Source organism: Streptomyces flavochromogenes (assembly GCF_000717595.1).
GTDB classification, from domain to species: Bacteria; Actinomycetota; Actinomycetes; order Streptomycetales; family Streptomycetaceae; genus Streptomyces; species Streptomyces flavochromogenes.
On sequence record NZ_JNZO01000002.1, the window covers coordinates 164919 to 280261 of the forward strand.

Below are 115343 nucleotides of genomic sequence, written 5' to 3' on the forward strand. Positions count from 1 at the left end.
TGCGCCGTACGGTCATGGCGCGCGGCCCGCCCAGCGGGACGTCCCGCGCGGAGAGAATCTCGACCTCCGTGTCGCTCATGCCCGACCCCTCTCCATCCGTTCTCGATCCAGCGAATATAGTTTTGTTTTCAACAACTATGGATGATCATAGCCCCAGAACCCGTGACGCGCACGGATTCCTCGAAGGAGCGCATGGTGAACGACGTGAACGACGACGCGAACGGCACGACGGACGGCCGACGGGTCTACCTCGACAAGCAGAGCCCCGCGGTCTACCGGGCGCTGGTCCACACCGCCGACGCCGTCCGCGCGACCGCCGCCGAGGCGGGGCTCGACCGGATCCTGGTCGAGCTGGTCAACCTCCGCGTGTCGCAGATCAACGGCTGCGCCTACTGCCTCGACGTCCACACCAGGGCCGCGCTCCGGGCCGGCGAGACGACCCGGCGCCTCGGCGTGCTCCCCGCCTGGCGGGACACCGAGCTCTTCACCGCACGGGAACGCGCGGCCCTCGCCCTGGCGGAGGCCACGACCGCCCCGGCGGACGGCCTCGCGCAGGAACGGGCGTACGGCGCGGCCCGCGCGGTCCTGAACGACGAGGAGATCTCGGCGGTGATCTGGGTGGCCATCACCATCAACGCGTTCAATCGTGTGTCGATCCTGAGCCGTCATCCGGTACGCGACGCGGCCCCCGCCGCTGTCCCCGTCTCCGCCCCGCTCCCGGTCGACGCTACGGCCTGACCCACACCGCGTCGGTGGCCGCCAGACGTCTCGTGACGACGGCGGCCACCACCAGCAGGGCGAGGGCCACCCCCAGGACGACCGCGAGCCCGGCGTCGAGGAGCAGGGCGCCGACGAGGGCGCCGAGGACCAGCGCGAGGACGGACAGGATCCGCCGACCGGGCCGGGGGCCGTCGCCACCGGCCGGGGCGGGGTCGGAGGCCAGTCCGGTCAGCGTCTGGGTCAGTACGGTCGTGGTCAGGTCCGGCACGCCGATGCGCCGGGCCACCGCGGTCTGCATCCCCATGGCGAGGCCGAGGGCGACGATCAGGGTGTACCGGCCCGGCGTGCCCACGCTGTCGCGCGCCGCGAGGGCGGTGGCGAGCGCCGCCGCGACGAGCACCGCCTGCAGGGCGAGCGACGAGGCGAGCAGCCGCCCGCGGTGCGCGGCGAACCGGGCGCCGAACCGGCCACCGGCCACCGCGCCGACGAGGAACGAGGCCAGGGACACGAGCGTGGCGGGCGCGGACAGGCCCTCGGCGCCAGCGAGGGCGAAGCCCAGGAGTGCCACGTTGCCGGTCATGTTGGCCACGAAGACCTGCCCGAGCCCCAGGAAGCTCACCGCGTCCACCAGCCCGGTGACCACGGTCAGCGTCAGCATGAGCGGCGGCAGAGGCCCGTCCCGGTCCCCCTTGGGCGGCACCAGCGTGTGGGCGAAGTCGACCAGCAGCTTGCGCATCCCTCGGGCGCTCCTTCCGCGACGGGGACCGCGGCCAGGTTCCGAAGCCCTCCTGTGGCGTACACCGATTCGCTCCCCATCCGGTGCGTCGCCACGCCGGAACGGGTCCGCTCGCCGCGGCGCGGCCGCACCGCGCCGGTGGTGCCAACGGGCGGTGTGGGCGGGGTGCGGCCGTGTCCGTCGGCGGAGCCGGGCGTTGTGAGGGTGTGATCTCTACACGACGCATTTCCTCAGTTCTCGCCGTCGCCGCCGCCTTCTCGTGCCTCGGCGCGTCCGCGGCGCAGGCCGTCGCCACCACCAGCCCGCTCGGCCCGCCGATCAACCCGGTCACCGAACTCGACGCGCTCGCCACGACCGGGATTCCCGAGGAGTCCAAGGGGCAGTTCCCCGGCATCGCGGATCAGCTCGTCGGCCTCAGCCGGGTGCAGGAGGTGAACCAGCTCCACCAGCTCACCGACCTGGCCGCGCCGGTCACCGGGCTGCTGCCCGAGATCTCCTGACCCTTCCTCCGGGCGGACGAACCGGCATCGCGCGGACGGCGCGGTGCCGGTTTTCTCCTGTGCGGCCGAGGCCCGGTGTCACCAGCCGAAGCGGCGGTCGACCAGAGCGGCGAACTCCTCGAACGACAGGACGCGGTCACCGTTCTGGTCGGCCTGGTCGAACAGGGCCGAGGCGTCGTCGTCGTTCCCCACGCCCCACGCCGGTATCACGCCCTGCGCGGCCAGGGTCGGGCCCTTGGCCCGCAGCGCGTTGATGACCTCGATGCGCGTCAGGCTCCCGTCATGGTCGAGATCGAGCGCGTCGAAGAGAGTACGGGCCTTGTCACTCATGATGTGTCCTGCTTCCCTGTGGCCGTGGCTGGTGCGTCGGCCGATGCGTCCCTGTGCAGAAGGACGCAGGGTTCGCCCCCCGCGTTGCCTGGGGGCTCGTCATCGAGCCCAATCGCGCGGTGCGGGCCCGGTGTGCGAGAGCGGGGACGAGAGGTTGTCCACAGGTTTCCGCGGTGCGGCCGGGGTGTCCGTGGCGGCCGATAGGGTGGGTGAATGGTCCTTTCCGACGGTTCCGCCGTGATCTCCGAGGCAGCGCAGGTGCTCCACCGCGTCTTCGGTTACAGCTCCTTCCGAGGCGAGCAGCAGGAGATCATCGAGCAGGTCGTCGACGGGGGCGACGCCCTCGTGCTGATGCCGACCGGCGGCGGAAAGTCGCTCTGCTACCAGATCCCCGCCCTCGTCAGAGACGGCACCGGCGTCGTGATCTCGCCGCTGATCGCCCTCATGCAGGACCAGGTGGACGCGCTCAGGGCCCTCGGGGTGCGGGCCGGATTCCTGAATTCGACCCAGGATCCGTACGAGCGGCAGGCGGTCGAGCAGGCCTTCCTCGCCGACGAGCTCGATCTGCTCTATCTGGCTCCCGAGCGTCTCCGCACCGAGGGCACCCAGCGGCTCCTCGACCGGGGCAAGGTGTCGCTCTTCGCCATCGACGAGGCGCACTGTGTCGCCCAGTGGGGCCACGACTTCCGGCCCGACTACCTCGCGCTGTCCATGCTCCACGAGCGCTGGCCCAAGGTGCCGCGGATCGCGCTGACCGCCACGGCCACCGAGGCCACCCACAAGGAGATCGCCGCGCGGCTCGGTCTGGAGGACGCCCGGCACTTCGTCGCCGGCTTCGACCGGCCTAACATCCAGTACCGCATCGTCCCGAAGAACAGCCCGCACAAGCAGCTGCTCGAACTGATCAGGACCGAGCACGACGGGGACGCCGGAGTCGTCTACTGCCTGTCCCGCGCCTCGGTGGAGAAGACCGCCGCCCTCCTCGTGGAGAACGGCATCGACGCCGTCCCCTACCACGCCGGAATGGACGCCCGTGCGCGCGCGGCGAACCAGGCCCGCTTCCTCCGGGAGGACGGAGTCGTCGTGGTGGCGACCATCGCCTTCGGCATGGGCATCGACAAGCCCGACGTGCGCTTCGTGGCCCACCTCGACCTGCCCAAGTCCGTCGAGGGCTACTACCAGGAGACCGGCCGCGCCGGCCGCGACGGCGAGCCCGCCACCGCCTGGCTGGCGTACGGCCTCCAGGACGTCGTCCAGCAGCGCAAGATGATCGACGGATCCGAGGGCGACGAGCAGCACCGCCGCGCCCTCGCCATGCACCTGGAGGCCATGCTCGCGCTCTGCGAGACGGTCGACTGCCGCCGCGTGCGCCTCCTCGCCTACTTCGGCCAGTCCGGTCAGCCCTGCGGCAACTGCGACACCTGCCTGACCCCCGCCGAGTCCTGGGACGGCACCGTCGCCGCGCAGAAGCTGCTGTCCACCGTGTGGCGGCTTGCCAAGGAACGGCGCCAGAAGTTCGGCGCCGGACAGATCATCGACATCCTCCAGGGCAAGAAGACGGCCAAGGTCATCCAGTTCGACCACGACGGCCTCTCCGTGTTCGGCGTCGGCTCGGACCTGGGTACCGCCGAGTGGCGCGGGGGCGTGCGGCAGCTCCTCGCGCTGGGGCTCCTCGCGGTGGAGGGCGACTACGGCACGCTCGTGCTCACGGAGGAGAGCGGTGAGGTGCTCGGTGGGCGCCGCACCGTCACCATGCGCAAGGAGAAGGCCCCGGCGGCCGCCTCCCGCAAGGAGTCCGGCGGACGCTCCGGGAAGGGCGCCCGCGTGCCGGTCGACCTCCCGGCGGCCGCCGTGCCGGTCTTCGAGGCGCTGCGCGCCTGGCGGGCCGCGACGGCGCGCGAGCAGGGCGTCCCGGCGTACGTCGTCTTCCACGACGCCACGCTGCGGGAGATCGCGACACAGCTCCCCGCGACGGTCGAGGAGCTGGGCGTCATCGGCGGAGTCGGCGAGGCCAAGCTGGCGAAGTACGCCGAGGGTGTGCTGGAGGCGCTGGCGGAGAGCGGGGCCGGCGCCGCGGCCACCGCGCCGGGAGCCGGGTCCGGTGCGGCACCCGCTGCCGCGCCCGCCGGTGCGGCCGCCCCGGCCGTGCCCGTCGCGCGGTCCGAGCGGTCCGTTCCTTCGGCGCCCTCCGCGCCGGAGCACGAGGCTCCGTACGACGAGGAGCCGCCCTACGACCTGGACGGGGCGGAGGAGCCGCCTCCGCCCTACGACGACTGGCGTTAGGCCGACTGCTTCCGCCCCCTTCCGCGCGTCCCTGACCCTCACCCCGTGTCCCTCAGGCGGGCTGCGGGGTGAGGCGGCGCAGGCCCCGGCGGTCGTAGTACCGGGTCATGGCGAAGCCGAACGCCAGGGCCAGAGCCGTACCGACGGCGATCATGATCCAGCCGCGGGCGAGACCCGCGTCGGCGCGGGCGTCGAAGTACAGGATGGCCCGGACACCGGCGCTGAGCTGGTGCATCGGCTCGAAGACGCCCAGGAAGCGGAAGAATCCCGGGGTGGCTTCCAGGGGGACGGTCGCACCGGAGGAGGGGAGGGCGAGGGCGATGAAGACGAACATGGAGACGAGCTGGCCGATGCCGCCGAACGCGGCGTTGATGGCCTGGACTCCCAGACCGACGGCGACCGTCGCGCAGTAGGAGAAGAGCCACAGCATCGGCAGGTGCGAGGCGTCCATGCCCAGGACCGCGATCGTGGCCACCATGACGAGCGTGGTGGTGAGGACCGAGATGCCCGCCGTCATGAGCATCTTCAGGACCAGCGTCTGCGTGCGGTCGATCGGGACCGTCGGGTGCCGGGAGTGCCAGGGGCCGATCTCGCTGTCGGCGTAGCCGAGCGCGGTGTCGACGCCGCTGTTGACGAGGTTGCCGCCGATGAAGCCGCCGAGGACGAGCAGCAGGGTGTAGTAGAAGGCGGTCAGGCCCAGACCGCTGTGCCGGCCGATCGGATGGCCGACCTGGGTGGTGACGGCGACCGGGTCGGTCAGGAGCAGCCGGGTCGTCGGCACGTCGGTGGAGGCGGCGAGTTGCTTGCCGATGTTCAGCGAGGCCTGATGGGCCGCGTTCTGGTTGATCTGGGCCGTGATCGAGGACCCCAGGCTGCCGACGCCGGGATTGGTGAGCACGGTGATCGTCGGCCGTACCGTGGCCCGGTTCGTGGTCAGTGCGGCCACGGACGCGGTGAAGTCCTCCGGGACGACGAGGGCGCCGAAGATCTCGCCGGACGCCAGCGCGTCCTGGGCCTGCGCGCGGTCGAGCCGGCGCCAGTCGACGCTGGTCCTCGACGAACCGGCGGCGACGATCCCGTCGGTGATCTGCTTCCCCAGGGTCTCCCGCTGTCCGGGCAGCGGCGTGCCCCGGTCCTCGTCGACCAGGGCGACGGGGAGCCGGTGCAAGTTCTCGTTCGGGTTGAGGATGCCGCCCATGTAGAGGAGCGAGAGGCCCACGGCGACCAGTGCGCTCAGGACGGTGGGTACGAGCCACAGTTTGGGGTTCCGGACGAGGGTCCGGGCGCGGACCTGCGGGCCGGGGGTGTGCGGGGGGATCGCGGACGTCATGGTGTCATCGTCGACGCGCGCGCCGTCGCGGCGGGGATTGCGGCCCGTACGGGGAGGCGGGCGTGTCGGCCCCGGTGGGCGTACGGCCCTTCGCGCACGGGCTCGGGCGGGTCACGGGGGCGTTCGGCCACGGGCTCGGGCTGGCCCGAGGATCGTCGTCGTACCGCCTCCGGCGCGGGCATTCCGCAGGGCCTCATTCCGGTTGCGGGGCCCAGAGTGCCACGTTTGAGTGGGAATGACCCCTAGTGCGTCCCTGGAGCTGACATGTCGATGGCGTTCGGTTCACCTTTCGGTTCGTCCGATCCGTTCGGCGACATGCTGAACCGGTTCTTCGGAATGTCGCCGGCGTCGTCGCCCCCGGCCGTGCAGCGCGTCCCGATCGGCCGGCTCCTGACCGAGTCCTCGTACGAACTCCTCAACCTGGCCACCCGGAAGGCGGTCGAGGACGGCACGTCCGACCTCGACACGGAACACCTGCTGTGGGCGGCGACCCGGGTCGACCCCTCGCGCAGGCTGCTGGCCCAGGTCGGTGTCGACCCGGAGGCACTCGCCGCCCAGCTCGACGAGGTACTGCCCCGGGAGTCCGGCGAGCCCTCGTCGGAGCCCGGACTCACCCCCGCAGCCAAGCGCACGCTCGCCGCCGCCTACGGCCGCTCGCAGGAGGCGGGCGTGTCGTACATCGGCCCCGAGCACATCCTGGCGGCGCTCCTCGACGACTCCGACTCCGGGGCGACCCGGCTCCTGGGCGCGGACGACCACGACGTGAAGAAACTGCGCGGCCTCACGGACCGGGCGGTCCGCTCCGACGGCGGCGCCCCGACCGCCGGGAACCAGCAGAAGCAGCCGTCCACCACCCTGGACGAGTTCGGCAGGGACCTCACGGACGAGGCGAAGGCGGGCAGGCTCGACCCGGTGGTCGGCCGCGCCGAGGAGATCGAGCAGACCATCGAGATCCTCTCGCGGCGCTCCAAGAACAACCCCGTGCTCATCGGCGAGCCCGGCGTCGGCAAGACCGCCATCGTGGAGGGCCTCGCCCAGCGGATCGTGGCGGGCGAGGTGCCCGACACCCTGAAGGGCAAGCGCGTCGTCTCCCTCGACCTGTCCGGTCTGGTGGCCGGAGCGCAGTACCGCGGCCAGTTCGAGGAGCGCCTCAAGAAGGTCATCGAGGACGTCCAGCAGTCCGGCGGCGACATCATCCTCTTCATCGACGAACTCCACACGGTCGTCGGCGCGGGCGCGTCGGGAGAAGGCGCGATGGACGCGGGCAACATGCTCAAGCCCGCCCTCGCGCGCGGCGAGCTGCACGTCGTCGGCGCGACGACGATCGACGAGTACCGCAAGCACATCGAGAAGGACGCCGCACTCGAACGGCGCTTCCAGCCCGTCCTCATCCCGGAGCCGACGGTCGAGGAGACCGTGCAGATCCTCGAAGGACTGCGGGACGCCTACGAGGCCCACCACCAGGTCCGGTTCGCCGACGGCGCCCTCACGGCGGCTGCGGAGCTCTCCGACCGGTACATCGGCGACCGCTTCCTGCCCGACAAGGCGATCGACCTGATGGACCAGGCGGGCGCGCGCGTACGGCTGCGCAGCTCCGGCCGCTCCACCGAGGTCGTCGGCCGGGAGGACCGGCTCGCCAAGCTCCAGCGGGAGAAGGACCAGGCCGTGGCCGCCGAGCAGTTCGAGAAGGCCTCGGACCTGAAGCGGCAGATCGCCGACGTGGAGGGCGAGATCGCGGGCATCGAGGAGCGCCGCGAGGGCGTCGTCTCGGTCACCGCCGCCGACATCGCCGACATCGTCTCGCGCCGCACCGGCATCCCCGTCTCCCAGCTCACCGCCAGCGAGAAGGAGAAACTCCTCAAGCTGGAGGAGGAGATGCACGCCCGGATCGTCGGCCAGGACGAGGCGGTCACCGCGGTCTCCGAGGCCGTACGCCGCAACCGCGCCGGCATGGGCGACCCGAACCGCCCCGTCGGCTCGTTCCTCTTCCTCGGCCCCACGGGAGTCGGCAAGACCGAACTCGCCAAGACCCTCGCCGAACTGCTCTTCGGTGAGGACGACCGCATGATCCGGTTCGACATGAGCGAGTTCCAGGAGAAGCACACCGTCGCCCGGCTCGTCGGAGCGCCTCCCGGATACGTCGGCTACGAGGAGGCCGGACAGCTCACCGAGAAGGTGCGCCGCAACCCGTACAGCGTGGTCCTCTTCGACGAGGTGGAGAAGGCGCACCCCGACGTCTTCAACACGCTGCTCCAGATCCTCGACGACGGGCGGCTCACCGACGGGCAGGGCCGCACGGTCGATTTCCGGCACTGCGTCATCATCATGACGTCCAACATCGGCGCCCACCGGATCCTCGCCCACGAGGGCGACGCGGCCGAGCTCAAGGGCGAGCTGATGGAGGATCTGCGGGGCCGGTTCCTGCCCGAGTTCCTCAACCGCATCGACGACATCATCGTCTTCCACAGCCTCACCGAGAAGGACCTGTCGGAGATCGTCGACCACCTCCTGGACCGCAGCAAGCACCGGGTGCACGCCCAGGGGATGACCCTTGAGGTCACCGAGGCGGCCAAGAAGCTGCTCGTGGCCCACGGCTACCAGCCGGAGTTCGGCGCCCGCCCGCTGCGCCGCACGATCCAGACGGAGCTCGACAACCGCATCGCCTCCCTGCTGCTCGGCGGAGAGGCGGAACCGGGGGACACGATCGTCGCCGACGTGATCGACGACTCCCTCCACTGCACGATCCAGAAGGGCGACGGCGCCGGGAAGACCCCCGAGGCCTCCGCGACGGCCGCCGCCACCGACGGCAAGGAGTGAGACCGATGGCCCCGCACCACAAGTCGAACAAACAGGTCGAGGGCGACCCCGACACCGGGCACAGCCGCGGCATGCCCCGCCGCCCGGACGAGGACGAACTCGCGGAGCGCCTGGAGGAGGACCGCGAGGAGGTCGGCCTTCCCCCGGACGGCGAGCGGCAGGCCGACTAGCCCGGCCCTCGGGGGTGCCCCCGGGCACCCCCAGGTCCCCTAGTCCACGGGCAGCCGCTCCAGAGCGGCGGCCACATCGGTGCGGCCCGCGATCTCACGGAGGGCGCGGGCCGTCACCGATCCCGGCTCCCGTGCGAGCGTCACCAGGCCCATCGGCACCGACCGGGCCGGCTCGACCAGCGGCACCGCCCGCATGCCGTGCGGCACGCCGAACACATGCAGCCAGGTGTGCGGCACGATGCCGGCCCACCGGCCCGTTCTCACATGGGCGAAGAGCACGGCCACCGAGTCCGTCTCGACCCGGGGCGAGGGCCGCACACCGGCCTCCCCGAACCGCTCGTCCAGGACCCGGCGCCCCTGCATCGCCTCCGTCAGCAGACACAGCGGCAGCCGCGCGGCCTCCGCCCAGGTCGCCGTCGCCCGATGGACGGGGACGTCGGCGGCGCCGGTGAGGAGGACGTAGCGCTCCTCGTACAGCGGAACCGTCCGGAACAGCTCCCCGAGACCTTCGTGGACGTACGTGATCCCGGCGTCGATCTCGAAGTTCCGCAGCTGCCGGAGCACGTCCTCGGACTGGAGGTCCCCGATCACCTCCACCGTGACCAGCGGATGCGCCAGACAGAACGGCGCGGTGAGCAGGGCGACGGCGCCGGACGCCGTCGGCACCGCCCCGATCCGCATCCGGCCGCTCAGCCCGGTACGGAGATGACCGACCTCGCTCGTCAGGGCGTCACGGTCGGCCAGGATCCGCTGCGCCCACACCACGATGCGCTCACCCTCGGGCGTGAGGCCCTCGTACCTGCGGCCGCGCAGCACCAGCGGGACGTCGAGCTCCGCCTCCAGCTTGCGGATCGCCTCCGAGAGCGCGGGCTGCGAGACGTGGCAGGCCTGCGCGGCGCGGGCGAAATGGCGCTCTCGGGAGAGGGCCACCAGGTACTCGAGTTGACGGAACAGCACCCCATGGGTGTACCCGACGGGTCGGCGCGACACCAATCGCCCCACCGTGGCCCGCCGGCTCCCTGCCCGTACGTGTCAGGCCCCGGGCCCGTACGTGTCAGGCCACGGGGACGGAGCTCAGCCGCCCGTCGCCCGTGTACACGTTCATCGAGGACCCGCGCAGGAAGCCGACCAGGGTCAGCCCGCTCTCCGCCGCGAGGTCCACCGCGAGCGAGGACGGCGCCGAGACCGCCGCGAGCAGCGGGATCCCGGCCATGACCGCCTTCTGCACCAGCTCGAACGAGGCACGGCCGCTCACCATCAGGACCGACTCGCGCAGCGGCAGGAGCCCCTCGCGCAGGGCGTGGCCGACGACCTTGTCGACGGCGTTGTGCCGGCCGACGTCCTCCCGCAGGCACACCAGCTCTCCCTCGGCGGTGAAGAGCCCGGCGGCGTGCAGCCCACCCGTGGTGTCGAAGACCCGCTGGGCCGCCCGCAGCCGGTCCGGCAGCGCCGCGAGGACGTCCGTCCCGATCCGCAGCGGGTCCTCGGCGACCGACCAGGCGGCCGTCGTGCGGACCGCGTCCAGGCTGGCCTTGCCGCACAGACCGCACGAGGAGGTCGTGTAGAAGTTGCGCTCCAGGGACGCGTCGGGGGCGGCGACGCCGGGCGCCAGACCGACGTCGACCACGTTGTACGTGTTGCCGCCGTCGGCCGTGGCCCCCGCGCAGTAGCGGATCCCGGCCACGTCCTCGGCGGAGTGCACCACACCCTCGCTCACCAGGAAGCCGACCGCGAGGTCGAAGTCGTCGCCCGGGGTCCGCATGGTCACCGTCAGCGGACGCTCGCCGACCCTGATCTCCATCGGCTCCTCGGCGGCCAGGGTGTCCGGGCGGTAGGAGGAGTCCCCCTCGCGCACGCGCAGGACGCGCCGCCGTACGGTCACTCGTCCCATGGTTCGTTCCTCTCCTCGGAGCGCCGCTCCGACGGTGTTCGATGTGTGGCCCGGTCGTCCGGTCGCCCGGTCGTGCCTGTTCGGGGGCTGTCTACGACTCTGTCACGGCGACGACGCCGGCATCGCCCCGGGCCGGGTGCGCCTCGTCTTCTCCTGCGGTGCCCTTGTTCCGGGGTCCTGTGTCGCGGGAATCGTTCCCCGAATATCCGCGCATTCGCGGGGCAGGAAGTCGAAGCGGTGAATTCGATGAACTGACAAGTGCGACCTATTGCTGCGAAGTCGCAGGTCAGATGTATCCTCATCGGTCTGATCGGCGCCACCGATCACGTCATGGAGAAACCCTCTTTGACTTCATCCCGGCATCCCTCGAAAGTGGTCGGCGTATGAGGAATGCGCGACTGCCCCGGGGCGGAACCCACCCGCCCCCTTTCCAGGACCTGGATGATGACGCACCTGCCCGATGCCTCCGAGGGGGATGACACGCCCGGTGGTGGGCGGCGGGCCGCAGGCCGGGTCGGGCGGGCGCTCTCCCCTCGGGGTGCGCTCGCGCTGCAGAGCGTGGACGGCGCCCTGTCCTTCGCCCTGCGCGCCGCCCTCGCCATGGCCGTGCCCGCGCTGCCGTTGGCCCTGGCCGGGCGCGCCGATCACGCCGTCTACACGATGCTCGGTTCCTTCACCACCACCTTCGGCCGCAACCTGCCCTACGCGCGGCGGGCCCGGGTGCTCGCGCTCGTCGCGGTGGCCATGACGGCATGCGTGGGCTGCGGTTCGGTGCTCGCCGTGTGGGCGCAGCCGCGGGACGGGGGAGCGGGCGCCGCCGTGACGGTCGTGGCGACGGCGGTGGTGGCCGGTGCGGCGAAGTTCGCCTGTGACGCGGCCCGGCTGAGCGGCCTCGGCGCGATCCTGCTGCTCTTCTCGTTCGCCGTCGCGGCCAACGGCTCCACCGATCCCGCCGACATCCTCCTCCAGACGGTCCTGGCCGCGATCGGCGCGGCGGTGGCCTGGGCCCTCGCCGTTCTCGGGTGGTTCGTGCACCCGGACCGGCCGCAGCGCCTGGCCGTGGCGGCGGCGCTGCGCGAGCTGGCGGACCTGTGGGAGGCGGCGGGCACGGGGAGCGGCAGCGGGCTCGTACGGCACCGGGCGACGGCCGCCGTCCTCCAGGCGTACCGCACGCTCGGCGTCCTGCCCCCGAGCACCGTCCAGCGGGGCGGCCGGGGCGACACCTGCCTGCGCCTCACCGACCTCGCGTGGGCGCTCCTGGTCGGTTCCGCGCGGCGGGTGCCGGACGACCCCACCGGCCTGGCGCGGAACCTGCGCCGGCAGGTCCGGTCGCTGGTGAGCCGCCGCCGGCGGCTGCCCCGGATACTGCCCGAGCTCGCGGTCCTGTCCCTGATCGCCCAGGGTTCCGCCGTGCCGGGGGCGATTCCGTCCGGTGCCACCACCTCGCGGGCCACCCGACTGCGGGCGGCGGAACTCGTGTGGGGGAGGGGGGATCCCGGCGCGGAGGCAGCCGGTCGGGTTGCTCCCGGCCGTACGGCGATCCTGCTGGTTCCCGCCCTGCGCATGGTCCTCGGGACCGGCCTCGCCGGTGGGGCCGCCCTGCTGTTCGGGCTCGGCCACGGCTACTGGGCGGCGATCTCCGCCGCCGCCGTTCTGCACTCGATCAACGTACGGACGGCGGCGCAGCGGGCCGTGCAGCGGACCCTGGGCACGATGGCCGGCCTGGTGCTCGCGCTCGGCGTGCTGGCCGCGCGCCCCGATCCCGTCGTCCTCGTCCTGGTGATCGTGCTCCTGGAGTTCCTCCTGGAGTACGTCGTCGCCCGCAACTACGGTCTCGGCGTCGTCTTCCTCACCCCGCTCGCCCTGCTGCTCACCGATCTGGCCGCGCCCTCACCGGCCGGGGACCTCGTCCAGGACCGGGCGCTGAGCAGTCTGCTCGGGGTGGGGATCGCGCTGGTGTGCGCGCTCGTGGTGGTCCACGACCGGGCGGCCGTACGGGCGCAGCGCGCGCTCACCGCGTGCCGGGCGGCGTCGGACCGTGCCGAACGGGCCCTGGACGAGCGGGCGATGGAGTCGTTCCCGGTGGTTCAGGGTCACCTCGCGGCCGCGGTCGTGGAGTTGCGGGAGGCGGACGACGCCGCAGCGGGCGAGCTCTGGCCGGCGGAGATCGACCCCACCGAACTCGCCGCGGCGGAACACCGCGGCTACGTCCTCCTGGAGCGGCTCGCCCGAGGGTGATGACGAACGGTCAGCCGGTGGGCTCGATCGTCACCTTGACGTGCTTCATGATCGGCTGATCGCTCTGCGTGCTGTAGTCGACCAGTGCGCAGAGCACGTTCATCTCCGGCATGTAGCCGGCCGCGCAGCCCCGGGGGATGTCGTACGGGATGGCGAGGTAGCCGCTGACGGACCGTCGGCTGCCGTCCTTCGCGGTGCTCGTGATGTCGACGGGTCCCATGTCGGCGATCCCGCGTTCCCGCATGTCGGCCCGGTTCATGAAGACCAGCGTGCGCAGGTTCCTGATGCCGCGGTAGCGGTCGTTGTCGGAGTAGATGGTGGTGTTCCACTGGTCGTGGGACCGCATGGTGCCGAGGGCGAGGGTGCCCGGCTCGGGCACCACGTCGGGCAGCGGGGCGCTGGAGAACTCGGCGCGACCGGACGGGGTGAGGAAGACCAGTTCGCGGGCCGGCTGCTTGATGCGGAAGCCGAGCGGGAGACGCACCCGCCGGTTGAAGTCCTCGAAGCCGTCCAGGGCCCTGGCCATGGTGTCCCGGATGCGGTCGTAGTCCTCGATGTACCACTCCCAGGGCGTCGCGCTGTCGGGCAGCGCGGCCCGCGCCATGCCGGCGACGATCGCGGGTTCGGACAGCAGGTGCGAGGAGGCCGGGCGCTTCATGCCGATCGACAGATGGACCATGCTCATCGAGTCCTCGACGGAGGTGCTCTGGATGCCCTTGCGCTGGTGGTCCTTCTCGGTGCGGCCGAGGCACGGCAGGATCAGTGCCTGCTTGCCGTGGACGAGATGACTGCGGTTCAGCTTGGTGCTCACCTGGACGGTGAGGTCGCAGGTGCGCAGCGCCGCGTAGGTGAGCGGGGTGTCGGGAGCGGCGAGCGCGAAGTTTCCGCCCATGCCGACGAAGACCTTGATCTCGCCGCGCTGCATCGCCTCGATGGTGCGCACGGTGTCCATCCCGTGCTTGCGCGGCGGTTCGATCTCGCAGACCTCGGCGAGACGGTCGAGGAACGCCTCGCTGGGTCGGTGGTCGATGCCGCAGGTGCGGTTGCCCTGGACGTTGCTGTGTCCGCGGACGGGGGAGGGGCCGGCGCCCTCGCGCCCCAGGTTGCCTCGGAGCAGCAGCAGGTTGACGATCTCCCGGACGGTGTCGACGCCGTGCTCGTGCTGGGTGAGGCCCAGGCACCAGCTGACGATGGAGCGGTCGGCCTCGCCGTACACGCGTGCGGCCTTGAGGACGTCGGCGCGGGTCAGTCCTGACTGCCGCTCGATCTCCTCCCAGGGCGTGGCCTCGCACAGCGCGCGGTACGCGTCGAAGCCGCTCGTGTGGCGGTCGATGAACTCCCGGTCGAGTGCCTTGGGGTCGGTCGCGGACTGTTCCAGGACCGCCTTGGCCATGCCGCGGAGCAGCGCCATGTCGCCGCCGATGCGCGGCTGGAGGTTCAGCGTGCTGGTCTTCGTCGCCTTGAAGAGGGCCATGTCCGTGAAGTCGTGCGGGACGATGGTCCGGGTGGCGGCGGCCTCGACGAGCGGGTTGACGTGCACGATCTGCGCGCCGCGGTGGTGGGCCTCGGCGAGCGCGGTCAGCATCCGGGGTGCGTTCGAGGCGGCGTTCACCCCGAGGATGAACAGTGCGTCGGCGGTCTCCCAGTCCTTGAGGTCGACGGTGCCCTTGCCCGTGCCCAGGGAGGCCTGGAGGGCGCGGCCGCTGGCCTCGTGACACATGTTGGAGCAGTCGGGCAGGTTGTTGGTGCCGAGCTCACGGGCCATCAGCTGGTAGAGGAAGGTCGCCTCGTTGCCGAGCCGTCCCGATGTGTAGAAGGACGCCTGGTCGGGGTTGTCGAGGCCGCGCAGGGAACGCCCGACCACCTCGAACGCGTCCTTCCAGGTGATCGGGACGTAGTGGTCCGACTCCGGGTCGTAGACCATCGGCTCGGTCAGTCGGCCCTCGTTTTCGAGGTCGTAGTCGCTCCACTCGGCGAGTTCGGACACCGAGTGCGCGGCGAAGAACTCGGCTCCGACGCGCTTCCGGGTCATCTCCCAGGTGACGTGTTTGATGCCGTTCTCGCAGATGTCCAGGTGCAGGCCCTTGGTGTCGTCGGGCCACGCGCAGCCGGGGCAGTCGAAACCGGTGTTCTCGTGGTTCATCCGCATGATCGCGCGTGGGCCGTCGACGAGGGCCCCCTCGCGGACGAGGAAGCCGGTCACGCTCTTGGCCGCGCCCCAGCCCGCCGCGGGGTGGTGGTAGGGGTGGAACTCGGGGTCGCCCTCGGGGGTGGGGCCCACCCGGTGTTCCACGGGCTCCGAGGCGCCGGGCGTCGGGGGTTGCTGCGCGTCCTGGTCGGTGCTCAAGGCTGTTCACCCTTTCACCTGCGGAGATCTGGGGCACGACGGAACAGGAAGTCGCCCCTTCGGGCAGGTTATGCCCGCCGCATCACGGGTGCCACTCAGCCTCGAAAGGCCGTACGGGCTGCGTCCCGGATCAAGCGCGCCTACGCTGACGCTGTCCATTTCGTTACATATATGCGCGATTGCCTGTCGGCGGGAGTCCCATGGTCGTCGTACAACCCGTCGTCGCCCCGTCATCCCGGGCGGCCGTGTTCCTCGTGGCCACCGTCAACCCCGGCGGCGAGGCCACGGTGCGGGGGGCCCTCCAGGACCTGTCGGGGCTGGTCCGGTCGGTGTCCTTCCGCTACCCCGACTCCGGCCTCACCTGCGTCGCCGGGATCGGCTCCCAGGGCTGGGACCGGCTCGTCGGCGGTCCGCGTCCCCGCGAACTCCACCCCTTCCCGGCCCTCAGGGGCCCCCGCCACCGGGCCCCGGCCACCCCCGGTGACCTGCTGTTCCACGTCCGTGCCGGGCGCATGGACCTCTGCTTCGAACTCGCCCGGCTGATCGTGGAGAGCCTGGGCCCCACCGTGACCGTCGTCGACGAGGTGCACGGCTTCGCGTACTTCGACGAGCGCGACCTCCTCGGCTTCGTCGACGGCAGCGAGAACCCGGGCGGCCAGGTGGCGGCCGAGGCGGTCCACATCGGCGACGAGGATCCCGACTTCCGCGGCGGCAGCTACGTCATCGTGCAGAAGTACCTGCACGAGATGCCGGCCTGGGACGCGCTGACCGTCGAACAGCAGGAGCACGTCATCGGACGCGCCAAGGCGTCCAACGTGGAGATGCCCGACGACGTCAAACCGTCGAACTCGCACGTCGCGCTGAACACCATCGTCGACGAGGACGGCGTCACCCGGCAGATCTTCCGCGCGAACATGCCGTTCGGCCGGATCGGCGGCGGCGAGCTCGGCACGTACTTCATCGGCTACGCGCGCACACCCGCCGTCACCGAACTGATGCTCCGCAACATGTTCCTCGGAGACCCCCCGGGCAACACGGACCGCATCCTCGACTTCTCCCGTGCCGTGACCGGCGGCCTCTTCTTCGTGCCGAGCGCCGACCTCCTCGACGACCTGCCCGCCGCGCCGCCGGACGCCGCCGTCCGCCAGGGAGACTCCCTGGGCATCGGCGGCCTGAAAGGAGCCTGACTCCCCATGACGACCCCCGACGCCACGACCCCCGGCCCCACGAGCGACCCGTACCACGGCCCCGACACGAACAACCTGCACCGCGAACTCGCCCCGATCACCCCTGCGGCCTGGGCCGAGATCGAGGAGGAGGCCCGCCGCACGTTCCGCCGCAACGTCGCAGGCCGCCGCGTCGTCGACGTCCCCGACCCCGGAGGTCCGGACCTCGCCGCCGTCGGCACGGGGCACCTCAGCGACATGGGCTCGCCCGCCCCCGGCGTCACCGCGCGGCTGCGCGAGGCGAGACCGCTGGTCGAACTCAGGGTGCCGTTCACCGTCGACCGGTCCGCCGTCGACGACGTCGAGCGCGGCGCGAAGGACTCCGACTGGCAGCCCGTCAAGGACGCCGCGCGCGCCATGGCGTTCGTCGAGGACCGCACGATCTTCGACGGGTTCGGGGCGGCCGGTGTCGACGGCCTGCGCGCCAGGTCCTCCAACCCGCTCGTCGAGCTCCCCACCGAGCCGCGCGACTACCCCGACGCCGTCAGCCGGGCCCTCACCTCCCTGCGCCTCGCCGGCGTCGACGGCCCCTACGCACTGCTCCTCGGCGCCGACGAGTACCGGGCGGTCAGCGAGACCTCCGACCACGGCTACCCGATCGCGGCCCACCTCGGCCGCATGCTCGACGGCTCGCCGATCTGGGCACCGGCCCTCAGCGGCGGCTTCGTCCTGTCCACCCGGGGCGGCGACTTCGAGCTGGTCCTCGGCCAGGACCTGGCGATCGGCTACACGGGCCACGACGCGAACAGCGTGCAGCTCTACTTCCAGGAGACGCTGACCTTCCGTACGTACACCGACGAGGCCGTGGTCGTCCTGGAGGCACCGGGCGCCTGAGGATCCGGGGACCCGAGAGCCGGGAGGCCACACGCCGTGAAGAGTCCGCTGCTGCTCTCCGCCGTACCCCGCCTCGCCGTCTCGGCGCTGGTCGGGGCGGCGGTCGGCGTCGTCGTCGGCGCCACCACCCACGTGCCGCTGGGCGTCCTCTCCGCGATCGCCGTCGGGGAGACGCTCTTCGTCGTCGCCGGATGGGTCACGCTGTGGCCCATGGACGCCACCACCACCCATCGCAACGTACGCCGCGAGGAGTTCCGGCCCGTCGTCGAGGAGCTCGCCGTCGTCGGGACGGCGGTGGCCGGACTCGTCGGCATCATCGTCCTGCTCCTGGTCGGCAGATCGGATCTGAGCCACGCCGCCGCGGCGACCGCGCTCGCCGGGGTGTTCATGGCATGGGCGGCGCTGCACCTGATGTACGCCACCCGGTACGCGTACGTCTACTACCTGAAGCCCGGCGGCGGGATCGACTTCAACTCCCGGGAACCGCCCCGCTACAGCGACTTCCTCTACTTCAGCTACAACCTCGGCATGACCTACCAGGTCTCCGACACCGACGTCTCCAGCACGAGGATCCGCGCGATCGCGCTCCGTCACTGCCTGCTGTCGTACGTCTTCGGCGTGAGTATCCTGGCCACCACCATCAATCTCGTCACGGGCATCGTCACGGGCTGAGGCGGTTCCGCACGGAGACTGCACCCCTGGAGAGCACGTCATGACCACGGCCGTCGTCGTCGGTGCAGGGCCCAACGGGCTCGCCGCCGCCGCCCTGCTCGCGCGCGAGGGCCTGGAGGTCACCGTCCTGGAGGCCGCCGAGGAGATCGGCGGCGGCACCCGCAGCTTCGAGGCGATCCTGCCCGGTCTGCTGCACGACCACTGCTCCGCCATCCACCCGATGGCCGTCACCTCTCCCGCCCTCCGCTCGCTCGGCCTGGAACGCCACGGGCTGCGCTGGCGGCAGCCCGAGATCGACTGCGTCCACCCCCTCGACGACGGGACGGCCGGTGTCCTGTTCCGGTCCGTGGCGGAGACCGCCACCGGGCTCGGCGTCGACGGCGCCCGCTACCGGGCCCTGGTGGAGCCCTCCGTACGGCGGTGGGACATGCTCGCCCCCGACGTCATGGGCCCGCTGCTCCGGATCCCGGCGCATCCGCTGCCGCTGGCCCGTTTCGGCCTGCCGACCGTCCTGCCCGCCTCCGCCCTCGCGCGGCTCTTCCGCACGCCGCAGGCGCGGGCACTGTGGGCCGGAGTGGCCGCGCACTCCTTCCGCCCGCTCTCCGACCCGTTCAGCTCGGCCATCGGGCTCGGCATCCTCACCGCCGGGCACGCCGCCGGATGGGCCGTCGCCGAGGGCGGCTCGCACTCCATCGCGCGCGGCATGGCCGCCGTACTCGCCGAGCACGGCGGCGCGATCCACACCGGCGTACGAATCACCGACCGCAGACAGCTCCCGCCCGCCGACGTGACCCTCCTCGACCTGGACCCCGGCCAGGTCGCACGCCTCTACGGCGACCGGCTGCCGGCGCGGGTGTCAGCCGCGTACCGGCGCTTCCGGCGCGGCCCCGGAGCCTTCAAGCTCGACCTCGCCGTCGAGGGCGGGGTGCCCTGGACGGACGAACGGGCCCGGCGCGCCGGCACCGTGCACCTCGGCGGTCCGCTCGCCGAAGTGGCCTTCACCGAGAAGGAGGTGACGGAGGGCCGGATGCCCGAGCGGCCCTTCGTGCTCGTGGGACAGCAGTACCTCGCCGACCCCGCCCGGTCCGTCGGCGACGTCCACCCCGTCTGGACGTACGCCCACGTCCCGTACGGCTACGAGGGCGACGCGACGGAGTCGATCCTGCGGCAGCTCGAACGCTTCGCGCCCGGCGTCCGCGAACGCATCGTGGGCCGACACCTCACCCGCCCGGCCGACTTCGCCGCCGCCAACCCCAACTTCGCCGGCGGCGACATCCTCACCGGAGCCAAGACCGTCCCCCAACTTCTCCTGGGCGCACGCCCCGCGCTCGACCCGTACGCCACCTCACTGCCCGGCGTGTTCCTCTGCTCGGCCGCCACCCCGCCCGGCCCCGGCGCCCACGGCATGTGCGGCGCGGGAGCGGCGGCGTCGGCCCTGCGCCACCTCGGGGCGAGGGCCTCGTGGCAGGGCGGCCGGCCGGCTAGTCGCCGAGGGACAGCACGACCGCCGTGGCCGGCCCCTCGGGAGTCACGTACGTGACGGTGTCGCCCGCGCGGTGACCGAGCAGCGCGGCGCCCAGGGGGCTGTCGGCGGTGACCATCGTCCGGTCGAGCACGGCGGCCACCTCGCCGATCTGGACGGTCGACTCCGTGCCGTCCTCGAAGCGCACGGTCACGGTGGTGCCCACGCCGACGGCGTCGGTGGGCGGTGCGCCCGCGGCGTCCGCCTCGCGCAGCCGTCCTCCGATCTCGTCAATGCGCCGGTCCAGCCGGTCGAGTTCCGTGGCGCGCTCCAGCTCGTCGGCCTGGTCGGCCCGGTCGCCGGTCTGGTCGCCGCCGCCGTCCTTGAGGGTGACGGCGACGGCCTCGCGTTCGGTGCGGAGGTCGTCGAGCTCCCGCTCCAGTGCCTCGCGGGCGACGGCGCTGATGGGCTCGGGTCCACCGGTCATTGCTGCTCCCGTGGTGCGGCGGCACGATGACGTGCCGCAGGTCAAAAGCGGCATTTCTGACATTATCAGTCAGGTCGGCGGCCGTCGTCACAGGGGAGACCCGCAGGGTCTCCGGTTCAGTTCTTGCTGGGGCTCGGGCTGCTCGGGGCCGCCGCCGTGACCGGGATGTTGAAGACGTGGTCCGGGGTCACGACGCGGGTGATCGCCTCACCGAAGAGGGTGCTGGGTTCGTTGCCGTCGTGCAGTATGTCCGTGTTGAGGAGGACGACCAGGGTGGCCCGCGGCTCCGGCAGGTAGATCGTCAGCGACTCGTACCCGGGCAGGGAGCCGTTGTGGCCGATCCAGCCCTGGACGTTGAAGATGCCGAGTCCGTATCCGGCGCCCGGGATGGCCGTCGGATAGACCTTGAGGCGCTCCGCCTGGGTCTCCGGAGTGAGCAGCGTGCCGGTGGCGACCACCCGCGCCCAGGTGCGCAGGTCCTGGAGGTTCGAGATCATCGCGCCGGCCGCCCAGCCCCAGGAGGGGTTCCAGTTCGTGGCGTCCTCGACCTGGCCCGAGGCGGTCTGGATGGTGTAGCCGTGTGCGTGCGGCTCCGGGAACGCGGCGTCGGTCGGGAAGACGGTGTGGTCCAGGCCCGTCGGGTCGAGCACGTTCTTCTGGATGAAATCGTGCAGCGGCGTGCCGCTGACCTTCTCCACGACGAGTCCGAGCAGGATCAGGTTGGTGTTGCAGTAGTCGAACTCGGCCCCGGGCTGGAACTGGATCGGGTGCTTGAACGCGTAGTCGAGCAACTCCTGCGGGGTGAAGGGGCGATCGGGGTTCGAGGTGAACGCCTTGTAGAAGCTCTCGTCCGCCGAGTAGTTGAAGAGCCCGCTGCGCATGGACGCGAGGTTGCGCAGGGTGATCCTGTTGCCGTTCGGCACGCCGTCGACGTACTTGGAGATCGGGTCGTCGATGTTCAGCCTGCCCTGATCGGCGAGTTGGAGCAGCGCGGTCACCGTGAACGTCTTGGTCTCGCTGCCGATCCGCATGTACAGGTCGGGCCGCATGGGCTGCCCGGTCTCCTTGTCGGCGACGCCGAAGGAGCGGATGTACGTGCCCTTGCCGGGCGCCGAGAGCCCGACTGTGACACCGGGGACGCCGGCCTCCTTCATGACGTCCTGGATCGCCTTGTCCAGGCGTTCGGTGACGGCCGGGGTGAGTTCGGGGAAGTCGCCCTGTGTCGAAGACGTCACGGGCGCCAAGTAGGGCCCAGGGATCGAGGGTTGGGCCGCGGCCCGATAGGGGCCCGGGGTGGGTGGTTCGGCGGCGAGGGCGGTGCCCGCGCCCAGCGGGGCGGCGAAGATTCCGAGAGCCGCGATTCCCGCGCAGACGCGCCTGCGGCATGTGCGTGAGTACCTCACGGCGGCCTCCTGCCGGCCGGGGACAACACTCCACTCCCAGGCTAGGCCGGGGCGCCCCGCCTCGCACGGTGACTCAGCGGCGTGGTCTGTTACGTTGCCGATGCCCGGGCCACGGAAGAGGTGGGCCGGACCCGCGAACGAGAGGGAGACCCGCACGATGGCCGTCATCCACAAGACCACCATGCAGCCCACCAAGCTGGAACTGCTCACCGAGTGGCTCCCCACCCGCGCGTGGCACACGGGCGGGGAGGCGCGACCGGCGCGGGTCGGCGGGTTCCGGCTCGACGACCCGGCGGGCGAGGTCGGCATCGAGTTCATGGTGGTGACCGACGGCGAGGGTGACGAGGCCACCGCGTACCTCGTCCCCCTGACGTACCGCGGAGAGCCGCTGGACGGAGCCGAGCACGCCCTCGTCGGCACCTCCGAACACGGCGTGCTCGGCACGCGATGGATCTACGACGGCACTCACGACCCCGTGCTCGCGGCCCAGTTGCACGCGCTCCTCACCGGCCGCGCCCAGGCACAGGCCCAGTCCCTGACCGACGCGCCGGACCTCACCGTCGCCGTCTCGCCGGTACCGGCGGACGGCACGGCCGCGGCGGAGCTCGTACGGGTCACGGACGGCCCGGACCACACGGACGTGGTGGTGCGGACCGCCGACGCGGCCGCCCCGCTGACCCTGCGCGTCCGGCGGGTCCTCGGCGCCGGCACGGACCTGGCCCCGGGTGACGGCGGCGGAGTCACCGCCGAGTGGCGGCTCCCCGACGGAACCGCGGTCCGGGGCGTGTTCGCCGTCGCGGGCACCGGGACCGGGTCCTAGCGCGGGCTTCGGAGAGGGCGGGGACCGGCGTTCATGGGAGCGTCCATCGACGGATTGATCGAGGCACGAACGGCCGGCGCGGCCTGGGAGATGGAGGTGGATCTCTTCGACTTCGACCTCGGGAAGCAGCGGTACGCGCGCGAGTGCCTGTTCGGTTTCGGCGGCGGACTCGGTGTGGACCGTCCCCTGTTCGACGCGCGGGGATGGCCGGAGGACTCCTGCGACGAGGTACCGAAGCGGTGTGACGAACTGAACCACAGCCACTCCTACGCGACCTGGGCCGAGATCGCGGCGGTCGACTGGGACGCGCCGGTCTGCGACGCCCCCGACGGACACCGGGTGGGGGAGTGGCGGCCGGGGCCGGACGGCGCACTCGTCCTGCGCGACGTGCTCTGGACGCCGGCCGAGGTGGACGCCACGGCGACGGAGCTCTTCGGCGAGGAACTGTGTCCCCATGAATGGCCACCGGGCGGCGAGGTCCGGCTGAACGGCGCCGTCTACCGTCCGGTGGTCCTCACGCCCGGGATGATCGTTCCGCCGGACGGCGACTGGGCGCCGGTGTGGGCGTCGATGCGGTCTCTCGCGGCCGAACACGGCGACGAGAACGTCCGGCTGGTGGTCTGGTTCGGCTGAGCGCCCCGGGCGGGACCCTGGCCCGACGCACAGGCCGCACCCTAGACCCAGTTGACCTCCGCCGCGGCCAGCAGCGGGTCGTCCACCAGCTCCCACAGCGGGACCGCGAAGTTGCCCGTGCCGTAGCGGCCGCCGAAGTGGAGGCCGAGGACACGGTGGTCGGCGAGGTCGAACACCGGGGATCCGCTGTTGCCGCCGAGGGTCGAGCAGTCGTGCTTCAGGACCAGGCCGCCCGGGGTGAACTCGGTGGCCGCACCCGGCTGGAGCCGCTTCACGTTGTAGACGTCCATGAAGATCCGGCGCATCGACTCCGGCTCGTTGCGCCGGCCGTCCCAGGCCGGGTAGCCGACCACGTACACCTGGCGGCCCGGGACGCTCGCCGGGGCGTCGGCCGCGACCGCGAGCGGGGCGGGCAGGGAGCCGTCCGCCGACGGTTCGATCCGGAGCAGCGCCATGTCGACGTCCGGATGGATGCCGATGATCTCCGTGATCTCGTACGGCACCGAAGCCCCGGGCGGCGGCTCTCCCGCGAGCGGCAGCTCCTCCGCCGGGTCGACCCGCGCCGACATCCCGTAGTCGAAGGTCCACCGGCCGTCGCCGTTCGCCGACCGGGCGAACTCCACCGCCACATGACGGTTCGTCATCACCGCGCGGGGGCCGACGACGAAGGCCGTGCCGACCCAGTCCAGGCGCGGATGGCCGGACACCTCCACCCGGCCGACCCGGGCCAGGGACTCGCGGATCGCGGGCCGTTGGCCGTCGAGGACCGCCCACTCGTCGTGCTGCGGGGCGAAGTCCTGGCGCTGCACGAGGATCGCCGGGCGTCCCTCCATGAGCACGATCGCCTCCACACCGAACGACTCGTCGCCGTCGAGCTCGTCCTCCCGGTGCGTGGCCAGCTTCTCGAGACCGCTGACCCCGGCCTCCAGGACGCGCGCCCGTTCCTCGCGCGCGAAGCGGGAGATCTCGGAGGCCGGCGCCGCGGCGGCGGGGAGCTCGAAGGTGGACTCGGTGATCTCCGCCTCCAGTTGGCCGCGCACCCGCGCGGCGACCTCTTGCAGATCCCCGAAGATCCGCTCGGTGGCGGTCGCGACCGGCGACACACCCCGTGATCCGTTCGGCATGGTTCACTCACCTCGGGTTCCCGTTGCCGTGCGTCCTGTCCGTCCCGTTCGTGACGTTCACCGGGCGCGCCGGAGCCGGCCGGCCCGACTGGGCCGCCATGATCTCCTCGTACAACTCCGGCGTGAACTCCTGGAGATGGGCGAGGATGCCGCTCATCTGGGTGCCGACGTTCACGAAGCGTGTCCTGGCGCCCTGGAACTCGACCTCGTCCACCTTCCGCGTCCCGCGGTGCAGCCCCACCACCGTCCAGTCGTCGAGGCAGACCGGGGAGCCCGACGAGCCGCCGCGGGTGTCGGTGAAGTACAGGATGTCGTGCTCGTCGGCCCGGTAGACCAGGTTGTTGCGCAGCGCGACCCGCTTCGGCAGCCCGCCCGGGTGCTGGATGATGTTGACGGGGACGCGCTGCCGCTCGCGGACGAGCAGCGGCCGGGTGGCGACCCGGAGGGTGGGGCGGCTCGCCTGGTCGGGGGAGAGCCGGACGATGGCGTAGTCCAGGCCCGCGTCCCAGGCGGCGAGCTCACCGGCCGTGGCCTCCGGGGCGGCGGCCGCGTTCTCGACGAAGTCGAAGCGGGAGCGGGACATGAGCGCCTGGAGGCGCAGGTCCTCGTCGCTGACATACGGACGATCGCCCGGCTGCTCGGCGGAACGAGCCATCACCACATGGTGGTTGGTGATGAGGAGGTCGGGGGCGATCATCCAGCCCGTGCCGCCGTGCGGATAGGACGGCAGCAGCGGCGCTCCCGACTCGTACGGGGGGATGCGCAGGAGGGCGACGGAGGCACCGGCCCGGATCCCGCCGTGCAGGAACTCGTACGGCACGGTGTCGTCCTGGAGGACGATCTCCTCCTTCATCTCCCCGGGCATCATCTCCGCCGGGAGCTCCGCCTCACCGGTGATCGCGCGGGCGACGGTGTCGAGGGCGCCCTGCAGGACGGCTCGCGGTCCCGGTTCACGGGTCTGCTCGATGGCGTTGTGCAGCCAGATCTCCAGCGGCACCAGACCGTCGATGAGCCGTTCGACCTGGTTCATCGCGTTCAGGTCGGCGTGGATCTGCTCCCGGGGGTCGTTCAGCTGTTCGAGCGTGGCCGTGAAGTTGCCGGGAATGCCCTTGAGGAGGGCGGAGCGGACGGCCCGGTCCGCGAGACCGGCCTCCATGGCGGCGTTGCGGACCCGGACGAGTTCCTGCTGGCGGAGGAACGGCTTCTTGCGGAGCGCGGCCCCGGCGGCGGTCGGCGGCGGGCGCGTCCACAGCCCTCCACCGCCCCCCTCGCCCTCGGAGACGCGTTCGAACCCGGTTCCCGAGCCGGCCCCCGGCATCGCGCCGCGCGGCGGCGGGCCCGTGTCCATCGCGGAGGCGACGCCGAGCAGCAGGTCCCCGCTGCCGTCCCGGAGCGTCAGCACCTGCCGGGCGACACTGTCCAGGGTGCCGCGCCGCCGCGCCTCCCACAGGTCCCGCTCGATGCGGTCACGGTCGAGCCGGGCCGCGTCGGCGGGAGACGCGGAGCCCTCCCCGGCGGCCGACTCGAGGATGCGGGCCAGCGGCTCACGGAGTCCCGGCTCGTCGACGAGAGTGGTGTCGATCCAGCGGGCGAGTTCGGTCACCACCGCTTCCTCGTCCGCCGGCAGCCCCACCAGCCGCAGGGTGTGCTCCAGCAGCTGGGGGTCCTCGGGACAGGCCGTGGCGGCCGCCGTACGCGCCAGCGACGGCTGCCTGGCCAGATCGGCGTCGGGCATCCCCCGGAGCGTCCTGGCGAGCCGCTCACGCGCCGGGGCGGCATCGACGTCCGCGAGGTCGGCGAGCCGCGACCGGGCGACGAGCACCCCCAGGGACTCGAACGACAGCCCGAGCCCCGCCGCGATGTCCTCCGCCTCCTGGAGGTCCCGGTCGGCGTCCGCGAAGTCGCCCGTGTCCTGCGCGAGCCGTGCCGACAGCTGCAGCAGTTCGAGCTGGGTCTCCGCGCAGCCCGCCTGCGCCGCCCCGTTCACGGCCCGCTCGGCGGTCGCCCGCGCCTCGGCCGTCCGCCCGGAGCGGGCGAGGGTCTCCGCGAGCAGCGCGTGGAGCCGGCTGCACGGCGTCCACGGCCGTCGCTCGGAGAGCCGCTGCGCCGCCGCCTCCACGTACCCCTGGGTGAGCAGGTCCTCGACCTCGCGTGCGGCGATCCGCTCCCAGTCCTCCTGGTCGGCCCCGGTCATGATCTGGTCGGGCACATGGCCGCCGATCCTGCCGAGGAGGAACGCCGCCGACCGGTCGGGCATCTCCTTGTGCGTCGAGCCGCCCAGGTAGGCGGCGACGCCAGGCTCCCAACGCGCCTCGACCGTACGGGGGTTCTCGCCGAGCCGCAGCCGGTGATAGATCTCCTCGGCACGGTTCCGGGACCCTTCGAGGGCCGCGTAGTGGGCGACGGCGCTGCGGTCCACGGCCCGCATCAGATCGGTCCGCGCGCTGTCCGTGAGGCGCAGCATGATGGCCCGCAGATCGGACCGGTGCCGGATGGCGTCGGGCCCCGCCGACTCCATCAGGTCGACCCGGGAGGTGAGCAGCCCGTAGAGGCGGCGGGCCTCTCCGGTGGTCTCGACGTGGAGCCCCGCCGGACCGGCGAGCACCTCACGGACCAGCTCGGGGGTGATGAAGCGCAGCGCCAGACCCGCTTGCACGAGCGCCCGGAGGTCGTCCTCCGCGATGTGCTTGAGGATGCGGTCGTACAGCGTGCCCTGGATGAGCATCTGGTCGACCTGCCGGTCGAAGTACCGCCGCCGGGAAGGCAGTCCGCGCAGGAGGCCGCCGAGCGACGAAGGGGCGGCCTCGCCCGCCGAGACCGCCGTACGGGCCGCCAGCTTGAGGCTCAGCGGGTGGCCGCCGATCCGGTCGGCGAGGTCCTCGGCGAGCCTCTCGTCGACGACGCCCGAGGACATCAGGAGGTCCACGGAGGCCTGGTGGTCGAGCTCGGTGAGCTCCATCGTGCGAGGGGTCAGGACTCGGGCCGGATGATCGATGGGCGCCCGCCCGGAGACGATGAACCGCAGGCGCGAGTAGGCGGCCCGCAGCGCCGTCCAGATCGCCCACATCCGGCCGAGGACGGGCGAGCCGCGGTACTGCGCCTCCTCGAAGGAGTCGATGACGACGACGAGCGGCGGCGGCGTGCCGCCGGGCGCCGGGCGGACGGCCTCGGCGACCAGGGACGCGATCCGGTGGGCGAGGTCCTGCTCGTGGGCGCTCGCCCGGGCGTGGAACTCGGTCGAGTAGTCGCGGCCGAGCGTGGCCCGGGTGCCGGCCAGTTGGTGAAGCTCGTCGAGCTCGTCGCGTTCGCCGCGCTGGGTCGCCGCCGTCCGCTCGCACTCGTCGGCGAGCGCCTCGAAGGACGGCCGGAGCGCGGGAAGGCGGACGCCGAGCTGCCGGGCCATCTCGGCGATCACGGTGGCCGGTTCGTGGACGGAGAGCGTGGGACGCGCGAAGTCGATGTAGGCGAAGGGGAATCCGGTGGGCGAGGCGGCCAGGGCGTCGACGAGGAACTTGGCGAGCAGGGTGCTCTTGCCGATGCCGCCGACGCCGTGGAGGAGCACCGGGGGCTCCGCGGGCTCCTCGGGGAGCGCGATGTAGGCGTGCAGGGAGTCGAGTTCGGCGGCGCGGCCGTGGAAGGTGCCCCGGATCAACCGGTGCATCGGCTGGAGCAGCCGGGCCGTCTCCAGGCGGTGCTGCACGGCGTCGACGGAGGGGAGCCCGGTCACGCCCGGCACCCGGCTGAGCCAGAGCACGGCCTGGAGGGTGTCGGACAGCTCCTCGACGTCGTCCAGGGGAGGGACGGCCGCCGCGGGGACAGGGGAAGGCGCGGCGGCACGGGCAGGCGCGGAGGTCGGTGCGGTCACGGAGGCGGGTGCCGTCAGGGAGGGCGGTGCGGTGGGGGCGGCGGTCGCGATGGCGAGCGGTCCGCCCTGGAGGTGTGGGGACGCCTCCGGGGGGAGGCCCGTGCCCGTACCGGTGAGCAGGGCGGGGGTCGTCTCCGGAGGGAGCCCCGTGCCCGTGCCCGTGAGCAGGGCCAGAGCGGTGCGCTCGGGGCCGGGGCCCTCCGGGCACAGATCCATATTCGACCGCAGCACGCTCAGAGCGGCTTCGGGACCCGCGAGGCCCGCCAGGGTCTCCTCGCGGACGTCCGGCTTGAGCGTCCAGACCATGGCCCCGGGGGAGGGCAGCGCGGTGCAGTCGTCGACGAGTTCCAGGACGGCCCGCCCGGTGGGCCGTTCCTCGCCGGGCAGCCGCAGCAGCGCGGGGTCGAACTCCTGGAGCAGACAGGCGGCCTCGCGGTAGGAGCGGCGGGGATCCGGCAGCGCGCCGGCGGGGGAGGTGAGGCTCACACGCAGTGCGTCCCGCAGCTGGTGGGCGGCCTCGCCGTCCGGTGAGGCCGGCGGTGGCAGGGCCCGGTGGAGCCGTACGACGTCCTCCACCGCCGTGCACAGCCGGCGCATGTAACTGTCGCCGTTCGAGGGTGAGTCGACCGCGCGCAGGACCTCGGCCACGGCCGTGTCCGTCAGCTCCCCCACGGCCCCCTCCTGCCCGGGCGGTGCCGCGTCCGTGAAGAACTCCCGGAAGAAGTCCCGGAGATCGCCCTCGTCGGTGAGTCGGGTGGTGTCCCGGCACTCGTTCTTGCGCACCTCGTACGGGAGTTGACGCATCGTCGTGGCGTATCCGAGCAGTACCAGACGGGGCACGGTATCGGCCCGCACCGGAGTGTGCTCGTAGATCGCCCGCGCCAGGACCCCGATGGCGTCCCACACGTCCGCGTGCGGGTCCAGCCGGTCGCAGTCGTCCAGGACCAGCCAGAAGCGGTCCTCGGCGGCCGTCGCCCGCGCGACGATCCGGTGCGCGGCATCCTCCAGGGTCGGCAGTGGATCGTTCAACCGTGTGGGGTTCAACGGGAAACCGTTGGTCTCGGGACCCGCCACGAAAGCCGAGAGCCGTTCCATCAGCCGTTCCGCCGTCGAGGTGCGGGACAGCGTCACCCGTACCGGACGGAAGTCGTGGTGCTGGCCGAGATGACGGATGAGCTCGTACGTGTACGAGCGGCCGCTGTCCGGGGGACCGTCGACCACCAGCACCGTCTGCTCCGGGTCGGCGAGGAAGCCGCGCAGCTTCTGCCGCAGCTCGGTGCGGTTCAGGAAGACCTCCGTGCCGTGCTTCAGGAGCAGGCTGTCGAACGGGTCCCGCGGGGAGCGCCGCAGCCGCTCGTCCTCCCGCAGCCGGGTGAGCAGGTTCCGCGCCTCGGCGCCCTGTTCGAAGGCGTGCGGATCGTCGATGGCGGCGAGCGCGTCGAGACCGGCGAGGACGACGAGGAGCCGGCGCTGGTGGGCGATGTCCCTGCGGGCCGCCGCGACCACCAGGAGGGCATTGCGGTCGGCGTCCGGGGTGAGTGGCAGGTCGTCGACGAAATCGGCCGGAAGCCCGGCACGCAACAGTCGTTCGCGGGGCTCCGGGGTGTCGAGGAGATGGTCCCGCACCCAACTGGCGACGAGCCCCCACTCGGTCTCGGTGAGCGGCATACCGCACCTGCCCGGCGCTCTTGGCGCAGCGCCGGTCGCTCCGGCGCCGGGACGTGAACTGATCGGGCCGGACGGCCCGTCCCTCCCATCGTTTCACCGGCCCGAAGGGGTCGCAATCGCTGTGGGGGCGCGGCGGCGAAGGCCTGGACCGGGCACGGGGGCGCCCCTCGGCTCAGGGGTGCAGCACGAGGTCCCCGTACGACTCCAGCCGCCGCCACCGCTCCTCGGGCGCCCGCGTCGCCGGCATCACGTCCACGTCGGGCAGCGGCCCGAACTCCAGCTCGGTGATCTCCGCGACGTCCGAGACGGGCACCTGGTACGTACGGAACGGGCCGAGCGGCGGCGGCGCGCCGGTCGTCGCCCCCGCGAGCGCCCGCTCCGCGTCCCGGCTCAGGTCGGGGCTCTGGTCGAGCACGTACGCGGCCGCCGCGAGCGCCCCGTCCTGGAGGAACGCGGCCACCTTCCAGAACCGCATCGGCACCTGGATCCCCCGGTACGGCGGGTCGGAGTCGTGGAGCACCGGGCCCGTGAGGACGGTCAGCCTCCGGTCGTAGACGGCGGCGTGGTCGAGCAGGTAGTTCTCCAGGCCCTGCCAGAGCTGCTTGCCCTGGTTGAAGACATCCGCCTGGGGAGCGGCGTTGGTGAAGTGGAAGGTGTCCGTGTTGGCGCGGGCGGCCAGGGCCGAGGGCCCCCAGACCGGGTCGAGCCGGCGGACCAGATGGCCGCGGTCGAGGCTGTTGTTCCGGTAGATGTCTTCGCCCGCCTGCTGCTCGTCGGGCAGCCGCGGGTCGAACTGCCAGACGTCGTCGCGGGGCACGTCCTCAAGGAGCTCCCGCCCCTCGACGCACACGGCCGTCGAGGCCGCGAGACGTCGGTCGGGCCGGAAGACCACGGTGAAGTGGGTGTACGGCAGGATCACCGTCCCGATCGACTGCCGGACCGGAAGCGGCAGCGGGACGACCGGTCCGAGGAAGGCCTCGTCGTAGCCGGTGCGGTCGGCGAGCGCTGCGCGGCGGGCGTCGTCCGTGCCCGGAGGGAGGTGGGGATCGGAAGGCTTCATACGAGGTAGGTACCGCGTGGAGAGGGGCGCGCTCGGCGCCGGACCACAGGCCACTCGATCAGACGCCCCGGTTCCTCTCCGCTCTCCCGCCCTCCTCCTCTTTCCGCCAGGAGGCACCCCATGGCCACCGGACTCGCCCTGCACGTCGGACTCGACAGCGTCGACCCCGCCCGCTACGAGGGCCGGGAAGGGACCCTGGTCGCCTGCGAGAACGACGCCCACGACGTGGCGCGGCTCGCCCGCGCCGCCGGATTCGAGAGCACGGTCCTGCTCACCCCAGAAGGGACCGTCGCCAATGTCACCGCCGTGCTCGGCGGCGCGGCCGCCCGGCTCGGCCCCGGCGACATCCTGCTCTTCGGCTACTCGGGCCACGGCGGCCAGGTGCCCGACGAGAACGACGGCTCGGCCGCCACCGGCTCCGACGACGAGCCGGACGCGCTCGACGAGACCCTCGTCCCCTACGACCGGCAGTTCCTCGACGACGAGGTCCAGCGCGCCTTCAGCGCCTTCGCCGACGACGTACGGATCGTCTCCTTCTTCGACTGCTGCCACAGCGGCGGCAGCATCGAGATCCCCGGCGGACCGGTGGCCGACGCCACGGCCCGCTTCATGCCCGAGCCCCAGCAGCGGCAGCTCTACGACCGCGACCGTGGCTTCCACGCCGAGCTCCGGCGCTCCCCCGCCGACTCCCGGCCCCGGAACGGAGCGGGCCCCGACGCGCTCCTCGTCTCGGCCTGCCAGGACAACCAGGAGGCCTCCGACGGCGACGTCAACGGCGCGTTCACCGAGGCGCTGCTCCAGGTGTGGGACGACGGCGCCTTCCGCGGCGGCCACCGCGACTTCCACCGGTCGATCCAGCGCAGACTGCCCCCGACCCAGAGCCCGAACCTCTACCTCACCGCCACCCCGGACCAGGAGTTCGTGGACCAGAGGCCGTTCACGGTCTGAGCGCCGTCGCGAGCTGCGCCCGCGAGCGGACGTCGAGCTTCTGGTAGATCCGGGTCAGCCGCGCCTCGACCGTCTTCACACTCAGATACAGCTTCGCCGCCGCCTCCTGGTTGCTGGCACCCTGCCCCACCAGCCGGGCGAGCCGCAGCTCGGCCTCCGTCAGAGAGGAGAGTGCCGGCAGGGCCTCCTCACTCCCGGAGCCGCCCCCGGAGCTCTCGCCCACGGCGCCCGCCGGGGACTCGCACGCCAGGGCGAGCCACGGCGTCGCTCCGGCCCGCTCGAACACCGTGGCCGCCGTCTGCAGCGCGCTCTGCGCCGCCGACCGGCGCCGTCTGCGGCGCTCCACCCGGGCCAGGGCGATCAGTGCCCGCCCCCGCTCCAGCGGCAGCCCGGCCCGGCCGAAGGCCTCTGCCGTGCGGGTGAGCAACTGGGCCGCCTCGTCCGTGCGCCCCTCCGCCGCGAGCCACAGGGCGTACGCCCGGTCGCAGCCGAGCAGGACCGTGGACCGGCCCAGCCGGGCCGCCACCGGCCGTACCTCGTCGAGGAGCGCCAGCGCCTCGTCGCCCGCGTCGTGGGCGAGCAGTGCCTCGGCCAGCTCCTCGTGCCAGCGCAGCATCGACGGGTCCACGGTCGACTGGGCGCGCTCGTCGGCCTGGACGCGCCGCAGGGTCTCCAGGGCGGCGGCGACGTCCCCGTTGATCAGCTGGACCCGGCCGAGCGCGTACCGGCTGCGGGAGAGGAACACCCGGTCGCCCTCCTCCTCGGAGGCCTGGACGCTGCGCCGGGCGTAGCTCGCCGCCCGCGCGAAGCTGCCGCCGGCCGTCTCCGCGAGCGCCAGCGTGTACCAGGCGGGGCCGGGGGAGAGGCCCGCCTCCAGAGTGAGCGCGAGGGACTGCCCGGCGTGCGCGAGAGCGGCCGCGCAGGCGCCCCTGCGGGACTCGACGGCGGCCAGTGTGGAGAACAGCTCGATCGTGTCCTCCACCGAACCGCGCCGCTGGACCAGGGGCAGCAGCGCGTTCAGTTCGTCGCGGGCGTCCGTCAGACGGTCGTCGAACAGCGCGTGTCGGATCGTCAGGATCTGTGCGGCGTTGCGGATTCCGAGAGGCCGCTCGGCCAACTCCAGGGCTCGGGCCTGCGCGAGCACCGCCTCCGCGTCCGGCGCGCCGAGGGCCCGCTCCATCCGCGCCTGCACGGTCAGCGCCTGTGCCGCCGTCCGCGGGTCGCCCATGGAGGCGGCGAGCGCGGCCGATTCGACGGCCGCCGTCCGCGAGCGCTGGGGATCGCCGTCCGCGAGCACGTACTTGACGGCGAGCCGGAGCTGCACCGCGGCCCGCAGGGCGGTGTCGCCCTCCGAGTCCTCCATGGCGTGGACGTACATCTCGTCGAGCCCGGTCAGCCCCTGCCCCGCGGTGTCGAGGACGGCGAGCCGCGCCCTGACGCGGTCGGCGGGCACCGCGTCACGGGCGAGCAGATCGGTGGCGGCCCGCATGGCGAGGTCGGCGCGGGCCGCGCGGGCGGCTTCCTCGGCGGCGTCGACGAGCCGTGCGATCCGCCGTGTCCCGTGCCGTCCGGGCGTCGACTCGGCGGCCAGCAGGGCGAGTTCGGCCGCGAGCGCGCTGTTTCCGCGCCGCCGGGCCAGATCGGCCGCGTTCGCGACCTCGGCCGCGAGGTCCTCGTCCGGGCTGTCGGTGGCCAGTGCCCGGTGCCGTACCGCCTCCACGGGGTCGTCCACGACCTCCGCGAGGGCCGCGTGCCCGGCGCTCCGCTCGGCCCAACAGGCGTCGTGCACCAGGGTGGAGGGCAGCAGCCCCGCGGTGAAGGTCACCGACCCGTCCTCGGCGAGCGACACGAGCCCGGCGCGCTCGGCCGCCGCGAGGTCCGCCTCCGCGTTGGGCCGTCCCGCCCGCCGTACCAGTGTCGACGAGGGGCGCAGCGCGAGGGCCGCGAGCAGCAGCGTCTCCCGTACGGCGAGGGGCGCGGCGCCGAGCAGCTGGCGGGCGAGGTCGCGGGCGCGCCCGGACAGCGTCAGCGCCTCGGCGTGGTGGACGGGGGTCCGCGCGTCGGCCAGCGAGCGGCCCACGGCGAGCGCGAGCCGCGGATTGCCGCCGCTGGCGCGGTGGATGCGGCCGGCCATCCGGGAGGGCAGCCGGTGGTGGATGAGGAGTTCGGCGATCTCGTCGGCGTGCAGCGGCGGCACGAGCAGCACGTCCGCCTCGGACGGCACCCACAGGTGGGCGGCGTGCGGATCGTCGGGGCGGTGCGGCGCACGGTAGGGCTCGCCCGCCTCGCCGTACGGCTCCGGTGTCTCGACGGCCACCACCCGCAGCGCGGGCGGCGCGAGGTGGAGGGCGAAGCGGAGCAGGTCCGCGCTGTCCGCGTCGACGTGCTGGACACCGTCGACGACGAGGAGCACCGGGCCCCGGCGGGTCAGGGTGCGGAGGATCTGGGCGATGCCGAGCCGGAGCGCGATCGGGTCCCAGCCGCCGGCGTCGAGCGGCGCCTCGCGGCAGAGCATGGCGACGGCGGTGCGCTGGGGCCCGGGCAGCTCGTCGAAGACCGCGGAGGCCTCGGGCCCGGCGGATGCCTTGTCGGCCGGGCGGGGCTCACGGCGCCTGCCGCCGGGTTGCGGCCGGTGCACGGTCGCCGCCACCGAGGCCACGAGCGCGGCGGCCGACGCCCCGGGTATCTCGCGGTCGGACGGCAGGGTCGCCAGCCACAGCACGGTCTCGCCGCGCGCCTCGGCGCGGGTCGCCTCGGCGAGCGCGAGCTCGGTCTTGCCGACTCCGGCGGGCCCGGTGAGCAGGGCCCGGCCCCGGGTGTGGAGGGCGCGTTCGAGGCGGGCGAGGAGTTCCTCGCGGCCCACCGGCGCCGAGGGGCCCCCCGGACCCGTGGGGCGCAGGGCGAGGTACGGAGCTGTCGTCACTGTCCATCACCTCCGGCGCGCTCGGGCCCCCGGCCCATGAGCCCCGTGGGCAGAGAATACGGAGCCCACCGGTGGAGTCCAGGCCCTGTGTCCGGCATACGGACAGGGCGCCCCGGCGGGACGGCACCCCGGAACGCCAGAACGCGCCCGTGGTGTAGACCACGAGCGCGTCGCTGACCAGCAATGATGCTGATGTGGGGGGTGGTTCGGTGGTGGAGCGATGGCGCCTTAGAAGGTCAGGCTCCACGAGTTGATGTAGCCGGTGTCACCCGTGGCCACATCGCGGACCTGAAGCTTCCAGGTGCCGTTGGCGACCTCGCTCGACGCGTCGACCGTGTACGTGGTCAGGACGTTGTCGGCGCTGTCCGAGGAGGAGGACGCCTTGAGGTTGCGCACCGTGCCGTCGGGGGCGACCAGGTCGATGACCAGGTCACCGCGCCAGGTGTGCTTGATGTCCACGCCGACCTTGAGGGCGGCGGGAGCGTTGCCGGTGCGGCCGGTGACGGCGATCGAGGACGACACGGTGGTGTTGTCCGAGATCGTCACATCGGTCGCGTTGGTGAAGACGGTGCCGGCCGGCGGGGTGGTGGTGACGGCGTCGACGGTCTTCGCCGAGTCGGCGATGCCGGTGCCGCAGCCGCCGGTGCAGGTGCCCGGCAGCGGGCGGGCGTTGGCCTTGATCGCGGACTCGATCTCGGCCGGGGTGAGGGTGCTCTTGGCCGACTTCAGCAGGGCGGCGAGGCCGGCGATGTGCGGCGCCGCCATCGACGTGCCCTGGTAGGGCTTGTAGTTCTCGGTCGACTGGGTGGTCGCGCCCGAGTTCAGCGTGGAGTAGATGCCGTTCTCGGGGGTGGTGACGGTGCCGGGCGTGTCGGTCGAGCGGCGGGTCTCGCCGCCGGGCGCGGCCACGTCCACGATGGCGCCGAAGTTGGAGTAGTACGACCGGTTGCCCTCACGGCTGGTGGACGCCACGTTGATGACGTTCGCGCAGTTCGCGGGGGTGAATCCGGAGGCGTTGGCGTTGCTGTTGCCCGCGGCGACGACGACGGTGGTACCGCGCGAGACGGCGCCGTTGATCGCGGTCTGGTAGACGCTCGGGCAGGTCGCGCTCGCGCCGCCCAGGCTCAGGTTGATGACCTTCGCCGGGGTGGCGTTGGCCGGGACGCCCGGCACGGTGCCGCCGGAGGCCCACGTGATGGCGTCGGCGATGTCGGCGGACGAGCCGCCGCACTTGCCGAGCACCCGCACGGGCTGGATCTTCGCGTTGTACGCGATGCCCGCGATGCCCTTGGTGTTGTTCGTGACGGCGCCGATGGTGCCGGCCACGTGGGTGCCGTGCCAGGAGGAGTTCGAGGCCTTGGAGCCGGTGCCGCACTCGTTGTCGGTGGCGTTCCAGTCGCCCTCGTCCTTCGCGTCCGCGTCGCGGCCGTTGCCGTCGCGGGCGTCGGCGGAGGTCGAGATGAAGTCGTAGCCGGAGACGACGTTGCCGGCCACGTCCGAGTGGGCCGCGTAGCCGGTGTCGATGACCGCGACGGTGACGCCGGAGCCGGTCGTCTTGTCCCAGGCCGCAGGAACGTTCATGCCACCGGTGGGCTCGAAAAGGTCCCACTGCTTGGTGTAGTCGGTGTCGTTCGGCGTGACCGCCATCGCGTAGGCGCGGATGTCGGGCTCGACCGAGGCGACGGACGGGTCGGCGCGGAACGCGGCCATGACCTCCGTCACGTCCTGCTTGGTGGCGCTGTCGCCCAGGTCGACCAGGGCGCCGCCGCCGGCGAGGCGACGCTCGAAGGAGAGCTGCTCGCCCGTCTTCGCGGCCTTCTCGGCCGTGTCGCTCTTCGCGGCGGTGTTCGAGCCGGCCTCGGCGGCCTGGCTCTTGTAGGTGACGATGACCTTCTCGACCGGGGCGCTGGGAAGCGCCCGCATCGTCTGCGAAGCCGGTGCGGGCTTCGGGGTGGCAGCGCCCGGGGCGGCGGCGATCGCCCCGGTCGTGGCAGCGGCACCGAGGATCGCGGCGCTCGCGACCACGGATATGACTCTCCGCCTGGAACCGTTCAAGGTGTGGCCCTTTCGAGTACGACGTAGCTGCGGAGCAGTGGCGGCGGCGCGGGACGCAGGAGCGAAGTGGGGTCGCGATCCGGCATTCCCTGGGCTGGGGGGCCCGTGCGCCGCCACCGGCGCGACGGCCCGGGTCAAGGCCGTCCCCGGCGGATGCCACCCTCCGCATGCACCTGTCAGGGTGCGGTCGGGGGATGATATCTGCCGGTGCGGAGGACAGTAGGGAACGGGGGGGTGAACCCGATACGGGGAAAACCCTTGTCACCCCTCACGGGGCGGCGGGGGTCCGGTGAGGGGAGGTGCGACCGGGGGTGCGGGCACGGGAGTCGGCGCCCTGTCACACGCCCACCGGGCGGCGGGAGTACGCCCGGTCGACCGGCCTGAACAGGCACGTTTCGCGGACTAGGTACGTACCTGCTCCACGGGAAAGGTACACACCTCTCGGCCGGAGCCCGAGGGCGGCCCCCCGACGAAGCCGCCGGGGCCGCGGGGGCCCCGGAGCCGGCTGGGGACACCGGGGGCCCGGGGCCGGCGGGGGCATCGGGGGGCGTCCGGACCGCCTGTGGCGGGCGACGGGGCGCTCGGAGGGGCGCGGCCTCAGCCGAGTTCGAGCGTCGTCACCCCGTACACGCGCTCGCGTGCCACCGGGCGCACCGGGCCCGTGTACATCCGGGCCGTCTCGAACGTCGGCTCCAGACCCCGCTCCTCGGCCAGCCGCGCCGCCGCCGGATTCGACTCCGGCATGTCGACCGCGATCCGCGCCGAGCCGAACTCCCGCGCCTCGGCGGCGAGCGCGTCGAGCAGGGCGGCGGCGTCGGCCGGGGTGTCCGCGAACAGCGGCCCCACCCGTGCCTCGTCCTGCGCCCGCCGGACCACCCCGTACCCCGTCGGACGTCCGTCGACGATCCGTACCAGCGCACGATGGCCGGGCGTGGCCAGCCAGGCGGCCAGGAACCGCGGCCGGTCGGCGTGATGGCAGGCGTTGTCGTACGCGGCGAGGGCGGCCGGATCCACGGACCCGGCGGGCACCACGCCGGTCACCGGGGCGTCGGGAGCCGGGACCTCGCCCACGTAGCGCGCCGTGCGGTACGCCGTCGCGAATCCGGAGCGCCGGTAGTTGTCCTGCTGCGCCGGCACCCCGTCGAGCCCGACGGACCGGTCGCCGGCGTGCGCGAGCGCGGCCCGCCACGTGGCCAGACCGTGACCGAGGCCGCGGAGTTCGGGCCGTACGAGATAGAAGCCGAGGAACGCGTACGCGTCGTCGTAGGTGACGACCGAAATGGCGGATACGGGCTCCCCCGCGACCCGGCCGAGGAAGAACCCCCGGGGATCCTGCGCGAAGAACGCCGCGGCGTCCGAGAGCCCCGGGTTCCACCCCTCCTCGGCCGCCCAGCCGCGCACGAGCGCCCAGTCCCGCTCCGTGGCGGGGGAGACGGAGAGCGGGCCGGAGGAGGCGGAGGCCATGGGGATCCCTTCAACAGCCGGGAGCGGGTGCGTACTCGATCGGGGGACCGGGGGACCGGGACCTCGCGACCGGGCCTGGGGCCCGGGGCCGGGACCCGGGAAGGAGCGGAACAGGATGAAACGTGGACAGAACCCCTGCGGTGAACCGGGCAAAGCGCGCCGAGCCTAGCGCCCCGCGCCACCGCCCCCGTCCCGGGCCGATCGATTCAGGCCGCGGCGCTCGGCGGCTCGCCGACCCGGCCGCGGGTGGTCGAAGGGCGCGATCCCGCCGTCGGCGGCCCGGGCCCGCCGTCGGCGGACCGCCTCGGTGGACCGCTTGGGACGGACCGGCTCGGTGGACCGCCTCGGACGGGCCTCCGCCGGCGGACCGCCGTCAGTGGACGAGACGGAGCCGCGGCCCCGCGACCGTGAGGCGCACGGTCTGACCCCATGACAGCTCCAGCGCGTCCGACTCGACGCCGTCGCCGAACACCACCAGCCGGTCCGACTCGACGGTGAGGCGCAGCCCCTGACCCGGGTCGAGGAGGCCCTCGACCCGGCTCGTTCCGGTCGTCGGGGACGGCCACGCCTCACGGACGAACCACGCGAGCCGGGCATCCGCCGGCGCGGGGAGCGCGAGCGCGCTGGAGCGCTGCTCCCACAGGGACCGCAGCCAGCCCGTGGCCCCCGTACCCGTGCCCACGAGCACCCCCGACGAGGCCTGGGCCTCCGGCGGAAGCTCCGTCGCGTCGAGATCCAGGGTGTACCGGGCGGTCTGATGGCCGCGCGGCCCGACATAGATCTCGTTCAGCGCCAGCAGCCGCTGCGCGTCGTCGGTGACGGCCTCCACCATCGTCAGCTCGTCGACCGTCACCGCGGCCCCCGCCGCGTACGGCAGCAGGCGCCGTGCCCGGTCCGCCCGGTGGCGGACCAGGACGCCCGGGTTGCGCCCCGGGTCGGCGTCGATGCCGATGACGGGCTGACCGGTGAGGTACTTCGCCGCGTTGGCGACCAGACCGTCCTGCCCCACCACCACGACCACGTCCTCGGGCCCGAACAGGAACCGGTCCAGATCGGCGCGCTCCACCCTGGTCTGCCGCCAGGTCAGGGGCACCGCGGCCGCCACCTCGGCCAGCGCGCGGTGGGTGCGGTCGTGCCGCTCGCGCACGGCGTCGACCGAGCGGCCGCGCGCGGAGAGGAAGAACGCGGCCTGACCGTGCGTGCCGTGCCGGGCGAGCAGCTCCTCGTACTCCGTGGTCCGGTGCACGAGCACCGCGCGCGGCGCGAGGCTCACGGCCGGGCCCCGCCCTCGCCGAGCTTGGCAAGGAGCCCTGTCAGGACGTCGGGCGAGAGCGTCAGGTGCTCGATCCGGGGCAGGTTCTCGGCGGCGCGGGACACGGCCAGGGCGTGCAGGGTGGCGGGTTCGACCTCGGCGTGCGCCCGCAGCCACGAGGACTGCGCTCCGGCGCGCGCCTGCCCGACCTCGCGTGCAGCCTCCGCCTCGGCCCGCGCGAGGCGGACCTTCCGTACGGCCTCGGCCTCGGCTCGTACGGCGTCGGCGGCGGCGTTCTCCTCGGCCTCGCGACGGGCGTTGGTGCCGCGCTGCTCGACGAGCCGCTCCTCCTGGCGGGCCAGCTCGATCTTGCTCGCCAGCTCGTTCTCCGCGATGGCGCGCTCGCGTTCGACGGCGACCGCGCGGCGTTCGTACGTGGCCCGGTCGGCCTCCTGCTGGATCTGCTCGCGGGCAGGGGTGCGCAGGGCGCGCTCGACCTCGGGTTCGGGCCGGATCGCGACCACCCGGACGGCGACGACCTCGATGCCGGTGGACGGCAGCCGGGGCTCGGCCGCGAGTCCGGCCGTGACGCGGTCCCGTACCGCCGCCACGCCGTCGACGAGCGCCTCGGCCAGGGCGGTGCGGGCGAGGACGTCGAGGGCGTGCTGCTGGGCGGTCTCGGTGAGGAGGGTGGCGATCTGCTCCAGCGGGGTGCCGCGCCACGCGCCCGTGTCGGGGTCGATGGAGAAGTCGAGCCGGGTGGCGGCGGCCGCCGGGTCGCCGATCCGGTAGGTGACGGTGGACTGGACGCTGACGTCCTGGAAGTCGGCGGTCCGGGCGTGGAAGGCCATGGCCAGTTCCCGGTCGTTGACCGGGACCTCGGAGAGGGCCGCGGTGCGCGGGCGGAACCAGAAGCTCAGTCCCTCGCCGTCGTGCACGAGCTTGCCGCGGCGCTGGTGGCGGATGTGCGCGGTGGGTGCGGAGCGCAGATGGCGCCAGCCGGCCCGCCGGGTGATGTCGGCCATGAAGAAACCCCCTTGTCGTCATGTTGACGATAGGGGGTTTGCCGGGTTGTCGTCAAGATGACGAATTCAGCGCGTCCCGCCGGGCCGGAGGTTCCTCGACCGGTGGCCCCGCCGTGTCCTCGCCGCGCGTCCTCGACGTGTGAGGGACCCTCAGCCCGCCGCCCGCGCGTGCGCCGGCTCGGCGCCCGGCACGGTCGGATCGGGCAGGTCCCGAGGGGGCGCGCCCTGCTCGGGTGTGGCCGGATCGGGTCGGGCCGAACGGTGGACGGCGAGCTCGGCCGAGCGAGGCGCCGGCACCGACCGGACGGCCCACCGGGCAGGCGTACGCGCGCGCGTGGAATCCGCGGTCGTCCCGGGCGCTGCCACCGCCACCACTACCGCCTCGGGGCGGGCCGCCACAGCGGATGCCGCCACCGCCTCGGGGCGTGTGGCCGGAGCCGCCTCCGGGGAGCCCCCCTTCGTCAGCAGCACCACGCCCCGCGCCGCGACCAGCGACGCCCCGGCCGCGACCAGCCAGCCCCACGCGCCCGCTCGGAACGTCTCGCCGAGCAGCGCCACGCCGATGATCGCTGCGGCCGCGGGGTTGGAGAGGTTGACCACCGCAAGCGGCGCGGCGAGGCCGCCCCGGTAGGCGGCCTGGGAGAGCAGGAGGCCGCCCGAGGCGAAGCCCGAGATCAGCAGCGCGAGGAGCGCGGTCTGCCACCAGGCCGGCCTGCCGCCCGGGAGTTCGAGCGCGAACGCGGCCGTCAGCGTCTGGGTGAGCGCGGACGCGACGCCCGAGGCGATCCCGGAGGCCGTGGCGTGCCCGAGCCCGCGAGGCGCGTGCCCCTTGGCCGGGCGCCGGCCCGAGGCGAGCGCGACGATGAGGAGCGCCGTCGCCGCGGCGACGACCAGGGACTCGCGCAGGCTGAGCGCCTCGCCGGGCTCGGTGGGGCTGGTCACCGCGACCAGTCCGACGAGACCGGCCAGGGTCCACAGCGCCCCGCGCCACTCGGTGCGGGTCACCCGGCGCCGTGCCGCGTACGCGCCGAGCGGCAGCGCCGCCACCAGGGTCAGCGCGCCGAGCGGCTGGACCAGCGTCAGCGGCCCGTAGTGCAGGGCGGCCACATGGGCGAGGGCTCCGGCGGCGTTGAGGCCGACCGCCGACCACCACTGCCCGCGGGCGAGCAGGGCGCGCAGCGCCCCCCGCCCGTCCTGGACGGGGGAGGCGGCGGCGAGCCGGGACTGGGCGACGGCGGCGAGCGCGTATCCGGCGGCGGAGACGAGCGAGAGGAGCACCGCGACGACGGTGCCGGTGGCGGGGTTCATCGGAGGGCTCCGACCGGGAGAGGGGTCGTACCGACCTGACGGGGTACGGGTGGAGGCGCCGTCCGGCGGCCGGGGGCGCGGACGGCGAGCAGGGCGAGACCGAGCAGCGCGGCGGCGGCGAGCGCGTCGAACCAGTAGTGGTTGGCGGTGCCGACGATGACGAGCAGGGTGAACAGCGGGTGCAGCAGCCACAGGACCCGCAGGCGGGAGCGGGTGGCGGCGATCAGTCCGATCGCGACCATCAGGGCCCAGCCGAAGTGCAGCGAGGGCATGGCGGCGAACTGGTTGGCCATCGAGTCGGTCTCCGGCGTCGCCCCGTACACCGAGGGGCCGTAGACCCGCGCGGTGTCGACGAGCCCGCTCGCGGCGAGCATCCGCGGCGGCGCGAGCGGCATCAGGAGGTGCAGGACCAGCGCGGCACCGGTGACGAGTGCGAGGACGCGGCGCGACCACACGTAGTGGGCGGGGCGGCGCAGATACAGCCAGACGAGGAAGGCGAGGGTGGCCGGGAAGTGCACGGCCGCGTAGTACGTGTTCGCGGCCCGGATCAGCGGTTCGCCGTGCAGGAGCAGCTGCTGGATCGTTCCCTCGCCCGGCAGGTGGAGCGCGCGCTCGGCGTCCCAGACGCGGTCGGCGTTCCGGAAGGCGCGGGACTCGTGGCCGTTGGCGAAGAGCCGGCCGAACTTGTAGACGAGGAAGAGCGCGGTGACGAGCGCGAGCTCGCGCAGGAGGGGTGGTCGGGCGGACTCGCCGCCGTCCCCCTCGCCGCTCCCGTGCTCGTCGAGCCCGAAGGGGGCGCGGGTAGGCGTCAGCCCCGATCCGGCAGGACGTGGTCCTCGTATCCCGCGTTTCCCGGCAGCCATCGCGCGGCCCTCTAATCAGTCAATTCTCCAACAAACGGAGTGAGCCTAGATCCGATTTAATCGAGACGCAAGCGTCTCGATACGTTTGCGTCTCGATTGTGCACCCCCTACTCTCGTATGTGCAGAGACAGAGGTGTCCGGGAGGGATCGATGTCCACGTCCACGTCCGCATCAGCGTCCATGCCGGGGTCGGCGTCCACGGAGGCCGCCACCGCGGCGGCCCGCCGCAGCAAGATCACGCCGGAGCGCGAGACGGAGCTGTACGACGCCGTGCTCTGCCTCCTGCGCGAGGGCGGATACGACTCGGTGACCATGGAGGGCGTCGCGGCCCGCACCAAGTGCGGCAAGGCCACCCTCTACCGGCAGTGGGGCACGAAGCCGCAGCTCGTCACGGCCGCGCTCGCCCAGCGCCGCTGCACCGTCTTCACCGGCATCGACACCGGCACCCTCGCCGGTGACCTGCGCGAGGCGGGCCGGATCGCCGCCTCCCACCGCGAGCGCGACGCCGAACTCATGGAGGCCGTCGCCCAGGCCTTCATGCAGCACCCCGACCTGCGCGCCGCACTCCGCGAGACCGTCATCGCCCCCGAGGTCGCGGCCATCGACGCGGTCGTGGCGCGCGCGGTCGAGCGCGGCGAGGTCGACGCCGACAACCCCGCGATCGGCTTCGTCGCCCCCTGCTTCCTGGGCATGCTCCGCATCGAGCGGCTCTTCGAGGAGCGCTTCACGGACGTCTCGACCATGCGGACCTTCGTCGACGCCGTCCTCCTTCCGGCACTGCGCGTCGAGGGGTGAGTCGCGGGCCGGTCCGTCAGGCTGGAACCATGCCCGGAGAGCCCGCACAGCCCGCCCACCGCGTCCGCGTCCGCCGGATCTACGAGACCCCGTCGCCGGACGACGGCGTACGGGTCCTCGTCGACCGGCTCTGGCCGCGCGGACTCGCCAAGACCGACGCCCACATCGACGAATGGCCCAAGGCGCTCACGCCGTCGACGGAACTCCGCCGCTGGTACCACGGAACCGAGGGCGAGTACGAGGAGTTCCGACGGCGCTACGAGGCCGAACTCCAGGCCCCCGACGCGGTGGCGGCCCTCGACCGGCTGAGGAGCATCGCGGCGAAGGAGACGGTCACCCTCCTGACAGCGGCCAAGGACCCCTCGGTGAGCCACACGTCGGTCCTGCTGCGGGAACTGGACCCCCAGACGGGGGCGTAACCCTCAGGCCCGGTCCAGCCGCAGCCGGGGCGCCTCGGAGGCGGCGTCGACGACGACGGCCCTGTGGGCGGCTCCGGCCGCGTCCGCTCCTCCGGTCCCGCCGCCTCCGGAGGCGCGGTCGGCCAACTCCCGAGCCCACAGCACGAGTCCGCCGGCATCGATCCCGTATGCGGCGGCGGCCTCCAGGGTCTCCGGCCCGCCCCCGATGCGGTCGGCGCCACGGCGCAGCAGCCGCGCTCCGCCCGCCGTGTTGCCGCGGGCGGCGTGCGTCAGGCCCACGGCGAGCTGCGCGAGGCCCTGCCACAGGTCACGCTCCGACTCGGGGCCGGACTTCCAGGCGTCCTCGAAGACCTCGTGCGCGTGGAAGGGCATCCCGGCATCCAGCAGCCGCTGGGCCTCGCGCAAGGTCTCCTCGGGAGCGCGGACGACCCCCTCGGGCTGCCGCGGCACGCCCTCGGCGCCGTACGGCAGCGGCCGGCCGAGCCCGTCGCGGGGACGCGCGCTCCGGGCCCGCCCCTCCTCGTCGCGATCCCTGCCGCGGTCACTCGCTGTCCGGTTCACGTGTCCATTGTCGCCCCCGGGGCGATCGGGACCGCTGGGCTCGACGGTCCACCGCACACCGGACCGCGGGGGGTCGCGCGGGCCGGCCATGGCGGCCGCCCGACGGCCGAGCGTCCTCGCCCCTCGCCCACGCAGCGCCCCTGGCCACCACCTGCGGCGCGTGACAGCCCGTGCGTCAACCCACCCTCCGGAGTGAGGTAATGTTTTCCCTGCACGCCGACGAGGGGGGAACCCCGAGGAGACGCGCATCGGGACGTGGCGCAGCTTGGTAGCGCACTTGACTGGGGGTCAAGGGGTCGCAGGTTCAAATCCTGTCGTCCCGACTCGAAAGAGTCGCAGGTCAGAGGCCGTTTCAGAGTAATCTGAGGTGGCCTCTTGATCGTTTTTGGGGACCACTTGGGGACCAGCGCACTGGACGGGGGGGAAGCGCCCCTTGGCTTGGTCAAGGTACATTGCCGCGGCCTCCCGGGTGGCTCAGGTGCGATTCTCTGCCCACGTCGGCAGCGACGTGGTGACGTGATGTCACCACCGCCGGCGCGAACGCAACGGCATTCCGGCCCCGGAGACCCACGACCCAAACGCGCGCCTCTGCCCTGTACCCGTCTCCCGTGCCAAACGCGCTCGTGAACACACACATGCACGCCCTTCACGGTTAAGCGCCACCGGTCACCGCCGTGTGGGGCTGCGGGCCCGGTGAACGAACAGCCCGTCCACCCTCGCTGCCGTGACGCGGGAACATTCCATCCGGGCCTTGCCGTGCGAGGGAACGCCGACGTTGTGGGGCCCGCACTGAGGATGGCTCCACTCACCGATTGCGCAGTGCCCGAAGCGATGGTCCTGACCGGGAAGTTGAGGTCATCCCTCCGGCCTCACATGCATGAGTCGATCGCCGCTCCTTGCGCTTCGTGATGCGCAAGAGCCTTCTCTGCGTTCCGCGTCGGACGGGTCGATGCATCGCGAGGCCGACGGACGAGTCGCTCTTCGAGCTCTGCGGGGCGCCTGTCCTCCGCCTCCCGAAGCTCAGTTGCATTCGCCACGATGTCAACTGTGCGCTGCATGTGTCTCGGGCCGCGGGCGCGTTCGTGGTCGTCCACTGTTCACCCGGGTGGAGACGTGCGGCTTGCCGTACCGGGCGGCCCGGCAGCGTCACGGCCGAGGCTGGGCCGCCGCCAGGCGATCACCAACCTCCGAGGGCACACCTGCTGCTCGGCGCGTGGATGGCGGTCGACGATCTGGTCTGCTGGTGTTGCGCAGGGCGTAGCGAGGTGGTGACCCGCGGAAGCGGGTGGCTTGAGACATGACGAGGGCGACGGCGGTCAGCAGAACAAGTGCACCCTAGGAGAGGGCACTGCCCGTGGTGGGCAGGACCTGTTCGGCCCAGATGACCTTGCCTTCCGGTGTGTACCGGGTGCCCCAGTGCTCGCTGAGCTGGGCCACCAGGAACAGTCCGCGGCCTCCCTCGTCCGTGGTGGCGGCGTACCGCAGATGCGGGGCGGTACTGCTGCCGTCCCACACCTCGCAGGTCAGAGTGCGATCGCGCAACAGACGAACGCGAACTGGCGCGGCGGCGTACCTGATGGCATTGGTGATGAGCTCGCTGAGGATCAGTTCTGTGGTGAAGGCGAGTTCCTCCAGGCCCCACTCCTCGAGTTGCTCGGCCGCGAGGCCGCGCACGGCGCCGACCTCGCTCGGGTCGAACGGTACGTCCCACTCTGCGACCCGGCCGGGGCCCAGAGTCCGTGTCCGGGCGATGAGCAGCGCGATGTCGTCGGCCGGCCGGACCGGGAGCAGGGCGTCGAGTACGGCGCGGCGGCTGGCTTGCGGGTCTCGGTCGGGGTGGCTCAGCGCCGTGCGCAGCCTTTCCAAGCCCTCTGAAATGTCCCGGCTCCGCTCCTCGACCAGCCCGTCGGTGTACAGGACCAGCTGACTGCCTTCCGCCATGTGCAGTTCCGTGCTCTCGAACGGCATGGCTCCCAGCCCCAGCGGGGGACCGGCCGGCAGTTCCGAGATCGTCGTCGTGCCGTCCGGGGCGACCACGAGCGGTGGCATGTGCCCTGCCCGCGCCATGGTGCAGTTCTGCGAGACGGGGTCGTAGACGGCGTACAGGCAGGTGGCGCCCAGGACACCGCCGTCCGAGGGTGTGCTGTCGCCTTCCTGGTCCATGCGCTGGACGAGGTTGTCGAGACGGGCGAGGAGTTCGTCGGGCGGCAGATCCAAGGAGGAGAAGTTGTGCACGGCCGTGCGCAGCCGCCCCATGGTGGCCGCGGCGTGCAGGCCGTGCCCGACGACGTCTCCGACGACGAGCCCGACGCGGCTGCCCGGGAGCGGGATCACGTCGAACCAGTCCCCGCCCACTCCGGACTGGGCGGGCTGGTAGAAGTGCGCGACGTCCACCGCGCTCTGCTCGGGCAGATCCCGCGGCAGCAGGCTGCGCTGGAGCGTCACGGCGAGATGGTGTTCGCGGGTGTAGCGGCGGGCGTTGTCCATGGTGACCGCGGCGCGGCCGACAAGCTCCTCGGCCAGGGACAGGTCGTCCTCGTCGAACGGTTCCGGCTTCTGCGACCGCCAGAAGTTGACCACCCCGAGCACGACGCCCCTTGCCTTCAGCGGAGCCGCGATGAGCGAGTGGATCCCGTAGCCGACGATCGCCGATGCCCGCGGCGCGTCCTGGGCGTGCCAGCCCGGCGCGTCATGGAGATCGGGCACGAGTTCGGCTGTGCCCGTGCCGTATCCGCGGGCCTGCGGCGTGGACGGCAGGAATTCGATCAGGCTACCGAGCGGATACAGCGGGTGATCGGAGCGGATGCCGCTGACCGCCGTGCGCCGCATGTCGGCGCCCGGGCCGGGCTCGTCGCCCTTCAGGACCGGGTCGGCCAGATCGACCGTGACGAAGTCCGCGAACTGGGGAACGGCGACGTCGGCCAGTTCCTTCGCGGTGCGGACCACGTCGAGGGTGGTGCCGATGTCACCCCCGGCGTCGTACAGCAGCTTGAGCCGCTTGCGGGCCGTCTCCGCCCGGCTGCTCAGGAGCTGCATCTCGGTGGAGTCGCGGATGGTGACCGCCGAGCCCTGCGGGCCCGTGGGCCGCTGATTGACCACGAGCAGCCGGTCCCCGGCCTCCAGCACCTCGTCGGTGGCCACCCGGCCGGACAGCAGCAGTTCCGCCATTCGGCGATCCATGCCTACCTTGTCGACGGGGCGTCCTTCGGCGTCGTCCGGCAGGCCGAGCAGCCGTCCGGCCTCGTCGTTCGCCAGGAGTAGTCGTCCTTCGCCGTCCGTGATCAGCACCCCTTCGCGGACGGAGTGGAGCACCGCGTCGTGGTGCTCGTACATGCGGGTCATCTCCTGCGTGCCGAGCCCGTGGGTCTGGCGGCGCAGTCTTCGGCTGATCAGCGCCGTGCCGACGGTGGCCAGAGCCAGACCGATGGCGATGGCCAGGAGGATGACCGGCAGCTGACGGTCGGCGATGCCGGTCACGCTCTCCACCGTCAGTCCTGCCGAGACCAGGCCGACAACCTCACCCTCGGGCGAGGTGACCGGGACGATCGCCTGGATCTCCTTGCCGAGCGGCCCCTCCACGCTCTCGGTGTACACCTGGCCGGCGACTGAGGGCTCGATCGTGCCGACGAACCGCTCGCCGATGCGGTCGGGCTGGGGGTGGCTGTAGCGGATGCCGTTCGTGTCCATCACCACGATGAAGTCCACGCCTGCGTCCTTGCGTGTCTCCTCGGCGAGGGGCTGCAGGATCGCGGACGGGTCCGGCGACCTCAGCGCTTCCTGCAGGCCCAGGGAGTTCGCGAAGGTCTGAGCCACGGAAACCGACCGGTTGCGCGCTTCACGATCGATGTCGTACCGCGACTGCAGCACCAGGGCCAGCAGGGCCCCGGCGGCGAGCAGCACCACGATCGCCACCTGAAGGACGAAGACCTGTCCGGCGACGCTTCCGAATCTTCTGCCTAGGTTCGACCGCACCGGTACGCCGGGTACGAGAGACGAGACGGGCTCACAACCCAGTTGTAACACCTCCCCGCGACCAGGGCTCCCGGCGTTCACGGTACGCATCAGGGCCACGACACAAGGATCCGACCGCTGCGGGTCAGAAGGGATGGGTGTTGATCATGATCTGGGAGACGAGGGCGTCCAGGTCGAGGTGCTCGCTCTCCCGGCCGCGGGCCAATGCGTTCGGTCCAGCGCAGGAAGGCGGTGACGTCCGACCTCCAGGCACGGAGCGGGGCGGTGCATCCTCGTCCGCGGCGCCGGCAAGCGAGAGGTGGACACGGCCCCAGTCGTCGCCGCGGCCGGGGAGACCGAGAGACCGATAGGTCGTCCGCGTCGTTCGTTCCTCGACTCCAGCCGTGAGGACGGTGCGCGAGAGGCGAGGGATGCCGGCGAGCCGGTGTGACCGGCGAGACAGACCGTGCGCGGGGTCCTCGGCCGCCTGACGCTCCTCACCCATGTCCCAGCCTGCGGCAGGATGCTGTCCGCACGCCACCGCAACGGGTGATGGGAGCTCGCTCCTCGGCAGAGACGTCCTTCTCGCTGCCTTTCCGATGGCGCAACAGCACTTCCTCCGTGGGGACCAGTTGGCGACCACACGGTGTGCGCGGTGGCGAAGGGCCTGGGTGTTCTCACACAACTCGCGGCCAGAATTCGTCCGTTATGTCATGACAATCCCCATGACCCCTACTCCTGGGGGTCAAGGGGGCGCAGGTTCGAATCCTGTCGTCCCGACTTTTCGAAGTCGCAGGTCAGGGGCCATTTCAGAGTAATCCGAAACGGCCCCTGACTCGTTTCCGGGGACCAGTGGGGGTCGGCGCCCCTGACCGACCGGAGCGCGCTGTCACGGGGTGACGTTGCGCTTCGGGGGGTCGTGGCCGTCGGTGCCGCCCGGTCCTGCTCCGTCGCGGCGCGTGCGCGCTGGTCGATCGCGGCGTGTGACCCGTGGGGTCAGGGCTTCGGGACGGTGTTGATGTAGCCGGCGCCGGTGCTGTGGAAGCCGTCCACCGTCTTCTGGACGTCCGCCGTGGAGACGGCCTCGTCGGCCTTGTAGTAGACCCAGTCGACCTTCATGTCCCAGGTGCGCGGGCCACCGGTGAAGGGGAGGTCGATGAGCCAGTTGCTGAAGTGGATGTCCATCTGCTCGCGCGGGACGTACTTGCCGGAGCTGGTGAAGAGCTCCTTGCCGTCGAGGGAGTAGGTGACCTTTCCGTCCATGGCGGTGATCATCATGGTGTGCCAGCCCTCTAGGCGCCGCTTGAGGGTGTTGTGGACCCGGTCCGGCGGGTCGGCCTTGTACCAGCTGACGTTGTCGAGCTGCGGACCCACGGAACCCCAGCCGCCGTTCGGCAGGTACTCGAAGTCGAGTTCGCTGTAGTTCTCCGAGGAGTCCGAGGAGGAGATCGGGAAGAAGGTCTGGACGACGTGGTCTCCGTCGCGTCCCTGCGTGGGCTTGTCGCTGAGGTGGACCCGGGCGGCGAAGGTTCCCGTGAAGAAGTTCCGGCTCGTGGTGTGCACCTCGGCCTGCGTGGTGCCCTGCTCGGTGCCGTCGGTGGAGGAGCGCAGGCGTAGCACCCTGCCCCCCTCGGCCGTCGGGTCGGAGGGGAAGGCGGCGCCGTCGGCGCTCCAGGTGTCCTTGATCCCCGGGCCGCCCCCGCCGGTACGGATCTCCCAGCCGTGCGCAGCGAGGGAAGGGTCGTCGGCGCCGGTGTAGTCGAAGTCGTCGAACAGCGTTCCCGGCGGTCCGGTGGGCGTCGGCGAGGCTTCCGGTGCGGGCCCGGCGGCGTCGGCGCTCCCTCCGGTCGCGGGGTCGGCGGAGCACGCGGCGAGTACGCACAGGAGGGCGGGCAGCGTGAGCGCGGTCCACGCTCGGCGACGAGAGGTGCGGCGGGGCTGGCTCACACGGGCTCCTTGGGGCGTAGAGGCGGTGACTGGACACGCCCTTGCATGCGGATCGATCGCCGATCGCATGAATCGAGCGGTCATCCTAGCGAAGGTTTCAAGCCATCCCGCCCCGTGTTCGCGACCCGGCCATCCCAGGTCCGGGAGGCGTCCGTTGACATACCGATCCGGTCACGACATCCGATCGGATCATGTCAAATACGCACATCGCGCACCAATCGATTCCGGTCATGCGCTACGGTCCGCTCTACGCTTCAGCGGTCTCCACACCCTGCACAAAAAGGCCACAACAATGCGCCAAGTCGCCACATCCTTCGGGCGCGGGTCGGTCCACTCGGTACAGCCCGGTGTGGCCGAATCCCGTCAGGTGGAGTCTGCTCCGGCACCGGTGTTCGTCGACCAGTCGGGTCTGCGCAGCCGTCACCTGCGGCGCTTCGGCTGGCCGGTCTCCGTGGTCGGCGCGATCCTGGCGGCCGCCATGGGCGGCAGCCTGATCGGGATGCAGTCGGACGCCCCGGCGATGGAGATACCGCCGAAACCCTCGTACTTGCCCGCCAAGGGGCCCTTGTCGCCCTCCTGGCCCTAGCGGGCGCGCGGTCTGCGACACCGCGACCGAAGTGTCCGGCCGTGACGCCGAACATCGCGACATTTCCTGACCTGCAGCGGCCGTCGTGCCGCCCACAGCAACGCCTGCGGGCCGGCCGAGCGTGCCTGATCGTCCGCACCACCCATCTCCAGGAGCGCCCTTGTCCCGCCACCAGCGTCGTCGGCAGTCCCTGCTGAGACCGCGCCGACTGGCCGCGCCGCCGCTGCGCTTCTTCATGCCGCTGTCCCTGCTGGCCTGTCTGCTCGCGCTCCTCGTCCTCCGCGGCCTCGCCACCAACGAGGCGTTCCACGACACCCGGATCGCGACCTCGGTCGACAAGACGACCGTGCCGGAGAACCTGCTCAAGGGCGGCCCGGTCATCGACGCGCGCGGCGACAAGAACGAGCGCCCCGTGAGCTATCGGATCCCCGACCGCACCGTGGTCCTGAGCTTCGACGACGGCCCCTCGCCGGAGTGGACCCCGAAGATCCTGGAGGTGCTCGCGGCCCACGACATCCGCGCGGACTTCTTCGTGACCGGAGCGATGACCACGCGCCACCCGGAGCTCATCCGGCAGATCGTCGCGGCCGGCCACGAGATCGGCGTGCACAGCTTCACCCACCCCGATCTGGTGTACCAGTCCGAAGCCCGGATCAGCTGGGAGCTGGCGCAGACGCAGCTGGCGCTGGCCGGCGTCGCGGGCGTCCACAGCGCGCTGTTCCGCCCGCCGTACTCCTCCGACGCCTCGGCGCTCGACGACTGGAACTACCCGGTGATCAAGTACGTGGGTTCCCACGGCTACCTCACCGCGTTCATCGACCGCGACACCCACGACTGGAAGCGTCCCGGCGTCGACGCGATCGTCGAGGCGGCGATGCCGCGCAAGCCCGGCGCGGGCGAGCTGATCCTGCTGCACGACGCGGGTGGCGACCGTACCGAGACCATCGCCGCACTCGAACAGATCATCGTGAAGCTGCAGGGCGAGGGGTACCGCTTCGCCACCGTCTCCGAGGCGCTCGGCGCCACCAACGCCACCGTGCCGGTGCACGGCTACCAGCTGTGGGCGGGCAAGTGCTTCATCTGGGCCAGCGAGGCCGCCGTGCTCACCCTGCCGGTGCTGGTCGCGCTGCTGGCCGTCGTCGGCTTCCTCAACTTCGGCCGGTTCGCGCTGATGCTCGTCCTCGCGCCGCTCCATGCCCGGCGCTCCCGGAAGAGGGGCGGGTGGGGACCACCCGTCACCGAGCCGGTCACCGTCCTCGTCCCGGCCTACAACGAGCGCGAGTGCATCGCGAACACCCTCAACTCCCTGATCGCCAGTGACCATCCGATCGAAGTGATCGTCATCGACGACGGCTCGACGGACGGCACCGCGGACATCGTCGAGGCGATGAACCTGCCGTTCGTCCGGCTGATCCGCAAGGCCAACGGCGGCAAGTCCAGCGCGCTCAACACCGGCATAGCGGCCGCGTCGCACGACATCATCGTGATGATGGACGGCGACACCGTCTTCGAGCCGTCCACCGTGCGCGAGCTGGTCCAGCCCTTCGGCGACCGGGGGATCGGCGCGGTCGCGGGCAACGCCAAGGTCGGCAACCGCGACAGCCTGATCGGCGCCTGGCAGCACATCGAGTACGTCCTCGGCCACAACCTGGACCGCCGGATGTACGACATGCTCAACGTCATCCCGACCATCCCCGGCGCGGTCGGCGCCTTCCGCAAGGAGGCCCTGCGGCGGGTCGGCGGGATGAGCGACGACACCCTCGCCGAGGACACCGACATCACCATGGCGGTGCTCTGCGACGGCTGGCGGATCGTCTACGCCGAGCACGCCCGCGCCTGGACCGAGGCCCCCGCCAGCATCCAGCAGCTCTGGTCCCAGCGGTACCGCTGGAGCTACGGCAGCATGCAGGCGATGTGGAAGCACCGCCGCGCCGTGACCTCCCGGGGTCCGGCCGGGCGCTTCGGCCGGATCGGGCTGCCCCTCGTCGTGCTGTTCGGCGTGGTCGCCCCGTTGCTCGCCCCGCTGGTCGACATGTTCCTGCTGTACGGCGTGCTGTTCGCGGACGCCCCGATCACCCTCGCCAGCTGGGGCGGCTTCATCCTGCTCCAGGCCGTGCTGTCCTGGTACGCCTTCCGGCTCGACGGCGAGAAGCCCCTGCATCTGATCAGCCTGCCGATCCAGCAACTGGTCTACCGGCAGCTGATGTACATCGTCCTGCTGCAGTCCACGATCACGGCGCTGACCGGTGGTCGACTGCGCTGGCAGAAGCTCCGGCGCACCGGCGAGGTCGCCGCACCGGTGGAGGCCTGACCATGACCGCATCCTTCGAGTTCGGGGGAACCCAGGACACCGTCCGGCTCAGGATCCCCGCCGCTCTGCGTCGGGAGCTCCAGCCGGAGGCGGAGCCGTCGACGCCGGCCCCGCGCAAGGGCGGCCGGGACCGCTATCTCGACCTGCTGCGCGCGCTGGCGCTGGTCCGTGTGGTGATCTACCACAACTTCGGCTGGTTCTGGCTGCCCGTCGTCTTCCCGTCGATGGGCGTGATGTTCGCGCTGGCCGGGTCGCTGATGGCACGCTCGCTCAGCCGTCCCGCCCTGGGCGTCATCCGGGGCCGTATGCGCCGGTTGCTGCCGCCGATGTGGCTGTTCGGCGCGGTCATCCTCACCCTGGAGATCGCCGATGGCTGGGGGCCCGAGGCCGAGGGGCATCCCGACTGGTGGTGGGGCAAGCTGCTGTTCTGGCTCGTGCCGCTGAGCACTCCGCCGTACGCCGAATCGCTGAACGGTTTCGACCATCTCGTGGGGCCCGGCTGGGCGGTGCAGGTCGTCGTCCCGCTCTGGTACCTCCGCGCGTACCTCTGGTACGTCCTGCTCTCACCGTTGATGCTGTGGGCGCTGCGGCGGATGCCGGTGGTCACGCTGTCCGTGCCGCTCGTGGTGACGGTCGTGTTGAACACGTTCTTCATCGACCAGGAGTTCCTCTACGGCCGCGTCTGGGAGAACCTCAGTGACTTCGCCATGTTCGGCTCCTGCTGGATCCTCGGCATGGCCCACCAGGAGGGCCTGCTCAAGAGGATCCCGCAGTACGTCGTGCCGTCCGTCGCGCCGCTGATCATGGTGGCCGGCTGGTGGTACCTGCAGACCCGGCCGGTCGATCCGACCGTGCACACCGACATCGAGAGCTGGCCGATCGCCCAGGCGCTGTGGTCCTTCGGCTTCGTCGCGATCCTGCTCCACGTCAGCCCCTCCTGGGAGCAGTGGCCCCGGCCGCTGGAACGCTGGAACGGCCTGATCAGCCTGCTCAACTCGCGCGCGGTCAGCGTCTACCTCTGGCACCAGGTCGCGTTGGTGGCCGCCATCCCGCTGATCGACCCCCTCTGGTCCGTCGGCTTCTTCTACGCGCACTTCCAGTGGCTGCTGATGAGCCAGTGGTTCCCGCTGCTGGTGGCGGTCCCCCTGACCGGACTACTGGTGCTGACCTTCGGCTGGATCGAGGACGTGGCCGCGAAGCGCCCGCCACGGCTCTTCCCGTACCCGCGCCGCGTACGGGGCAGGCGCCGGGCCGGTGCCTGACGCCCGTCCGCACCGCGGACGTGCGGGGACGGCACTGACCCGCGCCACCGATCCCGGTGCCGCGGGTCAGTGCGGGGCGCCTACTGGAAGCTGAGCCGGTGCGGGTGTCGCGGGTCGGTGGGGCAGGTGTGAACGCGCATCAGGCCGCGGCCGAGGTAGACGCCGACCGGGTCGATCACGTCCGGGTCGTCGGTCGCCTCGCGGTCCTCGAGCGGAAGCCAGCTTCTCGAAGCGCCGTCGCACTCCCACTTGTCGACCGTGAGCAGGGGAGGCATCGGCGTGCCGCAGGCCGCGCAGTCGACCGGCGCGGGATCGGTGAGGTGCCAGGACGCGAAGCCGCCCGCCTTCCAGCCCGGGGCGATGGACAGGTCGCTCATGTAGTCGACCTCGTCCTCCTCCTCCGACCGTGCCCCGGCCATCGCGGCCTCGTACTCCTCGTAGGTGTCGTAGCTCTGCGGCTCGGAGGAGTCGTAGGCGTCCTCGTCGTCCTCCTCGTCCAGCAGGCCCTCCTCCCATTCGGCGACGGCGTCCTGGAGTTCTTCGCTCAGCAGACCCAGGTACTCGTGCTCGACGACCTGTTCGGGGTGCAGGACGCACTGGGTGGGCACGCATTCCTCGCGGCCGGCCACCGGGGGCTCGGGCTGGTGCGTCAGGACCTCGCCGACGTCCTGCGAGCGCCGCCACTTCAGCACGACGTCGACGGTGCGGTCGGGGCCGTGGACCTCGAAGGGGCACCAGAACACCTGGAGCAGGTCATGGCCTTCCGGGCCGACGAGGTCCGGGATGTCCCGCGTGTACAGCTGGGCCACGGCAAGCAGCGGAAGCGGATCCTCGTCCCGGAGGTCCGGGGCGTGCTGCCCCGGAGCGATGGCGTCGAGGACCCGCCGCTCCTCCTCGGAGAGGTCGCGTCCTCGCGCCTCCGCGAGGATGCGCCGCTTGAGCCGCACGTCGTCCAGCCGATGGCCGGTGCCCTTGGCGTGCACCGCCGTGCACACCGGCCACGGCTCGTCGGCCGGCCACAGCAGCGGTCCCGCCAGTGAGTTCTCCTCGGCCTTCGCCACACCATGGCGGGGGTGCAGGCGCGTGGCCGTACGCCGGTGGGCGGAGAGGGCGGGGAAAACGGCTTCGACATCGACGGGTCGCGGGGGTGTGGTGCGGGTCATGCGGTCCTCCATGACGGTTCGGCAACGATGCTATATGCCGGTTCGGACATAGCCGGCGGGGTTCTCCAGGCTGTGGCTGAAGGTGAAGCCCTTGTTGCCGAAGGCCGTGAACTCCAGTCTGATCGGGATCGGGTTGGTGCCCTCGTAGATCGGCTTGATGTGGTACTGGACGACTTCCTTGTGCTTGTTGACCTGGTCGTAGATGACTTGTTCGACCTGGTCGCGCTGGTCCGGGGAGTTGGTCGGGTTGTTGGTCTGCGTCACCAGGTTGTGCCAGGCCAGCCGTCCCTTGCCCGCGCCGCCCAGTCTGTCGGCCAGCAGATGGCCGCGGGCCTCGTTGAACGCGTTGCCGTCACCGCGCCAGCCGGGGGGCCGAAGCCTGCCCGCTTCCGTCCCCTTCTTGGCGTCGATGATGTCGGGGCGCAGGCAGGCGTACACGCCTGTGGGGCGGCCGAGATGGTCGAGGCGGCCGTAGCGGATGCTGCCGTCCCAGTCGTAGGCGTCCATCTGGCAGCGCTTGGGTGCCAGACCCAGTGGGTCGGTCCATGCCCAGGGGTTGACGACGTACGTCGTGGGGTTGGGCGCCGGGGAGAGCCCGAGCGGGTCGGGGCTGGTGTAGCGGGCGGTGTCGGGATCGTAGTGGCGGAAGTAGTTGTAGTGCAGACCGGTTTCCGTGTCCGCGTACTGGCCCGGGAAGCGCAGGGGGGTGTACGCGGTGGCGGAGGTGTTCCACCCGGTGGTCCCCCAGCAGGTGGACCGGCTGCGCCAGGCCGTCTCTCCGGCCGGGGTGACGAGTTCGGTGGGCGTGCCGACGAGGTCCGTGACGATGGCGAAGAAGCGGGCGTCGACCTCCTGGTCGCTCAGCGCCTTGCGCTCGTACTGTGTGAGCGGGCGGTGGCCCTCGTACGCCCACGTGAGGACGGTTCCGGTGGACTCGTCGTACTGCTCGACGAGCAGCGGCCCGTCCCAGGTGAACCGGACGGTCTCGACGACGGTGGAGCCGTCGGCAGCCATCCGGTGCTTGGCGCTGCGCCGCCCGAGCGGGTCGTAGGTGTACGTCCACAGGGTGCCGTCGGGCGTGGTGCAGGAGACCAGGCGATCCTCGGCGTCGTACGCGTACTGCCAGACGTCGGGCTTGCGGGAGATGCGGGACCGGCGGCGCATGACGACCCGGCCCGCGGCGTCGTACGCGTAGTGGACGGCGCCCGCGGAGACGAGCCGGCCGCCGTCGTAGACGCGAGAGCCGCGGGCGTCGGGGTGCCCGGCCGCGTCGGGCCAGTGGGCGGCGGTCTGGTTTCCGGCGCCGTCGTAGGCGTAGCTCTCGGCCCAGCCGGGTGCCTCCACGGTGAGGGGCCTGCCCACCGGGTCGAGCGAGATCCGCTTGTCCCGGCGCTCGGCGCCGGCCGGGCGTTCGCCGAGGGAGACCGGGTATCCGTCCGGGCGGTAGGCGTAGTCCCGTGTGCGCAGCGGACTCTCTCCGCCGGGCGCGGTCAGCGTCTGGGTGAGGGGTCTGCCGACCTGGTCCCACACGGTCGTGAGGGTCGTGGCGGAGCCGGGACCTCCCCAGGATCGGGTCAGCTCCCGGCCGAGTCCGTCATGGGTGAAGTCGAGGGCGTGGCCGCCGATCGTCAGGGACGTGCGGTGGCCTGACACGTCGTAGGACAGTCTGGTGACGACGCCGGTGGGTGTGGTGCTCGACGTGCGCTGGCCGACCAGGTCGTAGGTGTGGCGGAGGGTGCGGCCGTCGAGCGTCTCGGCGACGAGCCGGCCCATGACGTCCCGCTCCATCGTCAGGGTGGAGGCGGCGGTCCTGGCCTCGGTCAGGGCTCCGGCGCGGTCGTAGGCGTACCGGGTCACGCTCCCGTCCGCGTCGCGGGCGACCATGCGGTCCATGGCGTCCCAGGAATAGGTGACGGTCCGGCCGAGCGGGGTGGTCCGCTCGGTCAGGCGGTTGGCCGCGTCGTACGCGTAGTGGGTGGAGCGGCCCTCGAAGTCCGTCTCCACGACGAGCCGTCCGGCCGCGTCGTAGCCGTACTGCCAGGTCTGGCCGAGCGGGTTGGTCACCTGGGCGAGGCGGAGTTCTGTGTCGTAGCGCAGCTGCTGGCGGGCGCCGTCGGGCGCGATGCGGGCGAGCGGCTTGTCGAAGGGGCCGTACTCGGTCGCCCAGCGTCCTCCCGCGGCGTCGCCGTACGTCAGGCAGTTGCCCTCCGGGTCGTAGGCCCAGGTCTCGCGGCTGCCGTCGGCGCCGGTGCGGGCCAGGAGCCGGTCGTCCGCGTCCCACTCGAACGTCTCCGCCGCGCCGAGCGGGTCGGTGACGCGGGTGGGCCGGCCGCGGTGATCGCGTTCGACGCGGGTGACTCCGCCGTCGGGGTGGGTGATGCCCACGGGCAGCCCGGCCCGGTCGGAGCGGATCGCGGTCGTGTCCCCCAGCGGATCGGTGACGGTCGCGACCGCTCCGGTGCGATCGTGGGTGAACCGGGTGAGCGCCCCGTCCGGGCCCTGGGTGCCGGTGCAGTTGCCGCGGTCGTCGAAGGTCTGCCGCCATACGGCGCCGTCGACGGTGGTCACCTCCACCGGAAGGTTGCGGTCGTCGTAGCGGGCGGTGGCGGTGCTGCCGTCGGGCAGCAGGACGGTGGTGAGGTTGCCGGCGTCGTCCCAGGTGAGCTCGGTGGTGTGGCCGAGCGGGTCGGTGCGGGTGAGGGGGCAGTCGTAGGCGTCCCAGGACAGGTGGGTGGTGTGGCCGAGCGGGTCGGTCTCGGCGACGACCTGGAGCCGGTCGTTGAGGTGCAGGAGCGTCGTGGCGCCGGTGGAGTCGGTGTACCGGGTGATGTGGTGCCCGGTCTCGGGGTGCGTGCCGTAGGAGAAGTGCGAGGAGAGGATGCCGTCGGGTCCGAGCGTGCGGGACACCCGGCCCTCGGCGTCGTACACGTACCGGAACGTGGAGCCGTTGCGGTCGGTCCACGAGGTGATCCGGCCGTCCCCGTCGTAGGTGAAGGACAAGGCAGGCCCGTCCGGTCCCTCGGGACCGGTCAGGCCGGTGAGATCGCCGGCCGGGTCGTAGTCGTAGCCGACGACCGTGACCGGTCCCTCGGGCTCACGCACGGACAGCGAGGTGACCCGTGAGTCGTCGGCCGTGACCTGGACGACGTAGCCGCCCGAGTGCGACACGGCGGTGGGCGCGCCGTCGGGGCGGCGCGAGAAGTCGACACGGTTGTCGTTGCGGTCCTGGATCGCGCCGAGCCAGTACGCGGTCGAGTCGCGGTAGGGGCTGGAGGTGAACGTGCGCACCAGGCCGGTGTGCGGGTCGCGGATCTCGTACGAGGTCTCGTCGCCGGACACACCGCCGTGCACCAGCGGGAGCCGGTCGCCCTCCACCGGCAGCACCTTCTCACCGTCGGGCCGTGGCAGGCGGGGGTACAGGAGAAGAGAGCCGTCCTCGCGCACCCATATCGCTCCTTCGCCGGCCTGCCCCGCCTCGATGCGCTCGTCGAGGGTGGAGGCCCAACTCCGGCCGAACCAGTGGCCGTAGCGGTAGGTCGACAGGTGCGTACGGCGCAGGGTGAGCGGCAGGACGCCGGGCAGGGTGAGATCGGTCTGCGGGAGCAGCATCTTGCCGGTGGCGACGTCCACGGGGTCGTTCTTGCAGACCGTCTTGTCCAGCGAGACGCTGTTGCGGCGCGGATCGTCCGCCGCGTCGCGCACCGAGTTCGGCCGCGTACGTACGTCGTCGCGGCGGGGGTCGCGGCTCCCCGCGGGTCGGTCGTGGCCGTCGGCGTCGCCCTTCCTGCCCTGGCGGGCGAGGCGGTCGCGGACGGCGTCGTCGTTGTTCTTGTGGTCGACGGATATCTGCTTCACGGCCTTCGGCAGCGTCTTGCCGACGTGGTCGCCCATGGCCTTGGCGGACTTCACCAGGGCGCCCATGGCCTTCTCGATGACCGGGTCGAGGGCGTCGGCGATGTCGTCCCGGCCCTTGTTGCGCCCCTGGGCCGTCTTCGCCTTCGTCAGTTTGCCGGTCGTCCTGCCGTGGATCCCGGCGCTCACGCCGTTCAGTTTCGTGCCGGCGTTGTCGTGCTCGTCGTGCTCGATGTGGAAGCCCTTGCCCCCGGGCCGAGCGCCGCCGCCTCCGGCCGAGGCGAGGTTCAGGCCGTCCTTCGCACCCTGCACGCCCTCGTCGAAACCGTCCTTGCCGGCCTGCTTCGTCTGGTCGAGGTTCACACCGTTCTGGACGCCCAGGGCGTCCATGCCGATCTGGACCACCAGGTCCGCGGCCATGTTCTCCAGCGCGGCGACGACCGGCTCGGTCATCACCCCGACGATGTGGCCGACGGCCTCCTCCATCGCGCCGGTGATGAGCTTCAGCAGCTGCTTCTTCGTCAGGGCGATCGCTCCGGCACCGAGCAGGGCGGAGAGGCCACCGGTCACCGGGATCAGGGCCATGGCGAGGCCGGTCTGACCGGCCAGGACCCCGAGTTCCGCGACCGCCTTCCACTTCATGCCCTCGATCGCACCGGCCGCCAGGTCGAGTGCGCCGGCGATCGTCCGGGCCGCGGACACCATGTCCTTCAGGTGCTTGCCCTTGACTTTGCCCCAGTGCTCGTTGAGCGCGTCCATGGCCTCGCCGTGACCCGACGACAGCAGGCGCTCCATGTGGTTGTTGGCGAGCTGGCCGTCGTCGGCGAGATCGTCCGCGAACTCCCGCAGGGCGTCCGCCATCTCCCGGTAGGCGTCCTCGTCGACGTTGGGCCAGTTCACCCCCACCAGATCCAGCAGCGTGTCCGCCCAGTCGGGGACCGTGACAGCCATGTTCGAAACCCCCCGTGCGCAAGCCTGTTCCCAGAATGCGAGTGCGAATACCTTGCCATGGGGGGTCACGGTCGAACAACGCGACGCCCCGGACGAGTCAACTGCCCTCTTTCGAGGGCGGGTCGGGGCGTGTCCGGGGGGCGGTCGCGCTCACTCCGTGCGCGGGGCGGAGGCGAGCTCCCTTTCGAATCCGGAAAGCAGTGCGTCGAGTGCGAAGTCGAAGCGCGCCCGGGCCGCGTCCTCGCCGGACTCGCGGGCGGCGCCGACCAGCAACGGGTACGTGTCCGGGTCCAGCGAGGCCATGCTGTCGGCCCCGCCGACATTGCCCGCCTGTGCGGCGGAGTGCCCGACGACGAAGCTGGTCAGCGAGTAGAGGACGTCCAGAGTTCTGGGCAGGGGGAAGCCCGCCTCGTACAGCATCCCCACCACGGCCTCCAGCGTCCCGAGGAGGCGCGGCGTCATGGCGGGCCGGGACAGCAGGAGCGGCGCGGCGTTCGGATGTGCGCCGAGTGCGGCGACCAGCGCGTGCGCGTAGGCGCTGAGGTCCTCCCGCCATGTGGCGGCGCCGAACTCCGGGGGGACGGCCTCGGCGACGACCTGCTCGATCACCCCGTCGAGCAGGGCGCTCTTGTTCGGCACGTGGTGGTAGACGGTCATCGCCTCCACGCCCAGTTCGGCGCCGAGTCGCCGCATGGACAGGGCGTTGAGGCCTTCCTGGTCGACGAGTCGCAGGGCCGCCTCCAGGACGGCCGTCCGCGTGAGCCCCGCGCGCTGCCCGCGAGCCCTGTTGGCCGCCATGGCGCCCTCACCTTCCGTACCGGACGCCTCGCGATCCGATTGACGATTCTTACGCTGTAAGTATAGCGTCCTCGCGCAGCCTTACATCGTAAGAATCCCTGGGATGCTCCAGGGCCGACGGGGACGAGAGGGCGATGACCACCACCGAGTGCGCCGAGGCGAGGAACCAGTCCGCGCGACCACCGGGCGATGCCGGTCCCGCGCAGGAGCAGCTCCCGGACGGACGGGGCGCGGCAGGGCCGCTGCGACCGTACGCGGCGGGCTTCGTCGCCGTGATCGGCCTGCAGGTCACCGGCGCGGTGGCGGGCCTGGCGCCGCTGCTCGCCGTCGTCGAGCTGGGTCGCGCCCTGCTCGCGTCCGGCCCGGTCGACCACGGCCATGTCCGGTTCGTCGTGATCGCGGGCGCGGTCGGCCTGTTCGCCAAGCTGCTGTTCACGGCCGCCGCGGCGGCCGTCGGTCATCTGCTCGACGGACGCGTGCAGTTGGCGTTGCGCCGACGGCTGGCCGCACGGCTCGGGCGGGTGCCGATCGGCTGGCTCTCCCGCCGACGCAGCGGTGAGCTGGCCAAGCTCGTGGGCGAGGACGTCGGAGCCGTGCACCCGTTGATCGCTCATACTCCCGGCGAGCTGGCCTCGGCCTTCGTCGTGCCGCTGGTGTCTCTGGTCTACCTGTTCACCGTGGACTGGCGGCTGACGCTGATCACACTCGTCCCGGTGGTCGCGGCGGTGGCGCTCGTGCCGCTGATGACGACTCCGGCCCGGCTGCGCGAACAGGCCGACTTCGACACGGCGATGGCGCGGATCGGGAGCTCCGCCGTGGAGTTCGTCCAGGGCATCGCGGTGGTCAAGGCCTTCGGCGGAGGTGAGCGCGCCCACCGCGAATTCCGCTCCGCCGCCGACGACTTCGTCGCCGTCTTCCGCCGCTGGGTGCACGGGATCTCCCCGATCGCCGCGGGGATGCAGCTGGTCCTCTCGCCCCCGTTCGTGCTGCTGACCGTCCTGACCGGCGGTGCGGCACTGATCACCGGCGGAGGGATGCCCCCGGCCGATCTGCTGCCGTTCCTGCTGCTGGGAATCGGCCTGACCGCCCCGGTCGCGGCGCTCGGCCACGGCTTCGACGAGGTGCAGGCCGCCCGCCGTGCCGTCGGCCGGATCCGCGAGGTGCTCGCGGTGCCGCCGCTGCCGGAGCCGGCGGACCCGATCGCGCCGCACGGCCACCGGGTGGAGCTGACGGGCGTCCGGTTCGCCTACGAACCCGGCCGAGACGTCCTGCGCGGGGTCGACCTCTCACTGGAGCCGGGGACGGTCACCGCGCTCGTCGGCCCGTCGGGGGGCGGCAAGTCCACACTGGTCCGACTGCTGCCGCGGTTCGTCGACCCGACGCGCGGATCGGTCCGCCTCGGCGGCGTCGACCTGCGCGAGCTGAGCAGCCGGGAGCTGTACCGGCGGGTCTCCTTCGTCTTCCAGGACGTCCGCCTGCTGCGCGCCTCGGTCACGGACAACATCGCGCTGGCCGTGCCGGACGCCCGTCCGGAGGAGGTGGTGCGGGCCGCCCGGCTGGCGAACATCCATGACCGCGTCCTCGAACTGCCGCGCGGGTACGAGACGGTGATCGGCGAGGAGGTGCGACTGTCGGGCGGCGAGGCCCAACGAGTCGCGCTCGCCCGCGCACTGCTGGCCGACACCCCGGTGCTGGTGCTCGACGAGGTGACCTCCTTCGCCGACCCGTACACCGAGCAGGCGGTGCGCCGTGCCCTGGCCACGCTGCGGTCCGACCGGACGGTCCTGGTCATCGCGCATCGTCTGGAGACCGTCGCCGGCGCCGACGCCGTCGCGGTCCTGGAGGACGGTGTGATCGTCGAGCACGGCAGCCCCGGCGAACTGCTGGAGAGGGACGGCAGGTTCGCGGCGTTGTGGCGCTCCCGGCACGCGGCGGGATCGGCGGGGTCAGGGGGCTGGGCGGGCTCGGCGGGCTCAGTGGGGTCGGCGGGCTCAGTGGGAGGGGGATGAGGGCACGTGACGACGCACGAAGCGGACCGTCCACAGGGGTCGTGTCCGCGGACCCCCTTCGAACCGTGAGGAGACGCCCCCGATGATCCGCTTGCTGTTGCGCGTGCTGGGCCACCAGTACTCCCGACCGATGCGCCGCACCCTCGCCCTGATGACGACGACCGCGGTCGTCGAGGGTCTGTCGTACGCCCTGCTGGCACCCGTGTTGCGCGCACTGCTCGGGGACACACCGGACCGCGCCTGGCCCTGGCTGGGCGCGTTCGGGGCCGCGGTCGCGGCGTACGCGGTACTGCGCTACCTCAGCGACCTGTCGGGGTTCCGCGTCGGTACGGCACTGCTGCGCGGCGTCTACCACCGCCTCGGCGACCATCTGGCCCGGCTCCCGCTCGGCTGGTACGGCACGAGCCGGGTGGGAGAGGTGTCCGTCCTGGCAGGTCAGGGCGTTCTGCAGGCGATGAGTGTGATCGCGCACCTGCTGGCGCCGTTCGTCTCCGCCGCCGTGACGCCGCTGACGATCGTGGGCGTGATCCTCGCCCTCGACTGGCAGTTGGGGCTGGCCGCGCTGACCGCCGTCCCCGTCGTGGCGGCGATCCACGTCCTGACCGGACGCTCGACGGCGGCCGAGGACGTGGAGCGCGCCACGCGCGACCGCGAGGCCACGGAGAGGGTCGTCGAATATCTCCAGGCCCAGCCCGTGCTGCGTGCCGGGGGCCGGACCGCCGAGCGCTTCCGGCTGCTCGACGACGCCCTGCGGCAGGTCCGGAGCGCCTCCCGCCGTTCGACGCTGTCGGCGCTGCCCGGCGCGTTGGGCCTGGCCCTGGCGGTCCAGGCGGTCTTCACCGCGGTGCTGGTCCTGGGGGCGTACCAGGCGCTCGGCGGGGACGTCGGGGCCGCGGAGCTGCTGACGATCCTGGTGCTGGCCGCCCGCTGCGCGGATCCGCTGCTGTCCCTCGCCGACCTCGGCGGCAAGCTGCGCGCCGCGCGCGGCGAACTGGCCCGGCTCGACGCGGTGCTGCGCACCGAGCCGCTGCCGCGGGCCCCAGGTCCGGTGGAACAGCGCGGCCATGGGCTCGAGTGGGAGTCGGTCACCTTCCGGCGCGACGGACACACGGTGTTCGACGACCTGTCCCTCTCCGTCCCCGAGGGGCAGCGGCTGGCCGTGGTGGGGCCGTCGGGCGCGGGCAAGAGCACCCTGTTGCAGTTGCTCGCCCGGTTCCACGACGTGGACGCGGGCACGGTGCGCGTCGGCGGCGCGGACGTGCGCGCCATCGGTGCGGAGGCGCTGATGGCACAGTTCTCCATCGTCTTCCAGGATGTCTACCTCTTCGAAGGCACCATCGAGGACAACGTGCGCCTGGGCCGCCCCGACGCCGGCGACGACGACGTGCGCGCGGCCGCTGCCGCGGCGCGTCTGGACGAGGTGGTCGATCGTCTGCCCGACGGATGGGCCACCACCGTCGGCGAGGGCGGCGCACGACTGTCGGGCGGCGAGCGCCAGCGCGTCTCGATCGCCAGGGCGCTGCTCAAGGGCGCGCCGATCGTGCTGCTCGACGAGGTCACCTCCGCGCTGGACCCCGTCAACGAGGCCGCGGTCCACGCCGGTATCGAGCGACTGACGGCAGGTCGGACCGTGGTGATGGTGGCCCACCGGTTGCGTACCGTCCGACACGCCGACCGTATCGTCTTCCTCGACGCCGGCCGGATCGTCGAGGAGGGCGACCATGACGACCTGCTGCGCCTCGGTGGCCGCTACGCCGAATTCTGGAATCTGTCCCTGGCCGCCACGGCGAACAGGCCGGTGACCCGGACGAGGGACCCCGAGACCGGGACCACGCTCGCGGACGAACCGGATCGGTAGCGCGGGGTGTGTGGAAGGCGGGATCGGGGGCAGGTGGGTGGTGGAGCGCATGGGACCGCTCCTCGTGTTCACGGGTTCGCCGTCTCCCCCTTTCCGGCGAATCCGTGCGCAGTCGAACGGCCCGCATCCGGCAGGGGTGCGGGCCATTCGGCGTGATCCGCCGGACAGCGGTTCCCCGGCCGCCCTGGTGTGGGCCCCGGTGGCGGTGGCCCGCTGGCCCTGGCTGTACGAGAAGCTGGCGGGGCGGTACGGCGCTTCGGGCGTCCGGTCGTAGCTCCTCAGAGACCTCCGGCGCCGCTGCTCGTCGCGCCGGCCCGTGACGCGGGTGTGGTGTCCCGGGCCCTGCGTCCTGTGTGGTCCAGGTGGCCCCCGTGGCCGTGCGAGGGCCTGCCCACCGGGTCACCATCGACGTGACCGGGGGAAGCGGGGGACGCGGGAGAGACGGAGACCGTCATGGCAGCAGGTTGGGAGCCCCGGCCCTCGGCCGACGCCGGTGCCCACGGGGACGGCGGGGCCGAATGGCGGCCCGCTCTGGACGTGCCCCCGCCGGGGCGGCAGCGTCGGTGGACGGTGCTGCTGCGCTGGCTGCTGCTCCTCCCGCAGTTCATCGTCGTGGCCCTGCTGACCTTCGTCGCCTTCTTCGTCACGATCGCGGGCTGGTTCAGCGCTCTGGTCCTGGGCCGGCTGCCCGATCCGATCGCATCCTTCCTCGGCTCGGTCCTCGCCTACCAGACCCGGGTGTCGGCCAGCGCGGCCCTCCTCGTCGACCGCTATCCGCCGTTCTCCTTCGACGCCCCCGACTACCCGGTGCGCATCGAACTGCGCGCCACCCCGCTCAACCGGCTCGCCGTCCTGTTCCGGCTGATCCTGATGATTCCGGCGGCCATCGTCAGCAGCCTCGCGCAGTCCGGCTGGTTCGCCGTCAGCTGGGTCTTCTGGCTGATCGGGATCGTTCTGGGCCGTCTCCCCGAACCGGTCTTCGGTGCCACGGCGGCCGTCGTCCGGTACCGGATGCGCCTCGCGGCCTACGCGACGATGCTGACGCCCGTGTACCCCAAGGGGCTCCTGGGCGACGCCCCCGACGCCGCCGCGCAGCCCGCGTACTCCGCGACCCGTCCGCTCCGGCTGGGCACCGGCGCGCAGGTGCTGGTCTGGCTCTTCCTGCTCCTCGGGCTCGCCGGTCATCTGACCTCAGGCACGATCGACTACGACGACACGGGCGACGACCGCCCGGGAGCGGCCGCCGGCCGGGTCGCGGGGTGACCGTTCCGGCGGGCTCGCGCACGTGCTGGGCACCGCCGCGCGGGGAACACGGCTGACGCGTTCCCCGTGGTGCGGTCGGGGGAAGAGTGCCTCGCCCTACGGTGGTTCGATGCGATCCGTTCCTAGATGGGCCCTTTTGTCCTCGGGGTGTGCCCCGTTGCTGCTGGCCGGTGGCTGGACCGTCGCGGCGCTGCTCGAAGGGCCCGCCTACGATCCCGTCACGCAGACGATCAGCGTCCTCGCGGCCTACGGGGCCGAGGGATCCTGGGTCATGACCGGGGCGTTCCTCGCGCTGGGCGCCTGCCATCTCCTCACCGCCTGGGGGCTGCGGCCCGCCGCTCCCGCCGGGCGGGTGGCGCTCGCCGGTGGTGGTGTGGCGGCCTTCGCGGTCGCGCTGGTCCCCGCGCCGAGCAGCGGGGGGTCCCTGAAACACGGGGCGGCCGTCGTGGCCGGCTTCACGCTGCTCGCGGTGTGGCCGGTGCTGGCCGCCGTACGCCGTGGCGGCGTGCCGTGGGGGCTGCGGCTGACGCCCTCCGTCGCCGTGACGGCGCTGATGGCCCTCGGCGCGGTCTGGTTCCTCGTCGAGATGAACCGGCAGGGGTCCGCCGGCGTCGCCGAGCGGCTCGTGACCTGCATCCAGTCCACCTGGCCCTTGGTGGTGGTCGCCTCCTGCCTCCGCTACGCCGGTGACCTGAGAGGCAAGAGTGGTGCAAGTGGTGAGAGTGGCGCGAGCGGTGCCGGCGACGGGAGTAACGAGAGCGACGAGACGTCGGCGCCGCCTCGGTGACCGTCGGGTGTGACGGAGCGCGCTGGTCGGCTTCTCCGGCGACTCAAGCCGGGCGGCGCGACCGGGACGGGCGATACGGGGTCGTCCGTGGAGGTCGGGAGCTCAGGGCGGTGGGCCCCGCAGCACGAGCGGGCGAACCCGGGATCACTGGTCATAGCGCCGGAGCTTGGATGCCGACTCCGGCATCGCCCCGGGCGGGAGCCGCGCCCACCACCTCGCGGAGCCGACTCACGCGCTCGGTCACATCGGGGGAGGGGACGTCGCTTGCGCTCGCTTGTGTGTTCGATTTGGCGTTATGGTGGGTCCGTGACCGCAGCACGACCCGCCCTGCCCGGACTCCAGGGTTCCCTGTTCGACCAGGGTGACGAGATCCGCTTCGGCCCGCTGGACGGTCTCCGGCGGACGCCGCTCGACGGTGGCGCCTGGGTCGACCACCTCCCGGGCTGGCTGCTCGGCGCCGACGCGCTGTTCGAGGAGCTCGTCGGCCGGGTGCCCTGGCGGGCGGAGGAACGGCCGATGTACGACAACGTCGTCGCCGTACCCCGGCTCCTGGCCCACTACGGCGAAGGCGCGCCCCTCCCGCACCCCGCCCTCGTCGAGGCCCGGCAGACGCTCGGTGCCCACTACGCCCCCGAGCTCGGTGAACCCTTCGTCTCCGCCGGCCTCTGTCTCTACCGCGACGGCCGCGACAGCGTCGCCTGGCACGGCGACCGCACCGGCCGTTCCGCCCACCACGACACGATGGTCGCCATCCTCTCCCTGGGCGACCCCCGTGACCTCGCCTTCCGTCCGCGGTCGGGCGGCCCCACGTACCTCCGCCTTCCGCTCGGCCACGGCGACCTCGTGGTGATGGGCGGCTCCTGCCAGCGGACCTGGGAACACGCCGTCCCCAAGACGAGCCGCGCCGTCGGGCCCCGCATCAGCGTCCAGTTCCGCCCCCGCGGCGTCCGCTGAGACCGGGTGGCTGGACCTCGGCCTCCGCCCCGGCCTCCCTCGTGGCCGGGTGCGGGCGGAGTGCGAGGGCGCACCAGACCGCCGCCGCGATCAGCGCCGCGGCCGCCATCGCGCCGACCAGGGGTGCCTCCGGGCGCCAGCCCAGGGAGAGCCGGGTGCCCAGGTACGTCAGCGCGGCCGCGATCCGGCCGGGGGCGTAGACCAGGACCTTCGCCGCGGTGGCTCGCAGGACGGCCGCCACGGCGAGTCCGACCACGGTCCAGGCGATCAGGTACGGCCACAGCGCGCCGGACGCGGCGGGCGGGAGACCGTACTTCTCGGAGCCGATCCGGAACAGCGAGGTGACCCAACCCGCCGCCACCGCGGCGGCGCTGACGCCCACCACCCACAGCGCGTGGCGCCAGAACGGGCCCGGTCGTACGGTCGCCTCGTCGTCGGAGGCGTCGGAGGCGTCGGGTGCGAAGAGTCCAGTCACGGCGGGTAGGACGTCGTGCGGCGGGACGAGGTTGACCGTGGGCCGCCGGGATCGTCGGCCCGTCAGCCGGCCCAGCGCCCGGTCAGATACGTCAGGGCGAAGAGCGTCGACAGCGGTGCGACGAGGCAGAAGTACGCGGTCCTGAAGCGCGGTGAGCGGAGGGTCCAGGCGGCCAGCGTGATCCACAGCGGCCACCACAGGAGGGTCGCCCGGGGAACGGACTGGTACCAGTAGGACGTCCCCAGGGCCCACAGGCTGAGGCCGACGTAGGCGGCTTCGGGCCAGTGGCGGCGGTGCGCGAGAAGGGCCACCAGCGCGAGGCCGACGACCATGGCGAGGAGCTCGGCCTGGAACATGAACGCGTAGCCGGTCGTCTGGACCTGCTCGAACGCCGACTCCCAGGTGTTGCTCCAGGCCTCCCACGGTGCGTGGAAGTGCCGGTACCACCCTCGCTCCTGGGCGTGTTTCCAGGCCATCCAGTCGCCGGTGCGGGCGTGCAGGTACCAGGAGTACAGGGCCGCGGGAAGGGCCGGCAGGGCGAGCCAGGGCAGCGGCCGCCAGTCGGACCGGGCCCGGGCCGTGAGGACGAAGTGCAGGGCGAGGGCGGCGGCGAGGAACAGACCGCTGATGCGGACGGTCGTCGCCAGCGCGGCCAGCGTGGCGGCCTGCGGCCAGTTGCGGCGGTGGGCGGCGAGCCAGGCCGGCAGGGCGAGGGCGAGGAAGAGCGACTCGCTGTACCCGGTGGCGAGGAAGACCGCGCACGGCGAGAGCAGCAGGAGCTGAGCCGTCCGCAGGCCTGCGTCGGAGTCGGGCAGATACAGGCGTGCGATCCGTACGAGTGCGAGGACCGCGATCCCGCCGGTGACGAACGAGATCAGCAGCCCGGCCGCGGTCCAGCTCGGTACGACGGTGTGGACGGCCCGCAGGGCGAGGGGGAATCCGGGGAAGAACGCCTCGCGGTTGTCCCACTCGGCGTCCCACGGGCCGCTGCCCGCCGGAAAGTAGCCGTCGCGCGCCACGTTCAGGAAGTGTCCCCAGTCCCAGCGTTCGAAGGGTGCGAGGGCGGGGCCCGGGTCGCGCGCTCCGGCGTCGGCCGGGAAGAGCCATCGTGCGCCGTAGGCGGTGATCCACAGGGCCGTGCGGGTGAGGAGATAGAGCCACAGCACGTCCCGGTCCTGGGCGCCGAGCGGCAGTCGTGGCCGTCGGCGGCAGGAGGTGCGGGGGAGGGGGAGGAGTGGGGGGAGCGGCGTCGTCTCTTCCCTCGGCCTCGGGGATATCACAGACATAGGGGACTTTCGTCAGGGTGGGAGGGCATGGCGGACCGCGTGACGGCGGTGCGTCACGGGGCGAAGTGGCCATGCGGGAGAGGTCGGGCGGGCCGGGACGGCCAGGGCCCGCCCGGAAGGTGCCAGCGGCGCGGCGCGGTGGTGCGGCCGGTTCGGGCCATCCGGCGGTTTCCGGGCCGGTTCAGGGGGCCGGGCCGGGCCGTGCTCAGGGCGGCGACGTCGTCACCCGTCCCGACGGCTGCGTCGTCGTCGCCGACGGATCGCCGGCGGGGGCGTCCTGGGTGGGCGTGCCCGGTGCGGTCGAACTGCTCAGCGGCGGGCTGGTGGTCTCCCCGGGAGACGGTGCGACGGGTGAGGGGCTGACGGCCGGTACGACGGGAGTCGGCGCGTCCGACAGGAGAGCCGCCGCGGTCACCCCGCCACCGGCGAGGACCAGGCACGCGGCCCCCGCGGCCACGGCGACGCGACGCCGGTGCGCACGCCTGGCGCGTTCGGCGATGCGCGCGACCGGTACGGCGTGGGCGCGGGCCTGCCCGGAGGCTGCGGCCTGCCGGAACATCTCGCGGAGAGGGTCCTGGGGGTCCTGGGCGTCGTGGGGGTCAAGCACCGGGGTCCTCCTCAACGTTCCGGGGCTGCAGACGATCGGCGAGGGCGACCCGGCCACGGACCAGGTGCGTCTTGACGGTGCTGGCGGACTGTCCCGTCTCGCCGGCGATCTGTTCGACGCTCAGGTCGCACAGGTAGTGCAGGGTCACCGTGCGGCGCTGCTGGGCGGGCAGGTCGCGCAGCGCGTCGATGAGCACCACGTACTCCGGGCCGGGGCCCTCGACGGGCGGTGGAGCGCCCGCGCGGTCCCAGGCGTCCGACGTGCGCCTGCGGAAACGCCAACGACTCACCGCCAGGCGCCACGCGACCGTACGGATCCACGCCTCCGGCTGTCCGTCGCGATCGAGCTGGCGTCGCCGGCTCCACCCCTTGACGAACGCTTCCTGTACGACGTCCTGAGCCTCGTGCAGATCGCCCAGCATCACGTACAGCTGCCCTGTGAGTCGCGCGACCGCCTGCTCGTAGAACGCCTCGAACTCCTCAACGGTCAACACTCACTCCCGGATCTTTCGCTTCACCACGCATACGCCTGGCGCCAGGCGTCCGGTTGACACGGTTCGCGTATCCACGGAGTGATGGTGATCACAGAACGGGGGCGGTCGCACGACGTGCGGCGGACGGCGCGAGGGCGTGTCCACGGCGGCCCGGGTCCGCGTCGCCGACCCGGCGGGACGCCCGGGGAATCCGCTTGGGCCAAGAGGGCGAAAGAAATCCGGGCGCCGATGTCGAGAACCCGCGGTCGGCTCCGTCCCCGGGCCGGAAGTGACCACAATGGGTCGCCCAGTACCGAGGAGACGAACCGCCATGGCCAAGTACCTGCTGCTGAAGCACTACCGAGGCGCTCCCGCCGCGGTCAACGACGTCCCCATGGACCAGTGGACGCCGGAGGAGATCGCGGCGCACGTGCAGTACATGCACGACTTCGCGGACCGCCTCAAGGAGACCGGCGAGTACGTCGACGGCCACGCGCTCTCCCCGGAGGGCACCTTCGTCCGGTACGACGGTGAGGGGCGGCCGCCGGTCACCGACGGCCCGTTCGCCGAGACGAAGGACGTCATCGCCGGCTGGATGGAGATCGACGTCGACACCTACGAGCGGGCGCTCGAACTGGCCGGCGAACTGTCCGCGGCGCCGGGCGCCGGCGGCAAGCCGATCCACGAGTGGCTCGAACTGCGCCCGTTCCTGTCCACGGCGCCCACCATCACGGAGTGAGGGGATCTCCGGTGGACGAGGCCCTGCTCAGGAGTCTCACACCGGGCGTGCTCGGCATTCTCGTCCGCCGCGGAGCAGACTTCGCGGCGGCCGAGGACGCCGTGCAGGACGCCCTGGTCGAGGCCGTCCGAAGCCGGTCGGCGGACCCGCCCCGGGACCCGAAGGGCTGGCTCGTCACCGTCGCCTGGCGGAAGTTCCTGGACGCGACGCGGGCGGACACCGCCCGGCGCCGGCGCGAGGACCTCGTCGATGAGGAGCCGCGGCCGGGGCCCGCGACCGCGGTGGACGACACCCTCCAGCTCTACTTCCTCTGCGCCCACCCCTCGCTGACGCCGTCTTCCGCGGTCGCGCTCACGCTGCGCGCCGTCGGCGGGCTCACGACCCGTCAGATCGCCCAGGCCTATCTGGTGCCCGAGGCGACCATGGCGCAGCGCATCAGCCGCGCCAAGCGCACCGTCTCGGGAGTGCGGTTCGACCGGCCGGGCGATGTGGCCACCGTGCTGCGCGTCCTCTACCTGGTCTTCAACGAGGGCTACTCCGGCGACGTCGACCTCGCCGCCGAGGCCATCCGGCTCACCCGGCAGCTCGCGGCCGTGATCGACCACCCCGAGGTGGCCGGGCTGCTCGCCCTCATGCTGCTCCACCACGCGCGGCGGGCCGGTCGTACCGCACCCGACGGCAGCCTGGTGCCGCTCGCCGAGCAGGACCGGGGCCGCTGGGACACCACGCTCATCGCCGAGGGCGTCGAGATCCTCCAGGCGGCCCTCGCCCGCGACCGGCTCGGCGAGTACCAGGCGCAGGCCGCCGTCGCCGCGCTCCACGCCGACGCGCCCACCGAGGAGGAGACCGACTGGGTGCAGATCGTCGAGTGGTACGACGAACTCGCACGGCTCACCGACAGCCCCGTCGTCCGGCTCAACCGTGCCGTGGCCGTCGGCGAGGCCGACGGACCGCGCGCCGGGCTGGCGGCGCTCGCGGAGCTGGCCGACTCCTCCCGGGGCCCGGCCACCGGTGGCCATGGCCACCGGCTGCCCCGCGCCACCGCGGCGGCGGCGTACCTCCATGAGCGGGCCGGCGATCTGGCGACGGCGGCACGGCTGTACGCCGACGCGGCCCGAGAGGCCCCCAACCTCGCCGAACGCGACTACCTGACCCGCCAGGCCGCCCGCCTCAACACCCGCCGGAGCGGCTGAGGGCCGCGCCCCCGACCGGCGGGAGCGGACCGACGGCCGGGCCGGTTACGGAGCCGGTCAGTTGAGGGCGTCGTCCATGGAGCCCTGCCAGTACGTCACGCGCAGCGAGCTGTCGACGTACACGCCCTTGCCGGCGAGCGGGGGGCGCGCGGTGGTGCCGTCGGTGAAGCCGACCGTGAGGCTCGTCGTCGTGTAGCCGTGCTGTCCGCTGCCGTCGGCGGCGGAGAGGATCACGCCCGCGTAACCGGACTCACCCGGAGCGAGGGTCACGACCGCCTGCGGGTGGGTCGACGCGATGACCGGCGGGACGGACTGGGCCTCGCCGAAGCGGGCGACCGGGTAGCCGAGGAGGTCGCAGAGGGCGGAGCCGGTGTTGGTGACGGTGAGCAGCATGTGGTTGAGCGGGCGGGCGACCGGGGTGGCGGTGGTCCTGGTGTTGCCCGCGCCGCACTGCTTGTTCCGTGAAGGCCCGTTCGTGTCGTCGCCGCCGGAGGTGGAGGCGTTCGTCCCGCTGTCGCCGCCGGAGCCGCCGTGTCCGGCGGAGGCGGTGCCGCCGGACTTCCCGCCGGTGGTGGTGCCCGAGGCCGTACCGCCGTTCTTCGATCCGCCGGTCGATCCGCCGTTCTTCGAGCCGCCCGTCGAGCCGCTCGTGGAGCCCGCGGTCCTGCCGGACGAACCGCCCCCGGGGTTCGTCGTCGCGTCGCCCGTGGGGGGCGTCGTCGGGGTCCCGGCCGGCTGCGTGGCCGAGGCGGTGGGTGCGACCGACGTCGTGGCGGCGCCTTCGTCCTTCGCGGCGCCGCTGCCGCAGGCGGTGAGGGAGAGCGCGGCGACCGCGAGGGTCGTGGCGGTGAGAAGACGGGTGCGGGTGGTGCGTCCGGACATGGGAGTCCCCCTTGGGTTGTGGGGTCGGAAATCGGTCGTTGTGCGGCGTCGGCCGCCGGTTCCCCGTGGCGGCCTTGCTTCGCCGACCACAGCTTGTGACAAGATCCGTTCCAGCTGCCGCTCCTACCGGGTGGTACGGGACGCTGGAATGAAATCAAGGCTCTGACCTGCGCTGATGTCTCCAGGTGGGGACGCGGGGACGAATGCCGAAAGAGGGTGGAACGGTGGCGGGGGACGAGTTCGCGGCACTGTTGGGGCAGCTCAAGGAGCGCTCGGGGCTCAGCTACGGCACGCTCGGCAAGCGTCTGCACATGAGCGCCTCGACCTTGCACCGGTACGTCAACGGGGACGCCGTACCCGTGGACTACGCGCCCGTGGAGCGGCTCGCGCGGCTGTGTCGGGCGACCCCCGACGAACTCGTCGAACTGCACCGGCTGTGGGTGCGGGCGGACGTGTCGCGCGGGCGGAAGGCCCCGGCCGTCCCGGCGGACCATGTCGCCCCGCCCCCGGATGCCGCGACGGAACCGACGGCCGAGCCGTCGTCAGACGTACCGTCCGAGCCGTCGCCCGGGGCTTCGTCCAGGGATCCGGCGTCGACGGACGGAGCACGCGTGTCCGCGGCGCCGCCCGATGCGGTGGCCCCGCCCCCTCCGAGGCGCCGACGGCTTCGGCGCACCGCCGTGGTCGTCGGCACCGCGGCGGCCGCCGCCGCCGTGGCGGTCGCGCTCGTCATGAACCTCTCGGGCGGCGACGGGCCGGAGAGCGAACGGCGGGCGGGAGACGCGGCCGTTCCCTCCGGAGCGCCGGGGCGGTCCGGGCCCTCCGGTGGCAAGGCGACGGGGGCCGCGTTCGCGCCGACCGTCGCCATCGCGCCCCACACCTGGGAAGGGCCCTGCAGCCAGCACTATCTGATCGACCGTGAGCCCGAGCAGGTTCCGCCGCCGCCCACGGAGCAGGACGCGCCCGGCTGGATCGCCGCGCTCGACGCGGTGCCGGGCGGGGACCAGCTGCTGCGGCTGACCGTGCAGGGCACGGGGACGCAGACGGTCGTCCTGGAGGCCCTCCACGTGCGGGTCGTGAGCAAGAAGACGCCCCTGGCCTGGAACGACTACGTGATGGGCGTCGGCTGCGGAGGCGAGGTGTCGACGAAGGCCTTCGCCGTGGATCTCGACGCCGGCCGGCCCACCGCCGTCCCCGTGGGCGGGCAGCGGACGTTCTCGTACAAGACGAGCGAGTCCGACCCCGTGATCTTCCACGTGGCCGCGCGCGCCCAGGCGCACGACGTCAGCTGGTACCTGGAACTCGTCTGGTCCAGCGGCGAGGCGCACGGCACGCTCCGCGTCGACGACGACGGCCGCCCGTTCCGCACCAGCGGCAACCTCGCCCGGCCCGCGTACGCCTACCCGTTGGGCTGGACCGAATGGATCGACAACAACGTCGACACCGAGGGGCGTTAGGGCTGTCCCGGGGCCTGCCGTCACCTTCCCGTCCGCCCCGCGGGCGACGACGGGAAGGTGACGGCACCCCTAGGCGTCGAGGGCGGCCACCAGGCTCGTACGCAACGGAGAAGGTGCACGCCCTCGGCGGCCGCGTCGTGGCCTGCAGCGACTCCTCCGGGTACCTCGTCGACGAGGACGGCATCGACCTCGACCTGCTCAAGGACGTGAAGGAGGTGCGGCGGGCCCGGATCTCCGCCCACGCGTGGGCGACGGCGGAGGCGTACGGCGGCAACGCCGAGGACGACGTCCTCGGTGCCAAACGTGGCCGGGTTCCTGCGGGTGGCGCGGGCGATGACCGCGCAGGGCGTGATCTGAGGACCCTGCCGCACGGACGGCCCCGCCCTCGTGGGTGGCGACACCGAGGGGTTCCGGTCCGGTCGGCGGCTGGGCGTTCGGGCAGGCCGGTCACACGGGCATGATCGGCAAAAGCGTACCAGCGGGGCTCTTCCGGGACCGGAGATTCACGCACTCTCCGCGCCTGAGTGTGTTCATACGGTAGTCATGAGGCCGGGAGGAACACCTTGATCTTCAGTCGCAGCCGCCGCCGGAAGTCTGTCCCCAGCACCGGCACCTGTCCCTACGCGCCCGGGGACCCCGCGCCCGCCGCCCCCGCCCACGAGACCCCCGGCCGGCTGCCGCACCTCGTGGACCGGCACGAGGCGGAGCGGTTCATCCGTCAGTTCCACCAGGAGCAGCCGGGTGCCGGGGACGACGTCCGGAACCGGATACGCGAGGTGCTCGCCGAGGTCGATCGCACCGGCACCTACACGCACTCCCCGGCCGAACTCGCCTTCGGCGCACGCGTCGCATGGCGCAACGCGGCCCGCTGCATCGGCAGGCTCTACTGGCGCAGCCTCGTGGTGCGCGACCTGCGGCACCTCGCCTCCGCCGACGACATCGCCGCCGCGTCCTTCGAGCACCTCAGGCTCGCCGACAACGGCGGCAGGATCCGGCCCGTGATCACCGTCTTCGCCCCCGACCGGCCGGGCCGCCCCGCCCCCCGGATCGTCAACGACCAGCTGGTGCGCTACGCCGGACACCGCACGCCGGCGGGAGCGTGGCACGGCGACCCGCGCAGCGCGGCCCTGACCGCCCAGGCCCGCGAGCTGGGCTGGAAGCGCGACGAGGAACCCTTCCAGGTGCTGCCGTTGATGGTGCGGGAGCACCCCGACGCCCGGCCCGAGTGGTACGAGCTGCCGGACGACGCCGTCCGAGAGGTGCCGCTGAGCCACCCCGACCACCCGTCGTTCGCCGACCTGGGCCTGCGCTGGTACGCCGTGCCCGCGATCAGCGACATGACGCTGGAGATCGGCGGCGTACGGTATCCGGCGGCGCCGTTCAACGGCTGGTACATGGGCACCGAGATAGGCGCCCGGAACCTCGCCGACACCGAGCGCTACGACCTCCTCCCGGTGGTGGCGGACCGGCTCGGGTTCGACCGGTCGAGCGAACGCACCCTGTGGCGGGACCGGGCGCTCGTCGAGCTCAACGTGGCGGTGCTGCACTCCTTCCAGGAGGCCGGCGTGACGATGGCGGACCACCACACCGAGTCCCAGCGGTTCCTGCGCCACATCGACCAGGAGAGCCGTCACGGGAGGGAGACGCCCGCCGACTGGAGCTGGATCGTGCCCCCGGTCTCCGGGTCCGCCACCCCGGTCTTCCACCGGTACTACGCCCCGGTGGACCCCTCCCTGCGGCCGGCCTTCCTGGCCCGTACGTGACCGGCGCGCGACGGGCGGCGGGCCGTCAGCCGTTCGCCCCGGGGACCCAGTGGTTGTGCACGGGCAGGATCCGGGGCGGTGCGTCCGACGAGGGCCAGCCCAGACCGGCCGCGACCGGCATCATGCGCTCGACGAACGCGTTCATCTGCCCTTCGGACTCCCACAGGTCGAAGACCTCCAGGCCGTCGTCCGTCGGGACGCACGCGTGGGAGACACAGCCGTCGAAGACGTCGGGCGTCTCCTGGAGCTTGGCGTTGAGCTGGTCGTACTGGTCCGTGGTGACACCCGGAAGCACGGCATGGACGAAGATCGCCATGGTGGATCACTCCTCATGAGGTGGGGCGGTTTCCCTCCCGCACCACCGCGTCGGTGACGCCCCCTACCAGCCAGCACAGCACGACCCGCCGGGGACGGCATCCGAAGGAGGGACCGGCGTCGCCCGGACGGGATCAGCGGCGCCCCAGGACCTCGGCCACCCGGCTGAACCCCTCCGTGCCGTGGCCGAGGGCCACCGTCCGGCGCGCCAGGCCCTCGATGGCGCGCATCACGTTCGCCTCGATGCCGTGGGCCTCGGAGGCGTGCACGACGTGCGCCATCGTGGAGATCCCCGAGGTGATCGGGTTGCCCTCGCCGGAGTAGCCGCCGCTCTCCACGTCCTCGGCCCATTCCTGGAACAGCGGCGGCAGGATCGCGCCGATCCCCTGGGCGAAGGGTGCCAGCTCGGTCGGGGAGATCCCCTCGGCCCGCGCCACCGCAAGGGCGTGGACGTAACCCGCCATCGAGGTCCAGAAGACGTCGAGCAGCGCGATGTCGTAGGCCGCCGCCCGGCCGATCTCCTCCCCGAGGTGGGTGTGGGTGCCGCCCAGGGCGCCGAGCACCGTCCGGTGCTCGGCATGGAGCGCCTCCGGGCCGCTGAACAGGAACACCCCGGCCGGATTGCCGATGGACGGGGTCGGGGTCATGATGGCGCCGTCGAGATAGCCGATGCCGTGCTCGTCGGCCCAGCGCCCGGTGTCCCTGGCCCGCTCCGGGATGTCGGCGCTGAGGTTCACGACGGTCCGCCCCTTGAGCGCGGCCGTCACGGACTCCTGCCGCAGCACGGAGTCGGTGGCGTCGTAGTTGACCAGGCAGATCACGGTCAGCGGGCTCGCGCCGACCGCCTCCTCGGCGGTCCCGGCCGCGACGGCACCGGCGGCCACCAGATCCCGGTCCTTGCCCGGCGTCCGGTTCCATACGGTGGTCCGTACGCCGGCCGCCAGGAACGCGGCGGCCAGCGCCCGGCCCATCGGTCCGAGACCGATGACGGTGACGGCGGTGTCGCGGGAAGAAGACATGGGTGAACTCCCTTGTAGACATACGAAGACAGTGGAGAGAAGGACATTCCCGGAAGAAGGAGAAGGACGCGGATGGCGCGCGCCAGGGCCCAGGACTCGAACACGTGCGGAGTGAGCGCCGCGATCGTGGTCATCGAGGGCAAGTGGAAGACGTACCTGCTGTGGCTGCTCGAGTCCGGCCCGCACCGCCCCGGCGAACTGCGCCGGAAGATCCCCGAGATCAGCGAGAAGGTGCTGACCCAGGCCCTGCGCGAGATGGAGGACGACGGCCTCGTACACCGCGAGGTGCACGACGTCCTGCCGCCGAAGACCGTCTACTCGTTGACCGGCTTCGGACGTGAACTCTGCGAGGCGCTCGCCCCGTTGTCCGACTGGGGCCACCGTCGCCTGGACAGGCTCACGACCACGCCCGCCGCCTCCTGAGGCCCTGCCGTTCTCCTTCCTCCGGGCCGCTCTCAGCTTCGCCCGGCGCCCGCAGCCCCGACAAGTACGCACAAAAAAGTGGGTATGAGGGGGAGCGCGAAAGGGGGCCCTCCCCGAAAGGAAGGCCCCCTGAAGGTGAGGCGTCAGACGTTCCGCTCCCCGAAGGCGTCCAGGATCCGCTCGGCGGCCAGCGTCGCCGTCAGCTCGCCCGCGCGCACCCGCTGCTCCAGGGCGGGCGCGAGGTCCTGGACCGCGGGGTCCGAGTGGAGGCGGCGCAGGAGCTCGTCCTGGACCATGGTCCAGGTCCAGTCGACCTGCTGGTCGTGGCGCTTGGCCGTGAGCCGGCCGGTCGAGTCCAGCAGGGCGCGGTGCTGTTCGAGCCGCCCCCAGACCTCGTCGAGGCCCGCCGACTCCCGCGCGCTGCAACTGAGCACCGGAGGTGTCCAGAAGGAGTCCGCGCCGTGCATCAGCCGCAGCGCGCCCGCGAGTTCACGGGCCGCGGCACGCGCGTCCCGCTCGTGCGGGCCGTCCGCCTTGTTGACGGTGACCACGTCGGCGAGTTCCAGGACGCCCTTCTTGATGCCCTGGAGCTGGTCGCCCGTGCGGGCCAGGGTGAGCAGCAGGAAGGAGTCGACCATGTTGGCGACGGCGGTCTCGGACTGGCCGACGCCGACGGTCTCGACGAGCACCACGTCGTAGCCCGCGGCCTCCATCACGACCATCGACTCCCGGGTCGCCTTGGCGACCCCGCCGAGGGTGCCGGCGCTGGGGGAGGGCCGTACGAAGGCCGCCGGGTCGACCGCCAGCCGCTCCATCCGCGTCTTGTCGCCGAGGATGGAGCCGCCGGTACGGGTCGACGACGGGTCGACGGCGAGCACCGCGACCCGGTGGCCGAGCCCGGTCAGCATCGTGCCGAACGCGTCGATGAACGTCGACTTGCCGACTCCGGGCACTCCGCTGATCCCGATCCGCACGGCGTTCCCGCTGTGCGGAAGGAGTTCCGTGAGGAGCTCCTGGGCGAGTGCCCGGTGCTGGGGGCGGGTCGACTCGACGAGGGTGATCGCGCGGGCGACCAGCGCCCGCTTCCCCTCCCGAACGCCCCGGACATACGTGTCGAGATCGATCACCGCTCGTGTCCGAGGTCGGCCGACAGGCGCGTCACCAGGTCGTGGGCCGCGTCGGGGATCACGGTGCCGGGCGGGAACACGGCGGCCGCGCCCATCTCCAGGAGCGTCGCCACGTCCTGCGGAGGAATCACCCCGCCGACCACGATCATGATGTCCTCGCGGCCCTCCGCCGCCAGTTCCTCCCGCAGCGCCGGTACGAGCGTGAGGTGTCCGGCGGCGAGCGACGAGACCCCGACGATGTGCACGTCCGCCTCGACGGCCTGACGGGCCACCTCGGCCGGGGTCTGGAACAGCGGGCCGACGTCCACGTCGAAGCCCAGGTCGGCGAAGGCGGTGGCGATGACCTTCTGGCCGCGGTCGTGGCCGTCCTGGCCCATCTTGGCGACCAGGATGCGCGGCCGACGGCCCTCGGCCTCGCCGAAGGCGTCCACCAGGGCCCGGGTGCGGTCCACGGAGGGGGACGCGCCGGCTTCGTTGCGGTACACACCGGAGATCGTACGGATCTGGCCGGCGTGCCGTCCGTAGACCTTCTCCAGGGCGTCGGAGATCTCGCCGACGGTCGCCATCGCCCGGGCCGCGTCCACCGCGAGCTCCAGGAGGTTGCCCTCGCCGCCGGCGGCCCGGGTGAGCGCGGCGAGCGCGTCCTGGCAGGCCTGCTCGTCGCGCTCCTCGCGCAGCCGCTTGAGCTTGGCGATCTGCTGGGCGCGCACGGAGGAGTTGTCGACCTTCAGGACGTCGATCTGCTCGTCCGTCGCGACCCGGTACTTGTTGACGCCGATCACCGGCTGCCGTCCGGAGTCGATCCGGGCCTGGGTACGGGCCGCGGCCTCCTCCACGCGGAGCTTGGGGATGCCCGCGTCGATGGCCTTGGCCATGCCGCCGGCCTGCTCGACCTCCTGGATGTGCTTCCAGGCGCGCCGCGCGAGGTCGTACGTGAGCTTCTCGACGTACGCGCTTCCGCCCCACGGGTCGATGGTCCGGCAGGTGCCCGACTCCTGCTGGATCAGCAGCTGGGTGTTGCGGGCGATCCGGGCGGAGAAGTCGGTCGGCAGGGCGAGCGCCTCGTCGAGGGCATTGGTGTGCAGCGACTGGGTGTGGCCCTGGGTGGCCGCCATCGCCTCGACGCAGGTGCGCGTGACGTTGTTGAACACGTCCTGCGCGGTGAGCGACCAGCCCGAGGTCTGCGAATGAGTCCGCAGGGAGAGGGACTTGGCGTTCTGCGGGTCGAACTGCTTGACCAGCTTGGCCCACAGGAGCCGCGCCGCGCGGAGCTTCGCGATCTCCATGAAGAAGTTCATGCCGATCGCCCAGAAGAACGACAGGCGCGGCGCGAACGCGTCCACGTCGAGCCCGGCCTCGCGGCCCGCGCGGATGTACTCCACACCGTCGGCGAGCGTGTACGCCAGCTCCAGGTCGGCCGTCGCACCCGCCTCCTGGATGTGATAGCCGGAGATGGAGATGGAGTTGTAGCGCGGCATCCGCTGCGAGGTGTAGGCGAAGATGTCGGAGATGATCCGCATCGACGGCCCGGGCGGATAGATGTACGTGTTGCGGACCATGAACTCCTTGAGGATGTCGTTCTGGATGGTCCCGGCCAGCTTCTCCGGCGGTACGCCCTGCTCCTCGGCCGCCACGATGTACAGCGCGAGGACCGGCAGCACGGCGCCGTTCATCGTCATCGACACCGTCATCTTGTCCAGCGGGATGCCGTCGAACAGCTGGCGCATGTCGTAGATCGAGTCGATGGCCACGCCGGCCATGCCGACGTCACCGGTGACGCGCGGATGGTCGCTGTCGTAGCCGCGGTGGGTCGGCAGGTCGAAGGCGACCGACAGGCCCTTCTGGCCGGCCGCGAGGTTGCGCCGGTAGAAGGCGTTCGACTCCTCGGCCGTGGAGAAGCCGGCGTACTGCCGGATCGTCCAGGGCTGGTTGACGTACATCGTCGGGTACGGCCCGCGCAGGTACGGGGCCATGCCCGGGCGCGTGTCCAGGAAGTCCAGGCCCTCCAGGTCCTGCCCGGTGTACAGCGGCTTGACGCCGATGCCCTCCGGGGTCTCCCAGAGCAGGTCGTCCCCGCCCGTGGCCTTCTTGACGGCCGCCCGCCACGCGTCGGGACCACCGTCGGCGGTCGGCGCCCCGAGCTCGATCCCGGAGAAATCGGGGATGGACATCAGGACACTCCCATGCGATCGAGGGCGGTGGAGAGCAGGGCGACGGCGTCACAGCCCGCGAAGAGGTACGAGTCGACACCGGGGTGGTCCCCCGGGCGGCCGGCGAGGAGTACGTGCTCGGCGCCCGCCGCGCGCAGCTCGGCCGCCGCGGTCCCGGCCTGCTCCGCGTACAGCGCGTCGCTGGAGCAGAGGCAGACCTCGCGGGCACCGCTCTCCTCGAACGTGCCCTCGGTGACCGGCTCGATGCCGCCCGCCTGGAAGAGGTTCGCGGCGAAGGAGACGCGGGCCGAGTGCGCGGCCGCCGGGCCGAGCGCGGCCAGATAGACCCGGGGCCGGGCCCCGGTCGCCGCCAGGTGCGCGTCGGAGCGGGCGCGCAGCGCCTCGTACGCCTCGTCGCGGCGGACCCGGGGAAGGCCGCCGGCCGGCTGCGCGGGCGCGGGCGCCCGGTCGACGGGCTTCTCCGTGAGGTGGGGGAACTCGCTGACGCCGGTGATGGGTTCGCGGCGGGTGGCGAGCTTCCTGCTGCGCGCGGACCAGGTCTCGGCGAGGCGCTCGCCGATCGTCCCGGACCGCAGTGCGGCCTCCTGGCCGCCCGCCCGCTCGATGCTCTGGAAGAACTCCCAGGCCGCGTGCGCGAGTTCGTCGGTGAGCCGCTCCACGTACCAGGAGCCGCCCGCCGGGTCGATGACCCGGGAGAGGTGCGACTCCTCGATGAGGACGGTGGAGGTGTTGCGGGCGATCCGGCGCGCGAACGCGTCCGGCAGGCCGAGGGCGTCGTCGAAGGGGAGCACGGTGACGCTGTCGGCGCCGCCCACTCCGGCGGCGAGCGTGGCCACCGTGGTGCGCAGCATGTTCACCCACGGGTCGCGGCGCGTCATCATCACCGTCGAGGTCACCGCGTGCTGGCGCTGCGCGCCCGCGTCCGGGGCGCCGCAGACCTCGGCCACCCGGGCCCAGAGCCGGCGTGCCGCGCGGAGCTTGGCGATGGTGAGGAACTGGTCGGCGGTCGCCGCGTACCGGAACTCCAGCTGTGCGCACGCCTCGGCGACGCTCAGCCCGGCCTCGGTCAGACCCCGCAGATAGGCCACGCCGGTCGCGAGGGAGCAGCCGAGCTCCTGCGCGGCCGAGCCGCCGGCCTCGTGGTACGGCAGGGCGTCCACGGTCAGGGCCCGCAGCCCCGGGTGCCGGTCGGCGCAGCGGCGCGCGAGTCCGGCCACGGACGCGAGGTCGTAGGCCGGGCGGCCGGTGCGGGCCTCGTGGCCGAGCGGGTCCGCGCCGAGGTTGCCGCGGGCCGCGTCGTCGGCGACGCCCCGCTCCTCGTAGAGACCGAGCAGGAGCTCGGCGGCCGCCGCGGTCTCGTCGCCCGCGTCGAGGACGACCGGCGCCAGGTCGAGGTAGACGCCGTCGAGGACCTTGGCGAGCGAGGAGACCGGGATGCCGGCTCCGCCGCCGCCCAGCCAGAGGGAGGTGACGCCGTTCTCCAGGTCGGCGAGGACCGCGTCGTTGTCGGCGGCGAGGTGCCGCTGCCGCACGTCCCAGCCGCCCAGGGTGTTGCCCTCGGCGCGGCCGCCGCGCACGAAGGGCGCGAAGCCGGGGAGCCCGGCGTCGGGCGCGGTCTCGCGCGCCGTGTACAGCGGACGGACGTCGAGGCCGTCCTCCAGGAGCGTGGAAAGGGCGTCCTCGGCGGCGTCGCCGGACACCTCTTTGCCGGACTTGCGCAGGACACCTGCCACAAGGTGTTGCCACTGTTCGTGTGGCGCTTCGGGAAATTCGGACGCCAGGGTGAGCCCGTCGTCAGGCAGGACCGTCATGCTCGGATGCTAGGGGAGATCGACAAAGCAGCAGGAGGGCGTACGACTGTGACCTTCTTCTCGTTGTCAGTGGCGGCTGCGACGCTGTGTCGTATGGACAGGGACGAGGAGCTGCTGAGAGGCCGGGTCTACGGCCAGGACCACGACGACCCCAGGCCGGGCCCGAGGCCCGGCCGCGTCTACGCCGAGCTGGTCGGCGGTCCGCTCGACGGACTGCTGCTCGACGTCACGGACCGGACCCCGGGGCAGCGGGCGGCCGGCGCTGCCCTGGAGACGGAGCTGGGGCGGTACGGGGCCGGGGGCCGGTCGCTGTACGACCCGCGCCCCGGCGATCCGAGCCGCCTCGACTGGTCCGGCGACACGCCGTGACGTGCGTCTCGCCGGACCGCCGACGGGTTCGGCGGGGCCGGCACCGGCCCCCGTCGGCCTCCGTGCATGGCGTCGGTCTCCGTGTATGACGCCGGCCTCCGTGCATGACGGCCGGTCTCAGCGCATGACGGAGGAGAAGTTGTCCAGCTGGATCCAGGTCACCTTGTTGGTCGCCTGGGGGCCGTAGACGTTGACGGCGCCGGCCGTGTTCGCCTCGATGCGGATCGCGTTGATGCCCAGGCTGTTGTTGCGGGGGCAGACACCGCGGGTCAGCTTGGGCGGGCGGATGGTGGCGGGCAGCGTGCCGAGACGGCCGTCGGCGGTGAACGCGCAGGTGACGGTGCCGCGCAGCTGGAGGAACTCCGTCCCCGCGAGCCGGATCACGCGGGCCTCGGCCGGCGCGCCGGGCTCGTTCACGACAGCGGGGTCCACGGTGATCGCCGTCCAGTCGACGACGACCTGGCAGCCGTCCACGGGGTCCGCGGCGGCGGCCGGGGTGGCCGTGAGCAGCGGACCGGCGACCGCGACGGCGGGGGCGGCGAGCGCGGCGGTGAGCAGGGAGCGGCGGCTGGTGGTGGGCTGGGGCATGCTCGATCCTCCGGATCGGGTGGGGTGTGCGGGCGGGGTGACGGGGCTGTGCACGGGGTTGTCTTCGGGGCCGCTCATCGCCAGGCGACGGAGACGCCGTCGAAGTCGATCCAGGTGATGGCGTTGTCGCTGGTGGCCCCGTAGACGTGGAGGGCGCCGGTGACGTCCGTCTCGATCCGGCACACACAGCGGCCGGCGCTGTTGTTGCGGGGCACGTTCTGGCGCGTCGGATGCGTCGTGCGCAGCCGGTGCGGCAGGGTCCCGATCCTGCTGTCCGCGGTCAGGCCGGGGGAGCAGGTGACGGTGCCGCGCAGCTGGAGGTAGGTGGTGCCGGCGAGGGCGATCAGCCGACCGCGCGGGCGGTCGGCGCCGGGGGAGACGCCGGCCTCGAGGGCGAGGTCCTCCCAGTCGGCGAGCACCTTGATCCCGTCCACCGCGGGCCGTGTGGGGTACCAGCCGATCGTGACGTCACGGGAACCGGTGGTGCCGGGGACGGTGTTGCTGAAGCCGAAGAGCAGCCGGGTCTCGCCCGTCGCGGGATCGACCTCGGTGGCGACGCCCTCGGGCTCGCGCCGGGTGAGGCCGTCGGCGTTGGTGACCACCTGCCGGTCGATGCGCTCGCCGGTCGTCCACCTGTACGAGGTGAGGAAGGCGATCCCCGGGAACGAGTCGGGTATCTCGGGGAAGTTCTTCTTGTCGTACGGCGCCCACTGGTACGCGTAGAGGACGTCGCCCAGGGCCGTGTACCCCTGGGAGACGAGGGTCTTCTGCAGGGGGTAGGGGGTCGGCACGTCGGGAGTGACGTCCTCGCCGGCCGGCATGACGAAGGTGGTGCCCACCGGGACCCACGAGCCGGCCGCCGCCGCGGTGACGTCGTAGCGGGTGAAGTGCCGCTTTCCGTCCTTGTGGTACATGACGCACAGCTGGTTGTTCACCGGGTCGAGGGACGGGCCGGTGCTCGAAGTGCTGCCGGGCGGGGTGAACTTCTGGCTCTGCGGTATCAGGGCCCCGTCGAGGACCCCGCCGTCGACGAAGCGGAACCGGGTGACGGCCTTGCCGAAGGCGGCGTCGTCCGCGGAGAGCTGCAGCGGGCCGACCTCGGTCCAGAGGTAGGTGTCGGTGCCCACCGGCTCGGCGCCCATGGAGAGTCCGTGGCCGAAGCCCTTCAGCTGCATCGAGCCGGTGATCGCGCCGGTCCGGCGGTTGATGCGGTTGAGATGCAGGTTGCCCTGCGGGGCCGTGGCCGAGCTCTCCACCTGGAGGACGAAGATGTGCCCGTTGACGGTGTCGGTGGCGATCGCCTGTGGTGCGGGGCCCTTCACCAGGTCGACCGTCTGAATGAGCCTGCCGGTGACGCCGGACAGATCGACGCCGTTGGCGTCCGTTGTTCCCATGCTCTCTCCCCCTGGGGTGTGCGATGGATCCGACAAACGAAAGGGAGATCATCACATGAGGTGTCAGCGGCTCCGCGCCGCGCCGGGTTTCGACGTTCCGTAGCGGATTCGGGATGGGTTAGCTTAGGCTTACCTAAGTATTGGTCCTGAGCGGCAGTCTCCGGCCTGTCTCCGTCACCTGTCCCGGGAGAACTCGGATGCGTCCCTTCACCACCCGCGTCACGCGGCCCGCCCCCGCCGAGCGCGTGCGATCGATCCTGGCCGCCGCCCACTCGATGACGGTCGTCTCCGACGCACTCCACCAGGAGGTGCACCTCCTGGACGGCACCGGTCCCATGGGCCACATCCATCTCCACGACCCGTCCGAGGAGAGCCACACCGGGCAGACCGCGCGGATCCCCGTGCGCCTGGAGTTCACCGACATCGCCCCCACCCCCGTACGCGAACGGCTCCGGGCGCGCGTGACCCTGACGGGACTCCTCTCCGCCCCGTACGAGCCGGAGGCCGCCACGAGCATCTGCATGGAGTTCGGCCAGGCACTCCTGGAGGACGCCGAAGGCCGGAGCTACATCACCCTGGAGGAGCTCCACGCGACGGACATCGACCCGATGGCCTCCTGCGAGGCGTCCATGCTGACCCATCTCGTCGACGGCCACAGCGAGCTCGTCCCCCTGCTGCTGCGCCTCGTCCGGCCGCGCCCCGCACGGGACATGGTCCGTGCCCTCCCCGTCGCGCTCGACCGGTACGGCATCACCCTGCGGCTCGAACACCCCGCCGGTCACCAGGACGTCCGGCTGCCCTTCCCCACCCCCGTCACCGACATCGACCAGGCCGGCGCCCGGATGCACGCCCTGTTCGCAGCGGCCCGCCGCTCCTCCCACCCGAACAGCCTGATGACCTGACCCGACCTGACCGGCCCCGGTCGGCAGGCCCGATTCGCCTCCCGCACCCCGCCTGGCCTGCCCGAACGCCGGTCCGTGCCGGTCGAGATGCCGGAGGGGTGAGGCTGGCGAACAATGGACGGGTAGACCCACGCACGGTCGGTGCGGGGGACCGCTCGGGGACTTCCCAAACGGACACGGCCTTGCCATGAACGCAGGAAGCCCGGCCGCTCACCGGCCGACGCCCCCCAGGGGTGCCCTGTACCGACTGGGTCACTGGTGCGCCCGTCACTTCATCCTCGTCATCGTGCTGTGGCTGGCGGCGATGGTGGGACTCCAGATCACCGACAGGGCGGTCGGAGGACAGTACTCCGACAACTTCGACCTCCCCGGGGTGCAATCGACGGAGGGGCTCGACGCCCTCCAGGCGCACGACCCCGCGGCCGCCGGCTACACCTCGCAGATCGTCCTGAACAGGACCTCCGGGCCGCTCACGGACGAGGCGTCCGTCATCAACTCGACCGTCGCCGCCCTGGAGAAACTGCCCGACGTCACCGGCGCGCAGAACCCCCTGCCGCCGCCGGGCACCACCCCGCCCGCCCTTCCGGCCGGGGTCCCCAACACCGGCCCGCTGTCCACCGACGGCAAGACCGCCTACATCACCGTGCGGTTCAGCGTGCCGCCCTCCACCCTCGGCACCGACTACCTGCCCGGGGTCGACACCGCCGTCCAGCCGCTCCGCGACGCGGGCGTGGACGTCGAGTACGGCGGCCCGCTCGGCGAACTCGCCCGGCCCGCGGCCGACGACCGCACCAGCGAGGCCATCGGCTTCGCCGTCGCGATCGTGGTCCTCCTCATCGGCTTCGGCAGCGTCATCGGGGCGGTCCTGCCGCTGATCACGGCCCTCCTCGGGGCGATCTGCGGCCTCGCGCTCCTCGGTCTGATGGCAGCAGCCTTCACCTTCGGCACGGTCTCACCCACGCTGGCCACCATGATCGGCCTCGGTGTCGGCATCGACTACGCGCTCTTCCTCATCACCCGCCACCGCCAGAACCTCATGAACGGGCACGATCCCGCCGAATCGGCGGGCCTCGCGACCACCACCAGCGGCCGCGCCGTCCTGGTCTCCGGCTGTACGGTCATCATCGCCCTGTCCGGCCTGTGGGTCTCCGGCGTCAGCTTCATCGGCAAACTGGGCCTGGCGGCAGCCTTCACGGTCGTCACCGCGGTCCTCGCCGCGCTCACCCTGGTCCCGGCCATGCTCGGGCTGGTGGGCAAGCGCATCGACCGCTATCACGTCCGCAAGCCCGTGGCGGAGACCGACGCCGAACCCGGAGCGCCCGCGCACGGCACCTGGCACCGGTACGCACAGCGGGTGGAGAAGCGCCCCTGGTGGTTCCTGACCGGCGGCGTCCTGGTGCTGCTCGTCCTGGCCTTCCCGCTGCTGTTCATCCAGCTCGGCCACATCGGCGACGGCGCCGACCCCAAGTCCTTCACGGACCGGCGGGCGTACGACCTGATCTCCACCGCCTTCGGGCCCGGCGCCAACGGTCCGCTGACCGTGGTCGTCGATCAGTCGGCCGTACCCTCCGCGGACCGGGCGGACCTCGCCGACAAGCTCAAGCAGTCACTGACCGGAGTCCCGGACGCGGCGTACATCACCCCGCTCCAGCCCACCCCCGACGGGGACGTGCTGGTCGGCACCGCCTACTCCGTGGCCTCCCCGCAGGACGAGAAGACGACCCAGCTGACCAACCACCTCGTCGACGACGTGCTGCCGCAGGCGGCGGCCGGCACCGACGCGAAGACGTACGTCACCGGCACCACGGCCTCCCAGGTCGACTTCCTCGACCTCGTCTCCAGCCGGCTCCCGCTGATCATCGCCGTGGTGGTGGGGCTCGCCTTCCTCGTCATCCTCATCGTCTTCCGCGGCCTCCTCGTCGCGGTGAAGGCCGCAGTCCTCAACGTGCTCTCCATCGCCGCCTCGTACGGCGTGGTCGTGGCCGTCTTCCAGTGGGGCTGGGGCGGGCCCGCGCTCGGTGTCTCCGGCAAGGTGCCCATCGAGAGCTATGTGCCGATGATGATGTTCGCCATCGTCTTCGGCCTGAGCATGGACTACGAGATCTTCCTGCTGTCCCGTGTCCGCGAGGCATGGCTGCGCACCGGCGATCCGAAGGCCAGCGTGGCCCACGCACTCGAGATCACCGCCCGGGTGATCACCTGCGCCGCACTGATCATGGTGAGCGTCTTCGCGGCCTTCATCGTCTCGGACAACATCGTGGTCAAGATGCTCGGTCTCGGTCTGGCGGCCAGCGTCCTCATCGACGCCACCGTGGTGCGCCTGCTGCTCGTGCCCGCGGTGATGACCCTCCTCGGCAAGCACGCCTGGTGGACCCCGCGCTGGCTGGACCGGATCCTGCCGCACCTGGACACCGAGGGCGAGGGGGAGATGGAACCGGCGCCGGCCGGTGCGAAGAAGAGCTGAGGCTCAGCCGCCCGACAGTTCGCCGAGCAGCTTCCAGGTGCGCACGCGGCCGTCCTCGCCGTTCAGCTCCGTCGCCGTGAACACCACCTCCGTCGCCCCCGCCTCGCGGTAGCGCCGTACCTCCGCGGCGACCGTCTCCTCGTCGCCGATCACGGCGATCTCGGCGGCCCGGGCGGCGCCGGACGCCTCGATCGCGCGCCGGTAGGACGGAATCCGCCCGTACAGCGCGAGTGCCTCGGCCGCCTTCTCCCGTACGGCCTCCACCGCGGCGTTCGCGGTGACCACGCCCGGGACGAGGGCCACGATCCGGGGCGCGGGGCGGCCGGCCGCCGCCGCGGCGGCGGTGACGGTGGGGACGATGTGCTCGGCGAGCGCGCGCGGCCCCGCCAGGAACGGCAGCACCCCGTCGGCCAGTTCACCGCTGACGCGCAGGGCCTGCGGACCCATCGCGGCGACGAGGACCGGCACGGTCGGCCGGGCGCCCGGCACCGCCGCCGAGTACGGAGTCGTCGCGGTGAGCAGCTCGCCGTGGAAGTCGGCGCTGCCCGTCTCGAGCAGCGGACGCAGCGCCGTGAGGAACTCCCTGAGGAGACCGATGGGCCGCCGGTACGGGATGCCGAAACCGGTCTCGGTCAGGTGCTGGGTGCCGAGGGCGAGGCCGAGGTGATAGCGACCTCCGGTGGCCGCCTGGGCGGTCTGCGCCTGGCTGGAGACGAGCAGCGGATGGCGGCCGAAGACGGGGATGGCGGAGGTCCCGACCTGGAGACCGGGCACCTCGCGCCCGACGATCGCGGCCAGCGAGGGCGAGTCGTACGCGAAGGTCTGGCCGAACCACGCCGAGTGCAGGCCCGCGTCGCGCGCCTCCCGCGCGAGCCGGACCGTGCTGTCGATCGTGCGCTGGACGGAGGTCGAACCGAGCGTTACTCCGAGAGTCATACCTTCGCCAACCGGCCCGTCCGCGAACGGGATTCCCGTCCGGGTGTGAAGAGTGTGTTGCACGGCCGAGCGCGGCCGGCGGGCAGCCGGGGCGGGGGAGAGGAGGGACGGCCGGGGGTACCCCGCGATGATGGGGCGATGACGACTCTCGCCGAGGTGGACGCGCTCGCCGGCCGCGCGCACGCCGGACAGACCGACAAGACCGGTGTCCCGTACGTCGAGCACGTCCGGGCGGTGGCCGCCGGCCTGGAACCGCTCGGCCCGCACCTGGCCATGGCCGGGCTGCTCCACGACGTCATCGAGGACACCGCGTGGACGGCGGAGCGGCTCCGCGCCGCCGGGATCCCGGACCGCGTCGTCGCCGTCGTCGAGGCCGTGACCAACACTCCCGGCACGGCCTACGAGGAGAAGATCCGCCGGATCACCGAGGACCCCGACGCCACGCTGGTGAAGATCGCCGACAACGCCCACAACAGCCGTTCGGACCGGGCCGCCGCTCTGCCGCCCGAACAGCGGGAACGGCTCGCCGCCAAGTACCGCGCGGCCCGGGAGACCCTCTGGGCGGCGGCCGACCCCGAGCACGTCGCGACCATCCTGCGCATCGTCAACCCCGAACTCCTGCGGGAACTCGGCTCCCGCTGTGACGCGGGTCACGGGAACCCCCTCCGGGGGCCGGACAGACGAGAGACGTGAACATCGACATGCGCGCACGCGTCCGGGACGGAGACCCCTCGGCCTTCGCCGAACTCTTCGACTCCTACGCCCGGAGCGTCTACAACCACGCCTTCCGGCTGACCGGTGACTGGTCGGTGGCCGAGGACGTGATGGCGGCGACCTTCCTGGAGGCCTGGCGGCTCCGGCGGAAGGTGGACCCCGACGGGGGATCGCTCCGGCCCTGGCTGCTCGGCGTCGCCACCAACGTCTCCCGCAACCACTGCCGCGGCAACCGCCGGTACCGGGCGGCCGCCGACGCGTACGCCGCCGCCGGGCAGGCCGAGGCCTCCGTACCCGACCACGCCGCCGAGGTCGCGGGCCGGATCGACGACCGGCGCCGCATCGCCGCCACCCTGCGGGCGCTCGGCACCCTCCGCCGCACCGAACGAGAGGTCCTCGTCCTCTGCCTCTGGGAGGGCCTCGCCTACACCGAGGTCGCCCAGGCCCTGCGCGTCCCCGTCGGCACCGTCCGCTCCCGGCTCTCCCGCGCCCGGGCCAAGCTCCGTACCGGCGCCGAGGCGGAACTCGCCAGAGAGAGAGGCGAACGCGTCGCGGAAAAACGGGAACCCGCCTCCCGCACCCGACAGACAACAGGTGATCGCGTGAACGCGGTCCGGCCCGCGCAGGAAGGAATCCGATGAACCCCGACCCGGACAAGACCCGTACGGCGAACCGGCACGAGACCGGAGGCCTCCCGGCGATCGAGGAGCACGACCTTCCTCAGGGCCGTCACCAGTTCCACAAGGAGCGCCTGATGAGCCAGATCCACGACGACCGCCGCACCGCCGCCGCCCGTACCGCGCGCAACCCCTTCCTGCGGAAGGCGATCCTGCTGCCCGCCGTCACCGCGCTCGCCGGAGCGCTCGCCGTCGGCGTCCTCGTCCTCACCCCCGGCGGGAACGAGAGCCCTGTCGACCGCGCCACCGGCCCCGCCCTCACCACCACCATCGGCGTCGTGGACACCAAGGGCGGGCCCCGGCTCCTCGACCGGATCTCGCTCGCCGCCGCCGGGGCCGAGGCCCCGAACGGCCGCGCCGGCCAGTACATCTACATCGAGACGCGGTCCGCGAACACCTATGTGAAGACCGTCGACGGCGAGAGCAGCCTCGTCAGCGCCCCCCTGCACACCCGGCAGTCCTGGCGGTCCCCCGACGGCCTCAAGGGCTGGCTGATCGAGCCCGGCAACACCGCCCCCGAGGGCATCACCCTGGGAGGTCGCGACGAGAAGGGCGACGTGCCGACGCCGCACCTCGGCGCGCCCTCCCACGACTACCTCGCGAGCCTCCCGACCGACCCCGACGCACTGCTGCGGAAGATCTACGAGGAGACCGAAGGACAGGGCAACGGCAAGGACCAGCAGGCCTTCACCACCATCGGGGACCTGCTCGTGGAGAGCTGGCCGACCCCGAAGCTGACGGCGGCCCTCTACCGGGCCGCCGCGAAGATCCCCGGTGTCGTCATGGTGGACAGCGCCACCGACGCCGCCGGCCGCAAGGGCGTCGCCGTCGCCCGGCTCGACGAGACCAGCGGACAGCGCACCGAGTGGATCTTCGACAGCAAGACCTTCACGTTCCTGGGCGAGCGCACCGTCCAGGTGAAGGGCGACGGCGGCGAAGGCGGCCTGATCAAGCCCGGGACGGTCGTCTTCACCCACGCGATCATGGTGCGGGCCTTCGTCGACGACATCAAGGTCGTGCCGTAGGCCTCAGGACGCCAGTCCGGAAGACCAACCGCCCAGCTCCGTAGGGCGGTTGGTGATGATTCCGTCCACCCCGAGCGCGTCCAGGGCCTTCCAGCGGGCCGGGCTGTCGACCGTCCAGACGTTCACGGCGACGCCTGCCGCGTGCAGGTCGCGGACGAGCTCCGGGCGGCTGGACAGGGCCCGGTCCGAGGGGTTGTACGAGGCGAGGCGCAGGTCCTCGGCCACAGCGAGGGGGTCGGTGTCCAGGGTGTCCCGCAGAAGCCCCAACGGCAGGTCGGGGGCCAGCTCGTGGACGTACCGCAGGTGCGTGACCTCGAAGCTCTGGACGAAGACCCGGTCGCTCATGCCCTGTTCACGCACCAGCTCGACGATCCGGCGCACCTGGGAGTAGGTGTGGCTGCCCTTCACCTCCAGGAGCAGCTTCCCGCCCCGCAGCCGTAGATCCCGCAACTGGGCCTCCAGCGTGGGTACATGCGTGCCGGCGAAGGCCGGGGCGAACCAGGAACCGGCGTCGAGGGCGTCCAGCTCGGTGGAGGTCAGCGAGCGGATCGGTCCCGTGCCGTCCGTCGTCCGGTCGACGGTCGTGTCGTGGAGGACGTACGGTACGTCGTCCTCGCTGGGCTGGACGTCGTTCTCGATCCAGACGGCCCCGCCCCGCCGGGCCACCTCGCCGGCGATCAGGGTGTTCTCGGGGGCGGCCGAGGAGGCCCCCCGGTGGGCGATCACGGTCACGGGTGCCCCTGCCGGGCGCATCCAGGGACTCGTCGCCGCGGTGTCGTCCGCCGTGGGGCGGGGAGCCGCCAGCGCGGGCGAGGCGGTGGCGACGAGCACGGCCGCGAAACCGGCGACGGCGGTGACCACGACGACCAGGCCGGTGGTCCCGCGTCGCCGGCGGGGCCGGGAGGCGGGCGGGTGAGGGACTCTCATGTCCGCCCACCCTAAGGGGCGGCGGGCCGATCGGGCCGGATCACGGAGCGGCGCTCGCGTCGTGCCGCGGGACGGCTGATGCCGGGGACATGGAGGTATTCCGGAGAATCTCCGCGGAGGTGCTCACCGGAACCGGCGGCAACCTTCACCCGGCTCTCACCGATCGGCGAGCGGGTCGCCCGGGTGATGGCGATACGCCCGCATCCGCCCAACTGCACCGCGGTCGGCGCGTCGTTGCCGACGATGCGAACAGGTTTGCGTTTCGCTCAAGCGTTCTGGAACTCTCCGTTCGACTTACTGGCACAGGAGCAACGGAGACAACCACACATGCCCACACGGCGCATACGTCGCGCGTGGCTCACGGCCGCCGCCACGGCCTCGCTCGCGTTCACCGGCCTCGCGGCACCGGCCCAGGCGGAGGACCTTCCGCCCACCGCCCCGCAGAGCTGGATCCAGGAGCCCCGTACGACCGAGGCGACCGCCTCGCCGTACACCACCCGCGCCTGGACCGAGCCGGGCGGCGCGGCCTCACCCGGTGACTTCACGATGTCGCCCGGCGCGATGAACGCCGAGACCACCACACGGGTGGCCCGTCTGGACTCGGTGCTGCCCAAGTCCGGCGTCCAGAACCTGCTGGCCGGCGCGAACCGCACCGTACAGCCGTGGTGCTCCTCCCGGGACCCGTTCGGCACGGCGCCCGACCCCGACATCAAGTACTGCCTGCAGGACGACGACTCCGTCTCGCGGGAATGGGTCCCCCAGGGCATGACCGGCGTCTCCGACGCCAAGGACAACGAGCTGTGGGGCGACGCCGGCGACATCCAGCTCTTCGCCTCCTACGACGGCTGGGACCCGGGCCGCGAGAACGACCCCCTCCCGACGGCGGGCGACTGCACCACGGCCGAGCTGGAGGCGAACGACGCCTGCAACCAGAAGGGCGTCCGCATCACCTTCGTCCAGAGCCGGACCAACCCGGCGACGGGCAGCCCCGAGATCAAGTACCGGCACGTCCTGCTGGGCTGGACGTACGTGAACTCCGCCGACCACGTCTCCTTCGACGGTCTGCACGCCGCCGAGTACCCGATCCAGAAGGGCGTGCACGCGGGCGGGATCGTCTGGTACGGCAACTACCTCTACGTCGCCGACACCCGCAACGGCCTGCGCGTCTTCGACATGCGCACCATCATGGACCTCGACCCGGACGGCGACCCCAAGACGCACGACGCGATGGGGTCCGACACGGACGGCGTGAAGACCACCGCCAACGTCGAGGACAAGACGAAGGTCGGCCGGCACGACAACGTCTGGTACAGCTTCGGCTACCGCTACGTGATGCCCCAGGTGGCCGCCTGGAAGTTCAAGGCGACGCAGAGCAACCCGCAGGGCTCGTACGCCTGCGTCTCCACCGGAGCGCCGAAGGCCTCCTACATCTCGCTGGACCGCAGCACCACCCCGGACCGGCTCCTCATGGGCGAGTACTGCCGCCCCGAGAGCGGCTACCCCTCCACCGGCCGCATCGCCTCCTACCCGGTCGCGGCCCTGGAGGGCCGCTCGGCCGACGTCGCCGCCGAAGGCTGGGCGAACTACCTGCCCCTGGCCAACGGCGGCGCGCAGGGCGCCGCGGCGCACGAGGGCACCCTCTACGTGAACGAGTCGAAGGGCACCGACGAGCCCGGCAACCTCTGGCGCTACACGTGGGGCGGCGGCCGGCTGGTCCAGTCGGGGCAGGCCGTCAAGACCGCACGGGGCGCCGAGGACCTCTACGTCGAGCGCGGCACCGGCCGGCTGTGGTCCCTCTCCGAACACCGTCCGGGGCAGGAGGACGACTGCGGGGCGAACCCCGGCGCGGGCGATCCGGACGGGACGGACTACTGCCAGCGGGTGCTCTACGGGCACAAGCTGAGCTGGCTCGACGGGCAGCCGTAGCGGAGCAGGGGAAGGCCGCGCCGGGCGACCGGCACGGCCTTCCCCTCACGGACGCGGATCAGGCGCCGTCGGGAGCCCGCAGCTCCCCCGTCCGCGCCACCCGCGCGTACCAGCGGGCGCTGGACTTCGGGGTCCGCTCCAGGGTGTCGTAGTCCACCCGGACCGCGCCGAAGCGCTTCGCGTAGCCGTAACCCCACTCGAAGTTGTCGAGGAGCGACCAGAGGAAGTAGCCGCGGACGTCCACCCCGTCCTCCATCGCCCGGTGCACCGCCTCCAGATGCGCGTGCACGTACGCCGCGCGCTCCGGGTCGTGCACCGAACCGTCCGGGGACACCACGTCCTCGTAGGCGGCACCGTTCTCGCTGATGACCATCGGGAGCTCGGGGTACGCGGCGGACACCCGCGTCAGCAGGTCGTACAGCGCGCTCGGGTCGACCGCCCAGCCCATCGCCGTCGGCTCGCCCGGCGCCCGGTGGAAGGCGACCGAGCCCGAGCCCGGCCACGGCGAGTGGTCACTGTTGCCGTGACCGTCGTCCTGCGGCTTCTCCGCACCCTCCGGTACGTGCGAGACGACCGTCGGCGTGTAGTAGTTGACGGCCAGCAGATCCAGCGGCTGCCGGGCGGCCGCGGTGTCACCGTCCCGGACGAAGGACCAGTCGGTGACCTGCGCCGTGTCGCGGAGCAGGTCCTCGGGGTAGGCGCCCTCCAGCATCGGACCCAGCCAGATCCGGTTCCCGACGGCGTCGATCCGGCGGGCCGCGTCCAGGTCCTCGGCGGAACCCGTCAGCGGCCGCACCTCGTGGAGGTTGAGCGAGACCGAGATCTGCCGGTCCGCGGGCAGCGAGGACCGGAGGGCCTGGACCGCGAGACCGTGCCCGAGGTTCAGATGGTGAGCGGCGCGCAGCGAGGCCACCGGGTCCGTGCGGCCCGGGGCGTGCACCCCGGAGCCGTACCCCAGAAAGGCGCTGCACCAGGGCTCGTTGAGGGTGGTCCAGCGGGTCACCCGGTCGCCGAGCGCGTCGGCGACGATCCCCGCGTACTCGGCGAACCGCTCGGCGGTGGACCGCTCGGGCCAGCCGCCCGCGTCCTCCAGCTCCTGCGGAAGGTCCCAGTGGTAGAGGGTGAGCGCCGGCTCGATCCCGGCGGCGAGCAGCTCGTCGACGAGCGCCCGGTAGAAGTCCAGGCCCTTCTGGACGGCCGGCCCGCGCCCGGTGGGCTGCACACGGGACCAGGAGACGGAGAACCGGTAGGCGTTCAGGCCGAGTTCGGACATGATGCCGACGTCCTCGCGGAACCGGTGGTAGTGGTCCACGGCCACGTCACCGGTGTGCCCTTCGAAGACCTTGCCGGGGGTGTGCGAGAAGGTGTCCCAGATGGACGGAGTACGGCCGTCCTCGGCTGCCGCTCCCTCGATCTGGTACGCGGCGGTGGCCGCGCCCCAGAGGAAGTCGGACGGGAACGAGCGGGTGGCGGTGAGCGGCCGGGTTTCGGACGCGGTCATAGGAGAGGGCTCCCAACGCGGGTACGGGGTCGGTACGTTCGAGACGTTCGGTAGGAAGGGGCGGCGCGGGCCGGTCAGCTCTTGACGGCGCCGGCGGTGATGCCGCCCACGATGTGCTTGCCCAGGAAGGCGAAGACCAGGAGGAGCGGCACGGTGGATATCAGGGCGCCGGTCAGCACGACGGCGTGGTCCACCGTGTGGTTGCCCGCGCCGAGCCCGGCGAGTGCCACCTGAAGGGTGGGGTTGCCGTCCGGGGTGAGCGCGATGAAGGGCCAGAAGAAGTCGTTCCAGGCCTGCACGAAGACCAGCATGCCGAGCACGGCCATGGCGGGCCTCGCCACCGGGAAGACCACGTGCCAGATGATCCGGAGGCTGTGCGCGCCGTCCATCCGGGCCGCCTCCACCAGCTCCATCGGCAGCGCCTCCACCAGGAACTGGCGCATGAAGAACACGCCGAACGCGGCGACGAGCGAGGGCAGGACGACCGACTGGAGCTGATCGAACCAGCCGAGGTCGGTGATGATCTGGTACAGCGGGATGACGCTGAGCTGCGGCGGGATCGTCATGGTGGCGACCACCAGGGAGAGCAGCATGCCCCGGCCCCGGAACGGCAGCTTGGCGAAGGCGAAACCGGCGAGCGTGGAGAACAGCACGGTGGACAGGGCCACCAGGCTCGCCACGATCGTGGTGTTGATCAGCGCCTCACCCATGTCGACCTGGTTCCAGGCGAAGCTGAGGTTGTCCAGGAGACGGTTGCCGGGCAGCAGAGGCGCGGGCGCCTCCACGACCCGCTCGCCGCTGTGCGAGGCGGCCACCACGTTCCAGTACAGCGGGAAGAGCGAGACGAACGCGGCACCGACGAGCAGCACATAGGTGAGCGGTCCCGCGTGGTGCTGGCGGCCGGCCGTCTGCCGGAAGCGGCGCCCGGGGCGGGCCGCCGGGGCGGCGGCCGGGATTCCGGACCCGGCCGGGCTCCTGTCGAGTGTGTGCGCCATGAGGTCAGCCCCCCAGCTTCTTGCGGTTGTGGCGGGAGACGAGCGCCTGGACGCCGCCGACGAGCAGCAGGAGCAGCAGCATGACCCACGCGATCGCCGACGCCTGGCCCAGTGCGCCGGTCACCCACCCCTTCTCGTACATCAGCAGGCTCAGCGTCTGGAACTGGTTGCCGCTGCCGCCGCTGATGCCGACGCTGCCGCCGAAGAGCATCGGCTCGCCGAACAGCTGGGTGGCGCCGATGGTGGAGACGACGATCGTGAAGAGGATGGTCGGCCGGATCGACGGGATCGTGACGCTGATGAACTGGCGCCAGCGCGAGGCCCCGTCGAGCGAGGCGGCCTCGTACAGGTCCTGCGGCACGGCCTGCATGGCGGCCAGGTAGATCAGGGCGTTGTAGCCGGTCCAGCGCCAGGTGACGATCACCGAGATGGCGATCTGCGCCGGCCACTTGGACGACTCCCAGTTCACCGGGTCGATGCCGACCCAGCCCAGGACGCTGTTGATCATCCCGTAGTCGGTGTTGAACAGCTGGGCGAAGACCAGGGTCGCCGCCGCGATCGAGGTGGCGTACGGGGCGAGGATCGCGACCCGGAAGAAGCCCCGGCCGCGGAGCTTGTAGTTGAGCAGATGCGCCAGGCCCAGCGCCATGAGCAGCTGGGGGACGGTCGCGATCACTCCGATGGTGAAGGTGTTGAAGAGCGCGTTCCAGAAGAACTCACTGGTCGCGAGGTCGGTGTAGTTCTCCAGACCCTTCCACGTCGGGTCCCCGCCGAGCTCGACCCGGTTGAGCGAGAGCCAGCCGGTGTAGATCAGCGGGAAGAGGCCGAAGGCGGCGAAGGTGAGGAAGAAGGGGGCGACGAAGACGTACGGGATCGCCTTGATGTCCCAGCGGTAGAGCGTGCTGCGCAGGCCGCCGGGGGAGCGGCGGCCGCGCGGGCCGGGGGAGGAGGGCGGTGCGGCGGGCGGCGGGGAGCCGTCCGGCCTCGCCCGAACGGAGGTGGCCACGGGGGCATCCTTCCAGGGTCGATGCGTGCGGTGGTGCGGACGGTGCCGGTCCGCCGCCCGCAGGCGGCGGCGGACCGGCAGGTGTCCCCGCTACTGGTCGATCTTGTCGTCGACCAGCTTCTTGACGTTCTCCCAGGCCTTGGCCGGGTCGGTGCCGCGCTGCTCGATGTCGAGGATGCCGTTGTCGGTGAGGAAGGTCTTGACCTGGCCGTCGTAGCGGCTGATCACCGCGGGGGTGATCCCGGACGCCGCGCTGGAGAAGATCTTGCCGACGGGGGTGTCGCCGAAGTACGGCAGCTTCGCCTCCTGGACGGCCGTGGAGGTGAGCGTGTCCTTGGACGAGGGGATGTTGCCGTTGACCGCGAAGACCTTGGCGTGCTGCGCCGGGGCGGTCAGCCAGGCGGCCAGCTCGGCGGCCTCCTTGGTGTGCTTGCCGGCCTTGGGCACGGCGAGGAACGAGCCGCCCCAGTTGCCGGCGACCGGCGGCGCGGCGATGTCCCACTTGCCCTGGTTGGCGGGGCCCGCCTGGTCCTTGATGATGCCGGTCATCCAGCTGGGGCAGGCGACGGTGGCGAACTTCGAGTTCTTGAAGGCGGCGTTCCAGGTGCCCTTCTCGTCGAACTGGCGCAGCTTGGCGGTCAGTCCGCCCTGGGCGGCCTTGACCGCGGTGTCCCAGGCGTTCTTCACGCCGGGGCTGTTCTCCCAGTCGAGCTCGCCGCTCGTGTTGGCGTACTGCACCGGGTCGCTGGAGACGACGGCGTTGAAGAGACCGCTCGCCGAGTCGTGGAAGGAGGTGCCGGCGGGCGCGGCCGCCTTGTACTTCTCGCCGGTCGCGATGAACTTGGCCCAGTCGCCGGACCACAGCTTGCCGACGGCGTCGCGATCGGTGGGCAGCTTGGCCTTGGCGAAGAGGTCCTTGTTGTAGCAGATGGCCATGGGGCCGATGTCGGTGCCGATGGCGATGACCTTGCCGTCGCCCGTCGTCGCCTGCTTGACCTTCCAGTCGAGGAAGGCGTCGATCTTCGCGCCGCCCTCCTTGCTCAGGTCGACCCACTTGTTCGCCATCGCCGTGCCGGTCGCCTCGGCGATGTAGCCGACCTCGACGGCCTGGATGTCGGCGACGCCGCTGTTCTGGGCGAGGCGCAGCTTCAGCGTGTCCCAGTACTTCTGACCGTCGGAGACGTTCGACTCCTCGATCTTGATGTTCGGGTGGAGCCGCTCGTACTCGGCGTAGAGCTTCGCGCCGGTCTTGTTGTCGTAGCCGAAGGAACCGAAGGTCCCGATCCGCAGCGTGATCTTCTCGGTGCCCTGGCCGCCCCCGCCGCCCTTGCCGCCGTTGTCGTCGTCGCTGCCGCAACCGGTGAGCAGGGTCGTGCCGGTCACGACGACGGCGACCGCCGCGATCGCCGCACGGCGTCCGCGTCTGCTGCTGGAAGTGCGCATTCCACTCTCCTCGTCCAAGGTGGTGCTCGTTGTGCGCCAAGAGGGCCCGGCCGGCTGATCGCGGCTCGGCGGCGCCTGCCAGGACCTGATGCAAGGCTGTGCGCGTCCCGGATGGGAGCGCTCCCACGTCGTTGCCGGAAGGTTGCTCTCTGGCGGGTGCGGGTGTCAAGACATGAACGCGGATTCGTTACCGGAAGGTTTTCCGGGGGTTTCGCGTACCTGGGCGCGGGCGGTCGCGTCATCTCCTGAACACACCTCATGGCGCGGGGGTGGGGGCGTGGACTACTGTGGGAGCGCTCCCATCCCTGCTTTCGTTTCCGGCGGGACCGTGGTGAGCAGCGCGTTGTCCTACGAGGGGAGTTCGGGAGTTGTGAGCGGACGGCAGAGCGGCAGACCCACCCTGGAGCAGGTCGCGGCCAGGGCCGGGGTCGGCCGGGGCACGGTCTCCCGGGTGATCAACGGCTCCCCCCGGGTGAGCGAGCAGACCAGAACGGCCGTCGCCAGAGCAGTCGCCGAACTCGGCTACGTACCCAACCAGGCCGCCCGCGCGCTCGCCGGCAGCCGCACGGACGCGATCGCGCTCGTCATCCCCGAGGCCGAGGCCCGGCTCTTCACGGAGCCGTACTTCCTCGACCTGATCCGCGGGGTGAGTGCCGAACTCGCCGAGGCCGACAAGCAGTTGCTGCTCACCCTGGTCCGCAGCGAGCAGGAGCGGCAGCGCTTCGAGCAGTATCTGGCCGCCCAGCGCGTCGACGGCGTCCTGCTCGCCTCCGTCCACGGTGACGACCCGCTGCCCGACCGGATCAGGGAACTGGGGCTGCCGGTCGTCATGAACGGACGCCGCTCCGAGGCCGAGCCCGTGCCGTACGTCGACTCCGACAACATCGGGGCCGGCCGGGCGGCCGTCGCCCACCTCGTGGGGCGGGGGCGGAGCAGGATCGCGACCGTCACCGGACCGCTCGACATGTACGTGGCCCGTGCCCGGCTCGGCGGCTACCGGGCGGGGCTCGCGGAGGCCGGACTCGCCCCCGACGAGGAGCTGGTCTCCGCGGGCGACTTCACCGAGGAGGGCGGCCGGAGGGCGATGCGGCTGCTGCTCGACCGCAGCCCGGACCTGGACGCCGTCTTCGTCGCCTCCGACGTCATGGCGGCCGGCGCGCGGGGCGCGCTGCGGGAGGCGGGCCGCCGGGTCCCCGAGGACGTGGCCCTCGTCGGCGTCGACGACTCACCGGTGGCGCGGCTGATGGACCCGCCGCTGACGAGCGTGCGGCAGCCGATCGAGGAGATGGGCCGCACGATGGCCCGGATGCTCCTGGAGGAGATCGTGGAGGCACCGGAGGAGCCCCGTCGGCGGGTGCTGCCGACGGAGCTGATCGAGCGGGAGTCGTGCTGATCGCCACCGCGGCCCGCGAGCTCCTCGGAGCGTCGGGTGACGCGCTCGCCGGCCGGGCCGTCGTCAACCTGACGGACGGCACGTCGGCGGAGGCCAGGGCGGTGGCCGACGGGGCCGGAGGCCGGGGTGCGCGGTATCTCCACGGCCAGATCGTGACGATCGCCCTGGGCATCGGGGCAGCGGGGACCGTGGTCCTCTACGGTGGTTCCTCCTCCGTCCACGAGCGCTTTCAGCCGGTGCTCCGGCTGATCCGAGGGCGGGGAACGCTGATCGCCGAGGACGCCGGCGTCCCGGCCCTGTACGGCATGGCGGTGCACGACACCATGTGGGGCGCACTCAACGGATTCCCGCACGCGGCCGCCCTGCTGTCCAGTGAGGGCATCGGGGTGAAGCGGTTCCCGGACGACGCCCAGGCCTCCATGTCGGCGCTCCTCGCGTCCTTTCCGGTGATCGCTGACGAGGTCGACTGCGGGACGTACGCGGCGGAGTACGGGGCACTCCAGCACCACCGGCCGTCGGTCGAGGACCTGGTCCGCGAGAGCGCGGCACGGAACGTCGACGCCGAGTCCCCCCCCGCTACACCCTTGATCTGGTGAACAAGGCCGTGGAAGAGGGGGTCGGCGGCGACAGTGACGCGCGGCTGGTCGAGCACTTCAGGAAGTAGCCCGACAGCGCGACAGCCTGCGGCCGGCCGGGACCCGGAGGTCCGGCCGGCCGCAGGGGCCCGGGCGGGGAGCTACAGCGCCGGGTGGGCGTTCTTCAGGAGCTCCTGGAACTGGGCCGAGAACCACTGGCCCGAGATCGGGGCGTCCGGCAGCGCGCCCGACATGCTGTTCCCGTTACGGGCGTTGCCCGTGTACGTCGGGTCGCACATCCGGTCGAAGCCCTTGCCCTCGTTGTTCGGGATCTCCTTGCTGGCGCCGTCGGACTCGCCCGGGGGCTTGACCCAGACGTACGCGTCGATGCCCGCGGCGGGCGCAGCCTGGGGTCGCTCGCCGAGCCCCGCGCCGGACTGGTTGCACCAGTTGCCGAGGTGGATGCGACGGTCGTACTTGCCGCCGTTGACGTACGTGTCGACGGTGGTCGTCGGGCCCGCGGCGGTGGGCCGGGCGGTGCCGCCCCAGCCGTTGCGGGAGGTGTCGATCAGCATGCCGAGGTTGCTGTCGAAGCCGAGCGAGACCAGCTTGGTGCGCATCGCCTGGGCGTAGGACAGCTCGTCGGTGTACCGGTTCCAGTCGACCCACTTCGACTGGCGCACGGAGACGCCGTTCACGCTGTCGTTGATGGTGAAGTGGTCCTCCTTCAGGGCGCTGTAGTTGGCGGTGTTGACGATGAAGCCGTGGACGTTGGCGACCGTGGAGCCCTCGGCCGTGGCGGCCTGCTTGAACAGCTCGGCGGAGGCGCCGAAGTTGTCGTCCCAGCCCAGCCAGCCGTGGTGGCCGGCGTCCACGTAGTTGTAGACGTTGCCGATCGCGCCCAGCTTCTTGAGCGCGTAGCCGACGCCGGTGATGTAGTTGCCGTTGGCCTTCATGACGTCGCAGTTGGCCGTGGCGGTCGGGCGTCCCGAGACGTTGGTGACCAGGTTCGGCAGCGAGTCGATCTCGACCGTGGTGACGATCCGCAGGCCCGCGTACTTCGAGTCGGCGAGGATCGCGGCGATCGGGTCGATGTACTCGGTCTTGTAGCGGCCGATCTCGGTCGGGCCGAGCTCTCCGTTGGAGGCGAGCGCGGCACAGTCGCGGCCGGGCAGGTTGTAGATGACCAGCTGGACGACGAGCTCGCCGGAGCCCTTCTGCTTCAGGGCCTCGTCGAGGTGGGCGCGCAGACCCATGGAGGTGGACGAGCCGTTGACGGCGGCGATCCGGTCCAGCCAGACACCGGTGGGCTGGTTCGAGATCTTGGAGCCGCCCGGCTCGGCCGCCGCCTTCGCGGACCATTCGGGGTTCACGTACACCTTGGCGCCGGCGTACGGGTTGTCGGCCTTGGTGCCGGCCGGCGGCGTCGTCGGCGGGGTGGTCGGGGGAGTGGTGGGCGGGGTGGTCGGGGGTGTCGTCGGCTCGGTGGCGCCGTTGCAGACGACCCCGTTGAGCTTGAAGGTCGCGGGTACGGCGTTGGTGCCGCTGTACGAGCCGTTGAACCCGAAGGAGGCCGAACCACCGGTGGCCAGGGTTCCGTTGTAGGAGAGGCTCTTGGCGGTGACGGCGGCGCCGGACTGGGTGATGGTGGCGTTCCAGCCCTGGGTGACCTGCTGGTTGCCGGCGTAGGTCCACTCGAGGGTCCAGGCGGCCACCGGGTCACCGGTGTTGGTGACGGTCACGCTGGTGCCGAAGCCGGTGTTCCACTGGTTGGTGATCTGGTAGTCGACCTTGCAGCCGGGGGTGGCGGCGCCGGCGGTGGCGGTGCCGAAGACGGTGGCGGTGGCGCCGGTGGCCGTGATGAGACCGAGGGCGGCCAGGAGGGCGGTGCGGCTGGTGCGGCTCATGCGGGTGGGGATTCCTTTCAGGGGGTTTCCAGGGACTTCAGGGGGTGAGTGCGCGCAGATGATCGCGCAGTCCGATGCCGAATGCGGTGGGGGTGCCGTCGTACGAACTGATCAGTGCGGGACCGGAGTTGCAGTTCCAGGTGTTCCAGGTCCAGCCCAGGTACGAGAGGCCGCGGTCGTCGAACCACTTCATGACGCGGTCGATGAACGCGTGTCCGCAGGTGTTCTCACCGATCTCGCCCGCGAGGAGCGGAACCTCGGCGGCTACCGGGGCGAGGGTGTTGTTCCAGCACGTCTCGTCGGCGCAGGTGTTGAAGTTGTAGACGTGCCAGGCGGCGGCCAGATTGCCCGCCGGGTCCGTGGGGCGGTACGTGAGCCACTGGCTCAGGTCGTTGGAGTACGCGATGCCCGGGACGAGGACGAGGTTCTTCGACCCCGTGGCCCGCACCGCGTCCAGCAGGTCCTGCATGCCGGCGACCTCGTAGCCGATGCCGGGGCAGGTGCCGCCGTCGCGCCAGCAGGACCAGGCCTGGGCCGCGGTGGAGGTCGCCCGGTCCGGATAGGGCTCGTTGAACAGGTCGAAGACGACCCGCTTGTCGTTCTTGAAGGTGTTCGCCACCGAGGTCCAGAACGCCGGTGTGTACTGGGCGTCGGGCATCGGCTTCTGGCAGGAGGCGTGGACGTCGGCGCAGCCGGCGGAGTTGCCCGTGTACTGGCCGTACGTCCAGTGGAGTTCGAGCACCGGGGTCATGCCGTGCGCGATGACCTTGGTGACCAGGTCCTTCACGGCGTTGATGTAGTTCGCGCCCCGGTACTCGGGCTTGATGTTGTCCAGGCCGAGCCAGCACTCCTCGTTGAGCGGAATGCGGACCGTGTTGGCCTTCCAGTCGGCGATCGCCTTGACGGAGGCGTCGTCGACGGGGCCGTCCCAGATGCCGTAGCCCTGGACGCACATGAACTCGCCGCCGGAGCGGTTGACGCCGAGCAGGCGTCGGGTCGCGCCGTTCTGATCGGTGAACCTGTTGCCGGACACGCCGAGTTCGGGCGCGCCGGTGACCGGGGCCGGTGTCGTCGGGGGAGTGGTGGGCGGGGTGGTGGGTGGTGTGGTCGGGGGAGTCGTGGGCGGTGTCGTCGGATCGGTGGGCGTGGGAGTCGGCGTCGGGGTGGTGCCCGAGTCGCACGGCGTGCCGTTGAGTGTGAACGCGGTGGGCGCGGTGTTGGTACCCGACCACGAGGCGATGAAGCCGCCCGTGACCTTCGCGCCCGTGGCGAGCGCGGCGTTCCAACTCTCGTTCACCACGGTGACGCCGGTCCCGGACTGGGACCACCTGCCGCCCCAGCCCTGACTGACGACCTGGCCGGCCGGGAGGGCGAAGCCGAGGGTCCAGCCGTTCAGTGCGGCACTGTTGTTGGTGACGGTGACGGCGCCCTGGTAGCCGCCGGCCCACTGGCCGACGACCGAGTACTCCACCGTGCAAGCGGGTGCGGCCGCGGCTCCTGAGGCCGTACCCATGAGGGCGAACGCGGTGCTCGCCATCGTGAGCGCCACTCCGGAGAGCAGCGCGGACAGACGTGGGGGATGTCGCATGAGCGAGTCCTCGCAGCGAGGGCACACCCCTGACGGTGTGCCGACCGGACGGATTCGCTCCCACTGGTCGGGCAGACCGTAGCGGCAACTGCCGCCAAGGAAAAGAGGTGTTGGGTAAATTCCCTCGCTGATTGCCTTCGACTCTTCACGCACCTTGACGCCGATGCGTCCCAACTGCACAGTGGGAGCGCTCCCACTGGTTCAGAGCTTGTCTCCATGCACCTTCGCTCTTCGCTCCCCCGACCTCCCGAGCCGCGAGGAGAACCACCCGCATGCCACGCCTCCGAGCAAGAACGCGACCACGCCGGCAGCTGACCGCGCTGGCCGCCGCGCTCTCCCTCCCCCTCGGTCTCACGGCCGTCGGGGCCACCCCGGCCCAGGCCGCCGACGTGCAGTGCAGCGTCGACTACAAGACGAACGACTGGGGTTCGGGCTTCACCGCCGAGCTCACCCTCACCAACCGCGCCACGACCGCGCTCAACGGCTGGACCCTCACCTACGCCTACGCCGGTGACCAGAAGCTCACCAACGGCTGGAGCGGCGTCTGGTCCCAGTCCGGCAAGAACGTCACGGTGACCAACGCCTCCTGGAACGGCGCCCTCGCCGCCGGGGCCGCCACCACCACCGGCGCCCAGTTCACCTACTCCGGCGCCAACGCCGCCCCCACCTCCTTCGCGGTCAACGGCACCCCCTGCACGGGCGCCCACCAGCCGCCCGTCGCCGTCCTCACCAGCCCCGCACCGGGCGCCGTCTTCACCTCGGGCGACGCGGTGCCCCTCGCCGCCACCGCCGCCGCGGCCGACAGCGCCACCGTGAGCAAGGTGGAGTTCTACAGCGACACCACGCTCCTCGGCACCGACACCACCGCGCCCTTCACCTTCAGCGCGTCCGGGCTCGGCACCGGCGCCCACTCCCTCTACGCCAAGGCCTACGACAGCCTCGGCGCCTCCGCCGAGTCCGCGCCCGTCGGCATCACCGTCGCCGCCGGCCCCGCGCTCGTCGCCGCCCCGAGCCAGCTCGGGGTCCGCCAGGGTGCGACCGGCACCTTCGACCTGAAGCTCTCCACCGCCCCCACCGCCAATGTCACGGTGAGCATCGCCCGTACCTCGGGCAACACCAATCTCACCGCGACCCCGGCCTCGCTCACCTTCACCCCGGCGAACTGGAACACCGCCCAGAAGGTGACCGTCGCCGCCGCGGCCACCGGAACCGGCTCCGCCGTCTTCACCGCGAGCGCACCCGGCCACGCCAAGGCCGAGGTCACCGTCGCCCAGCTGGCCGCGAACTCCACGTACGACGCCCGCTTCCTCGACCTCCACGGGAAGATCACCAACCCGGCCAACGGCTACTTCTCGCCCGAGGGCATCCCGTACCACTCCGTCGAGACGCTGATCGTCGAGGCCCCCGACCACGGGCACGAGACGACCTCGGAGGCGTACAGCTACCTCATCTGGCTCCAGGCCATGTACGGCAAGATCACCGGCGACTGGACCAAGTTCAACGGCGCCTGGGAGACCATGGAGAAATTCATGATCCCCACCCACGCCGACACGCCCACCACCGGCTCCTACAACGCCTCCAAGCCGGCCACCTACGCCCCCGAGTGGGACCTGCCCTCCCAGTACCCGGCGCGCCTCGACTCCGGTGTGACCTCCGGCTCCGACCCGATCGCCGCCGAACTCAAGAGCGCCTACGGCACCGACGACATCTACGGCATGCACTGGATCCAGGACGTCGACAACGTCTACGGCTTCGGCAACGAGCCCGGGAAGTGCTCCGCCGGTCCGACGGCCACCGGCCCCTCGTACATCAACACCTTCCAGCGCGGACCGCAGGAGTCCGTCTGGGAGACCGTCACCCACCCCACCTGCGACAACTTCGGCTACGGCGGACGGAACGGCTACCTGGACCTGTTCACCGGGGACGCCTCCTACGCCAAGCAGTGGAAGTTCACCAACGCCCCCGACGCCGACGCCCGCGCCGTACAGGCCGCCTACTGGGCCGACCTCTGGGCCAAGGAGCAGGGCAGGGGCGGTCAGGTCTCCGCCACCGTCGGCAAGGCCGCCAAGATGGGCGACTACCTGCGGTACGCCATGTTCGACAAGTACTTCAAGAAGGCCGGGAACTGCGTCGGCCCCACCACGTGCCCCGCCGGCACCGGCAAGGACAGCGCGCACTACCTGATGTCCTGGTACTACGCCTGGGGCGGCGCCACCGACACCTCGGCCGGCTGGTCCTGGCGCATCGGCTCCAGCCACGCCCACGGCGGCTACCAGAACCCCCTCGCCGCCTACGCGCTCAGCGAGTACGCCCCGCTCAAGCCCAAGTCGACGACGGGCGCGGCGGACTGGGCGACCAGCCTCGACCGGCAGCTGGAGTTCTACCGCTGGCTCCAGTCCGACGAGGGCGCCATCGCGGGCGGCGCCACCAACAGCTGGCAGGGCCGCTACGCCACCCCGCCGGCCGGCACCCCCACCTTCCACGGCCTCTTCTACGACGAGAAGCCCGTCTACCACGACCCGGCGTCGAACCAGTGGTTCGGCTTCCAGGCCTGGTCGATGGAGCGGGTCGCCGAGTACTACCAGCAGACCGGTGACGCCCAGGCGAAGACCGTCCTCGACAAATGGGTCTCCTGGGCGCTGTCCAAGACGACGGTCAACCCGGACGGCACCTACCGCATCCCCTCCACCCTGCAGTGGTCCGGCGCGCCCGACACCTGGAACGCGGCGAGCCCCGGCGCCAACGCCGGCCTGCACGTCACCGTCGCCGACTACACCGACGACGTCGGCGTGGCCGCCGCCTACGCCAAGACCCTCACCTACTACGCGGCCAAGTCCGGCCACGCCGAGGCCAAGCGCGTCGCCAAGGCCCTCCTCGACGGCATGTGGGACCACCACCAGGACCCGCTGGGCATCGCGGTCGAGGAGACCCGCGCCGACTACAACCGCTTCGACGACCCCGTGTACGTACCGAACGGCTGGACCGGCACCATGCCGAACGGCGACACGGTGAACAACTCCTCCACCTTCGCCTCGATCCGCACCTTCTACCAGGACGACCCGGCCTGGCCGAAGATCGAGGCCTACCTGGCGGGCGGCGCCGCGCCCGTCTTCACCTACCACCGGTTCTGGGCCCAGGCGGACATCGCCCTGGCCATGGGCTCGTACGCGGAGCTGCTCGAATAGCAGCCGCCCCGCACGGAGCGGCTCCGCGTACGACGAGACCGGGCGGTCCCCGAGAAGGGGACCGCCCGGTCCTCCGCGGTTCCCGCGTCTCTCCCGACGCCCTGTCACCGTCGTCTCCGGCGGGGCGCACGGTCGCATCCCGTCGCCCCGGCGGTGCGGCCGGTCCCAAGGGTCCATTGACGCCCGCGATCTCCCCTCCTACGTTCTCGTTCGGACATACGACCGTTGATCGATATGTCGAACATTTCGAGCGAGAGGGAATCGCGTGTCCCACCCCGAACGCACCACCCGCACCGCCCGTTTCACCCTCGACCCCGACTTCACCGTCGGGCCCGTCGACCCCCGCCTCTTCGGCTCCTTCGTCGAGCACCTCGGGCGCTGCGTCTACACCGGCATCCACGAACCGGGCCACCCCGCCGCCGACGAGGACGGGCTGCGCACCGACGTCCTGGAGCTCGTCCGCGAGCTGGGCGTCACCGCGATCCGCTACCCCGGCGGCAACTTCGTCTCCGGCTACCGCTGGGAGGACGGCGTCGGGCCCGTCGAGGAGCGTCCGCGCCGGCTCGACGTCGCCTGGCGGTCCACCGAGACCCATCGCTTCGGCCTGAGCGAGTTCATCGCCTTCCTGAGGAAGGTCGGGCCGCGGGCCGAGCCGATGATGGCGCTCAACCTCGGCACCCGGGGCATCGCCGAGGCCATGGACCTCGTCGAGTACGCCAACCACCCCGGCGGCACCGAACTCTCCGACCGCCGGATCGCCCACGGCGACAAGGACCCCTTCGGCATCCGCCTCTGGTGCCTGGGCAACGAGATGGACGGCACGTGGCAGACCGGGCAGAAGACCGCGGAGGAGTACGGCCGGCTCGCGGCGCAGACCGCGCGCGCCCTGCGCCGGATCGATCCGGCGCTCGAACTCGTCGCCTGCGGCAGCTCCGCGCGCGGACTTCCGACCTTCGCCTCCTGGGAGGCCACCGTCCTCGCCGAGACGTACGAGGTCGTCGACCACGTCTCGCTGCACGCCTACTACGAGGAGACCGACGGCGACCGCGACTCCTTCCTCGCCTCGGCCGTGGAGACGGAGGCCTTCATCGAGGAGGTCGTCGCCACCTGCGACCACGTCGGAGCCCGGCTGAAGTCGGCGAGGAGACTCACCCTCTCCTTCGACGAGTGGAACGTCTGGTACCAGCGCCGGCCCAACCCCCACCCCGTGGAGGACTGGCAGGAGGCTCCCCGCCTTCTGGAGGACGTCTACACGGTCACCGACGCCGTCGTGTTCGGCAGCCTCCTCATCACCCTGCTCCGGCACGCCGACCGGGTCGCGATCGCCTGTCTCGCCCAGCTCGTCAACGTGATCGCCCCGATCATGACCGAGCCCGGCGGCCCCGCCTGGCGTCAGACCACCTTCTTCCCCTTCGCCCAGGCGTCCCGGTACGGGCGGGGGACCGTTCTCGACGTGCGCGTCGACTCGCCGGCGTACGCCACGGACCGGTACGGCGACGGCCCGCTGCTGCACGCCACCGCCGTACGCGACGAGGACGGCGGTGTCACCGTCTTCGCGGTCAACCGTGGCCGGAACGCGCCCCTGACGCTCCAGCTCGCCCTGCGCGGCCTCGCGCCGGGCCGGGTCGTCGAGCACAGTGCGCTCGCGGACGCGGACCCGGAGGCGTCCAACACGCTCGACGAGCCGGAGCGGGTCGCGCCGCACGCGGTGACAGGCGCGACGCTCGTGGACGGGAGGCTGCGGGCCGTCCTGGAGCCGATGTCGTGGAACGTGATCCGGCTGCGCTGACGGACGCCCCGGCGGAGGCTCTGGCAGGCCTTGAGTTGAATCCTTTCAGGCCGACCCCCCTTACCCCTTGTTCGAAGCGCTTCGAAAGATCCTGTCCGAAGCGTTGACGTGACTGGCCGACGAACCTACTTTGTCCCAGCAAGCGCTTTCCTGAAACGTTCTAATCACACGCGCGGGAGGACGAACTGTGCGTACTCACGGCACTGTCGACCGTCGGAATCTGCTGAAGTTCGCGGGCGGGTCACTGGCGGCTCTCGGCCTGACCGCCGCGGGATGCGGCACCGGCTCCGGATCCGGGGACGGCACCGTCACCCTCCGGTACGCCTGGTGGGGCTCCGACGACCGGGCCAAGCGGATCAACCAGACGATCGCCCTCTTCGAGGAGAAGCACCCGAAGATCAAGATCAAGACCGACTTCCAGCCGTACGCCGACTTCTGGAAGAAGTTCAACACCCAGGCCTCGGCAGGCAACGCCCCCGACGTCTTCCAGAACGCCATCGGCTTCCTGCGCAAGTACGACGCGAAGAACGTCCTGCTCGATCTGCGTGAGCAGGCCGGGCAGGGCAACCTCCGGCTCGACGGCTTCCGGGCCGGCCTGGAGAAGTTCGGCGAGGTCGACGGCAAGCTCCTCGGCATACCCGTCGGAAGCAACTCGATGGCCCTGGTCGTCGACCAGGCCGTCTTCGGCAAGGCGGGTGTCGCCCCCAGGGCAGGATGGACCTGGGACGAGTACCACGCCGCCCTGGCCAAGATCCGCGACACCCAGGGGCGTGCCGGAGACGCCGGCCTCTACGGGATCATGTACCTGTACGACCTCTACCTGCGCCAGCAGGGCAAGGCCTTCTTCACCACCGCCGGACTCGGCTTCACCGAGGCGGATCTGACGGACTGGTGGACCAGGGCGCACCAGGGCGTGCAGTCCGGCGTCTACGCCGACCCGAAGCGGACCATCCAGGCCAAGCCGAAGTCCGCGGTCACCGCCGAACTCGCCGCCTGCGAGTTCACCTGGGACAACTTCACCGTCCGCTACGCCTCCGAGGGCAAGAGCCGGTACGGTCTCGCCCCCATCCCGACCACCGACGGCCGCAGGACCGGCCAGTACCTCGGCTCGCTCATGCTCAGCGGCTCCCGGCGCACCAAGCACCCCGAGGAAGTCGCCCGGTTCATCGACTTCATGGTGCACGACCCCGAGGTCGGGAAGATCATGGGCTACGACCGCGGCGTCCCGGCCACCACGGCCCAGTACGAGGCGTACGTGCCGAGCGACCCGGTCGGCAGGCAGATCGCCGCGTACGAGAAGCAGCTGGTGGAGTCCCGCCTCCTGGAGCCCATCACCCCGCACCCCGCGGGCGCCGACGTCACCGAGGCGGCCTTCCTGCGGCTCGGCGAGGAGATGTCACTGGGCACGAGGCCCGTCCCGGACGCGGTGAAGCAGTTCTTCACCGAGGCGAAGACGGCGCTCTCCTCCTGATGGACGCCGCCGTGACCTCCGTACCGAACGCCGGGTCGAACCCCGCACCGCACCCCGCGCCGGCGACCCCGGCCGAACCGGCGACCGCACCCATGGACGCCGGCTCCGGCGGGGGGCGCCCACGCCCGACGCCCGGCGGCGCAGGCCGGAAGGGCCGCCGGGGCCGGCAGGGCGGAGCCGGGCCGCGCGGCCGGGCCCGCCGCGAGAACCTCGCCGGGTATCTCTTCATGTCCCCCTGGATCGCCGGCTTCCTCCTGCTCACCGCGGGCCCCATGGTCGCCTCGCTCTACTTCGCCTTCACCGACTACAACCTCTTCGACGCACCGCGGTGGATCGGCTTCGACAACTTCACCGAGATGTTCGGCGACCCGCGCTGGCGCACCTCGGTCGAGGTGACCAGCTGGTACGTGGTGATCGGCACGCCGCTCAAACTGGCCGCGGCACTCGGCGTGGCACTGCTGCTCAACCAGAGCCGCCGCGGACAGGGCTTCTACCGGGCAGCGTTCTACGCACCCTCGCTCGTCGGCGCCAGCGTCTCCGTGGCCATCGTCTGGCGGGCGCTCTTCTCCGACGGGGCCGCCGTCGACCGCGGGCAGCAGTTCCTCGGGATGGAGGCCGGCGGCTGGATCGGCGACCCCGACCGCATCATCTACAGCCTGGTCGCCCTCACGGTCTGGCAGTTCGGCGCGCCCATGGTCATCTTCCTGGCCGGACTCAAGCAGGTGCCGCGCGAGCTGTACGAGGCGGCGGAGGTCGACGGCGCGGGCCCGTGGCGGAGGTTCTGGAGCATCACCCTGCCGATGATCTCCCCGGTGCTCTTCTTCAACGTGCTCCTGGAGACCATCCACTCCTTCCAGATCTTCGGATCCGCCTACATCATCGGCAGCCAGGGCAACGCCTGCGGACCGGCCGACGGCACCCTCGTCTACACCTGCTACCTCTACATCCAGGGCTTCGAGAACAGCCGGATGGGCCTCGCCTCGGCGATGGCATGGATGCTGCTGCTCGCCGTCGCCCTGGTCACGGCGTTCCTTTTCTGGTCCCAGCGGCGCTGGGTGCACTACGAGGAGGGGGCCCGATGAGCCTCGTACGCACCCGGACCGGAGCACGGACGGGAGCGGGCCGATCGGCGGGCTCGCTCGCCTGGCACCTCGGCGCCCTCGCCGTCCTCGCGGTCATCCTCTACCCCGTGGTGTGGGTCATCGGCGGCTCCTTCAAACCGAACGACGAGATCGTCGGCAGCCTGTCCCTCTTCCCCGCCGAACCCGTCACCGACAACTACCGGCGGCTCGCCGACGGCATCGCCGACATCCCCATCACCACCTTCTTCGGCAACTCCCTCTTCCTGGCCGTCGGTTCGGTCATCGGCGTGGTCCTCTCCAGCTCGCTCGCGGCCTACGCCTTCGCCAAGGTCCGCTTCGCCGGGCGCGGGCTGCTCTTCACCGCGATGATCGGCACGCTGCTCCTGCCGTACCACGTGCTGCTCATCCCGCAGTACGTGCTGTTCCAGAAGCTCGAACTCATCAACACCTACACGCCGTTGCTGATCGGGAAGTACCTCGCGACGGACGCCTTCTTCGTCTTCCTGATGCTCCAGTTCATGCGCGGACTGCCGAAGGAACTCGACGAGGCGGCGCGGCTCGACGGCTGCGGGCACCTGCGGACGTACTGGTCGATCGTGCTGCCGCTGTGCCGTCCCGCGCTCATCACCAGTGCCATCTTCACGTTCATCAACGCGTGGAACGACTTCATGGGGCCGCTGATCTATCTCAACGAACCCGAGAAGTACACGGTCTCGCTCGGCCTCAAGATGTTCGTCGACCAGGACGGCGTCGCCAACTACGGCGGCATGATCGCGATGTCGCTGGTGGCGCTGCTGCCGGTGGTCGCGTTCTTCCTCGCCTTCCAGCGGTACCTCATCGACGGCATGGCCACGTCGGGCCTCAAGGGCTGAGGGGCGGTGCCGAGATGAGAGCCATGTTCCTGGCCCGGTTCGCCGTCTTCGCCGAGTGCCTGCTCGTCGGGGTGTGGATCACCGTGGCCGCGCTGCCCCTCGTCACCCTCCCCGCGGCACTCGCCGCCGGCGCCGCGCATCTGAGGCGCTGGACCGACGACGAGGAGACCGGGCTGCGGTCCTTCCTCGCCGACCTCCGCCGGGCCCTGCGGGGCGGGGGATGGTCGGCGGGCCTCGGCTACGGGGCGGCCCTCGCCCTGGTCGGCACCGACCTGTTGTTCGTACGGGCGCTGCCCGTGCCCGGCGGCCGGGCCGCGGGAACCCTCGCGATCCTCGCGGCCCTCTGGCTGACGGTCACCCTGCTGAGGGCGGCCACGGCCTGGCGCCCGGGCCGGCGCTGGCGCGCCCTCCTCGCCCCCGCGGCCCGCCGTGCGCTGCGGGACCCCGCGGGCTCCCTCCTCGTCGTCTGCGGCCTTGCGGTGATCGTCGCGTCGGCCTGGTTCTCGGCCCCCCTGGCCCTGCCGGCCGTCGGCATCCTCGTCGCCTCGACCCTGGCGGCGGAACGCCGCCGGCCCCCTCGGGCAGCGGCCTGATCCTTCGGCCGAGCCGGGGCCCGCTCCCGCACCCTCCCCTCCGCCGGCATGCCCGCTTCGGCATGCCCATGAAAGGAGTCTCCGTGTCCGCCATTCCTCGTCGCTCCCTCCTGAAGGCCGCCGCCGTGGCCGGGGCCGCCGCGCAGTTCAGCTGGGCGCTCGGGCGTGGGGACGCCCGGGCCGCCGTGGCCGCCGAAGCCCCGGCGGACGCGCGGCCCGCGCGTGTCACCTGGCTGGAGCCCGGTGGGCTCGGTGCCGCCGCCGGGTCGACCTTCGGCGTCGCCTGGCCCCGGGGCGTCCACCCCGACGACCAGGTCTTCGCGCTCACCACCGCCGACGGCGCGGCCGTCCCCGTGCAGA

Annotated in this window: 89 protein-coding genes, 1 tRNA gene and 1 pseudogene (2 of these 91 cut by a window edge); 46 read left to right on the forward strand and 45 right to left on the reverse strand. The window is 72.0% G+C overall.

Features of this window, described 5'->3' with window-relative positions:
• On the reverse strand, positions 1-79 hold the 5' end (the start) of the coding sequence (locus IF00_RS0102880) for a pirin family protein (protein ID WP_030313846.1). The gene continues 845 nt to the left of window position 1, outside the view; only the first 79 of its 924 coding nucleotides appear in the window; the start codon lies at positions 77-79; its stop codon lies beyond the left edge, outside the window.
• A 113-nt stretch (positions 80-192) separates the two neighbouring features.
• Between IF00_RS0102880 and IF00_RS0102885 the strand changes: the two genes are divergently transcribed.
• The gene (locus tag IF00_RS0102885; RefSeq protein WP_051819727.1) at positions 193-738 is read left to right on the forward strand and encodes a carboxymuconolactone decarboxylase family protein; all 546 of its coding nucleotides are present in this window, start codon (positions 193-195) and stop codon (positions 736-738) included.
• Here the strand turns inward: IF00_RS0102885 and IF00_RS0102890 are convergent.
• Complete coding sequence (locus tag IF00_RS0102890; protein ID WP_030313849.1) at positions 728-1456, reverse strand: YoaK family protein; 729 nt, start codon at positions 1454-1456, stop codon at positions 728-730. The genes IF00_RS0102885 and IF00_RS0102890 overlap by 11 nt on opposite strands.
• 206 nt (positions 1457-1662) lie before the next feature.
• Between IF00_RS0102890 and IF00_RS0102895 the strand changes: the two genes are divergently transcribed.
• Positions 1663-1956 carry a hypothetical protein gene (locus IF00_RS0102895; protein ID WP_030313850.1) on the forward strand — a complete coding sequence of 98 codons (294 nt, stop codon included), beginning with the start codon at positions 1663-1665 and terminating at the stop codon, positions 1954-1956.
• A 78-nt stretch (positions 1957-2034) separates the two neighbouring features.
• Here the strand turns inward: IF00_RS0102895 and IF00_RS0102900 are convergent, their stop codons facing one another.
• Positions 2035-2286 carry an EF-hand domain-containing protein gene (locus tag IF00_RS0102900; protein ID WP_030313851.1) on the reverse strand — a complete coding sequence of 84 codons (252 nt, stop codon included), beginning with the start codon at positions 2284-2286 and terminating at the stop codon, positions 2035-2037.
• 213 nt (positions 2287-2499) lie between these two features.
• Here IF00_RS0102900 and recQ point away from each other — a divergent pair, with 213 nt between their 5' ends.
• Positions 2500-4569 carry a DNA helicase RecQ gene (gene recQ / locus IF00_RS0102905; RefSeq protein ID WP_030313852.1) on the forward strand — a complete coding sequence of 690 codons (2070 nt, stop codon included), beginning with the start codon at positions 2500-2502 and terminating at the stop codon, positions 4567-4569.
• Between the two features lie 52 nt (positions 4570-4621).
• On the opposite strand, the gene IF00_RS0102910 is transcribed toward recQ, so the two are convergent.
• On the reverse strand, positions 4622-5899 hold the full coding sequence (locus tag IF00_RS0102910) for a YhgE/Pip domain-containing protein (RefSeq protein ID WP_030313853.1): 1278 nt from the start codon (positions 5897-5899) through the stop codon (positions 4622-4624).
• A 264-nt stretch (positions 5900-6163) separates the two neighbouring features.
• On the opposite strand from IF00_RS0102910, the gene IF00_RS0102915 reads away from it, so the two are divergent.
• Both IF00_RS0102915 and IF00_RS46010 read left to right on the forward strand, forming a co-directional pair.
• The gene (locus IF00_RS0102915) at positions 6164-8716 is read left to right on the forward strand and encodes an ATP-dependent Clp protease ATP-binding subunit (protein WP_030313855.1); all 2553 of its coding nucleotides are present in this window, start codon (positions 6164-6166) and stop codon (positions 8714-8716) included.
• Between the two features lie 5 nt (positions 8717-8721).
• On the forward strand, positions 8722-8886 hold the full coding sequence (locus tag IF00_RS46010) for a hypothetical protein (RefSeq protein ID WP_167346840.1): 165 nt from the start codon (positions 8722-8724) through the stop codon (positions 8884-8886).
• A gap of 39 nt (positions 8887-8925) precedes the next feature.
• Here the strand turns inward: IF00_RS46010 and IF00_RS0102925 are convergent, their stop codons facing one another.
• Together IF00_RS0102925 and fdhD are read right to left on the reverse strand one after the other, a co-directional pair.
• On the reverse strand, positions 8926-9843 hold the full coding sequence (locus IF00_RS0102925) for a LysR family transcriptional regulator (protein ID WP_030313857.1): 918 nt from the start codon (positions 9841-9843) through the stop codon (positions 8926-8928).
• 97 nt (positions 9844-9940) lie between these two features.
• Complete coding sequence (gene fdhD, locus IF00_RS0102930) at positions 9941-10777, reverse strand: formate dehydrogenase accessory sulfurtransferase FdhD (protein WP_030313858.1); 837 nt, start codon at positions 10775-10777, stop codon at positions 9941-9943.
• Positions 10778-11218: 441 nt separating this feature from the next.
• On the opposite strand from fdhD, the gene IF00_RS0102935 reads away from it, so the two are divergent.
• The gene (locus tag IF00_RS0102935; RefSeq protein ID WP_388308068.1) at positions 11219-13015 is read left to right on the forward strand and encodes an FUSC family protein; all 1797 of its coding nucleotides are present in this window, start codon (positions 11219-11221) and stop codon (positions 13013-13015) included.
• A 10-nt stretch (positions 13016-13025) separates the two neighbouring features.
• Here IF00_RS0102935 and IF00_RS0102940 read toward each other — a convergent pair whose 3' ends face one another.
• Complete coding sequence (locus IF00_RS0102940; RefSeq protein WP_030313861.1) at positions 13026-15308, reverse strand: FdhF/YdeP family oxidoreductase; 2283 nt, start codon at positions 15306-15308, stop codon at positions 13026-13028.
• Positions 15309-15562: 254 nt separating this feature from the next.
• On the opposite strand from IF00_RS0102940, the gene IF00_RS0102945 reads away from it, so the two are divergent.
• Genes IF00_RS0102945 through IF00_RS0102960 form a run of 4 tightly spaced genes read left to right on the forward strand, consistent with a single transcriptional unit; the run spans position 15563 to position 19634 of the window.
• Positions 15563-16549, forward strand: coding sequence for a Dyp-type peroxidase (locus IF00_RS0102945; protein ID WP_030313863.1), 987 nt, complete (start codon positions 15563-15565; stop codon positions 16547-16549).
• A 6-nt stretch (positions 16550-16555) separates the two neighbouring features.
• Positions 16556-17422, forward strand: coding sequence for a family 1 encapsulin nanocompartment shell protein (locus IF00_RS0102950; protein ID WP_245234409.1), 867 nt, complete (start codon positions 16556-16558; stop codon positions 17420-17422).
• 36 nt (positions 17423-17458) lie between these two features.
• A complete protein-coding gene (locus tag IF00_RS0102955) occupies positions 17459-18094 on the forward strand; it encodes a DUF1345 domain-containing protein (protein WP_030313867.1) in 636 nt (211 codons plus the stop codon).
• A 40-nt stretch (positions 18095-18134) separates the two neighbouring features.
• A complete protein-coding gene (locus tag IF00_RS0102960; RefSeq protein WP_078944510.1) occupies positions 18135-19634 on the forward strand; it encodes a phytoene desaturase family protein in 1500 nt (499 codons plus the stop codon).
• Here the strand turns inward: IF00_RS0102960 and IF00_RS0102965 are convergent.
• Together IF00_RS0102965 and IF00_RS0102970 are read right to left on the reverse strand one after the other, a co-directional pair.
• Positions 19576-20043: a GreA/GreB family elongation factor gene (locus IF00_RS0102965; protein ID WP_030313872.1), complete on the reverse strand. Its 468-nt coding sequence runs from the start codon at positions 20041-20043 to the stop codon at positions 19576-19578. The genes IF00_RS0102960 and IF00_RS0102965 overlap by 59 nt on opposite strands.
• Before the next feature lie 116 nt (positions 20044-20159).
• Positions 20160-21446: a serine hydrolase domain-containing protein gene (locus tag IF00_RS0102970; protein ID WP_051819736.1), complete on the reverse strand. Its 1287-nt coding sequence runs from the start codon at positions 21444-21446 to the stop codon at positions 20160-20162.
• 157 nt (positions 21447-21603) lie between these two features.
• On the opposite strand from IF00_RS0102970, the gene IF00_RS0102975 reads away from it, so the two are divergent.
• Together IF00_RS0102975 and IF00_RS0102980 are read left to right on the forward strand one after the other, a co-directional pair.
• The gene (locus IF00_RS0102975; RefSeq protein WP_030313876.1) at positions 21604-22266 is read left to right on the forward strand and encodes a maltokinase N-terminal cap-like domain-containing protein; all 663 of its coding nucleotides are present in this window, start codon (positions 21604-21606) and stop codon (positions 22264-22266) included.
• A 33-nt stretch (positions 22267-22299) separates the two neighbouring features.
• Positions 22300-22899: a hypothetical protein gene (locus tag IF00_RS0102980; protein ID WP_030313878.1), complete on the forward strand. Its 600-nt coding sequence runs from the start codon at positions 22300-22302 to the stop codon at positions 22897-22899.
• A gap of 41 nt (positions 22900-22940) precedes the next feature.
• Here IF00_RS0102980 and IF00_RS0102985 read toward each other — a convergent pair whose 3' ends face one another.
• The 3 genes from IF00_RS0102985 to IF00_RS0103000 all read right to left on the reverse strand — a co-directional run bounded on the left by IF00_RS0102985 (position 22941) and on the right by IF00_RS0103000 (position 30616).
• Positions 22941-24023, reverse strand: a complete 1083-nt coding sequence (locus IF00_RS0102985) for a trypsin-like serine peptidase (protein WP_030313879.1) — start codon at positions 24021-24023, stop codon at positions 22941-22943.
• Positions 24024-24030: 7 nt separating this feature from the next.
• Positions 24031-29556, reverse strand: coding sequence for a trypsin-like peptidase domain-containing protein (locus tag IF00_RS43360; RefSeq protein ID WP_051819738.1), 5526 nt, complete (start codon positions 29554-29556; stop codon positions 24031-24033).
• Positions 29557-29728: 172 nt separating this feature from the next.
• Positions 29729-30616 carry a DNA/RNA non-specific endonuclease gene (locus IF00_RS0103000; protein ID WP_037637401.1) on the reverse strand — a complete coding sequence of 296 codons (888 nt, stop codon included), beginning with the start codon at positions 30614-30616 and terminating at the stop codon, positions 29729-29731.
• 120 nt (positions 30617-30736) lie between these two features.
• On the opposite strand from IF00_RS0103000, the gene IF00_RS0103005 reads away from it, so the two are divergent.
• Positions 30737-31564, forward strand: a complete 828-nt coding sequence (locus IF00_RS0103005; RefSeq protein WP_030313883.1) for a caspase family protein — start codon at positions 30737-30739, stop codon at positions 31562-31564.
• Here the strand turns inward: IF00_RS0103005 and IF00_RS0103010 are convergent.
• The 7 genes from IF00_RS0103010 to IF00_RS0103040 all read right to left on the reverse strand — a co-directional run bounded on the left by IF00_RS0103010 (position 31554) and on the right by IF00_RS0103040 (position 42403).
• The gene (locus IF00_RS0103010; RefSeq protein WP_037637402.1) at positions 31554-34487 is read right to left on the reverse strand and encodes a helix-turn-helix transcriptional regulator; all 2934 of its coding nucleotides are present in this window, start codon (positions 34485-34487) and stop codon (positions 31554-31556) included. The two genes, IF00_RS0103005 and IF00_RS0103010, sit on opposite strands and share 11 nt — an antisense overlap.
• A gap of 228 nt (positions 34488-34715) precedes the next feature.
• A complete protein-coding gene (locus IF00_RS0103015) occupies positions 34716-36410 on the reverse strand; it encodes a S8 family serine peptidase (protein ID WP_037637426.1) in 1695 nt (564 codons plus the stop codon).
• Positions 36411-37139: 729 nt separating this feature from the next.
• Positions 37140-38006, reverse strand: a complete 867-nt coding sequence (locus tag IF00_RS0103020; protein WP_030313889.1) for a GNAT family N-acetyltransferase — start codon at positions 38004-38006, stop codon at positions 37140-37142.
• Between the two features lie 373 nt (positions 38007-38379).
• A complete protein-coding gene (locus IF00_RS0103025; RefSeq protein ID WP_030313891.1) occupies positions 38380-39279 on the reverse strand; it encodes an NAD(+)/NADH kinase in 900 nt (299 codons plus the stop codon).
• Positions 39276-40283, reverse strand: coding sequence for an SPFH domain-containing protein (locus tag IF00_RS0103030; protein WP_030313893.1), 1008 nt, complete (start codon positions 40281-40283; stop codon positions 39276-39278). Before IF00_RS0103030 ends, IF00_RS0103025 begins: the two co-directional genes overlap by 4 nt.
• 150 nt (positions 40284-40433) lie before the next feature.
• A complete protein-coding gene (locus tag IF00_RS40895; RefSeq protein WP_078944512.1) occupies positions 40434-41591 on the reverse strand; it encodes a DMT family transporter in 1158 nt (385 codons plus the stop codon).
• A complete protein-coding gene (locus tag IF00_RS0103040) occupies positions 41588-42403 on the reverse strand; it encodes a phosphatase PAP2 family protein (protein WP_030313896.1) in 816 nt (271 codons plus the stop codon). Before IF00_RS0103040 ends, IF00_RS40895 begins: the two co-directional genes overlap by 4 nt.
• 231 nt (positions 42404-42634) lie before the next feature.
• Between IF00_RS0103040 and IF00_RS0103045 the strand changes: the two genes are divergently transcribed.
• Both IF00_RS0103045 and IF00_RS0103050 read left to right on the forward strand, forming a co-directional pair.
• On the forward strand, positions 42635-43249 hold the full coding sequence (locus IF00_RS0103045; RefSeq protein WP_030313898.1) for a TetR/AcrR family transcriptional regulator: 615 nt from the start codon (positions 42635-42637) through the stop codon (positions 43247-43249).
• 29 nt (positions 43250-43278) lie between these two features.
• The gene (locus tag IF00_RS0103050; RefSeq protein ID WP_030313899.1) at positions 43279-43668 is read left to right on the forward strand and encodes a DUF488 domain-containing protein; all 390 of its coding nucleotides are present in this window, start codon (positions 43279-43281) and stop codon (positions 43666-43668) included.
• Positions 43669-43671: 3 nt separating this feature from the next.
• Here the strand turns inward: IF00_RS0103050 and IF00_RS0103055 are convergent, their stop codons facing one another.
• Positions 43672-44229 carry a DUF309 domain-containing protein gene (locus IF00_RS0103055; RefSeq protein ID WP_030313901.1) on the reverse strand — a complete coding sequence of 186 codons (558 nt, stop codon included), beginning with the start codon at positions 44227-44229 and terminating at the stop codon, positions 43672-43674.
• Between the two features lie 249 nt (positions 44230-44478).
• Between IF00_RS0103055 and IF00_RS0103060 the strand changes: the two genes are divergently transcribed.
• Positions 44479-44552, forward strand: a tRNA-Pro gene (locus IF00_RS0103060).
• Positions 44553-45564: 1012 nt separating this feature from the next.
• Here the strand turns inward: IF00_RS0103060 and IF00_RS0103065 are convergent.
• Positions 45565-48141, reverse strand: coding sequence for a SpoIIE family protein phosphatase (locus IF00_RS0103065; protein WP_245234412.1), 2577 nt, complete (start codon positions 48139-48141; stop codon positions 45565-45567).
• Positions 48142-49176: 1035 nt separating this feature from the next.
• Positions 49177-50127: a glycoside hydrolase family 16 protein gene (locus IF00_RS0103075; RefSeq protein ID WP_051819741.1), complete on the reverse strand. Its 951-nt coding sequence runs from the start codon at positions 50125-50127 to the stop codon at positions 49177-49179.
• Positions 50128-50494: 367 nt separating this feature from the next.
• On the opposite strand from IF00_RS0103075, the gene IF00_RS0103080 reads away from it, so the two are divergent.
• From IF00_RS0103080 to IF00_RS0103090, 3 genes are all read left to right on the forward strand, one after another.
• A complete protein-coding gene (locus tag IF00_RS0103080; protein ID WP_158710424.1) occupies positions 50495-50713 on the forward strand; it encodes a hypothetical protein in 219 nt (72 codons plus the stop codon).
• 160 nt (positions 50714-50873) lie between these two features.
• A complete protein-coding gene (locus IF00_RS0103085) occupies positions 50874-53024 on the forward strand; it encodes a bifunctional polysaccharide deacetylase/glycosyltransferase family 2 protein (protein WP_037637403.1) in 2151 nt (716 codons plus the stop codon).
• Positions 53025-53026: 2 nt separating this feature from the next.
• Positions 53027-54286 (forward strand): acyltransferase family protein, encoded by a 1260-nt coding sequence (locus IF00_RS0103090; RefSeq protein WP_078944514.1) that lies wholly within the window; start codon positions 53027-53029, stop codon positions 54284-54286.
• Between the two features lie 80 nt (positions 54287-54366).
• On the opposite strand, the gene IF00_RS0103095 is transcribed toward IF00_RS0103090, so the two are convergent.
• The 3 genes from IF00_RS0103095 to IF00_RS0103105 form a co-directional block, all read right to left on the reverse strand.
• The gene (locus tag IF00_RS0103095; RefSeq protein WP_030313913.1) at positions 54367-55449 is read right to left on the reverse strand and encodes a hypothetical protein; all 1083 of its coding nucleotides are present in this window, start codon (positions 55447-55449) and stop codon (positions 54367-54369) included.
• Positions 55450-55479: 30 nt separating this feature from the next.
• Positions 55480-60252 (reverse strand): DUF6531 domain-containing protein, encoded by a 4773-nt coding sequence (locus IF00_RS0103100; protein WP_051819743.1) that lies wholly within the window; start codon positions 60250-60252, stop codon positions 55480-55482.
• 150 nt (positions 60253-60402) lie between these two features.
• Complete coding sequence (locus IF00_RS0103105; protein WP_030313917.1) at positions 60403-61050, reverse strand: TetR/AcrR family transcriptional regulator C-terminal domain-containing protein; 648 nt, start codon at positions 61048-61050, stop codon at positions 60403-60405.
• 134 nt (positions 61051-61184) lie between these two features.
• Between IF00_RS0103105 and IF00_RS0103110 the strand changes: the two genes are divergently transcribed.
• The 5 genes from IF00_RS0103110 (at position 61185) to IF00_RS0103130 (ending at position 67921) form a co-directional block, all read left to right on the forward strand.
• Positions 61185-63059, forward strand: coding sequence for an ABC transporter ATP-binding protein (locus IF00_RS0103110; protein WP_078944515.1), 1875 nt, complete (start codon positions 61185-61187; stop codon positions 63057-63059).
• Positions 63060-63141: 82 nt separating this feature from the next.
• On the forward strand, positions 63142-64917 hold the full coding sequence (locus tag IF00_RS0103115) for an ABC transporter ATP-binding protein (RefSeq protein ID WP_051819747.1): 1776 nt from the start codon (positions 63142-63144) through the stop codon (positions 64915-64917).
• A gap of 453 nt (positions 64918-65370) precedes the next feature.
• Positions 65371-66180, forward strand: a complete 810-nt coding sequence (locus IF00_RS0103120; RefSeq protein ID WP_051819750.1) for a DUF4389 domain-containing protein — start codon at positions 65371-65373, stop codon at positions 66178-66180.
• Positions 66181-66289: 109 nt separating this feature from the next.
• Positions 66290-66967, forward strand: coding sequence for a DUF998 domain-containing protein (locus tag IF00_RS0103125; protein WP_078944516.1), 678 nt, complete (start codon positions 66290-66292; stop codon positions 66965-66967).
• Between the two features lie 306 nt (positions 66968-67273).
• Positions 67274-67921, forward strand: a complete 648-nt coding sequence (locus IF00_RS0103130; RefSeq protein ID WP_209439726.1) for an alpha-ketoglutarate-dependent dioxygenase AlkB family protein — start codon at positions 67274-67276, stop codon at positions 67919-67921.
• Here the strand turns inward: IF00_RS0103130 and IF00_RS0103135 are convergent.
• The 4 genes from IF00_RS0103135 to IF00_RS0103150 all read right to left on the reverse strand — a co-directional run bounded on the left by IF00_RS0103135 (position 67887) and on the right by IF00_RS0103150 (position 70779).
• Positions 67887-68396, reverse strand: coding sequence for a hypothetical protein (locus tag IF00_RS0103135; RefSeq protein ID WP_051819752.1), 510 nt, complete (start codon positions 68394-68396; stop codon positions 67887-67889). The genes IF00_RS0103130 and IF00_RS0103135 overlap by 35 nt on opposite strands.
• Before the next feature lie 62 nt (positions 68397-68458).
• Positions 68459-69682 (reverse strand): mannosyltransferase family protein, encoded by a 1224-nt coding sequence (locus IF00_RS0103140; RefSeq protein ID WP_030313930.1) that lies wholly within the window; start codon positions 69680-69682, stop codon positions 68459-68461.
• A gap of 205 nt (positions 69683-69887) precedes the next feature.
• Positions 69888-70289, reverse strand: coding sequence for a hypothetical protein (locus tag IF00_RS42520; RefSeq protein ID WP_051819754.1), 402 nt, complete (start codon positions 70287-70289; stop codon positions 69888-69890).
• Positions 70282-70779 carry a SigE family RNA polymerase sigma factor gene (locus tag IF00_RS0103150; RefSeq protein WP_030313934.1) on the reverse strand — a complete coding sequence of 166 codons (498 nt, stop codon included), beginning with the start codon at positions 70777-70779 and terminating at the stop codon, positions 70282-70284. The genes IF00_RS42520 and IF00_RS0103150 overlap by 8 nt, the downstream gene beginning before the upstream one ends.
• 313 nt (positions 70780-71092) lie before the next feature.
• On the opposite strand from IF00_RS0103150, the gene IF00_RS0103155 reads away from it, so the two are divergent.
• On the forward strand, positions 71093-71500 hold the full coding sequence (locus IF00_RS0103155; protein ID WP_030313936.1) for a YciI family protein: 408 nt from the start codon (positions 71093-71095) through the stop codon (positions 71498-71500).
• An 11-nt stretch (positions 71501-71511) separates the two neighbouring features.
• Positions 71512-72693: an RNA polymerase sigma factor gene (locus tag IF00_RS0103160; protein WP_030313939.1), complete on the forward strand. Its 1182-nt coding sequence runs from the start codon at positions 71512-71514 to the stop codon at positions 72691-72693.
• Positions 72694-72750: 57 nt separating this feature from the next.
• Here IF00_RS0103160 and IF00_RS0103165 read toward each other — a convergent pair whose 3' ends face one another.
• On the reverse strand, positions 72751-73575 hold the full coding sequence (locus IF00_RS0103165; RefSeq protein WP_030313941.1) for a DUF4232 domain-containing protein: 825 nt from the start codon (positions 73573-73575) through the stop codon (positions 72751-72753).
• Between the two features lie 224 nt (positions 73576-73799).
• Here IF00_RS0103165 and IF00_RS0103170 point away from each other — a divergent pair, with 224 nt between their 5' ends.
• The 3 genes and pseudogenes from IF00_RS0103170 to IF00_RS0103180 all read left to right on the forward strand — a co-directional run bounded on the left by IF00_RS0103170 (position 73800) and on the right by IF00_RS0103180 (position 76795).
• Positions 73800-75032: a transcriptional regulator gene (locus tag IF00_RS0103170; RefSeq protein ID WP_037637404.1), complete on the forward strand. Its 1233-nt coding sequence runs from the start codon at positions 73800-73802 to the stop codon at positions 75030-75032.
• A 98-nt stretch (positions 75033-75130) separates the two neighbouring features.
• Positions 75131-75283, forward strand: a pseudogene (locus IF00_RS43370) (NADP-specific glutamate dehydrogenase); the annotation flags it as partial.
• A gap of 315 nt (positions 75284-75598) precedes the next feature.
• Positions 75599-76795: a nitric oxide synthase oxygenase gene (locus tag IF00_RS0103180; protein ID WP_078944530.1), complete on the forward strand. Its 1197-nt coding sequence runs from the start codon at positions 75599-75601 to the stop codon at positions 76793-76795.
• Between the two features lie 25 nt (positions 76796-76820).
• On the opposite strand, the gene IF00_RS0103185 is transcribed toward IF00_RS0103180, so the two are convergent.
• Positions 76821-77111 carry a hypothetical protein gene (locus IF00_RS0103185; protein WP_030313947.1) on the reverse strand — a complete coding sequence of 97 codons (291 nt, stop codon included), beginning with the start codon at positions 77109-77111 and terminating at the stop codon, positions 76821-76823.
• Between the two features lie 133 nt (positions 77112-77244).
• Positions 77245-78129: an NAD(P)-dependent oxidoreductase gene (locus IF00_RS0103190; protein WP_030313948.1), complete on the reverse strand. Its 885-nt coding sequence runs from the start codon at positions 78127-78129 to the stop codon at positions 77245-77247.
• Positions 78130-78201: 72 nt separating this feature from the next.
• Between IF00_RS0103190 and IF00_RS0103195 the strand changes: the two genes are divergently transcribed.
• On the forward strand, positions 78202-78552 hold the full coding sequence (locus IF00_RS0103195; RefSeq protein WP_030313949.1) for a winged helix-turn-helix transcriptional regulator: 351 nt from the start codon (positions 78202-78204) through the stop codon (positions 78550-78552).
• Positions 78553-78695: 143 nt separating this feature from the next.
• Here IF00_RS0103195 and meaB read toward each other — a convergent pair whose 3' ends face one another.
• From meaB to IF00_RS0103210, 3 genes are read right to left on the reverse strand one after another with little or no spacing between them, the layout of a single operon-like run.
• A complete protein-coding gene (meaB, locus tag IF00_RS0103200) occupies positions 78696-79679 on the reverse strand; it encodes a methylmalonyl Co-A mutase-associated GTPase MeaB (RefSeq protein ID WP_030313952.1) in 984 nt (327 codons plus the stop codon).
• The gene (gene scpA / locus IF00_RS0103205; protein WP_030313953.1) at positions 79676-81850 is read right to left on the reverse strand and encodes a methylmalonyl-CoA mutase; all 2175 of its coding nucleotides are present in this window, start codon (positions 81848-81850) and stop codon (positions 79676-79678) included. The genes meaB and scpA overlap by 4 nt, the downstream gene beginning before the upstream one ends.
• Positions 81850-83661 (reverse strand): methylmalonyl-CoA mutase family protein, encoded by a 1812-nt coding sequence (locus IF00_RS0103210; protein WP_030313955.1) that lies wholly within the window; start codon positions 83659-83661, stop codon positions 81850-81852. The genes scpA and IF00_RS0103210 overlap by 1 nt, the downstream gene beginning before the upstream one ends.
• Positions 83662-83754: 93 nt before the next feature.
• Between IF00_RS0103210 and IF00_RS0103215 the strand changes: the two genes are divergently transcribed.
• On the forward strand, positions 83755-84030 hold the full coding sequence (locus tag IF00_RS0103215) for a hypothetical protein (protein ID WP_030313957.1): 276 nt from the start codon (positions 83755-83757) through the stop codon (positions 84028-84030).
• Between the two features lie 117 nt (positions 84031-84147).
• Here the strand turns inward: IF00_RS0103215 and IF00_RS0103220 are convergent, their stop codons facing one another.
• The gene (locus IF00_RS0103220; RefSeq protein WP_030313958.1) at positions 84148-84618 is read right to left on the reverse strand and encodes a hypothetical protein; all 471 of its coding nucleotides are present in this window, start codon (positions 84616-84618) and stop codon (positions 84148-84150) included.
• A gap of 74 nt (positions 84619-84692) precedes the next feature.
• The gene (locus IF00_RS0103225) at positions 84693-86012 is read right to left on the reverse strand and encodes a phage baseplate protein (RefSeq protein WP_030313960.1); all 1320 of its coding nucleotides are present in this window, start codon (positions 86010-86012) and stop codon (positions 84693-84695) included.
• A gap of 197 nt (positions 86013-86209) precedes the next feature.
• Between IF00_RS0103225 and IF00_RS0103230 the strand changes: the two genes are divergently transcribed.
• Positions 86210-86914 carry a DUF2470 domain-containing protein gene (locus tag IF00_RS0103230; RefSeq protein ID WP_030313962.1) on the forward strand — a complete coding sequence of 235 codons (705 nt, stop codon included), beginning with the start codon at positions 86210-86212 and terminating at the stop codon, positions 86912-86914.
• 187 nt (positions 86915-87101) lie between these two features.
• Positions 87102-89378, forward strand: coding sequence for an MMPL family transporter (locus IF00_RS0103235; protein WP_030313963.1), 2277 nt, complete (start codon positions 87102-87104; stop codon positions 89376-89378).
• 3 nt (positions 89379-89381) lie between these two features.
• Here the strand turns inward: IF00_RS0103235 and IF00_RS0103240 are convergent, their stop codons facing one another.
• Complete coding sequence (locus IF00_RS0103240) at positions 89382-90314, reverse strand: LLM class F420-dependent oxidoreductase (RefSeq protein ID WP_030313965.1); 933 nt, start codon at positions 90312-90314, stop codon at positions 89382-89384.
• 138 nt (positions 90315-90452) lie between these two features.
• On the opposite strand from IF00_RS0103240, the gene IF00_RS0103245 reads away from it, so the two are divergent.
• The 3 genes from IF00_RS0103245 to IF00_RS0103255 are packed head-to-tail and all read left to right on the forward strand — an operon-like array spanning position 90453 to position 92730.
• Positions 90453-91007: an HD domain-containing protein gene (locus tag IF00_RS0103245; RefSeq protein WP_051819756.1), complete on the forward strand. Its 555-nt coding sequence runs from the start codon at positions 90453-90455 to the stop codon at positions 91005-91007.
• The gene (locus IF00_RS0103250; RefSeq protein ID WP_106975756.1) at positions 91004-91669 is read left to right on the forward strand and encodes an RNA polymerase sigma factor; all 666 of its coding nucleotides are present in this window, start codon (positions 91004-91006) and stop codon (positions 91667-91669) included. Before IF00_RS0103245 ends, IF00_RS0103250 begins: the two co-directional genes overlap by 4 nt.
• Positions 91666-92730 carry a CU044_5270 family protein gene (locus IF00_RS0103255; RefSeq protein ID WP_030313972.1) on the forward strand — a complete coding sequence of 355 codons (1065 nt, stop codon included), beginning with the start codon at positions 91666-91668 and terminating at the stop codon, positions 92728-92730. The genes IF00_RS0103250 and IF00_RS0103255 overlap by 4 nt, the downstream gene beginning before the upstream one ends.
• 3 nt (positions 92731-92733) lie before the next feature.
• Here the strand turns inward: IF00_RS0103255 and IF00_RS0103260 are convergent, their stop codons facing one another.
• Positions 92734-93657 (reverse strand): glycerophosphodiester phosphodiesterase, encoded by a 924-nt coding sequence (locus tag IF00_RS0103260; protein WP_030313974.1) that lies wholly within the window; start codon positions 93655-93657, stop codon positions 92734-92736.
• Between the two features lie 327 nt (positions 93658-93984).
• Here IF00_RS0103260 and IF00_RS0103265 point away from each other — a divergent pair, with 327 nt between their 5' ends.
• Positions 93985-95583: a hypothetical protein gene (locus IF00_RS0103265; protein ID WP_030313976.1), complete on the forward strand. Its 1599-nt coding sequence runs from the start codon at positions 93985-93987 to the stop codon at positions 95581-95583.
• A gap of 58 nt (positions 95584-95641) precedes the next feature.
• Here IF00_RS0103265 and IF00_RS0103270 read toward each other — a convergent pair whose 3' ends face one another.
• The 4 genes from IF00_RS0103270 to IF00_RS0103285 all read right to left on the reverse strand — a co-directional run bounded on the left by IF00_RS0103270 (position 95642) and on the right by IF00_RS0103285 (position 100528).
• Positions 95642-97084, reverse strand: a complete 1443-nt coding sequence (locus IF00_RS0103270; protein ID WP_030313978.1) for a GH1 family beta-glucosidase — start codon at positions 97082-97084, stop codon at positions 95642-95644.
• A 74-nt stretch (positions 97085-97158) separates the two neighbouring features.
• Complete coding sequence (locus tag IF00_RS0103275; RefSeq protein WP_030313979.1) at positions 97159-98079, reverse strand: carbohydrate ABC transporter permease; 921 nt, start codon at positions 98077-98079, stop codon at positions 97159-97161.
• 4 nt (positions 98080-98083) lie between these two features.
• Positions 98084-99085 carry a carbohydrate ABC transporter permease gene (locus IF00_RS0103280; protein ID WP_030313981.1) on the reverse strand — a complete coding sequence of 334 codons (1002 nt, stop codon included), beginning with the start codon at positions 99083-99085 and terminating at the stop codon, positions 98084-98086.
• Between the two features lie 90 nt (positions 99086-99175).
• Entirely contained in the window at positions 99176-100528 is a 1353-nt protein-coding gene (locus tag IF00_RS0103285) for an ABC transporter substrate-binding protein (protein ID WP_030313983.1), read from the reverse strand.
• 370 nt (positions 100529-100898) lie between these two features.
• Here IF00_RS0103285 and IF00_RS0103290 point away from each other — a divergent pair, with 370 nt between their 5' ends.
• Together IF00_RS0103290 and IF00_RS40905 are read left to right on the forward strand one after the other, a co-directional pair.
• On the forward strand, positions 100899-101921 hold the full coding sequence (locus IF00_RS0103290) for a LacI family DNA-binding transcriptional regulator (RefSeq protein ID WP_030313985.1): 1023 nt from the start codon (positions 100899-100901) through the stop codon (positions 101919-101921).
• Positions 101915-102517, forward strand: coding sequence for an imine reductase family protein (locus IF00_RS40905; RefSeq protein ID WP_051819758.1), 603 nt, complete (start codon positions 101915-101917; stop codon positions 102515-102517). Before IF00_RS0103290 ends, IF00_RS40905 begins: the two co-directional genes overlap by 7 nt.
• Positions 102518-102657: 140 nt before the next feature.
• Here IF00_RS40905 and IF00_RS0103300 read toward each other — a convergent pair whose 3' ends face one another.
• Both IF00_RS0103300 and IF00_RS0103305 read right to left on the reverse strand, forming a co-directional pair.
• Positions 102658-104403 (reverse strand): glycoside hydrolase family 6 protein, encoded by a 1746-nt coding sequence (locus IF00_RS0103300; RefSeq protein WP_030313987.1) that lies wholly within the window; start codon positions 104401-104403, stop codon positions 102658-102660.
• Positions 104404-104440: 37 nt separating this feature from the next.
• Positions 104441-105991 carry a cellulase family glycosylhydrolase gene (locus IF00_RS0103305; protein WP_030313989.1) on the reverse strand — a complete coding sequence of 517 codons (1551 nt, stop codon included), beginning with the start codon at positions 105989-105991 and terminating at the stop codon, positions 104441-104443.
• Positions 105992-106263: 272 nt separating this feature from the next.
• Here IF00_RS0103305 and IF00_RS0103310 point away from each other — a divergent pair, with 272 nt between their 5' ends.
• From IF00_RS0103310 to IF00_RS0103340, 7 genes are all read left to right on the forward strand, one after another.
• On the forward strand, positions 106264-109176 hold the full coding sequence (locus tag IF00_RS0103310; RefSeq protein WP_030313991.1) for a glycoside hydrolase family 48 protein: 2913 nt from the start codon (positions 106264-106266) through the stop codon (positions 109174-109176).
• Positions 109177-109441: 265 nt separating this feature from the next.
• Positions 109442-110965, forward strand: a complete 1524-nt coding sequence (gene arfA, locus IF00_RS0103315; RefSeq protein ID WP_030313993.1) for an arabinosylfuranosidase ArfA — start codon at positions 109442-109444, stop codon at positions 110963-110965.
• 187 nt (positions 110966-111152) lie between these two features.
• Positions 111153-112436: an ABC transporter substrate-binding protein gene (locus IF00_RS0103320; RefSeq protein WP_030313995.1), complete on the forward strand. Its 1284-nt coding sequence runs from the start codon at positions 111153-111155 to the stop codon at positions 112434-112436.
• A 92-nt stretch (positions 112437-112528) separates the two neighbouring features.
• Positions 112529-113518 (forward strand): carbohydrate ABC transporter permease, encoded by a 990-nt coding sequence (locus IF00_RS0103325; RefSeq protein ID WP_425338256.1) that lies wholly within the window; start codon positions 112529-112531, stop codon positions 113516-113518.
• Positions 113515-114390: a carbohydrate ABC transporter permease gene (locus IF00_RS0103330; RefSeq protein ID WP_030313999.1), complete on the forward strand. Its 876-nt coding sequence runs from the start codon at positions 113515-113517 to the stop codon at positions 114388-114390. The genes IF00_RS0103325 and IF00_RS0103330 overlap by 4 nt, the downstream gene beginning before the upstream one ends.
• A 14-nt stretch (positions 114391-114404) precedes the next feature.
• Positions 114405-114983: a hypothetical protein gene (locus IF00_RS0103335; RefSeq protein WP_051819760.1), complete on the forward strand. Its 579-nt coding sequence runs from the start codon at positions 114405-114407 to the stop codon at positions 114981-114983.
• Positions 114984-115066: 83 nt separating this feature from the next.
• Positions 115067-115343, forward strand: the beginning of a protein-coding gene (locus tag IF00_RS0103340; protein ID WP_030314007.1) for an exo-rhamnogalacturonan lyase family protein. Its footprint extends 2456 nt past the window's final position; the window shows 277 of its 2733 coding nt (coding positions 1-277); its start codon is at positions 115067-115069; its stop codon lies off the right edge, out of view.

Bases quoted from the DNA above. Each gene is read 5' to 3' on its own strand.
- IF00_RS0103240 (WP_030313965.1), bottom strand. From the start codon at position 90,314: ATGACTCTCGGAGTAACGCTCGGTTCGACCTCCGTCCAGCGCACGATC.
- IF00_RS0103190 (WP_030313948.1), bottom strand. From the start codon at position 78,129: ATGTCTTCTTCCCGCGACACCGCCGTCACCGTCATCGGTCTCGGACCG.
- recQ (WP_030313852.1), top strand. From the start codon at position 2,500: ATGGTCCTTTCCGACGGTTCCGCCGTGATCTCCGAGGCAGCGCAGGTG.
- IF00_RS0103225 (WP_030313960.1), bottom strand. From the start codon at position 86,012: ATGGGAACAACGGACGCCAACGGCGTCGATCTGTCCGGCGTCACCGGC.
- IF00_RS0103275 (WP_030313979.1), bottom strand. From the start codon at position 98,079: ATGGCGCACACACTCGACAGGAGCCCGGCCGGGTCCGGAATCCCGGCC.
- IF00_RS0103165 (WP_030313941.1), bottom strand. From the start codon at position 73,575: ATGTCCGGACGCACCACCCGCACCCGTCTTCTCACCGCCACGACCCTC.
- IF00_RS0103330 (WP_030313999.1), top strand. From the start codon at position 113,515: ATGAGCCTCGTACGCACCCGGACCGGAGCACGGACGGGAGCGGGCCGA.
- IF00_RS0102885 (WP_051819727.1), top strand. From the start codon at position 193: ATGGTGAACGACGTGAACGACGACGCGAACGGCACGACGGACGGCCGA.
- IF00_RS0102965 (WP_030313872.1), bottom strand. From the start codon at position 20,043: ATGACCGGTGGACCCGAGCCCATCAGCGCCGTCGCCCGCGAGGCACTG.
- IF00_RS0103255 (WP_030313972.1), top strand. From the start codon at position 91,666: ATGAACCCCGACCCGGACAAGACCCGTACGGCGAACCGGCACGAGACC.
- IF00_RS0103155 (WP_030313936.1), top strand. From the start codon at position 71,093: ATGGCCAAGTACCTGCTGCTGAAGCACTACCGAGGCGCTCCCGCCGCG.
- IF00_RS46010 (WP_167346840.1), top strand. From the start codon at position 8,722: ATGGCCCCGCACCACAAGTCGAACAAACAGGTCGAGGGCGACCCCGAC.
- IF00_RS0103270 (WP_030313978.1), bottom strand. From the start codon at position 97,084: ATGACCGCGTCCGAAACCCGGCCGCTCACCGCCACCCGCTCGTTCCCG.
- IF00_RS0103265 (WP_030313976.1), top strand. From the start codon at position 93,985: ATGCCCACACGGCGCATACGTCGCGCGTGGCTCACGGCCGCCGCCACG.
- IF00_RS0102985 (WP_030313879.1), bottom strand. From the start codon at position 24,023: ATGCCGAACGGATCACGGGGTGTGTCGCCGGTCGCGACCGCCACCGAG.
- IF00_RS0103185 (WP_030313947.1), bottom strand. From the start codon at position 77,111: ATGGCGATCTTCGTCCATGCCGTGCTTCCGGGTGTCACCACGGACCAG.
- IF00_RS0103015 (WP_037637426.1), bottom strand. From the start codon at position 36,410: ATGCGGGCGCTTCCCAGCGCCCCGGTCGAGAAGGTCATCGTCACCTAC.
- IF00_RS0103115 (WP_051819747.1), top strand. From the start codon at position 63,142: ATGATCCGCTTGCTGTTGCGCGTGCTGGGCCACCAGTACTCCCGACCG.
- IF00_RS0103100 (WP_051819743.1), bottom strand. From the start codon at position 60,252: ATGGCTGTCACGGTCCCCGACTGGGCGGACACGCTGCTGGATCTGGTG.
- IF00_RS0103050 (WP_030313899.1), top strand. From the start codon at position 43,279: ATGCCCGGAGAGCCCGCACAGCCCGCCCACCGCGTCCGCGTCCGCCGG.
- IF00_RS0103210 (WP_030313955.1), bottom strand. From the start codon at position 83,661: ATGACGGTCCTGCCTGACGACGGGCTCACCCTGGCGTCCGAATTTCCC.
- IF00_RS0103000 (WP_037637401.1), bottom strand. From the start codon at position 30,616: ATGAAGCCTTCCGATCCCCACCTCCCTCCGGGCACGGACGACGCCCGC.
- IF00_RS0102960 (WP_078944510.1), top strand. From the start codon at position 18,135: ATGACCACGGCCGTCGTCGTCGGTGCAGGGCCCAACGGGCTCGCCGCC.
- IF00_RS43360 (WP_051819738.1), bottom strand. From the start codon at position 29,556: ATGCCGCTCACCGAGACCGAGTGGGGGCTCGTCGCCAGTTGGGTGCGG.
- IF00_RS0103310 (WP_030313991.1), top strand. From the start codon at position 106,264: ATGCCACGCCTCCGAGCAAGAACGCGACCACGCCGGCAGCTGACCGCG.
- fdhD (WP_030313858.1), bottom strand. From the start codon at position 10,777: ATGGGACGAGTGACCGTACGGCGGCGCGTCCTGCGCGTGCGCGAGGGG.
- IF00_RS0103220 (WP_030313958.1), bottom strand. From the start codon at position 84,618: ATGCCCCAGCCCACCACCAGCCGCCGCTCCCTGCTCACCGCCGCGCTC.
- scpA (WP_030313953.1), bottom strand. From the start codon at position 81,850: ATGTCCATCCCCGATTTCTCCGGGATCGAGCTCGGGGCGCCGACCGCC.
- IF00_RS0103285 (WP_030313983.1), bottom strand. From the start codon at position 100,528: ATGCGCACTTCCAGCAGCAGACGCGGACGCCGTGCGGCGATCGCGGCG.
- IF00_RS0103260 (WP_030313974.1), bottom strand. From the start codon at position 93,657: ATGAGAGTCCCTCACCCGCCCGCCTCCCGGCCCCGCCGGCGACGCGGG.
- IF00_RS0103125 (WP_078944516.1), top strand. From the start codon at position 66,290: ATGCGATCCGTTCCTAGATGGGCCCTTTTGTCCTCGGGGTGTGCCCCG.
- IF00_RS0102975 (WP_030313876.1), top strand. From the start codon at position 21,604: ATGGCCGTCATCCACAAGACCACCATGCAGCCCACCAAGCTGGAACTG.
- IF00_RS0103140 (WP_030313930.1), bottom strand. From the start codon at position 69,682: ATGTCTGTGATATCCCCGAGGCCGAGGGAAGAGACGACGCCGCTCCCC.
- IF00_RS0103095 (WP_030313913.1), bottom strand. From the start codon at position 55,449: ATGACCCGCACCACACCCCCGCGACCCGTCGATGTCGAAGCCGTTTTC.
- IF00_RS0102890 (WP_030313849.1), bottom strand. From the start codon at position 1,456: ATGCGCAAGCTGCTGGTCGACTTCGCCCACACGCTGGTGCCGCCCAAG.
- IF00_RS0103030 (WP_030313893.1), bottom strand. From the start codon at position 40,283: ATGGCCGACATCACCCGGCGGGCCGGCTGGCGCCATCTGCGCTCCGCA.
- IF00_RS0102945 (WP_030313863.1), top strand. From the start codon at position 15,563: ATGGTCGTCGTACAACCCGTCGTCGCCCCGTCATCCCGGGCGGCCGTG.
- IF00_RS0102950 (WP_245234409.1), top strand. From the start codon at position 16,556: ATGACGACCCCCGACGCCACGACCCCCGGCCCCACGAGCGACCCGTAC.
- IF00_RS0103245 (WP_051819756.1), top strand. From the start codon at position 90,453: ATGACGACTCTCGCCGAGGTGGACGCGCTCGCCGGCCGCGCGCACGCC.
- IF00_RS0102980 (WP_030313878.1), top strand. From the start codon at position 22,300: ATGGGAGCGTCCATCGACGGATTGATCGAGGCACGAACGGCCGGCGCG.
- IF00_RS0103230 (WP_030313962.1), top strand. From the start codon at position 86,210: ATGCGTCCCTTCACCACCCGCGTCACGCGGCCCGCCCCCGCCGAGCGC.
- IF00_RS0103325 (WP_425338256.1), top strand. From the start codon at position 112,529: ATGGACGCCGGCTCCGGCGGGGGGCGCCCACGCCCGACGCCCGGCGGC.
- IF00_RS40895 (WP_078944512.1), bottom strand. From the start codon at position 41,591: ATGAACCCCGCCACCGGCACCGTCGTCGCGGTGCTCCTCTCGCTCGTC.
- IF00_RS0103090 (WP_078944514.1), top strand. From the start codon at position 53,027: ATGACCGCATCCTTCGAGTTCGGGGGAACCCAGGACACCGTCCGGCTC.
- IF00_RS0103300 (WP_030313987.1), bottom strand. From the start codon at position 104,403: ATGAGCCGCACCAGCCGCACCGCCCTCCTGGCCGCCCTCGGTCTCATC.
- IF00_RS0103195 (WP_030313949.1), top strand. From the start codon at position 78,202: ATGGCGCGCGCCAGGGCCCAGGACTCGAACACGTGCGGAGTGAGCGCC.
- IF00_RS0103305 (WP_030313989.1), bottom strand. From the start codon at position 105,991: ATGCGACATCCCCCACGTCTGTCCGCGCTGCTCTCCGGAGTGGCGCTC.
- IF00_RS0103105 (WP_030313917.1), bottom strand. From the start codon at position 61,050: ATGGCGGCCAACAGGGCTCGCGGGCAGCGCGCGGGGCTCACGCGGACG.
- IF00_RS0102900 (WP_030313851.1), bottom strand. From the start codon at position 2,286: ATGAGTGACAAGGCCCGTACTCTCTTCGACGCGCTCGATCTCGACCAT.
- IF00_RS0102935 (WP_388308068.1), top strand. From the start codon at position 11,219: ATGATGACGCACCTGCCCGATGCCTCCGAGGGGGATGACACGCCCGGT.
- IF00_RS0103045 (WP_030313898.1), top strand. From the start codon at position 42,635: ATGCCGGGGTCGGCGTCCACGGAGGCCGCCACCGCGGCGGCCCGCCGC.
- IF00_RS0103020 (WP_030313889.1), bottom strand. From the start codon at position 38,006: ATGGCCTCCGCCTCCTCCGGCCCGCTCTCCGTCTCCCCCGCCACGGAG.
- IF00_RS0102915 (WP_030313855.1), top strand. From the start codon at position 6,164: ATGTCGATGGCGTTCGGTTCACCTTTCGGTTCGTCCGATCCGTTCGGC.
- IF00_RS0103005 (WP_030313883.1), top strand. From the start codon at position 30,737: ATGGCCACCGGACTCGCCCTGCACGTCGGACTCGACAGCGTCGACCCC.
- IF00_RS0103110 (WP_078944515.1), top strand. From the start codon at position 61,185: ATGACCACCACCGAGTGCGCCGAGGCGAGGAACCAGTCCGCGCGACCA.
- IF00_RS0102910 (WP_030313853.1), bottom strand. From the start codon at position 5,899: ATGACGTCCGCGATCCCCCCGCACACCCCCGGCCCGCAGGTCCGCGCC.
- IF00_RS0103120 (WP_051819750.1), top strand. From the start codon at position 65,371: ATGGCAGCAGGTTGGGAGCCCCGGCCCTCGGCCGACGCCGGTGCCCAC.
- IF00_RS0103235 (WP_030313963.1), top strand. From the start codon at position 87,102: ATGAACGCAGGAAGCCCGGCCGCTCACCGGCCGACGCCCCCCAGGGGT.
- IF00_RS0103335 (WP_051819760.1), top strand. From the start codon at position 114,405: ATGAGAGCCATGTTCCTGGCCCGGTTCGCCGTCTTCGCCGAGTGCCTG.
- IF00_RS0103215 (WP_030313957.1), top strand. From the start codon at position 83,755: ATGGACAGGGACGAGGAGCTGCTGAGAGGCCGGGTCTACGGCCAGGAC.